The organism is Granulicella sp. dw_53 (genome assembly GCF_018449545.1).
Classification (GTDB): Bacteria; Acidobacteriota; Terriglobia; order Terriglobales; family Acidobacteriaceae; genus Edaphobacter.
The window spans coordinates 115,344-230,686 of sequence record NZ_JAAVUR010000009.1 but is presented as its reverse complement, the minus strand read 5'-3'; the positions used below and the strand labels follow the sequence as shown (position 1 = coordinate 230,686).

At 56.9% G+C, this 115,343-nt stretch carries 70 protein-coding genes and 3 tRNA genes (2 of these 73 cut by a window edge); 43 read left to right on the top strand and 30 right to left on the bottom strand.

What is annotated here, in order from left to right:
• The 7 genes in view from HB393_RS15790 to HB393_RS15760 are tightly spaced (at most 25 nt apart) and all read left to right on the top strand, a layout consistent with a single transcriptional unit that may run on beyond the window.
• A protein-coding gene (locus HB393_RS15790) for a glutamine amidotransferase (RefSeq protein ID WP_255551196.1) crosses the window boundary here: on the top strand, positions 1-1,312 show its 3' portion. 929 nt of this gene lie to the left of the window's left edge; the window shows 1,312 of its 2,241 coding nt (coding positions 930-2,241); its start codon lies off the left edge, out of view; its stop codon occupies positions 1,310-1,312.
• Entirely contained in the window at positions 1,309-2,235 is a 927-nt protein-coding gene (locus tag HB393_RS15785) for a hypothetical protein (protein WP_213806139.1), read from the top strand. The genes HB393_RS15790 and HB393_RS15785 overlap by 4 nt, the downstream gene beginning before the upstream one ends.
• Positions 2,232-4,511, top strand: a complete 2,280-nt coding sequence (locus HB393_RS25540; protein ID WP_345945237.1) for a tetratricopeptide repeat protein — start codon at positions 2,232-2,234, stop codon at positions 4,509-4,511. The genes HB393_RS15785 and HB393_RS25540 overlap by 4 nt, the downstream gene beginning before the upstream one ends.
• A 25-nt stretch (positions 4,512-4,536) precedes the next feature.
• Entirely contained in the window at positions 4,537-5,565 is a 1,029-nt protein-coding gene (locus HB393_RS15775; RefSeq protein WP_255551195.1) for an AAA family ATPase, read from the top strand.
• Entirely contained in the window at positions 5,565-6,476 is a 912-nt protein-coding gene (locus HB393_RS15770; protein ID WP_213806138.1) for a DUF58 domain-containing protein, read from the top strand. The genes HB393_RS15775 and HB393_RS15770 overlap by 1 nt, the downstream gene beginning before the upstream one ends.
• Positions 6,476-8,530, top strand: coding sequence for a BatA and WFA domain-containing protein (locus tag HB393_RS25535; RefSeq protein WP_213806137.1), 2,055 nt, complete (start codon positions 6,476-6,478; stop codon positions 8,528-8,530). The genes HB393_RS15770 and HB393_RS25535 overlap by 1 nt, the downstream gene beginning before the upstream one ends.
• Complete coding sequence (locus tag HB393_RS15760) at positions 8,527-12,336, top strand: DUF4175 family protein (protein ID WP_213806136.1); 3,810 nt, start codon at positions 8,527-8,529, stop codon at positions 12,334-12,336. Before HB393_RS25535 ends, HB393_RS15760 begins: the two co-directional genes overlap by 4 nt.
• Positions 12,337-12,387: 51 nt before the next feature.
• On the opposite strand, the gene HB393_RS15755 is transcribed toward HB393_RS15760, so the two are convergent.
• Complete coding sequence (locus HB393_RS15755) at positions 12,388-13,599, bottom strand: hypothetical protein (RefSeq protein WP_213806135.1); 1,212 nt, start codon at positions 13,597-13,599, stop codon at positions 12,388-12,390.
• A gap of 376 nt (positions 13,600-13,975) precedes the next feature.
• On the opposite strand from HB393_RS15755, the gene HB393_RS15750 reads away from it, so the two are divergent.
• Complete coding sequence (locus tag HB393_RS15750; protein ID WP_213806134.1) at positions 13,976-17,518, top strand: TonB-dependent receptor; 3,543 nt, start codon at positions 13,976-13,978, stop codon at positions 17,516-17,518.
• Positions 17,519-17,798: 280 nt separating this feature from the next.
• Entirely contained in the window at positions 17,799-18,833 is a 1,035-nt protein-coding gene (locus HB393_RS15745; RefSeq protein ID WP_255551194.1) for an alginate lyase family protein, read from the top strand.
• A gap of 38 nt (positions 18,834-18,871) precedes the next feature.
• Here HB393_RS15745 and HB393_RS15740 read toward each other — a convergent pair whose 3' ends face one another.
• Complete coding sequence (locus HB393_RS15740) at positions 18,872-20,179, bottom strand: hypothetical protein (RefSeq protein WP_213806132.1); 1,308 nt, start codon at positions 20,177-20,179, stop codon at positions 18,872-18,874.
• Between the two features lie 355 nt (positions 20,180-20,534).
• Between HB393_RS15740 and HB393_RS15735 the strand changes: the two genes are divergently transcribed.
• The 5 genes from HB393_RS15735 (at position 20,535) to HB393_RS15715 (ending at position 33,072) form a co-directional block, all read left to right on the top strand.
• Positions 20,535-22,451, top strand: a complete 1,917-nt coding sequence (locus tag HB393_RS15735; protein ID WP_255551193.1) for a hypothetical protein — start codon at positions 20,535-20,537, stop codon at positions 22,449-22,451.
• 524 nt (positions 22,452-22,975) lie between these two features.
• Positions 22,976-24,295: an alpha-L-rhamnosidase gene (locus HB393_RS15730; protein ID WP_213806130.1), complete on the top strand. Its 1,320-nt coding sequence runs from the start codon at positions 22,976-22,978 to the stop codon at positions 24,293-24,295.
• A 192-nt stretch (positions 24,296-24,487) separates the two neighbouring features.
• Positions 24,488-28,198: a carboxypeptidase-like regulatory domain-containing protein gene (locus HB393_RS15725; RefSeq protein WP_213806129.1), complete on the top strand. Its 3,711-nt coding sequence runs from the start codon at positions 24,488-24,490 to the stop codon at positions 28,196-28,198.
• A 77-nt stretch (positions 28,199-28,275) separates the two neighbouring features.
• Positions 28,276-31,668: a DUF4450 domain-containing protein gene (locus HB393_RS15720; RefSeq protein WP_213806128.1), complete on the top strand. Its 3,393-nt coding sequence runs from the start codon at positions 28,276-28,278 to the stop codon at positions 31,666-31,668.
• Positions 31,669-31,674: 6 nt separating this feature from the next.
• Entirely contained in the window at positions 31,675-33,072 is a 1,398-nt protein-coding gene (locus HB393_RS15715) for a glycoside hydrolase family 28 protein (RefSeq protein WP_213806127.1), read from the top strand.
• Here the strand turns inward: HB393_RS15715 and HB393_RS15710 are convergent.
• The 4 genes from HB393_RS15710 to HB393_RS15695 all read right to left on the bottom strand — a co-directional run bounded on the left by HB393_RS15710 (position 33,034) and on the right by HB393_RS15695 (position 40,930).
• Positions 33,034-34,677: a PQQ-binding-like beta-propeller repeat protein gene (locus HB393_RS15710; protein WP_213806126.1), complete on the bottom strand. Its 1,644-nt coding sequence runs from the start codon at positions 34,675-34,677 to the stop codon at positions 33,034-33,036. The two genes, HB393_RS15715 and HB393_RS15710, sit on opposite strands and share 39 nt — an antisense overlap.
• Positions 34,678-35,067: 390 nt before the next feature.
• Positions 35,068-36,522: an efflux transporter outer membrane subunit gene (locus tag HB393_RS15705; RefSeq protein WP_345945235.1), complete on the bottom strand. Its 1,455-nt coding sequence runs from the start codon at positions 36,520-36,522 to the stop codon at positions 35,068-35,070.
• Positions 36,519-37,736 (bottom strand): efflux RND transporter periplasmic adaptor subunit, encoded by a 1,218-nt coding sequence (locus tag HB393_RS15700; RefSeq protein ID WP_213806125.1) that lies wholly within the window; start codon positions 37,734-37,736, stop codon positions 36,519-36,521. The genes HB393_RS15705 and HB393_RS15700 overlap by 4 nt, the downstream gene beginning before the upstream one ends.
• Positions 37,737-37,750: 14 nt before the next feature.
• Positions 37,751-40,930: an efflux RND transporter permease subunit gene (locus HB393_RS15695; protein ID WP_213806124.1), complete on the bottom strand. Its 3,180-nt coding sequence runs from the start codon at positions 40,928-40,930 to the stop codon at positions 37,751-37,753.
• A 276-nt stretch (positions 40,931-41,206) separates the two neighbouring features.
• Here HB393_RS15695 and HB393_RS15690 point away from each other — a divergent pair, with 276 nt between their 5' ends.
• Complete coding sequence (locus tag HB393_RS15690) at positions 41,207-42,109, top strand: LysR family transcriptional regulator (protein ID WP_213806123.1); 903 nt, start codon at positions 41,207-41,209, stop codon at positions 42,107-42,109.
• 38 nt (positions 42,110-42,147) lie between these two features.
• Positions 42,148-42,435 (top strand): DUF427 domain-containing protein, encoded by a 288-nt coding sequence (locus tag HB393_RS15685; RefSeq protein ID WP_213806122.1) that lies wholly within the window; start codon positions 42,148-42,150, stop codon positions 42,433-42,435.
• 107 nt (positions 42,436-42,542) lie between these two features.
• Here the strand turns inward: HB393_RS15685 and HB393_RS15680 are convergent, their stop codons facing one another.
• Positions 42,543-44,048: an ISL3 family transposase gene (locus HB393_RS15680; RefSeq protein ID WP_255551213.1), complete on the bottom strand. Its 1,506-nt coding sequence runs from the start codon at positions 44,046-44,048 to the stop codon at positions 42,543-42,545.
• Between the two features lie 1,158 nt (positions 44,049-45,206).
• Between HB393_RS15680 and HB393_RS15670 the strand changes: the two genes are divergently transcribed.
• Positions 45,207-45,479: a tyrosine-type recombinase/integrase gene (locus HB393_RS15670; protein ID WP_213806120.1), complete on the top strand. Its 273-nt coding sequence runs from the start codon at positions 45,207-45,209 to the stop codon at positions 45,477-45,479.
• A 69-nt stretch (positions 45,480-45,548) separates the two neighbouring features.
• Here HB393_RS15670 and HB393_RS15665 read toward each other — a convergent pair.
• Positions 45,549-45,623 (bottom strand) — tRNA-Phe (locus HB393_RS15665).
• 228 nt (positions 45,624-45,851) lie between these two features.
• On the opposite strand from HB393_RS15665, the gene HB393_RS15660 reads away from it, so the two are divergent.
• The 8 genes from HB393_RS15660 (at position 45,852) to HB393_RS15625 (ending at position 59,181) form a co-directional block, all read left to right on the top strand.
• A complete protein-coding gene (locus HB393_RS15660; RefSeq protein ID WP_213806119.1) occupies positions 45,852-47,462 on the top strand; it encodes an adenosine deaminase in 1,611 nt (536 codons plus the stop codon).
• A 371-nt stretch (positions 47,463-47,833) separates the two neighbouring features.
• Positions 47,834-48,871 (top strand): LLM class flavin-dependent oxidoreductase, encoded by a 1,038-nt coding sequence (locus tag HB393_RS15655; RefSeq protein WP_213806118.1) that lies wholly within the window; start codon positions 47,834-47,836, stop codon positions 48,869-48,871.
• A 155-nt stretch (positions 48,872-49,026) separates the two neighbouring features.
• On the top strand, positions 49,027-49,887 hold the full coding sequence (locus HB393_RS15650; RefSeq protein WP_213806117.1) for a TIM barrel protein: 861 nt from the start codon (positions 49,027-49,029) through the stop codon (positions 49,885-49,887).
• A 142-nt stretch (positions 49,888-50,029) separates the two neighbouring features.
• On the top strand, positions 50,030-50,947 hold the full coding sequence (locus HB393_RS15645; RefSeq protein WP_345945234.1) for an alpha/beta hydrolase: 918 nt from the start codon (positions 50,030-50,032) through the stop codon (positions 50,945-50,947).
• A 223-nt stretch (positions 50,948-51,170) separates the two neighbouring features.
• Positions 51,171-51,467: a hypothetical protein gene (locus HB393_RS15640; protein WP_213806115.1), complete on the top strand. Its 297-nt coding sequence runs from the start codon at positions 51,171-51,173 to the stop codon at positions 51,465-51,467.
• A gap of 43 nt (positions 51,468-51,510) precedes the next feature.
• Positions 51,511-52,872: an aminotransferase class I/II-fold pyridoxal phosphate-dependent enzyme gene (locus HB393_RS15635; protein WP_213806114.1), complete on the top strand. Its 1,362-nt coding sequence runs from the start codon at positions 51,511-51,513 to the stop codon at positions 52,870-52,872.
• A 186-nt stretch (positions 52,873-53,058) separates the two neighbouring features.
• A complete protein-coding gene (gene glgP, locus HB393_RS15630; RefSeq protein WP_213806113.1) occupies positions 53,059-54,831 on the top strand; it encodes an alpha-glucan family phosphorylase in 1,773 nt (590 codons plus the stop codon).
• Between the two features lie 312 nt (positions 54,832-55,143).
• A complete protein-coding gene (locus tag HB393_RS15625) occupies positions 55,144-59,181 on the top strand; it encodes a TonB-dependent receptor (RefSeq protein WP_213806112.1) in 4,038 nt (1,345 codons plus the stop codon).
• Positions 59,182-59,259: 78 nt separating this feature from the next.
• Here HB393_RS15625 and HB393_RS15620 read toward each other — a convergent pair whose 3' ends face one another.
• Positions 59,260-61,467 carry a M20/M25/M40 family metallo-hydrolase gene (locus tag HB393_RS15620; RefSeq protein WP_213806111.1) on the bottom strand — a complete coding sequence of 736 codons (2,208 nt, stop codon included), beginning with the start codon at positions 61,465-61,467 and terminating at the stop codon, positions 59,260-59,262.
• A 286-nt stretch (positions 61,468-61,753) separates the two neighbouring features.
• Here HB393_RS15620 and HB393_RS15615 point away from each other — a divergent pair, with 286 nt between their 5' ends.
• Entirely contained in the window at positions 61,754-64,858 is a 3,105-nt protein-coding gene (locus tag HB393_RS15615; protein WP_213806110.1) for a carboxypeptidase-like regulatory domain-containing protein, read from the top strand.
• 77 nt (positions 64,859-64,935) lie between these two features.
• On the opposite strand, the gene metH is transcribed toward HB393_RS15615, so the two are convergent.
• From metH to HB393_RS15580, 7 genes are all read right to left on the bottom strand, one after another.
• A complete protein-coding gene (metH, locus tag HB393_RS15610) occupies positions 64,936-67,668 on the bottom strand; it encodes a methionine synthase (protein WP_213806109.1) in 2,733 nt (910 codons plus the stop codon).
• Positions 67,665-68,795: a homocysteine S-methyltransferase family protein gene (locus tag HB393_RS15605; RefSeq protein ID WP_213806108.1), complete on the bottom strand. Its 1,131-nt coding sequence runs from the start codon at positions 68,793-68,795 to the stop codon at positions 67,665-67,667. Before HB393_RS15605 ends, metH begins: the two co-directional genes overlap by 4 nt.
• Before the next feature lie 348 nt (positions 68,796-69,143).
• A complete protein-coding gene (locus tag HB393_RS15600) occupies positions 69,144-70,595 on the bottom strand; it encodes a GDL motif peptide-associated radical SAM/SPASM maturase (RefSeq protein ID WP_213806107.1) in 1,452 nt (483 codons plus the stop codon).
• A gap of 74 nt (positions 70,596-70,669) precedes the next feature.
• Positions 70,670-70,855 carry a DUF1843 domain-containing protein gene (locus HB393_RS15595; protein WP_213806106.1) on the bottom strand — a complete coding sequence of 62 codons (186 nt, stop codon included), beginning with the start codon at positions 70,853-70,855 and terminating at the stop codon, positions 70,670-70,672.
• A 2-nt stretch (positions 70,856-70,857) separates the two neighbouring features.
• The gene (locus HB393_RS15590) at positions 70,858-71,052 is read right to left on the bottom strand and encodes a DUF1843 domain-containing protein (RefSeq protein ID WP_213806105.1); all 195 of its coding nucleotides are present in this window, start codon (positions 71,050-71,052) and stop codon (positions 70,858-70,860) included.
• Positions 71,053-71,064: 12 nt separating this feature from the next.
• Positions 71,065-71,241, bottom strand: a complete 177-nt coding sequence (locus tag HB393_RS15585; protein ID WP_213806104.1) for a DUF1843 domain-containing protein — start codon at positions 71,239-71,241, stop codon at positions 71,065-71,067.
• Between the two features lie 651 nt (positions 71,242-71,892).
• Positions 71,893-74,160: a PQQ-binding-like beta-propeller repeat protein gene (locus tag HB393_RS15580; protein ID WP_213806103.1), complete on the bottom strand. Its 2,268-nt coding sequence runs from the start codon at positions 74,158-74,160 to the stop codon at positions 71,893-71,895.
• A 611-nt stretch (positions 74,161-74,771) separates the two neighbouring features.
• Between HB393_RS15580 and HB393_RS15575 the strand changes: the two genes are divergently transcribed.
• Positions 74,772-75,569 carry a carbohydrate-binding family 9-like protein gene (locus HB393_RS15575; RefSeq protein ID WP_213806102.1) on the top strand — a complete coding sequence of 266 codons (798 nt, stop codon included), beginning with the start codon at positions 74,772-74,774 and terminating at the stop codon, positions 75,567-75,569.
• A gap of 25 nt (positions 75,570-75,594) precedes the next feature.
• Here HB393_RS15575 and HB393_RS15570 read toward each other — a convergent pair whose 3' ends face one another.
• From HB393_RS15570 to HB393_RS15560, 3 genes are all read right to left on the bottom strand, one after another.
• Entirely contained in the window at positions 75,595-77,049 is a 1,455-nt protein-coding gene (locus tag HB393_RS15570; RefSeq protein WP_213806101.1) for a catalase, read from the bottom strand.
• A gap of 89 nt (positions 77,050-77,138) precedes the next feature.
• Entirely contained in the window at positions 77,139-77,810 is a 672-nt protein-coding gene (locus HB393_RS15565) for an HD domain-containing protein (protein ID WP_213806100.1), read from the bottom strand.
• 462 nt (positions 77,811-78,272) lie between these two features.
• The gene (locus HB393_RS15560) at positions 78,273-79,247 is read right to left on the bottom strand and encodes an AraC family transcriptional regulator (RefSeq protein ID WP_213806099.1); all 975 of its coding nucleotides are present in this window, start codon (positions 79,245-79,247) and stop codon (positions 78,273-78,275) included.
• Positions 79,248-79,556: 309 nt separating this feature from the next.
• On the opposite strand from HB393_RS15560, the gene HB393_RS15555 reads away from it, so the two are divergent.
• On the top strand, positions 79,557-79,973 hold the full coding sequence (locus HB393_RS15555; RefSeq protein WP_213806098.1) for a hypothetical protein: 417 nt from the start codon (positions 79,557-79,559) through the stop codon (positions 79,971-79,973).
• 733 nt (positions 79,974-80,706) lie between these two features.
• Here the strand turns inward: HB393_RS15555 and HB393_RS15550 are convergent.
• Positions 80,707-81,549 carry an FCD domain-containing protein gene (locus HB393_RS15550; RefSeq protein WP_213806097.1) on the bottom strand — a complete coding sequence of 281 codons (843 nt, stop codon included), beginning with the start codon at positions 81,547-81,549 and terminating at the stop codon, positions 80,707-80,709.
• A gap of 271 nt (positions 81,550-81,820) precedes the next feature.
• Between HB393_RS15550 and HB393_RS15545 the strand changes: the two genes are divergently transcribed.
• The 7 genes from HB393_RS15545 (at position 81,821) to HB393_RS15515 (ending at position 92,904) form a co-directional block, all read left to right on the top strand.
• The gene (locus HB393_RS15545) at positions 81,821-85,117 is read left to right on the top strand and encodes a carboxypeptidase-like regulatory domain-containing protein (RefSeq protein ID WP_213806096.1); all 3,297 of its coding nucleotides are present in this window, start codon (positions 81,821-81,823) and stop codon (positions 85,115-85,117) included.
• Between the two features lie 113 nt (positions 85,118-85,230).
• Positions 85,231-86,877, top strand: a complete 1,647-nt coding sequence (locus tag HB393_RS15540; protein ID WP_345945232.1) for a beta-xylosidase — start codon at positions 85,231-85,233, stop codon at positions 86,875-86,877.
• Positions 86,878-86,897: 20 nt separating this feature from the next.
• Positions 86,898-88,169: an MFS transporter gene (locus HB393_RS15535; protein ID WP_345945231.1), complete on the top strand. Its 1,272-nt coding sequence runs from the start codon at positions 86,898-86,900 to the stop codon at positions 88,167-88,169.
• Positions 88,166-89,338, top strand: a complete 1,173-nt coding sequence (locus tag HB393_RS15530; protein ID WP_213806094.1) for an L-rhamnonate dehydratase — start codon at positions 88,166-88,168, stop codon at positions 89,336-89,338. Before HB393_RS15535 ends, HB393_RS15530 begins: the two co-directional genes overlap by 4 nt.
• Positions 89,339-89,348: 10 nt before the next feature.
• Complete coding sequence (araD1, locus tag HB393_RS15525) at positions 89,349-90,362, top strand: AraD1 family protein (protein WP_213806093.1); 1,014 nt, start codon at positions 89,349-89,351, stop codon at positions 90,360-90,362.
• A gap of 20 nt (positions 90,363-90,382) precedes the next feature.
• Positions 90,383-91,270 carry an NAD(P)-dependent oxidoreductase gene (locus HB393_RS15520; protein WP_213806092.1) on the top strand — a complete coding sequence of 296 codons (888 nt, stop codon included), beginning with the start codon at positions 90,383-90,385 and terminating at the stop codon, positions 91,268-91,270.
• A 185-nt stretch (positions 91,271-91,455) separates the two neighbouring features.
• Positions 91,456-92,904, top strand: a complete 1,449-nt coding sequence (locus HB393_RS15515) for a DHA2 family efflux MFS transporter permease subunit (RefSeq protein ID WP_213806091.1) — start codon at positions 91,456-91,458, stop codon at positions 92,902-92,904.
• A gap of 23 nt (positions 92,905-92,927) precedes the next feature.
• Here the strand turns inward: HB393_RS15515 and HB393_RS15510 are convergent, their stop codons facing one another.
• The 3 genes from HB393_RS15510 to HB393_RS15500 all read right to left on the bottom strand — a co-directional run bounded on the left by HB393_RS15510 (position 92,928) and on the right by HB393_RS15500 (position 97,855).
• Positions 92,928-95,309: a TonB-dependent receptor gene (locus HB393_RS15510; protein WP_213806090.1), complete on the bottom strand. Its 2,382-nt coding sequence runs from the start codon at positions 95,307-95,309 to the stop codon at positions 92,928-92,930.
• Positions 95,310-95,582: 273 nt separating this feature from the next.
• Positions 95,583-97,292: a GMC family oxidoreductase gene (locus HB393_RS15505; protein ID WP_255551188.1), complete on the bottom strand. Its 1,710-nt coding sequence runs from the start codon at positions 97,290-97,292 to the stop codon at positions 95,583-95,585.
• A complete protein-coding gene (locus HB393_RS15500) occupies positions 97,265-97,855 on the bottom strand; it encodes a gluconate 2-dehydrogenase subunit 3 family protein (RefSeq protein WP_213806089.1) in 591 nt (196 codons plus the stop codon). The genes HB393_RS15505 and HB393_RS15500 overlap by 28 nt, the downstream gene beginning before the upstream one ends.
• Positions 97,856-98,179: 324 nt before the next feature.
• Here HB393_RS15500 and HB393_RS15495 point away from each other — a divergent pair, with 324 nt between their 5' ends.
• The 3 genes from HB393_RS15495 (at position 98,180) to HB393_RS15485 (ending at position 102,457) form a co-directional block, all read left to right on the top strand.
• A complete protein-coding gene (locus HB393_RS15495; protein WP_213806088.1) occupies positions 98,180-100,966 on the top strand; it encodes a TonB-dependent receptor in 2,787 nt (928 codons plus the stop codon).
• A 140-nt stretch (positions 100,967-101,106) separates the two neighbouring features.
• Complete coding sequence (locus HB393_RS15490) at positions 101,107-102,048, top strand: aldo/keto reductase (RefSeq protein WP_213806087.1); 942 nt, start codon at positions 101,107-101,109, stop codon at positions 102,046-102,048.
• A 25-nt stretch (positions 102,049-102,073) separates the two neighbouring features.
• Entirely contained in the window at positions 102,074-102,457 is a 384-nt protein-coding gene (locus HB393_RS15485) for a nuclear transport factor 2 family protein (protein ID WP_213806086.1), read from the top strand.
• A 639-nt stretch (positions 102,458-103,096) separates the two neighbouring features.
• Here HB393_RS15485 and HB393_RS15480 read toward each other — a convergent pair.
• Both HB393_RS15480 and HB393_RS15475 read right to left on the bottom strand, forming a co-directional pair.
• Entirely contained in the window at positions 103,097-103,924 is an 828-nt protein-coding gene (locus HB393_RS15480) for a DUF1868 domain-containing protein (protein WP_213806085.1), read from the bottom strand.
• A gap of 122 nt (positions 103,925-104,046) precedes the next feature.
• The gene (locus tag HB393_RS15475) at positions 104,047-107,589 is read right to left on the bottom strand and encodes a TonB-dependent receptor (protein WP_213806084.1); all 3,543 of its coding nucleotides are present in this window, start codon (positions 107,587-107,589) and stop codon (positions 104,047-104,049) included.
• A 255-nt stretch (positions 107,590-107,844) separates the two neighbouring features.
• Between HB393_RS15475 and HB393_RS15470 the strand changes: the two genes are divergently transcribed.
• The 3 genes from HB393_RS15470 to HB393_RS25295 all read left to right on the top strand — a co-directional run bounded on the left by HB393_RS15470 (position 107,845) and on the right by HB393_RS25295 (position 110,337).
• Entirely contained in the window at positions 107,845-109,164 is a 1,320-nt protein-coding gene (locus HB393_RS15470) for a hypothetical protein (RefSeq protein WP_213806083.1), read from the top strand.
• A 163-nt stretch (positions 109,165-109,327) separates the two neighbouring features.
• Complete coding sequence (locus tag HB393_RS15465; RefSeq protein WP_213806082.1) at positions 109,328-109,786, top strand: cupin domain-containing protein; 459 nt, start codon at positions 109,328-109,330, stop codon at positions 109,784-109,786.
• Positions 109,787-110,043: 257 nt separating this feature from the next.
• Positions 110,044-110,337, top strand: coding sequence for a hypothetical protein (locus HB393_RS25295; RefSeq protein ID WP_255551187.1), 294 nt, complete (start codon positions 110,044-110,046; stop codon positions 110,335-110,337).
• Between the two features lie 79 nt (positions 110,338-110,416).
• Here HB393_RS25295 and HB393_RS15455 read toward each other — a convergent pair whose 3' ends face one another.
• On the bottom strand, positions 110,417-111,175 hold the full coding sequence (locus HB393_RS15455; protein ID WP_213806080.1) for a HAMP domain-containing sensor histidine kinase: 759 nt from the start codon (positions 111,173-111,175) through the stop codon (positions 110,417-110,419).
• A 202-nt stretch (positions 111,176-111,377) separates the two neighbouring features.
• Here HB393_RS15455 and HB393_RS15450 point away from each other — a divergent pair.
• Together HB393_RS15450 and HB393_RS15445 are read left to right on the top strand one after the other, a co-directional pair.
• Positions 111,378-111,452: transfer RNA gene (locus tag HB393_RS15450), tRNA-Gly, on the top strand.
• 86 nt (positions 111,453-111,538) lie between these two features.
• Positions 111,539-111,613 (top strand) — tRNA-Cys (locus HB393_RS15445).
• Positions 111,614-111,819: 206 nt separating this feature from the next.
• Here HB393_RS15445 and HB393_RS15440 read toward each other — a convergent pair.
• The 4 genes in view from HB393_RS15440 to HB393_RS15425 are tightly spaced (at most 52 nt apart) and all read right to left on the bottom strand, a layout consistent with a single transcriptional unit that may run on beyond the window.
• Complete coding sequence (locus HB393_RS15440; RefSeq protein ID WP_213806079.1) at positions 111,820-113,847, bottom strand: hypothetical protein; 2,028 nt, start codon at positions 113,845-113,847, stop codon at positions 111,820-111,822.
• A gap of 28 nt (positions 113,848-113,875) precedes the next feature.
• On the bottom strand, positions 113,876-114,223 hold the full coding sequence (locus HB393_RS15435; protein ID WP_213806078.1) for a helix-turn-helix domain-containing protein: 348 nt from the start codon (positions 114,221-114,223) through the stop codon (positions 113,876-113,878).
• 51 nt (positions 114,224-114,274) lie between these two features.
• Positions 114,275-114,850, bottom strand: coding sequence for a CvpA family protein (locus tag HB393_RS15430; protein ID WP_213806077.1), 576 nt, complete (start codon positions 114,848-114,850; stop codon positions 114,275-114,277).
• A gap of 52 nt (positions 114,851-114,902) precedes the next feature.
• Positions 114,903-115,343: the final stretch of a phosphoribosylaminoimidazolesuccinocarboxamide synthase gene (locus HB393_RS15425; RefSeq protein ID WP_213806076.1), read on the bottom strand. It continues 480 nt past the right edge of the window; 441 of the gene's 921 nt are visible here — the last part of the coding sequence; the start codon falls outside the window, past its right edge; its stop codon occupies positions 114,903-114,905.

Here is a 115,343-nt window from a genome sequence, read left to right as displayed (position 1 = left end):
GCCGGTGACGGTGAGCGATGAGAAGCGGCGGATTCTTTATGTGGAGGGGGAGCCGCGGTGGGAGTACAAGTTTATCCGGCGGGCGGAGGATGACGACAAGACGGTGCAGGTGGTGTCGATGCTGCGGACGACGGAGAACAAGATCTATCGGCAGGGGATCAACGATCCGAAGGAGCTGGAGAGTGGGTTTCCGGTGAGGCCGGAGGATCTGTTTCAGTACCAGGGGATCATTATCGGATCGGTGGAGGCGGGCTATTTCACCCCTTCGCAGCAGGAGCTGCTGCGGGAGTTTGTGGATCGGCGGGGCGGTGGGGTGTTGTTTCTGGGGGGGCGATTTTCACTGGCGGATGGAGGTTGGGGTGGGTCGAGTGTGGCAGAGCTGCTGCCTACTTCGCTGCCGGCAGGGAGGAGTACGTTTCATCGCGATCCGGCGACGGCGGAGCTGACGACGAGCGGTGGGGATAGTCCGGTGACGCGGCTGGTGGACGATCCGCTAAAGAATGTGGAGCGGTGGAAGAAGCTGACCTACATGATGGACTACCAGGAGGCGGGGACTCCGAAGGCTGGCGCTACGGTGCTGGCGGATTTAAAGGTTGGGCAGAGGAAGCTGCCGCTGCTGATTACGCAGAGCTATGGGCGGGGGCGCACGGCGTTGATGGCGACCTCGGGGACGTGGCGTTGGCAGATGAGCGAGGCGTTGGGAGATACGGCGCATGATCTCTTCTGGCAGCAGCTTTTGCGTTGGGTGGTGGGGGATACTCCGGGGCGGGTGGTAGCGGGTTCGAGTGCCGAGACGCTTACGGATGATGGACGGATTCGGCTGACGGCGAGTGTGCGGGGGCAGGACTTTCTGCCGGCGGCGGATGCGAAGGTGGAGGCACATGTGATCGGGCCGCAGGGGCTGTCGACGACGGTAGAGATGGTTCCGGCGGGAGATGTTCCGGGCAACTTTGTGGCGGACTGGACGGCGGAGAAGAGTGGAGCTTATCTTGCCGAGATTACGGCCGAGGGGACGGGGCCGCTGAAGGATCTGGGGCGGGATGTGGTTTCGTTCCAGAGGACGGATGGGGTGGCGGAGAACTTCCACACGGAGCAGAATCGCGAGATGCTGGAGAAGCTTTCGGCGGAGACGGGTGGGCGGTATTGGAGGCCGGAGGATTTGAGCAGGCTACCGCGGGAGATCTCGTACTCGGAGGCGGGGGTTTCGGTGCGGGATACGAAGGAGCTTTGGAATATGCCGGTGGTGTTTCTGCTGCTGGTGGGGCTGGTGGTGACGGAGTGGCTACTGCGGCGGAAGTGGGGTGTCGTATGAGGGGCTGGTTACTGGTGCTTAGTTGCTGGTTGCTGGTGGGGCAGGCGCGCGCAGGGGTGTACTACGTCACTGTGGCGGGGCTGGGGGGTGAGCCGGACTATGAGCAGCGGTTTGCAGCGGCGGCGAAGGATCTGGATCGGGTGTTCAAGGGGGCGGGGAGTGGGGCGCATGTGGTGACGTTGTCGGGCAAGGATGCTACGCGGGTCCAGTTGACGGAGGCGCTGGCAGGTGTGGCGAGGGATGCGAAGGCAGAGGATGATTTTGTGTTGGTGCTGATTGGGCATGGGTCTTTCGATGGCACGGAGTACAAGCTGAACCTGGTGGGGCCGGATGTGAGTGGGTCGGAGTTAGCCGCGATGTGCGACAGGATTGCGGCTCGGCGGCAGTTGATTGTGGATACGACGAGTGCGAGTGGAGGCGCGGTTGCCGCGTTGCGAAGGCAAGGGCGTGGGGTGGTGGCTGCTACGAAGACAGGGACGGAGAAGAACGCGACGGTATTTGCACGGTACTGGGTGGAGGGGCTGCAGGATCCGGCAGTGGATGTGGACAAGAGCGATTCGGTGAGTGCGCTCGAGGCTTTTCAGTATGCGGACCGGAAGACGGCGGCGTTCTATGAGTCGCAGAAGCGGCTGGCGACGGAGCACGCGGTGTTCGAGGATACGGGGCGGGGTGAGGCGGTGCGGTCGGCGACGGGGAGTGAGGGGATGTTGCTGTCGAGCTTTACGGTGTTGCGGACGGGAGCGAGTCAGAAGGCGGCGAACGATCCAGCGCGGCAGGCGTTGCTGGCGAAGAAGGAGGAGCTGGAGCAGAAGATCGATGTGTTGAAGTACGGGAAGGCTGCGATGGACCCGGCGGAGTACAAGAAGCAGTTGACGGAGACGCTGGTACAGTTGGCGCAGACGCAGCAGGAGCTGGATAAGTGATTTTTACGGTTACAAATTTCGGACGCAGGTTTGGCGTGGGGTTGGCGCTGGGAGTGTTGTGCGGGGGCTTGGGCTGGGCTGCGCCCTTGGCTAGTCCGGAGAGCTGTGCGGTGCTACGGAAGCATGGGCAGAAGGTCGAAGCTACGACTTGTTATGAGGCGCTGGTGCGGAGTGGGTCGGCTTATCTACGAGCTGAAGGGTATTGGGGGCTGGAGCAGTACACGGAGGCGAACGAGCAGTTTCAGATAGCTACTTCGGCGTCGGCTTCGGAGAAGGACTCGCCGGGAGGTGGAGCGCTGGTGCGAGTGCGCTATGGGATGCTGCTGCATGAGCGGTTCAACAATGGGGATGCGGTGGATTTGTTCAAGGAGGCTTTGCAGCGAGATCCGAACAATGCGCGGGCTTATCTAGGGCTGGCGGTAGTAAGTGTGGATGGGTTCGACAACAAAGCGGGGGAGTATGCGCTGAAGGCGTTGACGTTGGATCCGAAGCTGGTGGAGGCGCATGAGTTGTTGGCGGGGCTGGCGCTGGAGAACGGGGATACTCCGCAGGCGTTGGTGCAGGCAGATGCAGCGTTGGCGGTTGCGCCGGATGCGCTGGATGCGATGGCGATTCATGCGGCGGTGGAGTTGTTGGCGGATCGGTCGCCGGATGTTTGGTTCGGGAAGATACGGGCGGTGAACCCGGGGTATGGGCAGGGATATGCGCTGGTGGCGCGGCAGTTGGAGATGCACTACCGGTATGAGGACGGGATTGTGTACTACCGCAAGGCGATCGAGGCGGACCCGAGGCTATGGTCGGCGCACTCGGCACTGGGGATTGACCTGATGCGCATGGGGCAGGAGGATGAGCCGCGGCAGCAGTTGGAGATGAGCTATAACAACGGCTATCGCGATGGCGCTACGGTGAACAGTCTGCGGCTGCTGGATAGTTACAAGAACTTTGTGACATTCAAGGATGAGACGACGATTCTGCGGATGCGGAAGGAGGAGGCGGAGCTGCTGCAGCCTTACTTTTCGGCGGAGCTGCATCGGGCGATGACGACGTATGCGGCGAAGTACAAGATGACGCTGCCGGGGCCGGTGCAGTTAGAGGTGTATCCGGATCATGAGGACTTCGCGGTGCGGACGATGGGGATGCCGGGGCTGGGTGCGCTGGGGGTGACGTTCGGCGAGGTGGTGGCGATGGATAGTCCTTCGGGGCGGAAGCCGGGGGAGTTTAACTGGGACGCGACGTTGTGGCATGAGATGAGCCATGTGTACATCCTAACGGCGACGAAGCATCGGGTGCCTCGGTGGTTTACGGAAGGGTTGGCGGTGCATGAAGAAGGTGTGGCCTCGGGGCGGCCGGAGTGGGCGGACCGGCTGACGCCGGAGGTGGTCGCCGCGATTCGGGATAAAAAGCTGCTGCCGGTGGCGAAACTGGATCGAGGGTTTGTGATGCCCGACTATCCGGCGCAGGTGGTGGTGTCGTATTTTCAGGCGGGGAGCATTTGTGACTTTATCGGGAGCAAATGGGGAGAGGCGAAGCTGCTGGAGATGGTTCACTCGTTTGCCGAGGTGAAGACCACGCCGGAGGTATTGCAGGCGGATCTGAGGCTGAGTCCGGAGGTCTTCGACCAGCAGTATATGGCTTGGCTGGATGGGCGAGCAGGGAAGACGGCGGCGAACTTCGATGCGTGGCGGACGCAGTTGAAGGCGCTGGTGGAGCTGGAGAAGCTGAAGAGCTATGACCTGGTTTTGAAGCAGGGAGAGGCGGTGCGGGCGCTCTATCCGGAGTATGTGGGGGAGGCGAATGCATATGAGTTTCTGGCGGAGGCTCATCTGGCGAAGGGGGATAAGAAGGCGGCTGCCGATGTGCTGACGGCTTACGAGAGGATGGGTGGGCAGAGCCCTGCGACTTTGAAGGAGCTGGCGAAGTTGCAGGAGGAGTTGGGTCAGGTGAAGGAGGCCGCGGGTACGCTGGACCGGCTCAACTCGATTTATCCGGTGCGGGATGAAGAGCTGCACCGGCATTTGGGGGAGTTGTGGTTTGCGCAGGGGAATTTTGCGGGAGCAATTCGGGAGAACTCGGCGGTGGTGGCGATGAAGCCGCTGGATAAGGCTGGGGCGGAGTTTCAACTGGCGCGGGCTTACTTTGCCGCGGGCGAGAGGGCGAAGGCGGAGGAGACTGTGCTGCTGGCGCTGGAGGCGACTCCGGGGTTTCGTCCGGCGCAGAAGTTGTTGCTGGAGATTGAGCATCCTGAGAGTGCGGCGGATTCAAAGGATAAGAAATAGAGATTCTGGAGGCGAGGGAGAGGCTATGGCGATGCTTGAGGAGTTGAATCCGGATGCGGCGTTGTTGCAGGAGCGGGTCGAGCGATTTCACGCGGTGAGAGATGGGATTCTGGCGCAGGTGCGGCAGGTGATCGTCGGGCAGGATGAGGTGCTGGATCAGATCCTGATTGCTTTGTTTGTCGGTGGCCACTGCTTGATTACAGGGTTACCGGGGACTGCGAAGACGCTGATGGTGAAGACGATTGCGCAGACGCTGGGGCTGACGTTCAAGCGGATTCAGTTCACTCCGGATTTGATGCCTTCGGATATTACGGGCACGGACATCATTGAAGAGGATCTGACTACTGGGCATCGGAAGTGGACGTTTGTCGAGGGACCTATCTTTGGGAATGTGGTGCTGGCGGATGAGATTAATCGCACTCCACCGAAGACGCAGGCGGCGCTGCTGGAGGCGATGCAGGAGCGAAGCTGCACGGTGCGCGGGCATGTATACCGGTTGCCTGCTCCGTTTTTTGTGCTGGCTACGCAGAATCCGATTGAGCTGGAGGGGACGTATCCGCTGCCGGAGGCACAGCTCGATCGATTTTTGTTCAATACGGTGCTGGATTATTTGAGTGCCAGCGACGAGTTGAAGGTTGTGGACCTGACTACGGCGACTAAGGTCGCGGATGTGCAGCCGGTGACTTCGGCGGGGGAGTTGCTGGAGTTTCAGCGGTTGGTGAGGATGGTGCCGATTGGCGAGTCGCTGGCGAAGTATGTGGTGAACGTGGTAAGGGCGACACGGGCGAAGAGCGAGAACGCTCCGGACTTTGTAAAGCAGTATGTGAACTACGGCGGAAGTATTCGGGCGGCGCAGTTTATCGTGCTGGCGGCGAAGGCGCGGGCGTTGAGCCGGAAGCGATATCACGTTACGTATGAGGATATTGTTTCGTTGGTGGTGCCGGTGCTGCGGCACAGGATTCTGCTGAACTTCCATGCGGAGTCGGAGCGGATCGATGCGGATGAGATTCTGGGGCGGCTGCTGAAGCATATGCCTCCGCCGAAGGAGAGTTGATGCAACGATTCCTCGATCCCGCGGTGCTGGCTGGTATTTCGAGTCTCGATCTGCTGGCGAAGACGGTGGTGGACGGCTTTGTGGCCGGATTGCATCGTTCGCCGGACTTCGGATTCAGCCAGGAGTTTGCGGAGTATCGGGCGTATACGCCGGGGGACGATCTGCGGCATATCGACTGGAATCTATTTGCGCGGACGGAGCGGATGTATCTGAAGCGGTATCGGGGGGAGACGAACAGCTATCTGACAGTGCTGCTGGATGCGAGCAAGTCGATGGAGTTCACCTCGGGGAGTGGCGCGAAGAGTGGGGTTCGGCAGCCAAGCAAGATGGACTATGCGCGGTTTGCGGCGGCTTCGCTGTTTTATCTGGTGATTCATAACCAGCGGGATGGGGCGGGGCTGGTGGTGTTCGATGACGAGGTGCGGGAGGCGATCCGGCCTTCGACGCGGTCGGGGCAGTTGCATCGGCTGCTGGCGGGCTTGGAGCAAGCGGAGCCGAGGGCAAGGACGGACTTTGCGAAGCCGATGAAGCACTTCCAAGAGCTGGTGCGGCGGCGGGGAATTGTGGTGGTGATCTCGGATTTTTATGAGAAACCGGAGGTGATCGTCAAGGCGATCGAGCCGCTGCGGTTTCATGGGAACGATGTGGTGTTGTTTCATGTGCTCGACCCGAAGGAGATTCGGCCGGACCTGAAGGGGCCGGCGGTGCTGGTGGATCTGGAGACGCAGCAGCGGCTGGAGGTGATTCCGGAGTACACGAAGGTGGCGTACTGGCAGAAGATGGATGGGCACATTGAGCAGCTACGGGACCGGAGCCAGGCGGCGGGGCTGGACTATCACCTGCTGGTGACGGACCAACCGCTGGACCAGGTGTTGCGACAGTATCTGGCGATACGGCAGGGAGGGAATTGATGGGGTTTCTGACGCCGTGGTTTCTGGCGGGGGCGGCTGCGCTGGGGGTGCCGGTTTTTGTGCATCTGCTGCGACGGCAGACGACTACGCCGCAGCCGGTGAGTTCGCTGATGTTCTTCGAGCAGGGGACGCAGAGCTCGACACGGCATCGGAAGCTGAGGTATCTGCTGCTGTTTGCGTTGCGGACGGCGCTGGTGGCGTTGCTGGTGCTGGCGTTTGCGAATCCGTTTGTACGGCGGGCGAATGCGGGGGCGAGTGGAAGGTTGTTGCTGGTGGTGGTGGATAACTCCTACAGCATGCGGGAGGGGACTCGGTTTGCCGATGCGAAGCGGGGCGCGCTCGAGGTTTTGGGAGCGAAGGCGGGTGGGCAGCGGGCGCAGGTGATGGCGCTGGGCGCGGAGCTGCAGGTGTTGACGCAGCCGGTGCAGGATGCGGGGACGCTGCGGGCGGCGGTGGAGGGGATTCAGCAAGGGGATTCGAAGGGGAACTTCGGCGAGTTGGGACACGGGCTGCGGGCGCTGGCAGAGACGGTGCATACGCCGGTGGAGTTGCATCTGTTCAGCGATATGCAGAAGACGGAGATGCCGGGGAACTTCGCCGACATGGTGCTGCCGGGGAATGTGAAGCTGGTGCTGCATCCGGTGGGGAGCGGGGTGGCGGGTCCTAACTGGACGGTGGAGAGTGTGAGCGCCCCGGCGCAGTTGGCGGACCCGAAGGATAAGCGGCGGTCACGGGTGGAGGCGGTGGTGGCGGGGTTCGGGACGCCGGCTGTGGCGAAGATGGTTTCGCTGCTGGTGAATGGGAGGACGATCGCGACGAAGCGGGTGGATGTTCCGGCGAATGGGCGGGTGAAGGTGGAGTTGGAGCCGCTGGATGTTCCGTATGGGTTCAGCCGGTGCGAGGTGAGGGTGGGGCCGGTCGCGGGTGGGGTGGCCGATGCGTTTCCCGCGGATGATGGGAGCGTGTTTTCGGTGAGGAGGAGCGATCCGGAGCGGGTGGCGTTTGTGCATGGGGCGGGGGATGGGCGGTCGGCGCTTTACTTCGGAGCGGCGCTGGGGGCCGCGGCGGAGAGCTCGTTTGTGCTGCAGCCGGTGAATGTGGAGCAGTCGGCGGATGTGGACCCGACGCGGTATGCGTTTGTGGTGCTGTCGGATGTGGGGACGCTGCCTTCGATTCTGGAGAACTCGTTGACGCAGTATGTGAAGGGTGGCGGGAGTGTGCTGGTGGCGGCGGGGACGAGCTCGGGGCGGCGGGGAAAGATCCCGGTGCTGGGGGCGGATGTGCTGGACGGCAAGTACTACTCGCGGGATGCGGGGGATGGGTTTGCGAAGGTGGCACAGGTCGATGGGACTCATGCGGTGATTGGGGATGGGTCGGATGGGTGGACGGAGCTGAAGGTGTTCTACGCGACGCGGGTGGATGCGGCGAAGGCGGGGGCGAGGGTGCTGGTGCGGTTGGGCGATGGAGCTAACGGGACTCCGTTGCTGATGGATAAGGCTTTGGGTGAGGGGCATGTGGTGGTGTTGGCTTCGGGGCTGGAGAATCTGACGAACGATCTGCCGTTGCAGCCGGGGTTTGTGCCGTTTGTGGACCGGGCGGCCCGGTATCTGTCGGGTGAGGATCGGCTGGGTGGGACGAGGGTGGTGGACTCGTTTGTACAACTGCGGACGGCGGGGGCTGGGCAGAGCGGGGCCGGGGTGGAGGTGGTGGACCCGGAGGGGCGGAGGCCGTTGTCGCTGGCGGAGGCGGGTTCGATCCAGTCGTATCAGTTGACGCGGAGTGGGTTTTATCAGTTGCGATTTGCGAATGGTAAGGATGGAGTGGTGGGGGTGAATCCGGATCGTCGGGAGTCGGATATGACGATGATTCCAGAGGACGTACTGAAGCTTTGGAGCGGAAGTGGAGGTCCGGAGGGCGCTCCGAGTGGTGAGATTGCAGCTAAAGAGACTCCCATGAGCTTGTGGTGGTGGGTTATGCTTTTGGCATTGGTGGCTGCGGTCGCGGAGTCTGTGGTTGCGACCGGCTACCTGGGCACGCAGCGGGAGGAAGCATGAGCAGGCAGAACGAGCTCAACCTCTACATCGGGCAGGTGCAGCAGAGACTGCGTCTGGGTGCGTGGGCGCGGGGAGCGGCGGTGCTGCTGGGGGCTGCACTGCTTACTACGCTGGTGCTGGTGGCGATCCTGAATGCGTATGCGTTTCCGGTGCGCGGTCTGGCGGGTGCGCGGGTGGCGCTGCTGTTGGTGCTGGGATCGACCGGGGCCTTTGCGCTGGCGGTGCCGGTGGTGCGGCTGAATCGGCGGCGGTCGGTGGCAGCGGCGGAGGCGGCGAGGCCGGAGCTGGAACAGCGGCTTACGACTTTTTCGGAGCGGCAGCAAGGGAATGACCCTTTTATCGAATTGCTGGCTGCGGATACTTTGAAGATCACGCGGGATGCTGCGCCTGCGGTCCTGGTGCCGGATGGGCGGCTGCTGGCGTTGTCGGGCGCGGGGGTTGGGTGCCTCGCGGTGCTGGTGTGGATGATTGCGGCGGGGCCGGGGTTTGTGGGGTATGGGGCTTCGTTGCTATGGACGGGACCGAAGAAGGATGTAGCGCCGCTGTACGAGATTCGAGTGACGCCGGGGGATGTGGCGGTGCGGCGGCATAGCGACCAGTTAGTGACAGCGGAGGTGATCGGGCTGCATTCGGATAAGGTGCGGCTGTTTGCGAAGTATGAGGGAGCGGATGCGAAGGCGGGGTGGGAGCCGGTGATGATGCAGGCTGTTCCGGCGCGGGCTGGAGTGTCGCCGACTGCGGCAGACCCTAGCAAGGGTGGGGCGGAGTTTCAGTTTCTGCTGACGGGACTGCCGGAGAACGTGGAGTACTACGTGGAGGCGGGGCCGGTGAGTTCGAAGCACTACAAGGTGCGGGTGGTAGATCTTCCTTCGGTGCAGCAGGTGCAGGTGACGTATCACTATCCGAAGTGGACGGGATTGAAGCAGGTCTCGGAGGAGCATGGCGGGGATCTGCGTGCGATTGAGGGGACGGAGGCGGAGATCGAGGTGAAGATGGATCGTCCGCTGCGCGATGGGGTGCTGGCGCTGGATAGCGGGCAGCAGTTGAAGATGGTGGGCGGGGACGGCAATCGGTACAAGGGCACGATCCGGATGGAGAAGGATGGGGCGTATCACGTTGCCGCAATGGACCGTGGGCAGCAGGTGCGGCTGTCGGAGGATTACTTCATCGCGACGAACAAGGCGAATCCGCCGGAGATTGCGATCGAGCGGCCGGGTGGAGAGTACAGGGCGAGCCCGATCGAAGAGGTGACGGTGGCGGTGCGGGCGGGGGATGAGTTTGGCCTGAACCAGGTGGAGCTGCACTACTCCGTAAATGGCGGTGCGGAGCAGAAGGTGAATGTGCTGAAGCAGGCAGGGGCGAAGAGTTCAGACGGCTCCATGACTCTGCGGCTGGAGGACTTCAAGCTGGTGCCGGGCGATCTGGTGAGTTTGTATGCGACGGCGCGGGATGGTCACGCGGAGGCACGGACGGCGATGTCGTTTATTCAGGCTGAGCCGTTTGAGAGGGAGTTTTCGCAGTCGCAGCAGAGTGGCGGGGGTGGAGGAGGCGGGGGGCAAGGGCAGGGGAACCAGACGGATATCTCCAAGCGAGAGAAGGAGCTGATCGCAGAGACCTGGAAGCAGGTGAATGGCAAGGAGCTTGCGAGTGGGGAGAAGGACAAGGCCACGGCGGCTAAGGAGGCTGCCGATGCGGGGAAGTTCCTCTCCGAGGTGCAAGTGAAGCTGCGGGAGCAGGTGCTGGCGCTGTCGAGCAGGATGCAAAGCCGGGATCTTTCTACAGCGAATGAGGAGTTCACTGGATTTGAAAGGGATATGCAGGCCGCTGCGGCTGCGATGACTCCTTCGGCAGACAAGCTTAAGCAGATGCAGTGGAAGGATGCGATTCCGGTGGAGCAGAAGGCGCTGCAGTATTTGCTAAGGGCTGAGGCTACCTTCCGGCAGATTCAGGTGGCTTTTGGACAGCAACAGGGTGGTGGTGGAGGTGGGGGAGGGGCTGGCCGGGATCTGGCGAGTCTGTTCGATCTGGAGATGGATACGGAGAAGAACCAGTATGAGACGGCACAGACTGCTTCTCCCGCGGAGCAACGGGCGAAGGAGGTGGATGACGCGCTGGCGAAGCTGGATGCTTTGGCTCGGCGCCAGGAGGAGTTGGCTCAGAAGCCACAGAACAGCGCACAGAGCTTCGAGCAGAGGTGGCAACAGGAGATGTTGCGGCGCGAGGCAGAGCGGCTCGAGAAGCAGATGCAGCAGATGGCAGAGAACGGTCAGAAGGGCCAGCAGGGTGGGCAGCAGCAAAGTGGTGGGCAACAGGGTGGAGGACAGCAACAGGGCGGTCAGCAGCAGAGTGGTGGACAGTCTTCGGGGCGGAGTGGTGGGCAGCAATCTGCTTCGGGTGCGCGGCAAGGTTCTTCTCAGCAGGGTGGTGATCAGGCCGGGCAGACGGATCGCGTGGACCCGCGGGTTGCGCAGGCTTTGAGCCGGCTGCGGCAGGCAGATGAGGCGATGAAGCAAGGGACGGGTGGTGGCGGACAACAGCAGAGTGCTGAGGCCTCTCGACGAGCCGCCGAGGCGCTGCGGCAGGCCACGAATCTTTTGAGTGGGACGCAGCAGCAACAGGCGTCGGGGAAGTTGGACTCGCTGTCTCGGGATGCGGACCGATTGGGTAAGGAGGAGCGGGCGCAGGCAGACCGGATTCGAGGGCTCACGGGACAGCAGGGGAATGGCGCGGAAGATTTGACGCAGCAGCAGATTGCGGGACGAATCGCGGAGCGGAATCGGCTGGCAGAGGAGCGCCAGCGGCTGTCGGACGATCTATCGCAGTTGGAGAAGGGCATGCGGGAGACGGCGCGGGGACTGGCTCCGAATCAGCCTGCGGCAGCTTCGAAGTTGCGGGATGCGTTGAATGGAATGGATCAGGCGGATCTTGGCAATCGAGTGCAGCGGACGGCGGATTGGCTGCGCAGGGGAATCGATCCAAACTCGAATGGGACAGAGGCGGGAATCAGCACGGCGCTGCAGAAGCTTGGAGAGCAGTTGAAGGAGGCTCAGCAGGGAGTGGGGCCGGGCAGGTCTGGGCAGGGACAGGACTCTTCGAGGACGGGAGAGCAGCAGACGGCTGCACTGGGTCATGTGGATCGGTTGCGAAGTCAGATCGAGGCGTTGGCGAGGAATGGGTCGACACGGGGGCAAGGGAAGCAGGGCAGTGGGCAGCAACAGGGGAATGGACAGCCGGGCCAGGGAGGGCAGCCTGGCCAGGGAGGGCAGCAGGGTAAGGCTGGACAAGGTGGCCAGCAGCAGGGTGGTGGGCAAAGAGCGAGTGGCGGCGGCCCTCAGATAGGAGGCGATGTAGGTGGCGCGAGGCGAGGTGATGTTGCGAATGGCGGAGACGGGTTTGTGGACTACAACGTCAATACGGGGAACAACCGGTTTGATCGCAAGGGGCAGCAGATCGATGGGCCTCAGAACAGGGGTGGAGTTGGTGGAGAACAGGCGTATCGGGAAGGCTTGACGGAGCTGAATCAGTTGCGGCAGTTGGCTAGGAACGATCCGGCGGCGTTGAAGGAGATACAGGATTTAGTGAAAGAGATGCAGCGCCTGGATCCAAGCCGCTTTCCGGGGAATCCGGCGATGGTGGAACAGCTTCATGCCGAGGTGTTGAGCGGAGTAGATAAGCTGGAGCTTCAGCTTCGACGTGGGTCAGAGGATCAGGTGGGACAGGTAAGGACGAGCAAGCCGGCGGTGGTGCCGGCGGGATATCAGGATGCGGTGGCTGATTATTATCGACGACTTAGTAAGGGCAAGTAGCTGGCTTCCTCGGTTGGCAGTCGCGTTGGATGTGCGCGATGATTATTATGGCTACCAAATATAGGCGGCCTCGATCGACGGTGCTCCGGTTTTACTGTCGACTACTTTTGTCTTGAGCACAATCTCGATGTTCTTCGAGGCCCAGTCTTTGGACTGTCGGTTCAGCAGGTCCAGATATCGGGGCGTAGTGACGAACTTAATCGCTGCCTCGGTCCCATTCTTTCCCACGCCTGCGATTACGACGACCAAGTTGTCTGTCAATCTGTCATGGAAGCGAGCGACAACAGCGTAGTCATCCCTGTCCTTGAAAGGGACGCCCGTGGGCCTAACCCATATAGTGGATGGATTCGTTTCGTCGTATATCTGCCTCGCGGGATTTGGTGCGAAGCGGAACCTCAAGTCGTTCAGTAGACGTAGTGTCCATTCGTTGTCATAGGCACCGATCAGGACGGTCGGATGCTTCGTCATGTCTGTCAGGGTAATTGTGGTGGTTGGCTGGACGATGGCCTCGATGTCATGCTTCGCGAACAGATCGGCAAGGGTGGCAATCGCTCCCGCAGTCGTAATGGATGTATAGGGGTACTCATCTTTCTTTTCGGCTTTGACGATTCCGTTGAAGCCGTTGGAGGAGAAGGCGACGGCACCCGGGCAGATGATCGTTGGGCTGGGGGTAATGCTAAGAGGTTGCCAGAATCGGTCGACCGACGAGCGGCTTGTGGCCGTTCGAAGATGCAAAAGCAGCGCAGGACAAGTTACGGCCAGCAAGACCAGCGTAGCGCCGATGGCTGTCTTGCTCCAGGTCTTCCAAAATGAGATCGGCAATGGAGCTGGATTTGAATCTTCCGGTCTGGAAGGCGAGTTGTTAAAGCCGATGACTGCCAACTCAGTTTTCGGAGTTGGAATCGACATGTCCGGGGAGGTGGTTTGGAAGAACTCCGGCACGTACGAGCCTGCGGGCAGGGTGATTTGTATTGCATGCTCGAACCCACTCTCGTGATAGATGGCTGCAAGCCGTTTGCGGACTTCGCCTGCGGTGACCCGGACGATGGTGTCGCTATTGGTGTCATAGTTCGCTTCTCTCTGGAAGACCTCGATTCCGAGTATTCGCTCCTTCAAATCCTCCGACCGTCCCTCGAGCGTCTTCTCGACCACGTAGAGCAGGAGGGCGGGGTATCGTTTGCTGTTAGTGAAATGCACTGTCTTGAGCAACTCCGCCAGCTCATTGCGGACGAGCTGACGCTCCTGTTCTGAGGCGGGGTACATACGAACTCTAGAAAATTCTGGCATCTTCATTTTTGGGAACACGCCGATGATACTTCGAGCGTTCTGCAGGCGGCACGGACGTTTATAACGTTAGTCTTCAGATTCTATAAGTGGTTACAAATAAGTAGCTTATCTTTTTTGTGTTCGGGTGTAACCGTTCTGTACTTGCCAAGAAGGCCAGCGAAGAAAGAGTGTGGTGCCGCTACTGAAAACTCATGATTTTGGGGCTGACGGAGCGCGAATCGATTGGCGGTTCAGACTTGCCAACCAACGATTCGCCCCGCATCGACCCTGGATCAGAGTTCGGTCACAAACTTGTTCCGCTTCCTGGAGGTCTACGGTGTTAAGAGTTTCTCGCACGATCTGCTGCGCTCTCATGTCTGTTGCGCTCTGTGTACTTTCCCCTTCTGCCTTTGCCCAACTGTCCACTGCGACGCTGTTTGGCACAGTAACTGATCCCGCTGGCGCTGCGGTTCCTGATGCCAAGGTCACGATTATCCAAACGGATACCGGCTTCGTTCGCGCAGTGGTGACGAATGAGAATGGCTCCTATCGCGCGGACTTCCTTCCTATTGGTCCTTATAAGGTCACGGTGGAATCACGCGGCTTCAAAAAGCTTGAGCGTACCGGCATCACACTCAATGTGACGGAAGAGGCGCACCTCGACGTCGCACTGACGCTTGGCATGAACGAGCAGACCATTGAAGTCACAGCGGAGATCCCTCTCCTTAATACCGGTAACTCTACTCTCGGCCGGACTGTCGACAATGCGGAGATCGATAATCTTCCCCTCGTTGACCGCAACGTCTATGCTCTGCTCGATCTCACCCCTGGCATTCAGAACAACAACAATGCAGGAACTGGCGGCAATGGCGGCGTCATTAACCCATTGGGGTATCCGGAGCAGCACGTCAAGATTAATGGTTCGACTGACAGCTCCGTTGGGCAGATCTCGTATTACCTCGATGGCGGATCGAACATGACCGGCATCCGAAATACGGGTAACCCGCTTCCAAATCCTGACGCGATCCGGGAGTTCGCGGTGCAGACGAACAACTTTTCTGCCCAGTTCGGACGCTCGTCTGGTGGGGTCGTTACGGTGCTTACCAAGTCTGGAACCAATCAGTTCCACGGTTCAGTCTTTGAGTTCTATCGGACCCGCAACTTCAATGCTACGCAACACCTCTTTGCGCAGAAGACACCCTACAATCAACATCGATTTGGATTTACTGTTGGCGGTCCCATCAAGCACGACAAGCTGTTCTTTTTCGGATCGTACGCAGGGTTCCGCTTCGTCTCTGCTAACGCGCTTACGACGACTGTGCCGAGCGCGGCCATGAATAGCGGGAACTTCTCTGAAAACCTTCCGACGACAGGTCTCACTGGGGCGGCTGCCTGCGCTGCCACGGCGACGGCGACAAAATTCTATGTGTGCGATCCGAATACCCGGCTGCCCTATGCGGGCAACATCGTCCCGGCTTCGGCGTTCGATCCCGCTATTGCGAACATCGTCAAGGCAGGGCTGATTCCAACTCCGAACCCCAGCCAGCCTGGTGATACTGCGTATTCCCGCCGCGACCTGCAGAGGTTTACCCAGGCGACGAATGAGCAACTCTACAAGGCTGATTACCAGATCACAGGGATGCAACGCCTGACGTTGAGCTATTTCCACCAGACGGGCGACTATGTTCTTAATCCGTCCGGGAACAACGTTCTCAACTGGACAACCCACAACTACAATTTTCTGCAACACAATGCCAACATTCAGCATGTCTGGACGTTGTCTAACAGCACAGTGAATCAGCTCTATGCCGGCTATACGCGGCTGCTCGGCGGGCGTGTTGCTTCTCCTGGCAGTCTCGCGACCTTTGGCTCTAAATTCCAAGAGCAGCTTCCGGACGGCAGCATTTGCGGTGCAGCCGCGCAGGCTGGGTGTTCCATGCCACAGTTTTCTGTTAGTGGCTGGTTCACGGCGGGTAACGCTATAACAGGCCCGGTAACAGGAAATAACTTGTATCTCATACGCGACGTCGTTAGTAGCACCCACGGCAAGCACACCGTCTTCTTTGGTGGCGAAGCGAACCTTGAAAAAGATGCGCAGCAGACCTTCCTGAATAACTACGGCACCTTCAGCTTTTCTCAGGCGAACAACACCAAGGGGCGAACGTCAGCGGCGATCACCGACTTTTACTTCGGCCGGCCGGCGACGATGGGACAGGATGTCCCGGTCTACGCTAACGCCAACTACTGGAACTTCGGTCTGTTCCTGCAGGACGACTGGCGTATTCTTCCAAGACTTACTTTGAACCTTGGCGTGCGCTATGACGTGCAGACCGCGCCTGTCGATGTTCAAAGGCGCACGTTGAACTTCCAGCCGGGCGTGCAATCGACGATGGTTCCTACCGCTCCACTTGGTGTACTGTTTGTCGGCGATGCAGGTGTTCCCGCAGGTGGCGCGAAGACGCAGTATGACCACATCTCTCCGCGATTCGGACTATCCTGGAGTCCTTATGCGAACAGCCGCACGGTGTTGCATGCGGGGGGTGGAATCTTCTTCGGCAGCGTCGCTGGCAATCTATTTGAGTATCCATCTAACGGCCTGCCGTTCTCGGGGAGGCCCTCCTTCAGAAAGGTGATCTCAGTTGCGGATCCTTACACTGGCGATCCGTCGGAGTTCTGTCCCAACCCCGCAGGTGGCTGCATCGTCGGCGTATCCCCGTATCCTTATGTGTACAGCTCATCGAACGTAAAGTTCTTTGTGCGGCCCTCGCCAATCATCGCCTTGGATCCCAACTTCCACTGGCCTGAGATCTACCAGTTCAACTTGGGTTTCCAGCAGCAGTTGACCAATAGCTTCGCGTTGTCGGCCACTTATGTGGGCTCCCTCAGCCGCAAGATCCCCATCTTCAATGACGTCAACTATCCGGTCTACACGCCGGGTGCGCCAACTGCTACACCTGCTGCTGGTACGGCAGCATCTGCATCGGGCAAGAACTATCCGAACACATCGGCCACGGTCGACAACCGTCGTCCGTTTAACCAAACGGCCGCACTGGGCGGAACGGGAGCAGGTGCAACCGGCGGCCTAGCAGGAAATCCCACCTACCAGTCGGTGAATGTTATCCAATCCTCTGAGGGCGCGAACTATCACGGCCTTCAGGTCTCTGCGGAGCAGCGGGTAACCCATAACTTCAGCGTTAAGGGATTTTATGTGTGGTCCAAGTCGCTCCAGAGCGAGCCTTTGGATAGCACCGGCAACACTGGTAACAGTGCGGCTACGGCACCTCAGGATCCGAACTTAAAGTATCTCGATAAGCAGAGGTCTGACTTCGATCAGAGGCACCTCAGCACAATTGCTTTCGTCTACAAACCCAATTACAGTGTGCAGAGTTTTGTGATGCGAAACCTGGTGAACGGATGGACGGTCACCTCGATTATTCGTCTGCAAAGCGGTCAGCCCTTCAATCTGACCACTGGTACTGATGTCAACGGGGACGGCAACAACAATGACAGGCCGAATCTCTCGGGTTTAGCTACTCCTGCAATCAACGATCACCATGGATCGCGCGTTGCGGCGATGAACTCCTGGGTCAGTGCGACCGCGTTCTGCACCTTCAGTCCCGCGACCGGCGCTTGCCCTGGAGTCGGTCCCGGAGGCTCCGACGGTACTTACAGCGCCAATTCGTTGAACTCGCCTGGCAGGCGTAGTGTGGACGCTTCGCTCTTTCGAGAATTCAACCTGGTTGAACGGATGAGATTCCAGCTACGCGGCGAAGCCACGAATGTCTTCAATCTGACCAATTTGCCCGCCCCGATAACGACGCTAAGCTCCCCTAACTTCGGCCACATTACAGGCACCATCCAAGGTGGAAGCTTCAGTAATCGTGTGCTTCAGGTTGGAGGGAGAATCCTCTTCTAGTGTTGTTTTGCGAAGCTTGCAAAAGCTTCGCTGGAGCGCAACCGTCGAGGGCTATAGCTTGACGGTTGCGTTCTACTTCTAAAAGCTAGCTGCAATCGTTCAAGCTGAAGGGATCAGCGTGAAGTGGCTTCTTCAATTTGAAACGCACAATGCGCGAAGATAGATATGAGAGCTGGGCGTTGCTACGGATTTACGAAAAGGAGTTTGGATGAGTATGCCAGTAGGTGTTTTTCGCCGGATCATTCGCTGTTGCGACAAATGGTGTGGAGTTACCTTTTCATTGACGCTCCTAATTGCGGTGGCTCCTGCTCTCTTTGCAGCTCCAACAAAGCCTCTTCGCTCTCCCTGGGATGGGAGACCGGTCACGGTGACCGAGGTGGCTTATGCATGTCCGGCCATCGTGCATATCGCGCCGGACCTGGTGACCGATGGCTTCTACAGACTCGATGATCCTACGCACTCCATTATCGATCCGGTGCGACAGGAGGCTTATCGGCAATCCAGTGAGGGAGTAAAGTCTGTGGGCGCGGAGATCGTAAGAGCGGCTGATGCCTACCGCACAACGGGATCGAAGCAGGCAGCACAATGCGCGATGAATCAGATTGTGACGTTGGCGCAGGAGCACTCGCTGGCGGGAAAGATGTCCTCCAGCCAGGCCTATTACGTGCAGGGATGGATCGCCGGTGCGATTGCGATCGCCTACCTGAAGATACGTGAGACAGGACTTGCAACGCCGCAGCAATCAGAGGTGATTGGGGCATGGCTCGAGAGTATTGGAAAACAGACTGTCGCTTACTACGAGGAGCACAATAGGTCAGGCCATGGAACCAGCCAGAATAATCATCTTTACTGGGCCGGTGTTGAACTTGCTGCAATTGGCGTCGCGGCAGATAACCCCAGCGACTTTTCGTGGGCGATGGGCACGTACAACATCGGAGTGGACAAGATACAACCAGACGGCACTCTTCCGCTGGAGATGGCCAGGGGGAGCCGTGCGCTTCACTATCATCTCTATGCGCTTGCGCCCCTGGTGCTCCTGGCCGAATTCGGGGAGGCGAATCACATCGACTCTTATGCCCGTGCCAATGGAGCGATTCATCGTCTCGTTAATATCTCTGTAGCAGGACTGCATGATCCCGCTCCGTTTGCTAAAGCTGCGAAGGCACAGCAAGAGATCCCGAAGACTATCAGCGGAGACCAGATCGGTTGGGCACCGCCCTATGTGAGACGCTTTCCGAATCCGGCGCTGGAAGGCTTCATTAAAAGCGCGCCGAGTCTCAGCGTTTTCTATTTGGGCGGACTGCCGCCTGGCTAGACGGCAACTATGGGCTGTAGATATTTATCGATCGCCCTCTACCTGCAGACGGCCATCGATCCTAGTCGTGACTGGGGCTTGCTCTCTGCAAGCTCATTGAGATAGGTCTCCAGCTTGCTATAGCCGGTCTTCGGATCGATTCGCTGGCCGTCGGAGGCGTCGTGCGGGTTGAGATGGTGAGCGTGTTCCCAGGCATCCGGAATGCCATCGCCGTCGCTGTCCTTTGGCGATGCAACTTCGCTGGAGGGTGGCGGCGGTCCTAGTTCTGTCTCGTCCACGATGAGCTTACCCTGCTTGCCGTAGGACAGGAGTTGATTCACCAGTTCGCGGTCAACGCTGTCCCGGCAGAGCGAGTCACCTGCATCCTTGGCCCCCAGGGATACGGCCTCGATCGCCGGCAGGACGTGTACCGGAATCTCGGGTTTTGCAAATGGGTTTGGGACGACGTCTGCGTTTACGTGCTCAAACGCGTCGTCGGTCACGAGTTGGCCGTCGAGCTGGCCGTTGTGATTGAGGTCGGCATAGTTGCCGGTTTGGTAGGTGTGATCTGTCTTGGTGAACTCCCCTATGAAGGAGTCCGCCGAGTTAGGTCCGGCGATGAAGTAGTTGTTGATCAGGTCCGCGAAGTGATCCTCGGCTCCATGACCGCCTACGTAGCCAGCCACGCCCCAGTTATAGACGACGTTGTTGACGTACTGAATATGTCCCTTTCCTTTGGGGTTGCGGCTTTTGTTATCGATCCATAGGTTACGGGTAAGGGTGAGATAGTCGCTCTCGCATAGGCAGCCGAAACGCTGCGGGACGATCCCCTGGCCGATGATGGAGTTCTGGATTGTGGAGTAGGTGTTGCCGTTGGTTTGAATGTTGTCCCATCGGCCCCATTCGATGGAGAGATGGTCGAGCATGACATGGGCCGCGTCGCTGAGGTTGAGGGAGCTGACCTTGGGCGACTCCGCGATGCCGCCGCGGAAGCGGACGTATCGGATGATGATGTTATGCGCGTGGGTCATGGAGACCTTCGCGTCGGCGATGGTGATGCCGCCTCCTGCGGCGGTCTGTCCCGCGATGGTGAGGTCGCTGCCGAGCTCCATGTTCGACTTGAGATGCACCGTGCCGCTGACAGCAAAGACGATCGTCACGTTGGAGCGGGTAGCGGCGGCGCGGAACGAACCCGGGCCATCGTCCTGCAGGTTGGATACCGTGAGGACGGGCTGTCCACGTCCGCCGGATGCAGAGGCGCCGAAACCTTCCGCACCGGGAAAGGAGATCGTGACCGATTGCGCCAGGGCGCTGACCGTGGCAAGCGGGAGCATCAGGAGAAAGGTAAGAGGGGAACGTAATCTCATGGGACCTTTGATTGGATCGACATCGAAGTTTGAACCTGTGGTGGCGTCATTTCCTATGAAGACCACCCAGGTTTCAGCTCTATTCGAAGGCGTCTCGATTGAAACACAGGAGCTTTGAAGTCGCCACGCTACGAACGGATGCTTCCCCGTTTGTCGGCTCAACTCATTGTCCTGCCACGGTTTGGGAGGACGTTTGCTTGAGTTGCTCAAGGCGAACTGAGGGACTCTCCTGTGATAACTTGAGACGGAAAGGGGTTATCGTTCGTGTATGGAGTCCATCGCCCAATCTCGGCCAACAGAAGAACTTACCCCGAGCCAACTCCAATTAATTAGATATCACCTCAAAGAAGTGCTTATGAGTCCCGCGTTCGCGGGGAGTAAGCGTGCCCAGGACTTTCTGCAACTCGTTGTAGGACACGCACTTGTCGGTGAATACGACTCCCTGCGGGAGCGAATGATAGGGGCCGAGATGTTTGGCCGTCCGATCGACTACGACACCGGCAGTGATTCCGTGGTTCGGGTGAAAGCGACGGAGGTTCGCAAGAAGCTTGCACAGTATTATCTGGAAGCGAGTTCCTCGCCAGTACGGATTGAACTGCCGAGCGGATCGTATGTGCCCAAGTTTGGGTTTTCACCGGTAGAGACTGTAGAGGTCGTCCCAGGTCCTTCGTCAGCGGCTGCCCTAACCTCGCCATGGACTCCGGAGGCCGCCTCTGAACGGACTGGGGAGGCGGGGATCAAACTCCCATCCGCAATCCCGGACGCTTCTATAGTCCTTCCGCGGTCTGTTGTCTGGCAGCGGGCGGCGCGCGCGTTTCTCACCCGTCGGGTTCTCTGGATTGGGTTGGTCCTACTTGCAGTTGCAGCGTACTTCGGTGTGAGGCGGTACTTCGGTTCCGGGGACGCTATTCCAATTCATTCGATCGCCATTCTGCCGATGGAGAATCACTCCGGAATTCCCTCCCAGGAGTACTTTGCGGATGGGATGACGAATGAATTGGTGAGCGACCTTAGCCAAGTCTCCACGCTTTCTATTACGCCGGTTGCGACTGTGATGAATTACAAAGGGACGCGAAAGACCGCAGCCGAGGTGGGCCGCGCGCTGAGTGTCGACGGGGTTGTCGAAGAAAGCATTATGCGGGAGGGAAGCCGTGTCCTTATCTACGTCTCGTTCACGGCGGTTAAAACGGATCATGTGATCTGGTTCCATAGCTATGTGCGAGATCTGAAGACCGCACTGGCATGGCAGGGCGAGGTTTCGCATGCGATTGTCAAAGAGATCAATCTTGCCGTGACGCCGCAGGCCCAAACCCGCTATCGGGCTAACCGACCCATCGACGCGGTCGCGCAGGATCTCTTTCTGCATGGAAAATATCTGCTGGAGGCGGAAGATTGTGCGAACGCCGCGGACTACTTTCGTGCGGCGCTCAATATCGATTTCAACTATCCGCAGGCTCAGGCCGCATTGGCATTCTGCGATGGACATCTTGGCGAATCTGACCGAATCGATTCGAGCGATGCTTTTCTTATGCAGAAGGTAGAAGCGACGAGGGCTATCGAGCTGGATAGCTCCCTGGCAGAGGGCCACGCCGAGCTTGCCAATGCCTACATTAATCTGAACTGGGACTGGGCTGCGGCGGGGACGGAGTTTCGCCGGGCGTTGGAACTGAGCCACAAATCAGCTTCGATCCACGAAGAGTATGAGCGCTACCTTGTGCGGACGGGCCGGGTTCGAGAGACGCTCTCAGAGGTACAGAAAAACGAAGATCTGGATCCATTTTCGAGTCGGCTTTACCACCTGGAAGGGTTCATCCTTTACTACTGCCGACAATATGACCAGGCTCTATTGCTGATCGAGAAGGTCCGCACGCTCGATATTCCGGCACCCAACTGGCATCTGCTGCTGGGAGAGATTTATGCGGAGAAGGGCTCATACGCCGACTCTATCTCAGAATTTTCCAGGGCGGGAACTCGGCCTCAGGCGTTAGGGCATCTTGGCAATGTATACGCTCGGTCTGGGAAGACCGATGCCGCGACCGCGGTCATCTCGCAGCTGGAGGACACGGTCAAGAACGAAGGCATCGGACGCTATGAGATCGCGCTCGTCTATGCTGGCATGGGAAAGAAGGCGGAGGCTTTCAAATGGCTGGAAGAGTCATACCGGACGCACGATGAGGGGATTACCTATATTAAGGTAGAGCCTTGTCTTGACCCATTGCGAGGAGATCCGCGGTTTGACGATCTCTTGAGCCGTGTCGGATTGACCCAGTAAGCAGATTTCTCCACTCCAATTCTTTTCACCCTCTCTCACTAGACGCCACGGTGACTATGCCTGGCATTGTTTGACCTGTCCCAAACATCATTGTGGATTCGCTGCTGCAAGTCCAGCGGGGGGCGACCTACTGACTTTGCAGTCTTGCCCAAGGAGGCGGGCAAATTGGCTAGCAAACGTCCCTCATCCGCACGAACAAACGTCTGGCTAAGTTGCTGATAAAAAAAGAAGCTGTCTGACCAAATGAGCACCAAGCCGTTAGTAGCGTGGTGAGTTCTCTCAGACGAATGTTTCAATGGCGGCACTTTTTCAACAAGAAAATCTTGCGCCGGCAGAGGGCAAGACGGGAGAACACGAGTGACACGGTTGGAGCTCTAGTCTCCCAAGTTGCGCCGAAGAATTTGTCGAGTGAGTCGTGCAATTTCGCTCGGCTCGCATGACCGGAATTGGCAGTGTGGCTCCGGTTTAGTTCGACCTTGAAGTTTGATTTGGAGCAAGCCTTAGCAGTTCGAAGAGGGAACAAGATGGATCGTCGCACCTTTCTGGCGAAAGCCTCCGCAGTTGTAGCATTGGCGTACGCGCCGGTACCGGTTATGCCGGCGGACCCGGTGTTCCCGAATGCGGACCCCCGCTGGAAGCGCACCTGGGACGCAGCGCTCAAAGTTCTCGCCGACAATATCAAGGTTGTTCCTGGCTACGATCAGCCTGTGTTGCTAGAAGGCGCAGTCTATCCGGGCGTCTGGCAGGAGTGCGCTCCGCAAGAGGGGCTGGTCTACGGCTCGCTGGCGCGTTACATCACGCCGGTGGAGGACCTGCCTACTCCACTTCAAATCGCACGCAACAATCACCTGGCATTCTTTTCCTTGCAGAAGCCCGATGGTCAGCTTCCTTGCTCAGTAAAGATGTCCGCCACGGGGTTCGGTCAGATCCAGATGGTTGTGCCCATCGCGGCCACCGCCTGGGAGTTGGTGCAGATGACCCACGATGAGCGCTTTCTTCACACCGCCTATGAGGCATGCTCGCGCTGGGACGCTTGGCTCCGCCGGTTCCGCGACACCCGCAAGACCGGGCTTACTGAAGGTTTTTGCGTGTACGACACAGGTCACGACAATAGTCCGCGCTGGACTGGTTCGCCGAAGCAGTGCCCGCAGGCTGATGCCCGCCTCTACGACCATACCGTCGCCACGCTGCCGCGTTTGTGTCCTGATCTCTCCGCGACCACGTACGGCGGGCGGGTTGCGCTCGCCGCCATGGCGACTGCGCTAGGCAAGAAGGAAGAGGCTGCTCGCTGGCAAGCCGATGCAGAGATCATTCGCCATCTCATCATCGAGAGACTTTACGACCCCAAAGATGCTGCATTTTACGATCTCGACGCGCAGGGGAACTTTGTCCGTGTCCGCTCTGACGTCATCAGCCGCGTGCTTGGGGAGCATGTCCTCAAGCTCTCCGATCGCCGCGACCGCGCTATCTTCGAGGCTGTCTGGACACGCCAGATCCGCAACCCCAACGCCTTCTGGGCACTCTTTCCCCTTACCTCGATTGCCCAGGACGATCCGGCGTTCGTACGCCCGATTCCGCGCAATAGCTGGGGTGGAGCGTCGCAGGCCCTCACCGCCCTTCGTGCTCCACGCTGGATGTCTTACTACAGCAAGGATACCGAACTGCGGCACCTCATGTATCAGTGGTGCGAGGCCATCAGCCGCTACACAGAGTTCCGACAGCAGATGGACCCACTGACCGGAGACTTTACACGGGTCGATGCCAGCGGCTACTCCCCGGCGGCTCTCACTTATCTTGACTTCATTGTTCGGCTTCAGGGAAGTGGCAAAGCAGGCCGCATGTGAGATATCCGCTCGCCATTGTCCTTGGCCTCACCATGGCTGTCTTCGCTCGGGCTCAAGAGTCCCCGAAATCAGAAGTGAATCGTTCACCTACGACTACGCAGAAGTGGCTTCCCAGCAGTTGCTCCAAGAATGCATCGACGCAACTAACTAGTACCCGGCTAAAAATACTTCAGGAAGTTCAAGGACAAATCAATGTCATTTCGTAATCATCCCGACGCTATCTTCTTCTCCGCGCTTCGTCACGTAGTTGTGCTGGCTCTGGCCATGGCGCCGCTTTCAGCTATGGCGCAGATCACCGGACAAGGCGGCATCTCGGGTACGGTTCAGGATGCGAGCGGTGCAGTGGTTCCCGATGCGACGGTGACGGCACACGAAAACGTTACGGGCGTGGATACAGTCCGGCAAGCTACAAGCACTGGATATTACGTCGTCTCGCCGCTGACGCCCGGAGTGTACAGTGTCACGGTTTCCTCACCTGGATTCCAGACCTTCCGGCAGGAGAACATCACCGTCGACGCGCTTGCGACGGTAGGACTGAATCCTAAACTGATGGTTGGCGCGCAAAACGAGACGGTCACGGTCTCGACCGCGCCACCAGCACTGCAGACTACCAATGCGACCCTCGGAGGCGTGATGGAGAACCAGACCTACTCCGAGCTGCCTTTGCAGATTACATCCGGCGGCCCGCGCGATCCGACCAGTTTTGTGACGCTGCTCCCGGGAGTCAACAGCGGTGGACGCGCCGGCATCTTTAACGGAACCGGTTCCGGAAATTCTAATGAGATGTACATCGAAGGGGTTCCACAAACCACCGTCGACTCGCAGGGAGACAATCGAAAGTTGAACCAAAACCTTGCTATCGAGGCGGTCGATCAGTTTCAGGTACAAACCAGCGGCTCTTCGGCACAGTTTCAAGGGCTTGGGGTTGAGAATTATTCCATCAAGCAGGGCACGAATACCTTCCACGGCAATGCAAATTTCTTCATCCGCAACACGGCTTTGGATACGTGGGGATACACGCAGCCATTTACCAACGTCGTCCGCAGCGACGGGACGACAGGCTTCCCCTACAAGAAGAATCCAGAGCATCAGGACGAACTGTCCCTCTCATTGGGTGGTCCGATCCTCCGCAAGAAACTCTTCTTCTTCGCGAACTACGACCGTTACCACTACAACGGCATCACCAATCCAACTTACCAGACCATTCCAACCAACGACGCGCGCAACGGGGACTTTACGGCGTATGCGGCAGCGAACCCCGGGTATGACATCTACGATCCGACGACCGTCGCGGCCTGCACGGCGGCCAAAGGATTGACTTGTGCCTATCCGTTTATGGGGATGAAGAACGGCGTGCCAACCAAGGATGTTATTCCCAAGTCGGAGCTTTCTTCAATTTCGTTAGCAGAGCAGAGCTATCTCCCGCCGGTGGCGAATAGCAATCTCACCAGCAACTATGTCGCCGGTCGCGTGACGGGCTTACAGGTCTGGGGCTTCACCGGCCGAATCGATTACACCCTTTCGGACCGGCAGCAGATTGCCCTTATCTCGACGTCCGGCGTAAAGCGGATTCCCCCATACGACTATGGTGCGACCTCGGTGCTGCCGTTCCCTTATACCAATGGCACTCTGGTTACAGAGACGACCACGACGGACATCGTCAAGCACACCTTCATCATTACTCCGCATGCAGTGAATCAGTTGCGTTACGGACTCACTCGTTTTTCAGCGCCGGTAAAGAATGCAACCGAGGACGGCAGTGTCACCGCGACGACGCTGGGCATCGGCAATCTGCCTGCCGGTCTCGCCGCCACGACGTTTCCAGGAGCGACCTTCTCCGGTGGCGTCGATGGACCGTCAGGTTTTTCCGCTCCGACTGGCTTTCACGAAGGCGTGAATACCTTCACCCTGGGCGACGAGTTTCAGCTCACGAAGGGCCGTCACTCGATCACGATTGGCGGCACGTACCAATGGCTGGAGTTCAACCAGTCGGTCTCCGATAGCGCGTCCAAGCCGCTGAGCTTTACTTACAGCTCCAACTCCACGGCTGGTTACAGCTCTACTGGCGCCATTAATACCAAGAGCGGGCTGAGCTATGCCAGCTTCCTGATCGGCGCGGTCGATTCTGCCTCCCTCTACGTTCAGGATTTCTCTACCCTTGGTGCGCGCTACCGTGCTTTCTCTCCCTATGTGCAGGACGACTTCAAGGCCAGCAAGAACCTCACCCTCAACATTGGCCTGCGCTGGGATCTGTACACACCATTTCACGAGGCTCAGGATCGTTGGAGCTCGTTCAGCCCGACCATGATCAATCCCGCGACCGGAACTCCGGGTTCTCTCTTCTACATCGGCCATGGCGCTGGAACCTGCAACTGCCGTACACCGGTCAATACCTGGTACAAGAACTTCGGACCGCATCTTGGATTTGCGTATCAAGTATCGAGCCGCGCAGTCATTCGCGGTGCCTTCGCGATCATGTATACACATAGCGGTGGCGTCGGCGGATCCAGCGCTGGCGCTTACAACGGCACTGGGCAGGTCGGTCTTACGGCCAATCCTACCTTTGCCGACTCTGGGCAAGGTGGTCAGCCTGCCTTTTATCTAAATCCCGCGTTGAACAGCACCAGTATCCCGGCTTATACGGCAACGGCGACGCGTCTGGCCACGGCGCAGACTGGGAACTATCTGATCGGTGGAGCATCGCCCACGGCTGGGGCTGTGTCTTACGCGGATCCGTACCTTTCCGGACGAGCGCCCTATACCAACAGCTACAACTTCGGAATTCAGCAAGCGCTGACTAAAGACCTCACGCTCAGCGTCGACTTTGCCGGCAACCAGTCGCACTTCCTCGTCGCTCAAAGCCGTGGCTTCTATCAAAATCAACTTGCGCCGCAGTACCAGGTACTGGGTGGCCTGTTGAAGCAGTTGCCGTCCGGCATTGACTCTGCGTCCGGTCCAAACAAAGGAAAGACCTATCTCCAGGAGGCGCAGGCTCTCCTGCCCGGAATCGCGCTGCCCTATGCCAATTACGGTGGTCCGTCTGCGACGATCGGCCAGATGCTCAAGCCATTCCCGCAATACTCCGCCGTGACCGATACCTGGGGAGATATCGGCAATGCAAACTATAACGCGCTGCAAATATCGCTCGCTCTGCGCCCTTGGCATGGCTGGAGTTCGACTTTGAACTACACCTTTTCCAAGACGATCGACGATATCTCGGGTGTACGCAGCGGGTACCCGATTCCTGACAATGTCATCGATGGCGGCGTCGGCAATCCCCAGGCGAACCGTATCGATCGTGCAGTCAGCTCGAACAATATTCCGAACAATCTCCGCATCTTCGGCGTGTACGCGGTGCCTGTGGGCGGTAGGAGTCAGTTCGGCGGCAATCATGTTGCAGTGCGGATTCTCGGTGGTGGTTGGAAGGTCTCTTACATCTTCACTAAGATCTCCGGAGGTCCGCTCTCTATCTCCGGTCTTAGCTGCCAGACTCCTGGCAGTTGCTATCCCTCGTATAATCCCGCGTTCACGGGCTCGCCGCGAGTTGGTGGCGGTTACGGCGCCAAAGTGACCGCGACGACCCTCGGCAGTGTCAAGTTCCTGGATTCCACGGCGTTCGTCGCGACTCCGGGCAACAGCGGGTATAACTTCGGAAATGTTCCACGCAACGCGCCTTACAACCTGTACAACGTTGGAAACTACAATCTCGATGCAGGCTTGAAGCGTGAGTTTCCCCTTTACGATCGCGCCAAGCTGACCTTCCAGGCGGATGTGTTGAACGTCACCAACCACACGCAGTTTGGTGGTCTTGGTACCTCGTTGTCCAGCGCTTCGTTCGGCACCTTGTCCAAGCAGAACAACAGCTCGCGTGATATCCAGCTTGCTGCGAAGATCAACTTCTAACGACGGCGACGTTACTATGCGACGGGCCCGGTGGAAGCCTCGGGGGCCGTCGCGCTCTTCAACCTCAGGATGAATACATGAGCTTGCTTCCGCACTGGACACGCCGCCGTTTCGTTGCCTCTTCCGCGGCCGCCACGTTGCTTACAACGCGGCGTGGCCTCTTGCATGGACAGGCAATGCAACGTCCACAGTCCGCGGGTACTTCACCGGAGGAGATTGCGGGTGTTGTGCGCGGTCTTATGGACGGGCATACCGCACGTCCGTTGCGTTACACACCACGCGATGGCGGCTTCTTGATTCGGAATGGGACGGAGTTTTTCAATCGGCCACTCTACGGCCCTAACAATGCCTTCAGAGTGGATTGCGGCGATCTGCCGGAGTTCTCGCTCTATCTGCCGGGGCACGGAGGAAACCTGCGACTTGGTATCGCCACCGCATCTTCAGGAAAGTGGATGTTCCAAATGGCGGAGGTAGAAGCCTTCTACCGCGCCGGGCGGATGCAGTATGAGGTCCGCGATCCTTTGCTAGGGAAGAGCGCGGTGCGAGTTGAAGTGATGACGCAGGGAGAGGGTTCTGGAATCCTGGTTCGGGTCGAGTCGGCCAACGTGCCGGACGAGCTGAAGCTTACGTGGGCGTTTGGTGGAGTCAGTGGACGCAAAGGAAAGCGCGGAGGCGATATCGGCTGCGAGATTGAGCCGGTGACGCGATTCTTCCAGGTAAGGCCTGAGGAATGCAAAGGGAATCGGTATGAGGTGATTGGGAATGTGGCAAAGCTCCACAGCCCCACCGCCGATCTCCAGCTTTATTTCCCTGATGGTTCGCAGATGCATGTCGCTGACGGTTCAATGTGGAATGCGAGCTGGACCAAGTTGGCGGCCTCTGCCTCTGCCGATGCTGCATTGCCTATCCTGATCGGTTCGACTCCGTGGCAAAGGCAACCAATGTATCTGTCTATCGATCGCCAATCGGGCACGGTGCCGCAGCAGATCGAGGCTTCCTATCATGCGCGGCGCGAACAATTGGATCGGGTCGCTGCTCGTCTCGACGTGGCAACATCGGACCCATTCGTTGATGCGTTGGGTCCTGCGCTCGCCACCGCCGGCGATGCAATCTGGGATGACGCGCAACGCTGTGTGATGCATGGCGCGGTGGCGTGGCGATCGGCTCTGGCAGGTTGGCGAGGTCCTTATGTGCTCGATGCAGTGGGTTGGCATGACCGTTTTCGCGAGCATGCGCGGCACTGGATTGCAAAGCAGAACCGCGGCCCGATTATCACCTCAAACCCTGCAACAGGACATCCAGATCCAGGTGCTCATCTGGCTCGTGCCGAAAACCTACTCCATAGTCAGGGCGACCTCTCGAAGAACCACTACGACATGAACTTAGTCTTCTTCGATGCCGTGCTGCGCCATCTGAAGTGGACGGGTGACCTGGAGTTCGCCCGTGAGATCTGGCCTGCGTTGAAGATGCACCTGGCATGGGAACAGAGGCTGTTTCGCCGCACATGGAAGTCCGCGTCTGGTCGCGAGTTACCGCTATACGAGGCATACGCATGCATCTGGGCCAGCGACAATCTGCAGTACAACGGTGGTGGGGCGGCGCACTCGACGGCTTATAACTTCTTCGCGAATCGTGAGGCTGCTCGGCTTGCACGCCTGCTTGGAGAGGACGATGCACCTTATGAAGCAGAGGCGGCCTCGATCCTCGAGGGCATGCACCAGCTGCTTTGGTTGCCGGACCAGGGCACCTATGGGGAGAGCAAGGATCTTCTCGGGCCAGAGACAGTCTACACATCGCCAGCTCTTTGGACGATCTATCACACGATCGACTCGCAGGTCACAACACCGCGTGAGGCATGGCAGATGTGCGCGGAGCGTCTCGCAATGCTGCGCGCAGTACCAGTGGAAGGGCTAGGTGTTCCTAGGGGCGGAGCGATGCTGTCGTGCTCCGACTGGATACCTTACGAGTGGTCCTTGAATCTGCTGCTGCTCGCGGAAAATATGCATATGGCGCTCTCGCTGTGGCAGGCGGGAATGGCGGAGGACGCGTTCCAGATCTTCAAGGGAAATCTGCTTGACTCGATGTTCATGGGCCTTACCCCGGGTAATTTCCATATGACCTCGCAGTTGGACGCTCACCGCCAGGAGGCGCAGCGCGACTTCGGCGATCCGATTGGATGTACTGCGCGGGCGCTGGTTGAGGGCCTCTTTGGAGTTTCGCCCGATCTCCTCGGAGGAGTTCTCCACCTTCGCCCGGGTTTTCCTATAGAGTGGTCGCAGGCGAGCCTGGGCCATCCCGACTTCAATCTTTCGTGGAGGCGCATTGGCGTCACTGAGTCACTTGAAGTGACTCCTCGTTTTGCCCGACCATTAGCGCTACGCGTGATGCTGCGTGCATCCCGGACAGGACACCCGACCGTTCGCGTCAACGGCGCTGTGGTGCAGGCCGCATGGTCTGTGGAAGCGATCGGGAGTCCTGTGCTGCAACTTGAATCTCCACCCGCAAGCGTCTGGAAGATAGAAGTGGAGTGGAGCGGAGCCGCACTGGAGAGACCGCCCGCAAACCGCACCTATTCTATGGGCGACGCGGTAGTTGAAGCTGCGGCAACCGTCGACGATCCCCAGGGTGCGCTGCGTGGTGGGCGTGCCGCGAAGGAAGGTGTCCACACAGTATTCGCGCGCCGTCAAAATGGAGCGTGCAGTTGGTGGTTGCCGATCACTTTTCATGTGCTGCAGCCTAAACCGTTGCCTGTCTCCCGCTATCGCACCGCAAGGGTTGAGCCACTCGATCTCAGTGCGGTGCTCACGGGGAATATCTCCGAGATCTTCAGCCGCTCCTACGCAGCGCCGCGATCCCCATACTGCTCACTTTCTATTCCGGAGACAGGCACCGGCGGCTGGGCGAACTTCGATCGTCAGCCGAAGATCGATGACACAGGCTTACGCGCACTTGGCGGCACTCTGATATCTGGCGAATTGCAGTTCCGGACGCCGTCCTCTTCTGCGAACTGCATGTTCCTCTCCTTCTGGCAGCAGGATCGTTCTGCGTTGACGTTGCCTCTAACGGGCTCGGCCCATACCCTCTCGCTGCTGCTCGCTGGCACAACGCAGCCGCAATGCAGCCGTATGGTGCACGCTCAGATAGGAGTGCGCTATACCGACGGGACAGACACTACGCTCGATCTTCGCAATCCCGAAAATTGGTGGCCGATTGAGCAGGACTACTTGATTGACGATTATCTGTTTCGTGATATCGCGCCGCCACCAACCCGCGTTGATCTGCAAACGGGTATGGTGCGTGTACTCGATCTTGCTTCTTTTAAAGGCCGCGGACGCGAGGTGCCAGGCGGCGCCGCAAATTTGATCCATCTGCCGCTTGACCCAGGCAGGAAACTCGCTGCAATGAAGATCGAAGTTAAGTTGTATGGCGTTGTGATTGCACTGTTGGCGGCAACTCTATCTCGTACCTAGGAAATCATGACGAACAACACTCTGCTCTCCGCTCCTGATCGACGATCCTTCCTCAAGACTGCGGCCCTGATGATGCTGGCTCCGGCTGCCCTCTCCAGCGGGACGTTTGCACGCACGGATCAACCGGCCCTGTCACCGTCGTTGCAACTGAACGTACGCGACTTCGGTGCAGTGGGCGATGGAGTCACGCTGGATACGACCAGCCTGCAGCGCACGATCGACCGCGCGAACGTACTTGGCGGCGGTGATGTGCTTGTTCCAGCGGGGAGATATCTGACAGGCGGCATAAGCCTGCGCAGCAACGTTACGTTGCGGTTTGAGCCCGGCGCCGTTCTGCTTGGGGCACCCGATCTTGCGCACTACGAGGTCGCGCAAGTGAGGTGGGAAGGGAAGTGGATTGCAGGTTATACGGCGCTGATTCACGCGCTGGACGCCAATCATATCGCGGTTATCGGACCCGGAACTATCGAAGGCAATGTAGCGGTCGCGGGCAGGCCAACGAAGGAAAATCCGCTGCGCCGCCCCGCTCTGATTGAGTTTATCAATTGTGACGATGTCCATATGGAGGGCTTCTCAACGCTTTACCAGCACATGTGGTCGATCCATCCGACGCTGTGCGACCGGCTCGTGCTTCGGAATTTGAATGTTCGCAGCACCGAGACCAACGGCGATGGAATCGATATTGATTCGTGCCGCCATGTGCTGATTGACAGTTGCGATATCGCGTCGGGGGATGATTGTATTTCGCTCAAGTCAGGTCGTGGTGAAGAGGCCAACCAGATGGCGCGGCCCACCGAGGATGTCCGCATTGTGAACTGTACTCTGGAAGGCCGCGGCTATGCCTGCATCGGCATTGGGAGCGAGACTTCTGGAGGTATCCGCAATGTAGTCATCGAGCATTGCAAGGTCACGAGTGTGTTTAAATTTGCCATCTACATTAAGAGCCGCGTGGGACGAGGAGCCTTTATCGAAAACATCAGCGTTCGCGATTTTGAAGCGGCCAATATGCGACAGGGCTTCCTGAAGATCAGCCAAACAAGTGCAGGCATTCAGGATGCCGATCCGGTCGCTGGTTTGAAGGGCGTTCCCCTCTTCCGAAATATTCTGTTTCAAAAAATCCGCGTGAGGGATGCGCCGGTGTTGCTGGAAGCTACCGAAATCGCAGAACAGAAACCCTTGGATGGCTTCACATTCGAAGAGGTTAGCGGAACCTGCGCGAAGGGGATGACCTTGGCGAATGTTCGGAATGCAAGTCTGAAGAGCATCACGGTTACCGGCTTCGCTGGCCCTTTGCTACGGACTTCGAATGTCACGGGGAGATTGATGTCTAAGGCCGAAGTGATCCCGGCACCCAAGCAGCCGGTCTTAGTGGAAGCTCCACTTGTTCCATATCGGCTGCATTGAGGCCGCACCTAGGTGGCCTGATTGACGTACCTGCCTCGAATCATCCGAGTCAGCCACGGTGAACGCATACACTTTGTTATTTCCGATTCCGCCCATTCTCCGGTACCCAGATCCCCAATAGACGACACCGTCCACGATTGATGGGCCATCGATTACAGACCCGCCGCTCGCAAAGGTCCAGAGGATTGTTCCGGTGTTGGCGTCTAGTGCGTACATCTGCCTTGAATAAGAGCCTGCGTACATGACGCCGTTCGCAACGCTTACCGCGCCAGTGTCAATGGCGCCTACAGTCGGGTCTGCGGTCTGCCAAAGAATCTTGCCGGTCGCGACGTCGAGCGCGCTCCACGATCCCCAGGTAATCTGCTGTCCCGATGGGACTAACGTATAGGGGAGATGGCTGTTATTTGCAATCGCAGCATAAATGCGCTTACCGTCGGTGGCAGTGCCCCACTGGATGCCCCATCCGCCCGGGCCAACCGGTGTGCTCCAAACGATATTCCCGTTATCGGGATTAAGCGCCCAATAGATACCGCTCTTCTGGCCAAAGCCAACGATATTATCCAGGAGGTTAGGTCCTGACCCGCCAAAGTCGAAATCTGGACTAGTCCGTACGGGGCAGTTCGGGTTTGTTCCGGGTGGACGGAGGCAAGCTACTGTCCAGGTATCAAAGCCTTGCAGCTTTTTGGCCCATCTGGTCTGGCCGGTCTTTAAATCCAATGCGAGTGCGGTGTCGAAATAATCGTCAGAAGCGGTGCAGTTTGCAGTCGGATCTGCGTTTTGGCAAGCCGCCACAGTTGCGGGTACGGTGTAGTTGTTCCCTGTAGCAACGTAGAGCAAGCCGCGCTTTGGATCAATCGCGGGTGGTTGCCACACCGCACCGCCACTGTATCCACCCGGTTGAGCACCGTTCTCTGGCATGTCGTAGGTCTTCCAAAGCACCTGACCGGTCTTCGCATCGAGCGCCACTACACTGCCGCGAAAGCTGCAGCATGGATAACTAAGATTCGTTGCCAGACCTTCTTCCAACGAAGAAACTCCAACGTAAACCACACCGTCGAAGACAACGGGAGATCCAGTCATGATTGCTGAGGGATGACTATCCACATGTGTAATCCAGCGGAGTTCTCCTGTCTCTCGATCTAGTGACATCACGTTCGCGCCATCATGGGCCTGAGAGCTGATAATGTCCCCGATAATTAATTGATCATGATCCACAGCGGGACTAACGCGAGAGATAGCTCCGGCGGCGCTATCGTAAGCTGAGATCTTGTGATTCCAGATGAGCTGCCCGGTATTCTTATTGACTGCGAAGAGGTGCCCGCCCCAATCGGGGAAGTAGACTGCGTCGTCAGCCACAGTAGGAGTAGCAGAAACATCGCCGCTCGCTGTGAAGACCCATTTGGGTTTCAAGCCGTTAACGTTGGCGGGACCTATTGAATGCTCTGTCGGCTGGCTTCGGGTGTTGTTCAGATCCCGTCCGGCCTCTTGCCATTGGCCAGATGCCGATACCTCTGATTGGCTTTGTGCACTTGGCGCCCAGATTAATAACAGCATGCAGATCAATGCCGTCATCAGCAACGAAACGTCACGATTCTTTGTGGGCATCCGCATCGTCCTCCTTAAATTTGGTTGCGGTTACGCTCGCAAGCAGTGCAGGTTGGGGAGTCAGGCTACGGAGAACACTGTAAATAACCAAAGTGAAAACTAGTAGGCGGATCTGCAGTCCGAACCACATGTCTCTCTGTCTGTCCCCTTTTGGGAGAAAAGGCAGTAATGCTTCAATTCAGTTTGGGAGTCCGCCGCAAAAAATCCCTCATCACCTAGAACACATATAGACATCGTTCATATGTAAAACAAGGAGGCGTCATCGGGCCAGAATATCTGCGCATCGAGAGGCCAATGTGAAGATTCACCCCACTCTCTCCCAAACAACTTGGGGGGCGATGCACAGGCGATCTGCCGCTCTGAACGATGACGGGATCGTTCTTTATCAAACTAGAGCTTTGGCAAGTCAGTTACGTCCCAACCGCCGCCCAGTGCTTTGACCAGCAGGACATTCGCTTCGAGGCGTCTCCTCATAATCTCAATATCGTTTCTCTCGTTTGCCAGGGCGGTCGTCTGAGAGGTGACGACCTGAAGATACGTATCCACTCCCCCTGCATAACGATTCTCGAAGAGGTGGAGCGACTGTTCGGCGGAATCGGTTGCAGAGTGTTGTTGGATCGACTCGGTACTTAGGACACGCAATACAACGAGATTGTCTTCAACCTCTTGAAAAGCTCCCAGGGTGGTCTGACGATACGTCGCGACCGAACCATCGTACCCGGCCAGTGCGGTCTCTGATGTAGCTTTTCGCCGTCCGCCATCAAAGATGGTTTCGGAGAGACTTGGTCCTACCGCCCAGAGGCGACTTGGCCAGTTGAACCAATTCAACAATGAAGTCCCTTCAAGTCCGGCAAGGGCGGCCAGATTGAGAGTTGGATAATAAGCGGCTTTGGCGATTCCTATCTGTTCATTGGCGGCCGCCATTCGACGTTCTGAGGCGGCAATATCCGGGCGTCGCTCAAGGAGCTGCGTTGGAAGAGAAACGGGAACCGTTGGAAGCGTCGGAGGCTGAAGGTTGAGTGGGGTAGCAGGGAGGTCGAACTCGGCTGGAGGCTTCCCGATAAGAATCGCCAATGCATGTTCGTATTGGGCCCGCTGGACTCGAATGTCAGAGGCAAGAACGCGTGCCTGGTCGAGTTGAGTCTGGGCCTGGGTCACATCCGACTTCGGAGCTGCACCCCCTTCAAAACGATTTTTTGTTAGATCCAGCGCCTGGCTATATGCCTTTACCGTATCGGTAAGCAGCTTCTCCTGGGCGTCGGCGCTTCGGATCTCGAAGTAGTCAATCGCCAATTCTGCGTGGAGGCTAAGTTTTACGGTGGCGAGGTCGGCGGCGCTTGCCTGCGCCTGCTCCCGTGACGCAGTAACGGCGCGACGAACACGCCCCCAGAGATCGATCTCATACGAGAGGTCAACCGGAAGGGTGAATTCGCCCGATCCGTTGTTAACTAGCGACGCCGGGAAATAGGGCTGATTTGCCGAAGAGCGAACCGAGGAGATGCTTGGGGAGGTTCCGATGGTCGGAGCTTCTGCCGCCCGATTGAAACGGATTGCGGCGCGCGCCTGACGGAAGTTTGCTTCGGCAATTTTCAAAGAGTAGTTGGACGGCTCGACCTGGTCTTCCAACTCATTCAGCTTGGGATCACCATACGCCTCCCACCATTTGTTTCTGAGACTCGCGTCATTCGGTTGCGCGATCTTCCAGCCATCGCCCTCTTTCCACTCCGTCGTTTCTTTGAAGCTTGGAGGTGCGGGTGCTACTGGCTTGACATACTTCGGACCCACCATGCATCCAGATAACAGAAGAACAGCCATGCTCGCTAACAATAAGACTTGACGTTTCACTGCCTTGCTCCTGTCTTCGAATCGTTCTCAATCTGAACTGGAGAATTGTTTGCCAGGGAATCGGAGGGATTGACGATGACTGCGTCCTTCGGAGACAGCCCCGACAGCACCTCCACCGAGCTTCCATAGTCCTGTCCGATCGTGATTGGGATCAATTCGATGTGGCCGTTTCGAACGACGCCCGCTCGCAGTCCTTCCGAGCGAAAGAGGAGGGCATTCGACGGAATGGTGACAGCCCCTGCACTCGAGGGAACCTTGAGGTGCACAAATGCGTAGGCGCCCGGAAACAACTTGCCCTTGGGATTGTCCACGTCTACTTCGACGTTTAGGGTGCGTGAGGTCGCGTCGATCGCATCAGCATTCCGAACGAGAGTCCCTGTAAAAACGTCGTTTGGAAACGCATCTAACGTCAGATCGACCTTCTCTCCCGTCCTGATCGAGCCCGCATAGACCTCAGGGACTGGAATGTAGACGCGCAGTGTCTGAATGGCTGCGAGATGGAAGAGTTCCTTTGGGGTGCTATTATCGCCGGCCTGTATTAGGGCTCCGATATCGGTATTGCGCGCCGTGATGATGCCGCTGAATGGCGCGGTGATACGTTCGAAGGCCTGCAGTTGTTCAAGGCGGTCCACATTGGACTTGTTTGAGTCAACGACCGCCTCTTTCGAGCTCAGATCGCTGACAGCCTGATCGGTCTCTTGCTGCGAGACCGAATTCGTCTTGAGCAGATTCTGCCAACGCTTCGCCGTAATCTCCGATATTTGCAGATTCGCCTGGGCGTTCTTGAGATCCGCTCTAGCCTGCGCAAGCTGGTGATCGAGCTCGGGCGTCTCGATGACAGCGAGTAGCTGCCCCTGTTTTACATGTGCGCCGATATCGACGTACCACTGCTTCACATATCCGCTGGTTCTGGCATAGATAGGGGTGTCGTTGAAGGCCTGCGTATTTCCAGGCAATTGAATCTCTTCCGCGTTAGAGCCCGTTTTTGGATAGATCACATTCACGAACGGAGTGGCAGAGGCCTTCGCAACCTGGTTGAGCTGGGCCTCAGCATGTACCCGGGAATGAATTCCTCCGAAGATCGCCACTCCAATGACTGCGGTTGCGGTAATCCCGAAGATGAGAGCTCGACCCTTCGAGGTAGGTTTTGGGGTTTGTGCTTCTGAGGGTGGCGAGTTGAGAGAGGGCAGATGATTCGACGAATTATGTGTCATGACATGGCTCCGCGTTATGCGATTGCGTGATCTGTGGTTTCCTCGGGAGGTGCTGAGGTGATTGATTTCGAATTTCTATGAAGGAACGAGAAGACGGAAGGCACGAACACTAGAGTTGCGATCGTTGCGCACATTAGGCCACCGATGACTGCTCGGCCGAGCGGGGCATTCTGTTCGCCGCCATCTCCTAACCCCAACGCCATTGGCACCATGCCGATGATCATTGCGAGTGCCGTCATGATCACGGGACGGAATCGGGTATTACCGGCTTCGATGGCTGCCCTTGACGAGTCGCCGTGAGCCTCAAGCCGCTCTTTGGCAAAGGAGACAACGAGAATGCTATTTGCGGTCGCCACGCCCACGCACATCAGCGCTCCCATGAGAGCGGGTACGCTCAGTCTCGTGTGAGTAAAGAACAGCATCAGCACGATTCCGGCCATGGCGGCAGGAAGAGCGGTGATGATGATGAAAGGATCAAGCCATGACTGGAAGTTGACCACGATGAGCATGTAAACGAGGATGATCGCAAAGCCAAGGCCAGTGATTAATCCGAGGTAGGAGCTATGCATTGTGTCGACCTGGCCGCGTACGGTGATGAAGGTACCGCGCGGCAGGCTCTTCCGATGGGCATCGACGATCCGCTCAACGTCGCGATTTACAGAACCAAGGTCCCTGTCCTGCGGAGCTCCGTAGATATCTATGACGCGACGAATGTTGTAGTGGGATACGATCGCCATCTCATGCGAGCGCTGCATCGAAGCGACATCAGCCAGAATTTCGGGATTGTTCTTCGCTCCGCCGGTGATGGGGATGTTTTGTATGTCCTTGACCGACTGGATGCGATACTGCGGGGTCTGCGCAACCAGGTTGTAGTTGACGCCGTTGGTCCAGTTGACGAAGAACAGAGGTGTTACCTGAAAGCTGCCGCTGAGCGTGTTCAACACGCTCGTTGCGACATCATGCTCTGTGTATCCCGCCTGGAATGCTTTCGTCCTGTCAACGGCAACATCGAGCGTGGGATAGTCGTGAGGTTGTTGAATGTGAAGGTCGGTTAGCCCAGGAACTTTGCGCAGATCAGCCATGATCTGTTCGGCGATTTGATGATTGCCTTGCACGTTGTTTCCTTCAACCTGTATGTCGAGTGGGGAAGGCAGTCCGAAGTTCAGGATCTCAGTCACCATATCCGCCGGAACAAAGTAGAAAGTCGTACCGGGGAATTCGCGAGGGAGATTGCGGCGCAGGTCTCTAACATAGTCGGCCGTTGGATGATGATCCTTCCGCAACGAGACGAGCACGTCAACATCGTTCGCCCCAAGCACACCCGATGTCGCATGCATCGTGTTCAACGGGCTATAGGGCAGGCCGATATTGTCGAGTATGTTATCGATCTCGGCAGCCGGGATCTCCTTGCGGATTGAGGTTTCAACCAGATCGGAGAGCCGTGCGGTGTCTTCGATACGCATTCCGGTCTTTGCCCGGATGTGCAGGCTGAACTGGCCGCTGTCGGTCTCAGGGAAGAAGTCCTGGCCTAGCCAGGGAACCAAAAGAAAGGTGCACAGGCATACGCCAAGAAAGACCGGGATAAGGATATTCCGGTGCGTGACGAACTGTATAAGGAACCGATGATATGCGCTCCGGATCTTCTCGAAGCGGCGCTCAAACCCCCTCTGAAAATGCACAAAGGGGTTGCGCGAATCTCCATGTCCTTCGTTCAACTTAAGCATGTACATCGCAAGAGTTGGAACGAGAGTGCGGGAGAAGAAGTAAGAGGCCAACATGGCGAAGACTACGGCCTCCGCTAATGGTACGAACAAGTAACGCGCTACCCCACCCAGCAAGAAGAGCGGCATGAAGACGATGCAGATGCATAACGTGGCGACCAGCGCCGGGGTCGCAATCTGCTGCGCGCCATCAAGGATCGCTTGTTTGATCTCGACTTCGTGACCTTCTTCGAGAATGCGATTGACATTTTCGATCTCGACGGTGGCATCGTCAACGAGGATACCCACGGCCAGGGCAAGACCGCCCAAGGTCATGATGTTGATAGTTTCGTGGAGAAGGCTCAGCACCATGATCGAAGTGAGGATGGACAGCGGAATCGAAATGGCAATGATGACCGTGCTTCGCCAACTTCCGATGAACAGCAGGATCATTAGTCCAGTCAAAGCTCCGGCGATGAGCGCCTCGCGAACAACACCGCTGATCGCCTCACGGACGAAGACCGACTGATCCGCAATCGGAGTAATTTTCAACTCGGGAGGCAAGGTGGAGGCTACTCGGGGTAAGAGTCTCCGAACACCGGATACGACATCAAGGGTCGAGGAGTTACCCGATTTGAGGATACTCAGAAGGACGCCGCGATGGCCGTCCTGTCGAACCACGTTGGTCTGCACGGCGAAACCATCGCTGACCCTCGCCACTTCTCGCAGATAAATCGTCGTGTTTCCCACTTGCCTGATCGGAATATTGCTGAGCTCCTCGACTGTGCGTGGAGTGACGTTCATCCGAACATCCAATTCGCTTTCGGCGACCTTGGCCGTGCCGGATGGCAGGATAAGGTTCTGCGCGTTGACCGCGTTCAACACATCGGTCGGCGAGACGCCCTTCGATTGCATTAGGTTCTGGTCCATGTTGACCATGACCTGTCTCTGTTTCCCGCCATAAGGGAGAGGGACTACAGCACCGGGAACGGTAATCAGTTGCGTGCGCAGGAAGTTGACGCCAAGATCGTTGAGCTGTTGCTCTGACATTCCTTTGCCGGAGAGGCCTATCTGCAGGATGGGTACGCTTGACGCGCTGAAGTTGATGATCTCAGGGGGCTGGGTCGCTGGGGGAAGGAATCGAAGGACGAACTGTGACGAAGCCACAACCTGGGCGTTTGCAGTATCGAGACTGGTGCCCGGCTGAAGAAAGATCTTCACGATCGCGGTGCCGTTGTATGTGGTCGATTCGATGTGCTGAATATTGTCGACCAGCGTAGTCAGAACCTTTTCATAGGGAGTCGTCAACCGAGCTTCAAGATCTTCAGGATTGAGGCCCGTGTAGGTCCAGGCTACCGAGATCACTGGTATATCGATGTTAGGAAAGATGTCGGTTGGCGTGTGAAGGATCATCGCCGGGGCCAGCAAGAGAATGAGCAGAGACAGGACGATAAAGGTGTACGGCCGATTGAGAGCTAGTTTGACGATCCACATATGCGCGCTTTGATGAATGACCTCGTCAAAGCGAGGTCACACATTGATTTTCCTCCTAAGACAGGCTGGCTGCGTTGAGTTGCAATCGTCCGATGCCTGCAACCAATCGTTGCGCTTAACTAGATTCAGATTACGCATACTATGAATCATGAAAATTCTTCATACTCAATATGCGCAAAATTCACTCTAGCCTTCACTAATGAATAAAGGAGGAATCTTTGGCGCTAAAATACACATCAAAACAATGAAAGTTTGGCCGAGGCGTGGTTAGGAACTATGAATCTGATTGATCTCGAAGCGTTTGTCTCAGTGGTGGATCACGGCTCGATTGTCGGGGCTTCGGTCGCCTTGCATCTTACTCAGTCCGCGGTAACTCGCCGGATTCAAAGCCTTGAAGACGTGCTCAATGTGTCGCTGCTGAACAGACAGACCCGCCCCTTGCAACCAACGCCGGCAGGAAAAGAGACGTACGAGTTTGCGAAACCGGTGCTCAGTTCAGTGAAGGACTTGAAGACCGCAATTATGGATAATGGGGAGCCGTCGGGAGACTTTCGATTTGGAATGTCGCGCATACTCGGAGATGTTGGCCTGTCCGGAGCGATAGCGTGCCTGCGCACGGATTTTCCTAAGATTCAGCTTCGTGCCTATGTTCAAAACTCTGAGATTCTTCTGGAGCGTCTTGGCAATGGTTCGCTCGATGCAACTGTAATTGTCTTGCCCGAAGACGCGGCACCGCCGGCGTCCATGGTCGCTGAAAACCTCGGCAGTCAGCCCATTGTGATTCTCGCTGCAAAGTCGAAACGAATGTCTCCGTCGCCGACACTCGAAGAGCTTTCGCAATATGCATGGTTGCTCAATCCGCAGGGATGCTCTATCTATAAGACGGTCGAGAGCGCCCTCCTCCAACGAAGGCTCCCCTTTATCACGGCTCTCGAAGCAGAAGGGAGCGATCTTCAGTGTTCTTTGATTGCGAAAGACTTAGGCCTCGGAATCACGATGCCGCATGTCTTCCATGCATCGAACTATCGCAGAGACCTGAAGATCGTAAAGGTCAAGGATTTCACCCCGCACATGAAGATCTGGCTGCTGCATCCTTCGCACATCGGCCGACTGGCTCCGGCAGTGGCATGCCTGCGCGAAGCTGTAAAGTCGTACCTCCAACGCCGTGGCTCCAGGTGACATAGGACAACGTGCTATCTAGTATGGAACGAGTGAATATGACAAAGAAGGCTGTTTGGAACGGACAAACTTTAGCTGAGAGCGCCGACACAAAGGTATCGGATGGCGTCATCTTCTTTCCCGATGAAGCAGTGAAGCGGGAGTTCCTACGACCAAGCTCCACCACCTCAAGCGATGCCTCAAAAGGGCAGGCACGGTTTTACAGTCTCTGGGTTGAAGGTGTGGAGAATCCGGACGCCGCTTGGTACTACCCCGATCCCAAGCCCGCTGCACGATCCCTAAAGCACCACATCGCATTCTGGCGTGACGTAGAGATCACGGAATAGTACACATCGTGAAGACAGGCAGCGTTTCTCGCAAACTCTGGAGGGTTCTGGCGCACATTTGGTGAAGCTCAGTTCTGCTCTGTCGCGGTGTTCTTGGGACGCGATGATTAGGCCTGATTGAGAACGCGAAGGCGTAGGAGTTCGAAGCCGGCGCGGCCATACATCTGTCGCTTGATAAGCTTCAGTCGGTGCACCTGGCCTTCCACATGCCCCTGACTCCATGGCAGCGTCAGCGCGGCTTGGACAGCCTTCAGATCTCGTTCAAGCCGTGTGGCGAAACCCGTGAGGGCTGTTTGCTTGGCCTCCGTGATCCACGGGATCAGTCGTGGAAAATCTTGTTCGCGGATGATGCGGAAGAAGCCCTGAGCCAACTGGGCGAGTCTCCTGATCACGGGCGAAGTCTGGTAGATGCTCTGTAAGAGCTCCCGCGCAGAGGGCGTGGCTTTAAGGATGAACCAGACGATCTGACGCGGCGAGGCCCGGAGACCTGGTTGTAGCGGGAGGGCACCGGGAGTGCGTGGTTGGCAGCTTCGTCGCTGGCGAAGCCAGTAGCGGACGCTGTTTACCTGACCGCTGAAGCCAAGCTTGCGCAGCTCCCGCCAGAGCCTGGTATAGCTACTACATCCTTCCTGGACCCGCTGGTCGAGATAGGCGGCATGAGCATAGACGCTGGACTGGCGAACACGAGGCGCCGCCTCCGGATAGACCTCAGCGTTCCTGAACTTCTTCACGGTACGGTGATCGAGGTTGAGCTGCCGGCCAAGCTCACGGTCCGAGGCTCCCGTCTTCAAGAGGTCTCGTACCTGCTGCCATCGCGCATATCGTCTCTGCCTGTTCATCTGCTGGATTTCGAGTTCCCGCTTACTCCATGGAGGAAGCGATGAGGGTGGGGCTGACTTATCTTCGCTGCGGTTAGCCCTTGCTGCTTGCGAGAAGAGCCGATGGTGCGGTGTGAGCGCATGTCGTAACGCCTCACTCAGGTTGCGTAGCAGATGCCAACGATCCGCCACCTGAACAGCTCGAGGAAGCGCCTTGCGCGTGGCTTCAGCATAGATACCGCCGCGGTCGCGGCTCACGATCTCGGTACCAGGATGCGTGCGCAACCAACCGGCGACGGTGTCCGCATCGCGATCCGGCAACAGGTCGATTACCTTGCGCTTCTCCAGATCACACAGAATCGTGCCGTAACGATGGTCCTTCTTCCATGCCCAGTCATCGATGCCAAGCACGCGTGGCGCTGTTACAGGCAGCGCAGCGGCGTGATGATGCAGTTCGCGGAGCAGCGTCGATCGGCTGGCCAGCAAGCCAAGCTGACATGCCAGCCGTGCTCCGGCCCTGCCACCCAGCGCAAGAGTGAGACACCTCAGAGCTTCACTCGAACGGCAACTCCGCCGCGCATAACGTGACACGGTCCCTGGTAAAGCCTCGGTGAAGATCTTCCTGAAGCAATGGCTTCCGACACAGAAGAACCTCCTCGTTTCAAGCAGGATCCTAACCCGAAGACCTTCCCAGGGAAGGTCCTCCAGAGTCCGCCGGTAGCGGCTGTGGACCCGGCGCGAGGAAGTCCCACATGCCGGGCATTTCGAAGACGCATGACACGTCCTCAACTGCATCTCGATCGCCCCATCCTTCGGACGAAGGCAGATCAAGGTGACTTCCGCGATGTTCGGGACCAACGTTCCATGACTCATCGGCAAAGAGCGGAGGTCGCCAGAGCTACCTCAGTCTTACGCTCCAAAACACCGGCTGGAAAGAATCACCAAATGTGCGCCAGAACCCTCTGGAGCAAGATGGAACCGCAATCAAAAAGGGGAGAGAGCGACGTAGCGCAAAAGAAGCTAGGACACCAAGCTTGACCGCATGGTACCTAGAGGTCCCACTTGATATAGAGCATGTGTCCTATTCTGTGTCTTGAACTAATTTGAGCTAAATCTGGTTGCTGCTAAGGTATTTAGAATGTGGTGGCCAGAGACGGGATCGAACCGCCGCCGGGCTTTTCAGGGCTGCCGGATAATTCAACTAAGTGGCCTGGAATCGGCAGATGTATATGAATAATAAGACCGTTAAGCGCGATAGATTTAGGATCGCTTAGGGAGAATTAGGCCTATTTGGGACGCGCATTGTTCGCGTATTGTTCGCGCGAAGAAGGCTGGGAATATGGATACTGCGACCTCGCATCCGCTGCTTGGAATACCGTGTCCTGGTTGATGTCGGTTATGCGGGCCGCGCCGCTGTCCCTGAAGGCCATGGCAAGGTTTGAAGGTTGATTGCTCAAATCTCCCAGCATGCAGACTTAATGGAATTTTTCTTCGTTAGATCAGCGAGTTATCGGAAGATGCTCCGGCTGTTCCAACAATGGCTACTCGGTTCCCTTGAAAAAATACACGCATGAATAAATCATTATTGCGGAATGCGTAAGAATCTCAATAACGGTCTAATCCATGCGATGCATGGGTTTGTTCGTGTCGTAGACGCAGGAAGTTTCACGGCGACGGCGGAACAACTCCGCCTTACTGTGGCTCAAACATCGCGTTTGGTGACTGAGTTGGAAAAACGGATAGGTATCCGCTTGCCGCAACGTACCACACGCAGTCTTACCCTCACAGATGGCGGCCAGAACTACTTAGAGAGATGTAGGCATATTCTCGATCTGATTGTTGAAGCTGAGGGTGATGCACATGGGATCGCGCTACAGCTGTCGGGACGACTGCGCATTCTAAGCATGACGGGTTTCGGGAGCCGCTATATCTCGCCTCTAATCCCCGAATACTGTGCGCTCTATCCTAAAGTTACTATCGAAGATTCGTGACTTCCGGTTTCATGATCTGCGTCACACCTTTGCCTCGTGGTACATGATGAACGGTGGCGATCTCTACGAGCTGGCGAAGCTCCTTGGTCACGCGAATATCAAGATGACCGAACGTTACGCCAAGCTGGGACGGGAGCACATCACCAAGACCGGCAATACGGTCAAGGTGATGTGGAGCATGTTGGATAAGAAAAAACTGGAGCAGGAAGAGGGCGACCAACAAGACGTCGCGTGAACGATGGTCGTGTATTGGTCGTGCGACTAAAACTTATCTCTTTGGTCCATCGCTAAGTTATTGAAAAAGTGGTGGCCAGAGACGGGATCGAACCGCCGACGCCGGCCTTTTCAGGGCCGCGCTCTACCACTGAGCTATCTGGCCTTGGCATGTAACGCCGTTTATCGGGGATCGCCAAGAACACCCGGGCGTAATTACCTTCTTACGCCTGTCGTACCGGCCTGCCTTGTTTATTTCGAACAAGCTCAGAAGGGAACCAGCAACTCAAACGTTTCCTAAGTATAGCAATCCCTTGCCTTATCGCCAACCCCGTCCTTCGCTTCCTCTTTACTGGGATATTGTATGCTCGACTTTGCAGTCGAAAAGGAACTTATGCGCCGTCTTTCCCACGCAGTGTTGCTCCTCTGTCTTACTGTCGTTTTCGCCAACGCACAGGTCGCCGTCACCCCGCAGGAGGCCCGCGCAGTTCGTGCCTTCAACGTCGCCAAAACCGCCGGCCCATTTCCGCTGCATGCCTTTCTAGCTAACATGCCCAAGGGGGCAGATCTACACATGCACCTCAGCGGAGCTGTCTACGCTGAAAGCTTTATTGCGGAGGCTACTGTTGACCATCTTTGTGTCAATCAGGCCACGCTCAGCTTTATTAAAGCCGAAAGCATGACTCGCAGCTCGTCACCCCAACCAGTCTGCGGAGACGGCAATGTTCCTGCTGCCTCTGCCTTCAAAGATCAAAAGCTCTACGACGCGCTCGTCAATTCTTTCTCTATGCGCAGTTTTGTCGCTACGCCCGGGACCAGTGGCCACGATCAGTTCTTCGCCACCTTCGCCCGTTTCGGAAGTATCGACAAATCCCACGTCCCGGAGTGGCTCGACGAGGTAGCTACTCGCTCCGCAGCACAAAACGGCCAATACCTGGAGATCATGCAGACCCCCAGTTTCGGTGCTGCCGCCAAACTCGGCTATCAACTCGGCTGGCCTGAGGGTCCGAAAGCCACTGGAAATTCAATCGCAACTCCTCGTGATGCCACACGAGCCGAACTCGCCCACCTGCGCGATCAACTCCTCGCTGCCTCGGACTTCCGTACCAACATTACGGAGGCCGCCAAGGAGCTGGACGACGCGCTAGCCGCACGCACCAGACTAGAGCACTGCGGCGAAGCCAACGCCGTTGCCGCCTGCTCTGTGCAGATCCGCTTTATTGGCCAAGTTCTTCGCGCATTCCCACCGCAACAGGTCTTCGCTCAGACCCTTCTCTACTTTGAACTCGCCTCCATAGACCCCAACGTTGTGGGCATCAACTTCGTCCAGCCTGAAGATGCCTACATGTCCATGTCTGAGTATCACCGGCAGATGCTCATGCTCGACTATCTCCATGCGGCCTATCCCAAGGTTCACATCTCCTTGCATGCTGGCGAGCTTGCTCCCGGCCTTGTTCCTCCCGACGGCCTCTCCTTTCACATCCGGGAGGCGGTCGATTTGGGCCATGCAGAACGCATCGGCCATGGCGTCGACGTCATGTACGAGAAAGACCCCACCGCCTTGCTGAAAGAACTGGCTGACCGACACATCATGGTGGAGATCAACCTCACCTCCAACGATGGCATTCTAGGTATCAGCGGCAAGAACCATCCACTCCCCAACTACCGTGCCGCACACGTTCCCGTAGCGCTCTCTACCGACGATGAGGGTGTCTCCCGCGGAAACATCACGCAGGAGTACACTCGTGCCGCCCTCGAGTTCAACCTCACTTACACCGATCTTAAAAACATGGCTCGTACCAGCGTCGAACATAGCTTCCTCGCTGGTCCTAGTCTCTGGAGCAAACAGGACACCTTCAACCGCTCCGTCGAAGACTGCGCGACCCAGCCTCTCGGTGCCGACACCCCCAACGCGAAATGCACCGCCTTCCTCAAATCCAGCGATAAGGCTGCCCAGCAATGGGAACTCGAACATCGTTTCAAAGTATTCGAGTCCAGCCTGTAGCAGCGCAGTCGTTCGTAGCAATAAATAGGGGCCGTCTTGACTCTGTCAAAGACGGCCCTCGTTTATTGTGAACTGTTCGCAGCAGAAGCAAGCCTTTGTAGCAAGGGAAGGTGAAGCGACTCATAGGTTTCGACAGTCTTCCATCGTTGTATCCCCGCACCTCACCGATGTCTTTGACCTCTGCAAATCCCCTTAGATATAAGTTTTTTGCTGTCGCTTGCTCGAAATAGGGCACCACAGTCTCGTACATACGGATCTGTCTCGCTGGAATAAATGACAACTCCGATTGTTTATCGCGGACAGAGACGGCACGTACCCTTCGCATCCAGCCCCAGGGCTTCAGATATGCGGAATCTATGAGGACTTAAACTATGAATACTCCGATCATCTCAGCTCTGGATTTTGTATCAACGCGGGAGGGAGAAAGTGCCGGCAAAGCAATCGCTCGCGCTGTCAAAGTTTCACAGGTAGTCGAAAAGTTGGGCTATCACCGAATCTGGTATTCAGAGCATCACGGAGTGAGTGCTGTGGCCTCCGCCTCGCCCGCCCTTCTCATAGGACATGTGGCCGCGGCCACCCAATCGATTCGCGTAGGCGCAGGTGGAGTGATGCTGCTAAATCACCCCCCAATGATCATCGCCGAACAGTTTGGAACCTTGGAAGCGCTCTTTCCTGGACGTATCGACTTAGGCCTGGGCCGTGCGGTAGGTTCCACCAAGATCAGGGAGGAGATCACAAAGAAAGCCCTTCGCCGCGATCCTCGGATTACGGACGACGACTTTCCCGAGTTGCTGGCTGAGCTCCAACTCTTCCTTGGGCCCGGCGAAGAAGATCAGGAGGTCAAGGCCTACCCGGGCCAAGGCTCCAATGTGCCCCTCTTCCTCTTGAGCTCAAGCGGTCACAACGCCCGCCTTGCAGGCGAACTTGGTCTGCCCTTTATCTTCGCCGCTCACATCGCTCCCGCCAATCTAATGTCGTCGATCGAGCTTTATCGCCAGCACTTTCGGCCATCCAAGACACTCGATCGGCCCTATGTCATGATCTCGGTCTTTGCGCTTGCGGCGGAGACGGACGAGGATGCGCGAAAATTTTTAACCTTCATTCAGCAGTTCTATTTAAGCGCGGTGGGAGGCACGGGGCGAGCTGTCAAACCGGTCGATAGCATGGACGGCCTCTGGACCGAAGAAGAAAAGGAAGCGGTAGAGAAACGAATGCAGTTTGCAATCACAGGTGGAAGAAGCACGGTAAGCCAGGCCCTCTGGTCCTTCATTGAGCAGACCGGAGCAGATGAACTCTTCTTCTGGACAGATACCTATAGAGATGAGGATAGGCTCCGTTCTTACGCCATTCTTTATGAGACTGCGGCCTCGCTAAAGGCGCAGTCTGAGGTTGCGGCCGCCTCCACATAGAAGAGCATTGGCCCTTTCGCACTGATCTGAAGCGGCGCTATAAAGGGCTCCTGTAGCCCAAGAGTTCGCGTATGAGGAGGCCTGAGAAGAATCCGGTCGCGCAAACAAGCTCATTTGCATACAATCCCCATACGTCTTAAGCAGGGGAATGAGCTGTGCCCAATCTAACTCGCCGAAAGCTTCTCCAGACCACTGCCGCCACCGCGGCCGCAACCTTACTCAGCCACAACTCCAGCGCCGCCACACCCGAGAAACTTCGCAACAACATTCACCAGTCCGTCTCCCGCTGGTGCTACAAACAGATCCCCCTCGAGGACCTCTGTGTCTATGCAGCTAAGATCGGTCTGAAGGGAATCGACCTGCTCCAGCCTGAGGAGTACGAGATTCCTCGCCGTTACGGACTCCTCTGCACCATGGGCTACGCTGGAGGCGGAGAGATCAAGACAGGTCTCAACCGAATCGAAAACCACGCGGACATTGAAGCCGGTCTTCGCAAATACGTCCCCATCGCCGCCAAGGCGGGCGTACCTAACGTCATCACCTTCTCTGGCAACCGCGACGGCCTCTCCGACGAAGAGGGCGCGCGCAACACCGTCATCGGCCTTCGTCGCCTTCGCCCTATCATCGAAGATCACGGCCTCACCTTGCACCTTGAACTTCTCAATAGCAAACGTAATCACATCGGTTACATGGCCGACCACACCGCCTGGGGAGTTCGCGTCCTCCAGGAGATCGACTCCCCCCACATCAAGCTGCTCTACGACATCTACCATATGCAGATCATGGAGGGTGATCTCATCGAGACCATCCGGACCAACGCTAAATATCTCGGCCATTACCATACGGGTGGAGTCCCCGGCCGCCACGAACTCGACGAGACCCAGGAGATCAACTGGCCCGCCGTCATGCGTGCCATCGTAGCTACTGGTTACACCGGCTACGTCGCGCATGAATTCGTCCCGGTGCGCGATCCTCTCACATCACTCTCTCAGGCCGTTGCCCTCTGCGACGTCTGACGTCCTTCTGTATCTGAGGCAGACGCGAAACTTACGCCACAATTCCTTCGGATACGTTAGACGGATCATTTTTTCGAGGTATTTCTCACCCGGACCGAGAATCTACTACCCCATAACGCGAGGAGCCGCTACCATTGTTCGCGTGCGCAAACAGCTTGTCTTCTTCTCTCTCTTTATCGTCGTAGCTCTCGTCCTCGTGCCTCGCGCGTCAGCCCAGCAGGTCATCCCGCTCTGGCCGACTGGGGCACCCGAGCCCTACACTGGCGCTCCTGAAAAGGACGCTACCCTCGCCTCCGACAGACTCGTCGGGGGCAAACCCATTATGCATCTCACCAACGTCAGCAATCCGACCCTGACGGTTTATAAGCCAACCGCCACCAACACGGGAGCTGCGGTACTCGTCTTCCCCGGTGGAGGCTACAAGATCCTCGCTTACGATCTAGAAGGCACCGAGGTTTGCACCTGGCTCAACCGCATCGGTGTCACCTGCGTTTTGGTCAAATACCGTGTGCCCTTCGAACAGCACTATCCAGAGAGCGTGGCAGATCTCGAAGATGCGCAGCAAGCCATTCGAATCGCCCGCTCTCACGCCGCGGAGTGGCGCCTCGATCCGAACCGCATCGGCGTACTAGGCTTCTCTGCGGGTGCCCATCTTGCCGTCACGCTAAGCAATCACGCCGACTACAGACGCGCCGACATGCCCGAGGGCAAAATAATCGACAGCAAGATAGATGCCCGTCCCAGCTTCGCAGTGATCATCTACCCTGGCTATCTCACCGACGGCACCACCCTCAAGACGCTAGCCCACAGCATCGACCCCACTGCGAACACGCCCCCCACCTTCCTCCTGCAAGCAGAAGACGATCCGGTCCACGTTGAAAACGTCCTCGTCTACTTCTGGGCCCTGAGGGATCTCAAAGTCCCCGCCGAACTTCACGTCTACGCCCAGGGAGGTCACGGCTATGGTCTCCGTCCCACCGACCTTCCAGTAACCCACTGGCCCACTCTCGTCGAGACCTGGTTCCATACCATCCACGTCCTAAACGGCTCGTCCCAATAAATGGGTGAAATTTATCGGAGTCCTGTAACCCGGAGATCCGTCAAAGCGGTCTCACAGCAGGGAACCGTGTCAAAAGCGAACGTCTGCCGCTCATCGTCTCCAAAGAGCAGCAATGCGATCTGATTTTTGCCGCGGAACCGGTAAACTGCACTAGCCCCCATTCGTTTCAAACCAGTGATAGGCCCTTCCGAACAAGGCACCAGGAAGAGATGAGGTTTTTTGCATGAAAAAGGTCGTTTGGCTCGTCCTGCAATCGCTGCTTCTCCTCATCTGCAGCATCGTGGGCTCTTTCCTCCGTCCCTTCCACATTCAGAAGATAACGGCGATTACGCCTGGAATCACACACATCTTCGTCTGGGATGGATTTCTTCTCATGCTTCTGGTCTACGTCCTCATCGTCCTGGTAGAAGCCTTGACCAAGCACATCCGCACTGCATTTCCTCTCACGACCTTGGCCCTTGCCATTGCTGCCGTGCTCAGTGTGGCAATGAAGCTCGGTCACATCACCCGCGAGTTGTAACCTTTTTACCCTTGCAAACCGATCTTGGAGATTGAGCTCAGTCATGTCCCCGTCTATTCCGCCCGACGAACTCTTTCAGCGTCTGGCTGTCGCCCAGAAACATTTGGACGCAGGTTTCAGCCATCTTCCACCGCTCGACCCGACTCCGCTGGGAGAAGATGCCGCTGCTATCCTCCAACAGGCCGCCGAACGTCTCCGTGACGATTTCCCCTACGGGCATCCCCTCTACGCTGGCCAGATGCTCAAGCCACCGCACCCTATCGCCCGTGCGGCCTATGCGCTTGCCATGTCCGTCAACCCCAACAACCATGCTCTCGACAGCAGCCACGCCAGCTCCGTCATGGAGGTCGAAGCCGTAGAAGCCCTCGCCCGGATGTTTGGTCTTCCTCAGCATCTCGGCCATCTTTCCAGCGGCGGCACCTTCGCGAACCTTGAAGCCCTTTGGATCGCTGGACAGATTGCTCCCGGCAAGGCCATCGCCGCCTCTGATCAGGCCCATTACACCCACACCCGCATCAGCTCTGTCCTCGGCCTGCCCTTTGTCAAGATTCCCTCTGACGCTCAAGGCCGCATGGACCTCGCCGCCCTAGAGCAGGTCCTCGCCACTGGCACCATCGGAACTGTAGTAGCCACCCTTGGCACCACTGCTATCGGCACCGTCGACCCACTCGACCAGATCCTGGCGCTCCAGTCCCGTTATCAGTTCCGCGTCCATGTCGACGCTGCCTATGGAGGTTACTTCACGCTGGTTACAGATCTCGCCCCCGAGATCCGCGCAGCGTATGACCTCATCTCGCACGCTGACTCCATCGTCGTAGATCCACACAAGCACGGTCTTCAGCCCTATGGCTGCGGTTGCATCCTATTCCGCGACCCCACCGTTGGGCTCTTCTATAAACACGACTCCCCCTACACCTACTTCTCCTCCAAGCAACTCCATCTCGGCGAGATCTCTTTGGAGTGTTCCCGGGCCGGAGCCTCCGCCGTCGCTCTGTGGGCCACTCAACGTCTCCTGCCCTACGACCGGGACGGCGAGTTCGCCCGCAACCTCTCTTCCGGCCATCAGGCCGCCCGCCAACTCTACGAGCGCCTGGCCACCCATCCTGCCTTCGTCGTCCCCAGCTTCGTTCCGCCTCTGGATATTCTCTTCTGGACCGCCTCCGCACCCACCCCCGCAGCCTCCTCGTTACTCGCTCAAGCCATCTTCGATAAGGCTGCCCGCCATGACCTTCACCTCGCCCTGGCCACCCTTCCCACCCGCTTCTTTCCCCCCAATACCTGGAAATCGACCTCCGGAAGCTCTCAACCCGACACGGTCCTCTGCCTCCGTTCGGTGCTTATGAAGCCGGAGCATCTCCGTTGGTTGGATCAGATCTGGCGCCGTCTTCTCGAAGCGATCGTCTAACTGGTCTATATGTCGTCAATACGTCTTTTGCCCTACCGCAAATCCCCCTCTCCAGGCCCATTTTGCTAAACTTGGAGACATCAGGGGTTAACGGATGGCCCTCCCAGTGTTCGCAGGGCGCCGATATATCTGGAGCAGCAACACCGTCGGGACGTCTACCGGCACAGAAAAGGAAATCATCTCCGCATGAGCTTTTCCCAAACTCCCGCTAATCTGGATCTTGCCTCTCGCACGGTAGCTTACTTCTCCATGGAAATCGCCCTCTCCCCGTCCCTTCCCACCTATTCTGGCGGTTTAGGAATGCTTGCCGGGGACACCCTTCGCTCCGCGGCCGACACCGCTGCTCCCATGCTCGCTGTCTCCCTCGCGCACCGTCGTGGCTACTTCCGCCAGCATCTCGACGCCGTCGGCCAGCAGACTGAGTCCGACGTTCCCTGGTCTCCCGAAACAACCCTCCCATCTGCCAACGAGGTAGTCTCCGTCTCCATGCAGGGCAGGGAAGTCCTCCTCCATGCCTGGCGCTTCGATGTCATCGGCGTTACGGGACATATCGTCCCCGTCTTCCTGCTCGACTCCGACGTCGAAGGCAACGACCCTTGGGATCGCCGTCTCACGGACCACCTCTACGGCGGAGATACCTACTACCGCCTCTGTCAGGAGACCATCCTCGGTCTCGGCGGCATCGCTCTCCTTCGCTCCCTCAACTGCAAGCCTCAGGTCTATCACATGAACGAGGGCCACGCCGCCCTCCTCACCATCGGTCTGCTCGAAGCCCAACTCAACGGAGCCCCGCTCCGCGACGCTACCGACGCCGACATCGAAGTCGTCCGCCGGCAATGCGTCTTTACTACCCATACCCCAGTTCCAGCCGGACACGATCAGTTCGGTCTCGATCAAATGAATCAGATCCTCGGCCATGATCGCGCCACCGCCATCGAACGCACCGGCTGCCTCCACAATGGCCTGATGAATATGACCTACATCGCGCTGCGCTTCTCCCGTTTCGTCAACGGAGTCGCGATGCAGCACGGCATCGTCTCCCAGCAGATGTTCCCTGAGTATCCCGTCCACGCCATCACCAACGGCGTCCACGCCGCTACTTGGCTCTCCAAGCCCTTCCAGCAGCTATTGGATACCCAAGCCCCTGCATGGCGTACGGACAACCAGTATCTCCGCTCCGCTTACGGCATCGCCCCTGCCACCATCGCCGCCACGCATCGCGAGGGCAAGCTCCGCCTCTTCGCGGAGGTTCAGACCCGCACCGCCCAGACCTTCGATCCCAACGTCCTCACCCTCGGCTTCGCCCGCCGTGTCGCTACCTACAAGCGTGCCAGCCTCCTCTTCCACGATCCTGCCCGCCTCGTCGCCATCGCGGAGAAGATCGGTGGCCTGCAGATCCTCTTCGCCGGCAAGGCCCACCCAGCCGATGTTGCTGGCAAGGGTCTCATCCGCGACGTCTTCGCCGAGGCCGCCACCCTCAACTCCTCCGCCCTCAAGATCGTCTATCTCGAAAACTATGACTGGGAACTCGGCGCCATGCTCACCCAGGGCGTAGATGTCTGGCTCAACACCCCTCGCCGCCCCTACGAGGCCTCCGGAACCTCCGGCATGAAGGCCGCCCTCAATGGCGTCCCATCGCTCTCCATCCTCGACGGCTGGTGGATCGAGGGCTGCGCCGAGAACACCACCGGTTGGGCCATCGAAGACGGCGACACCGAAGACGCCGAGGCCGCAAGCCTCTACCAGAAGCTCGAGCACTCCGTGGCCCCGCTCTACGCCGATTTCGCTGCCTGGGCCGCCATGCAGCGCCACTGCATCGCCATAAACGGTACCTTTTTCAACACCCATCGCATGCTCGCCCAGTACTTTACCAACTCCTACGAGCTCCCCTCGATACTTCCATCGTCCACCGCGCGTGCAGCCTCCGAGTCCTATCTCCACCAACCCGTTTTGGCCTGACCTCTCCGAGCAGTCTTTCGCGAAACTCTTCCATTTGATACGAGGTCCGATAGTTATGGGACCTGCGTGCCGCTCTCTCCTGCCTGTAATACAAACAGCGTTGAGGCTGCGAACGCCTGAAATCCCTCGTCTTTGGTAACCGCTTACATCAGGCGTATCAAATGGGCAACCACTTTCGCGAATCTCCTTGACGAACGTTTAACCAATCCGTTATCTTCCATGCGCACAAAGAAATAGTTTCTCTATCGGATATCGGGCGCGAAATATCCGCCTTCCGGTTCAAAAGAGTGCACGCACAGGAGCAACATCCCAATGTCATTGAACAATCAGCCAGTCCATATCCAGTCCTCTCCCAAGTCGTCGCTCCGCAAGATCTCAGCCAGCCTTACCGCTCTCCTGCTAACCCTTTGCGTCACCCTTGCTCCCTCCTTCGCGCCTGCCCAGACCGGCGGAGAAGGAGCCATTTCAGGCACAGTGGCAGACTCGACCGGCGCGTTCATCCCCGGCGCCGCCGTCGTCGCACGTAATGTTAATACCGGCGTCGAAACGAAGCGTGTCGCCTCGGGAGACGGCCTCTATAACATCTCTCCGATCATCCCTGGCATGTATAGCCTCACCGTCACCGCTGCGGGTTTTAGCACCTTCAAGCAGGAAAACATCCAGGTGAACGCCCTTAGCAACGTCGGTCTCAACGTCTCCCTTAAAGCCGGCAGCGCGGGCGATATCGTCACCGTCACCGATGCCCCGCCGGCGCTCGAGACCACCAACTCCACCCTCGGCGGCACCATCGACAACGCCACCTACACGGCATTGCCTGTTATGATCACCGGCAGCCAGCAGCGCGACGTCACCCAGTTCTCGAACCTCCTTCCCGGTGCCCAGGTCAATCCCGGCGGACGTTCTTCCATCATCGGCGGCACCGGCCAGCGCGTCGGAGAGCTCTATCTCGACGGCCTCCCGCTCACCACCCTCTCCCAGCAGGGCGACAACCGTCCCATCTTTAATATCGTCCCCCTCGAAGCCATCGACCAGATCAAAGTCGTCACCAGCGGCTTCAACGCCGAGTATCAGGGCGCTGGTCTTGAGAACTACAACACCAAATCCGGTGGCAACAAGTACCACGGCGCGATCTTCGCCTACTTTCGCAACACCATCTTCGACGCCTGGTCCTTCTCCACCAAACCCGGCGGCGGCAACGTCACAAAGATCGTCCAGAACGGCGCATTCGTCAGCGTCCCCGGCCCCAAGCCCGCCGAGCACCAGACTGAGCTTGGCTTCACCATCGGCGGCCCCATCACCATCCCCCATATCATCAACGGCCACGACAAGCTCTTCTTCTTCGCCACCTACGACAAGTTCCGCTCCCGCATCGCCGCCAACCCCAGCGCCAGCACTATCCCCACCACGCTCATGCGGCAAGGTAACTTTCAGGAACTTATACCTGCCAACCCCGTTACCGGTGGTCTGGGGAATACTTCGTTAATCAACTATCCTATCTACGATCCCACGACTCAGGCAGCTTGCACCGCGCACAGCACCACCGGCCCCTGCCGCTATCAATACGGCTACGGAGCTGGTGCGGGTAACGGTGCTGCGGGTAATCCCGTCATCGTCTCGCCCGGCAGAGTCAACGTGATCCCCGCAAGCCAGCTCTCGCCTATCACCCGCTACATGCAGCAGTACCTGCCTGCCCCTACGATCGATCAGACCGGCGTTATTCAGAATAATTTCCTCGGCGGACAGCCTCAGGGCTTCGACAACTGGCTCTACTCTGGTCGCATCGACTACACCATCTCTCCCCGCCAGACTCTCTCCATGGTCCTCACCGGTGGAAACCGGCACGCCGTGCCATTTACCAATGCTGCCATTACTTCCACCAATGGCGCGAATCTTCCCGTCCCCTACCTCGCGAGCACTCTGTCTACCGTGGGCGGCCACTGGGTCTCTTTGGAGCACACCTTCATCCTCACTCCGAACCTTGTCAACCAGTTCAAATTCGGCTTCATGAACTTCGGTGGTCCTCCGGTGCAGAACATCACCCAGGGCAATCCCCTCTACTCCGCTGCTTCCTCTGGCATCCTCGGACTTCCTGCAGGCCAGGCCTCGGAGAACTTTCCCAACACGACCTTTAGCGGCAGCAACTCCCCTGCTAACTGGGTTGGGAACACTCCCACCACCACCAACGTCTCCGAGACCTATACCCTGAAAGACAACCTGTCCTACCTCAGGGGCAAGCACTCCATGAACTTCGGCTTTCAGTACCAGTGGCTAGAGAACAACGCCAGCACTGCAGATGGAGCCTCTCTGCCCACGACCCTCACATGGAGCACGAACTCGACTGCCGCCGTGACAGGTACAGGCTCGGCGCCTTCGGCCTACACTTCGAACACTGGCTACTCCTATGCCAGCTATCTCTTAGGCGCCGTCAGTAACTCGACCGTCACGCAGCAGCCCTTTGGCGTCCTCGGCGGCCGCTTCCATCCCTTCGCCGTCTACGGTCAGGATGACTTCAAAGTCATTCCCAAGCTGACGCTGAACATCGGCCTGCGTTGGGATTATCTGCCTACCTTCAATGAAGCTCAGGATCGCTGGTCCTTCTTGAACCCCAACATCGCCAACCCGGTTACAGGCAATCTTGGCGCGCTTCAGTTCGCGGGCAACCGCGGAGCTGGTGTTAGCTGCAACTGCCGCACACCGGTAAACAACTTCTACAAAAACTTTGGTCCTCGTCTCGGTCTCGCATACTCCATCGATGACAAGACCGTCATACGTGCCGGCTTCGGCATCCTCTACTCGCACGCCGGTGGCACCGGTGGCGCAGGTGGAGCGTCAAGCGGTACAGGACAGTTAGGATTCACCAGTACCACCACTCTGACGGATAGCTTCTCGGGTCCCGCCTTCTATCTCAATCCCAACCCCGCATTCTCGGCCCCGAACGCTACCTGGGGCGGTCCGGGATTTGCGTTAGCCCCCCCTGCCGGCATCAACGCAGTCAGCCAGACCCTCGGTACTGGATACTACGTCTGCTCTGGACAGAGCTTCACTCCTTGCAACGGAAGCTCAGGAAACTTTGCAGGCAATGGAACCAGCATCGCCTACGCGGACCCCTACCTCGGAGGTCGCGCTCCAACCTTCAACTTCTGGAACTTTGGTATGCAGCGTGAGATCACCAAGGACATCACCGTCACAGCAAACTACGTTGGAAGCCAGAGCCACTTCATCGGTAGCACCAACAGCAACCTTCGCGGTCTTCAGTCCGGACAGCTAGATCCGAAGTATTACGCTCTAGGCGCAAACCTCACAAAGGCGGCTACTCCAGCCAATATTGCCGCTGCTCAGGCCGCAACCGGAGTCACCATTCCCGTCCCATATGCCGGGTACACCGCGGCGGCAGCACTTAGCAGCAACGCGACCATTGCTCACATGCTCACCTGGATGCCGCAGTACAACACCACCACCGACCCATGGGGCAACGTCGCCAACGGCAACTACAACGCCTTCCAGCTCTCCGTGGCGAAACGCGCTGCTCAGGGTCTTACCATCACAGTCAACTACACCTACGCCAAGACCATCGACGACGCGGGTACATCTCGCAGCGGCTACGCCCTTCCTGCATCCGCGACAGCCTCAGGTCGCGCCTGGTCGCAAAACCGTATCGATCGTTCCGTCAGCCTCAACAGCATTCCGCAGAACCTCAGCATCTACGGCGTGTATCAATCTCCCTTCGGCAAAAACAAGATTGGGGGCAATCACTTCCTCGTTCGCACTCTCCTCGGCGGATGGCAGACGGGAAATATCTTCCAGTACTCCTCTGGCATCCCTCTGCCAATCGTTGCTACCTGCAACGCCTCGAACCAGAACGTAGGAGCGGGTACAGCTACCTGTATGCCGGATGTAAATCCGAACTTCTCTGGTGCCGTCAGAAAAAACGGCGGTTGGGGTAAAGGCGCAACTGCAGCCAACCTTGGAACCCTCAGCTACCTCAATGGAGCGCTGACCGGAGCTGCTGGCGCTGGAGTGGGCGGCGCACCCTGCGCATCCACCACTGGACCATTCTGCGACTCCGGCATGTTCAAGATCGGCGACTCCTCACGCATCGCTCCCTACGGTCTGCGAGGTCCTGGCTTCTATCGCCTTACCAGCAACCTTCACCGCACGTTTGATCTAACGGACCGCGCGAAGTTCATCTTCGGAGTTGACTGCCAGAACGTAACCAACTCAGTCAACTTCGGCAACAACGCCGGCAATAACCAGATCGGCTCCAACGTGGACACAAGCACTTTCGGTACTGTCAACTTCGCCAGCGCCGATGCCCGAGCCTTCCAGTTCTCCGGAAGGTTTACCTTCTAACCGCTCCGCAATCGACTGCTCTGCACAAATGCCCGAACTTGTTCGGGCATTTGTGCGTCACGCAGCGCCTTCTGAAGATCACCAATTGAGCGCAAGGGTCGATGTGATCTCTGCAAGAGCCTCCAAATCACGAAGGTCGATTAGCTCAGCAGGGGAGTGTGCGTAGCGCAACGGCCAGCTAAGCGCCACATCGGTAGACCCATAACGCTGAAAGGCGGATCCATCATTGCCTCCACCGGTGATTCCATACTGAACGGCAATCTTGTGTTGTTGAGCAAGTGCCTGAAGCTTTCTAACGTCCTTCCATGGCACGATATTCGAGTTATCGATAGAGCGGATGACGAAGCCCTTTCCTAACTGTGCATCTGCAAACCGCTTCGATTCCACCGGAGAATCGGAGCTGACGAAGGTATCCAGGGCAAAGACAGTCGCCGGAACGCGCCCGTCCTTGGCGGCGGTGGCCGCATACTCGCTGGCTCCTTCCAACCCAAGCTCTTCGCGAGTGGACCATACGAAGGTGACGTTACGTTTAAACGTCGGACCCAGCATCCAAACCGCGCGCAATAGAGCGGCACATCCAACGCGATCGTCCAGACTTCGGATGGAGACGCGCTTACCCTGCAATGAAAGATAGCGTTTGGGGATGGTGACGGTATCTCCAACTCGGATGCCTAAGTCAGCTACTCCTTGCGCATTGGCCGCGCCAACGTGAAGTTTCGCAGCGATACGGAAGTCAGTAGGGAAGTGGAATTGGGCAGTATCGTAATCGCTGGGGAGCATCACGACGCCACCACGCATGCCCGTCGACGTGTGAATCACTGCAGGATGACCCCAGTAAAACGCAGGCGATCCCCCGCCTTTATTCTCCAGGTCAAGCGTTCCGTCCGGCAACACCTCACGTACACGAAAGCCAAGTTCGTCCATGTGCGCCATGAAGAGAACACCAGCCCCAGCCGACGCCGAACCCAACCGCAAGATAAGATTCCCACTCGCGTCAGTTTCGGGATGCGCCCAGGGGGGCAGTAACTGCTTGATGGCATCATGAGTCATAACCTCGTGGCCACTTATGCCGTAGGTCAAGCTCAGAGTCTTGACCAGACTCTCTGTAGAGGGAGCCACCGAGGGCCGCTGCGGCAGGGCGTCATACTGCAGTGGCAATGAAGTACGCGAAGCCACAGTCATCGGTTCAACGTGCAAATATCTGAAGAACATTCGAAGAAGTTGGGCCAGATCGCGCTCGTCCAAAGTCTCTCCTGCCGTCGTCGGCCATAGAAGAGGAACGCCGAGATGTATCGTTCGGGAGGGCAGAGCTGCCGCGGCCCCATAGCCTCGCACTATGAAGGGCGCCGCCGCACCGCGATGCAACTCCGTTCCTGCGCGTTCCAGTTCCTGCTGCAGGGAAGGATCAAGATCGGCGGAACCTGTAGAGGAAGTATAAGTCCACACGCCAGACCCCAAGGCTGCAGTAGGCTCAACCTTTGCATTTGCGGAGGTTCTCGGGCGTCCGATGTATATCACTTCATCAGGGTGGGATTCTTGCACGACCCGCGTTAGTCCGCGCGATCCCGTCCACTGCTGGACAACAAAGGCAAGCGTCGTAGTTCCGTGCAAAGGTGCCCCTTGCAAAGATCGCGCCAACTGCATCAACACCGCGGCGCCGAAGCGGTCACCCACCGCCGTACCGCTCCACTGTGTGGCTCCGACCGCAAGCAGATGCCGCTCAGCGGCGATAGGGCTAAGAACGTCGACACCTGAACGAAGCACCTCTTCCGAGGTCTGCGCCCCCATATCGACGTACAGGTTATCGATATCGTCAGGGTCGGGCGGATTAGTTCTTCCAGGTTGCAGGTGAATAGAAAGACCAGCCGTGACGGCAGAAATCATCTTTCCATCGCGTGTCCCAACCGTCATGGGTTGAGCATTCTGGAGCTCGTTGTAATGAGGTGGAAGACCCGCTTGCGGCAGTCGTTGGACACGTAAATACCCATCCCCCTCGATCTTGCTGACAACATATCCAGGCTCATCGATTGGAGCCGCCACCAACCGATGCGGAGCGCCAGAGCCAAAGGTCACAGTAATATTTCCCATCGAGTCCCGCTGCGGATGGTATTTAGCGAGTTGCTCGTAGACATATGTGCCAACCGAAGTTTCATAACCTGAGACGCCGACGGTATTCGTCAGCCTTTCAAGATCGCTCCGAACGGCCTCACCCAACTGTTGAGCTTGTATTGGAGCATCGATGGAAAGCAGAAATAGGCCTGAGAACAGGAGCAAAGTAGAACGCATGGGAAAGCCTCTTTTGAAATGCATGAAGCGTGACAAAGGGAAGACAAACACTTGATTGATATCTGATATATTACGACGAAGCTAATAATCAATTTATTTCGTCATCGGACTTATCCACCAGGCACCCTGTAGGAGTTTGCCCCAACGGACTAGTCTTCCCCGCGTTTTGCCGGCGCTCCTTGTCGATCAGCCGTCAAGCCTTTGCTGTCTCCAGCAATGACGAGATATTACGCACTTGATCCTTAGCTCTTGCTTCTACTGCACTGCATTTACTTCAGGAGATGTTATGAAACGAAACCTTTGGCTCTACGCAGTTATGTTCCTATCATTCGCGGTCCACTCGATCGCGCAGTCTACGGCGACGATCTCCGGTACAGTGACAGATTCTTCCGGGGCCGTCTTACCAGGAGCAAAGGTTACCATTCATAACAATGGAACTGCGGCAGAGCGATCGTTCGTCTCGGACAGCGCTGGTCAGTATGTCGTTCCTTCTCTCGAACCGGGAGACTACTCAATCACCGTTGCTGCAACTGGATTCGGTGGATTCTTGGTCCAGAAATACACACTCCAGGTGGATCAAAAGGCCCGAGTCAACGTACAGTTGGCACCGGCATCCGCTGGAACGACTGTAGAAGTACAGGGTACGGTACCGCTCATAGACGCAGAGAGCATCACAGTAGGCCAGGTTATCGATCAGCGTACCGTGCAGGAGATTCCGCTGAACGGACGCCACTTCCTGGATCTGACAGCTCTTGTTCCAGGCTCTGTGGTCGCTCCAGCTTCGGGCAGCCTCACCTCTCCGAGTCGCGGGCTTGGCGCGAATTCGTTCATCACTGCAGGCAATCGCGAAGACTCAGTAAACTTCATGATCAACGGAGTGAACCTCAACGATCTCTCGCAGAATCAGATTACCTTCCAGCCTTCCATCAATACGACATCAGAGTTCAAGATCTCGAACTCAACCTATAGTGCGGAGTATGGCCGTTCCTCTGGCTCAATCGTGAACGTAGCAACTCGCTCCGGCACCAATGCATTCCACGGAGAGGTGTTCGACTATCTCCGGAACAATTACTTCGACGCACGAAACTACTTCAACCCCAAAGGGATTCGGCAGAATGGTTTCAAGCGGCAAAACTTTGGCGGAGCCATCGGCGGACCCATTTGGCGGGATCGCAGCTTCTTCTTCTTCAGCTACGAAGGTCTTCGCCAGGCGCAGGAGATAACGTTGAAGTCTGGTGTTCTGACCGCTGCGCAGCGTGCTCAGTTTGGTGCCAGCCCCGCAGGCGCAGCGTATGCGGGCTTGCTCAAATTTATCCCGATTGCCAACGACAGCACTGGTTCCCAATTCACCGGCTCCTCTCCAGGGCCTGTGACGACAGATCAATACACGATCGATATCAGCCATCGCATCGCCGAAAGCGACACCCTCCACGGCTACTATGCAATTCAAAAGGACACCCGCACCGAGCCGAATCTACAAGGAAATACCATTCCCGGGTTCGGCGACAGTCGTACTGCGACCCGCCAGGTACTGACGCTGAACGAAGTGCACATATTCAATCCCACTGTGGTGAACGAGGCCCGGCTTGGCTTCAATCGCATCGCGATTGTCTTTACGCCCAGCACTCCCGCGCTTCCCTCGACCTACGGCCTGAATACAGGAGTCACATCAGGCAGCGGTCTGCCGCAGATCACTGTAACGGGACTCGGCCTGAACTTCGGTGGCCCCTCGACCTTCCCGCAAGGCCGCTATGACACCTTGGGCATCTTCTCCGACACACTAACCCTGACCCGGGGTAAACACAGCATCAAGACCGGAGGGGAGTTCCGCCGTTTCATCGGTGCCAGCTTCACTCAGGACACAGGAACCGTAGCCTTCAGCTCCATACCCAACTTCATTAATGGCCTTGCAAACACCTTCACGGTAACTCCAACCAATGTGAACAGCCGAGCCTTCATCGGCGCTGCGGGCGGCTTCGTTCAGGACAACTGGAAGATCACTCCACAATTCGTCGCGGAGCTAGGCTTCCGCTTCGAATGGAACGGTACTCCGGCGGAGGGAGGTCATCGCTTCGTAAACTTCCTGGAGAGCAATGACACACTGACTCAAGTCAACACGCCGTATAAGCAGAACTACAACTACGAGCCTCGAGTAGGATTCTCCTTCGATCTTCTCGGCAATCAAAAGACAGTCTTGCGCGGTGGCTTTGGAGTGCTTGCCGATCAGCCGGTCTCGGGTGCCGCTACCAATCTGGCGAATAACCCTCCCAATGCCAACCCGCTCTCCTTGACCTATACCTCTGCCGCCTTTCCAGGCCTAGCTGGAATCCCCGTAGGATCTCTGTATACAACGGCATCGGTCTCAGCCCTCGCACCCCGCGCGACCAATCCCCGTTTCAAGAATGCATACAACGAATCGTTCAACTTCAACGTTCAGCAGGAACTAGGCTTCAGAACCGTCCTACAGGTGGGTTATATCGGTTCGGTAGGACGTCATCTTCGTATCGCACGCAATCTGAATCAATTTATTTATCCGGGTGGTGTGCAGACGCGGCCCTACCCAACGCTGTCGGCTGCAAGTTCCTTCCGTGCCGGCGCCGCCCTGGGCAATATCACAGACGCAGATTCCAGTGCATCCTCGAACTACAACGGCCTTTGGATATCGCTGAATAAGCAGACATCCAAAGGATTGTCCTTCAACACCAGTTACACCTGGTCCAAGTCCATGGACATCAATTCACTCGGCTCTCAAGGTGGTCTCAACCTGCAGAACAACTTTGATCCAGCCAATAACTACGGACTCTCCGACTTCGACGTACGCCAGCACTTTGTCTTCAGTGGCATCTATCAACTTCCATTCGCAGGCAATCGGCTCGTAAGTGGATGGCAACTGGCGAACATTACACAACTGCAGACCGGCAACCCGATCACCCTCACAACCACCTCCACGTACGCCGGAACCATTCGCCCAACCGTAGTAGGTGCATCCTCCACCGGTTACACCAAGCTAACCAATGGAAACATACAGTACATCAACGGCACAGGCTGCTCAGGTACAACAGTTACGCCGGGTTGTACCTTTTATGCGCAACCGACTGGCTACGGCAATATACGTCGGAACTCCATCATCGGACCGGGCTTCTACGACACGGACCTCTCCTTGCAAAAGACAACGAAGATTACCGGTACGGTCGCCTTCGTCATCCGAATGGACGCGTTCGATTTTATAAACAAAGCCAGCTTCGGTCAGCCAGCTTCCAGCATTACGTCTGGAACGGCCAACAGCACCACCGCAGGTACGACCTTCGGTCAAATCAGCGCAACCCGCTTTGCAGTGGGCGATCTCGGCTCGTCGAGGCAGCTTCAATTTGCGGCGAAGGTTACGTTCTAACTAGACGGTTGTTCCTCTAACTAAAAGCAATTGTAAGTACGCAACTCAGATGGCCAACTTCAACTACGATCCCGCCGTTATTGGGCGGGATCGTAGTTCAGGTTCTGACCGAGCCACCGCTCGACCTCTGCCACGCTCATTCCCTTGCGTTCGTGATAGTCAGCCACCTGATCCCGGTCGATCTTGCCGAGGCTGAAATAGCGCGACTCCGGATGGGCGAAGTAGAGTCCACTCACGCTCGACCCCGGCCACATCGCAAACGACTCAGTAATCAGCATGCCGGTGTTCGCCTGCACATCCAGTAAGCGCCAAAGCGTGCCCTTCTCCGTGTGATCGGGGCAAGCAGGATAACCCGCAGCCGGTCTGATCCCTCGATACTTCTCCTGGATAAGCTCGGCAGGGCTCAGGCCTTCCTCGCGTCCATAACCCCATTCATCCCGAACACGCTTGTGCAGGCACTCAGCAAAAGCTTCAGCCAGCCGGTCGGCGACAGCCTCCGCCATAATCGCGTTGTAGTCGTCATTCTTGGCTCTGAACTCGTCGCACAGCTCCTTCACCCCAACCCCGCTGGTCACCGCGAACCCGCCAATATAGTCGGCCATCCCGGTCTCCTTGGGCGCGATGAAGTCGGCGAGCGACCTGCACGGCTCACTACCTTCCCTGTTCGCTTGTTGACGGAGGAAGTGGAATCGTTCGAGAACCTCTCCGCGCGTGTCATCCGTATACAACTCGATATCGTCGCCCACAGCGTTGGCGGGAAAGATGCCGTAGACACCGCGAGCCTTAATCAGGTCCTTCTCGATCATGAGATCCAGCAGCACATTAGCTTCGGTAAAGATCTGTCGTGCCTGCTCCCCATGAGCCTCATGCTCGAAGATGCGTGGATAGATGCCCTTCAGTCCCCAGGTGTGGAAGAACGGAGACCAGTCAATGAACTCGCGCAGCGTCGCAAGAGGAAAGTTCTCCAGCACCCGTACGCCGGTAAACTCCGGTACGGAGAGGTCCTCCGGACGCCATTTGATAGGAGTCTTCCTCGTCCGCGCAGTCTCAAGAGAGACGACCTGCTGGCGTGGTGCGGAGTGAGCCTTTCGAAGCGCCTCATAGTCGGCGCGATGCTGCGCCACGAACGCCGCCTTGCCGTCTTCGCTCAGAAGGCTTGTCGTCACAGGCACCGCACGGCTGGCATCCAGCACATGAACGACCGGCTCACTGTAGTGCGGCGCAATCTTGACGGCCGTGTGAGCCCGGCTCGTAGTCGCTCCGCCGACCAGCAGCGGCAGCTTGAAGCCCTGGCGCTCCATCTCCTTGGCCACATGCACCATCTCGTCGAGCGATGGCGTGATCAGACCGCTGAGGCCGATCAGGTCAGCCTTCTCCGCCTTCGCCCGTTCGAGGATCTTCTCGCTGGACACCATGACGCCCATATCGATGACCTCATAGTTATTGCACGCCAGAACGACGCCGACGATATTCTTACCAATGTCGTGAACGTCGCCTTTGACCGTCGCCAGCACGATCTTTCCCTGCGCCTTGACCACCTGGCCAGCCGCCTCCATCGCAGCCTTCTCGGCCTCCATAAACGGCGTCAGATGCGCGACCGCCTTCTTCATCACGCGGGCTGACTTTACCACCTGGGGCAAGAACATCTTGCCGGCTCCAAACAAATCACCCACCACGCCCATACCATCCATCAGAGGACCTTCGATGACCAGCAGGGGACGGCCCAGCTTGACTCTGGCCTCCTCCGTGTCGATCTCGATATAGTTGTCGATTCCCCTGACCAATGCGTGCGCAAGACGCTCCTCGACCGTGCCGCTGCGCCACTCCTCGGCCTGCTTTTCAGTGACGACCTTACCCACGTTCTTCAGCTTTTCGCCGTGCTCCACCAGGCGCTCAGTCGCATCTGGACGACGGTTGAGCAGCACGTCCTCCACCAGCACCTTCAGCTCAGGCTCAATCTCTTCGTACAGCTCGAGCATCCCGGCATTCACGATGCCCATGTCCATGCCCGCCACGATGGCGTGATAGAGAAAAGCCGAGTGCATAGCCTCGCGAACCTTGTTATTGCCCCGAAAGCTGAACGAGATGTTCGAGACCCCGCCGCTGACCTTCGCATGCGGCAGGTTAGCCTTGATCCAGCGCGTAGCGTTGATGAAGTCAACCGCGTAGTTGTTGTGCTCCTCCATACCGGTAGCGACGGTGAGAATGTTCGGGTCAAAGATGATGTCTTCCGGCGGCAACCCAACCTCGTCGACCAGGATTCGGTAGGCGCGCTCGCAGATGCGGATCTTATCCTCAAACGTCGCGGCCTGGCCCTCTTCGTCGAAGGCCATCACCACAACCGCCGCTCCATACTTCAGCACCGTAGCGGCGTTCTGACGAAACTTGTCTTCCCCTTCTTTCATCGAGATCGAGTTCACGATGCCCTTACCCTGCAGGCACTTCAACCCAGCCTCGATGACCTCCCATTTGGAGGAGTCCACCATAAAGGGGACCTTGGCGACCTCAGGCTCGCTCCCGAGCAACTGGAGGTAGCGTGTCATCGCCGCGACGCCATCGATCATGCCCTCGTCCATGCAGATGTCGAGAACATTGGCCCCATTCTCGACCTGCTGCCGGGCGACGCTTACCGCCTCTTCGTACTTGCCTTCTTTGATCAGCTTCGCGAACTTCGGCGAACCGGCCACATTGGTCCGTTCCCCGATCATGATGTAGACACCCGGCTGCTGGGTGAAAGGTTGCGACCCCGATAGGCGCAGGGGCTTCGTCTCCGCGGCCGTGGCCACGCTTACACTCTCAACCAGGCTCATGCTCTGCTCTCGATCTGGGAGTCCTGGGATTCTGCAGCGGGAGCCGTCTCCCACCTTCGTGGAGGCTGGCCTTCAAGCGCCTTGGCGATGGCCGCAATGTGCTCGGGCGTATTGCCGCAGCAGCCACCGGCAATATTGATCAGCCCTCCCCGTGCGAAGTCGCTCAGATAGCGAGCCATATCCGGCGGCCCAAGATCGAATCCTGTCTCCGACAGCGGATTCGGCAGACCTGCATTCGGGTAGCACGAGATCGCCACATTCGCCTTCTCCGAGAGCTCCTCCAGAAACGGATACATCAGATCGGGCCCCAGAGAGCAGTTGAGCCCTACCGACAGCGGCTTAACGTGCTGCACCGCATTCCAGAAAGCCTCGGTTGTCTGCGCAGAGATCAGCGTCTCACCACCTCGTCCCACAGCCGCCGAAATCATCACCGGCAGCTCCTTGCCGTCCTGGTCGAATACCTCACGGATCGCCACCAGCGCCGCCTTGGCATTGAGAGAATCAAAGATCGTCTCGACCAGAAGCAGATCCGAGCCGCCCGCGATAAGCGCACGTATCTGCTGAATATAAGCGCTCTTAACCTGATCGAAGGTGACCACCCGGAAGCCTGCATCGTCGGCATCGGGCGAGTTCGAAAGCGACACGGTCAGAGGGCCAATCGCCCCCGCCACGAACCGTTGACGCGAAGTCGCATTCCCCACCCGGTCGGCCCACTCCCGGCACTGCCGCGCCGATTGCTCATTGATCTCCCAGGCCAGGTTGTTGAGAAACGGATCCTCGATGATCTTTTGGTAGAACGCAGGATCCTTCCGCCCCCCATGCTCCCGGGGATCGTCTACAAAAAATTCGCTCTGGGTGATGCTCGTAGCGCCAAAGGTATTCGTCTCGATGATGTCAGCCCCGGCCTCCAGAAACCTGCGATGGATGTCGCAGATCATATCCGGCTGAGTCAGGGAGAAAAGGTCCCCGTTATTGAGCAGATCCTTCTGGGAGTCCTTGAAGCGCTCCCCGCGGATGTCCGCCTCCGCCATTCCATAGGTGCGGATCGTTGTGCCCATCGCTCCGTCAATGATGGCAATTCGGCTCTCGAGAATCTTTTCAAGAGGATGTTTTTGGGTTTTCGTCATGTCTCCCTGATGGCCCTGAACCTGGCTATGTCAGCAATCTCCGCATGAAACCCAAGGGGGCCTCGTCGGAACTGACCATTGACTTCTTCTGAGCGCTTTGGCCTTCAGATTCGCCGCGCCACAGCATGCCCTTCTATTATAGGCGATCCAGCAAGCGGCAAGGCTTTGCCGCATAGAGCAGCGACAGGGGCCGTATGGGGGCGTGAGCGTGGGCGAAACGTAACTAAAAATAGGCGGATCCCAGCCAAAGGCCAGAAAAATGAACAACGACAGTGCGCCCGCAGGATCTGCCAATGACCAAGGTGTATGCTACAGCGCGTAAACAGCCTAATTCTCAGCCCAATTTTCTCAATGAACCCGATGTTTCTCCAGCAAGCTCATGAGTGTTTCCATGGCAACCGAGCGGCGCCGTACGTCCTCCGCCCAGGTCTCCGCAACTGCCTGCACATCCGCCCCGCAGTGAGGACACTCCACCTCGTGCGCCCATATGTAGCCCTGGCACGCTCGACACAACTCAAGCTGTGCAGGAACGCGCCCCTCGCGCGGCTGCCACTGTTCTGCCGTCTTGTCTCCAAACTGCACCAGTTGCTTCTGGGACTGCGAACTGACCACCACGGTGCCATCTTCCACACGCTCCGTGATAAGTTCGAACTCGCCCACCGCAAACGATGCCTGCGCCGCATCGCGAATCTTCACAACACGCTCGCGGAGCCCCTGCTTCTCTAACTCCAGCGCACGATAGTGGCAGTATGGATTGTTGCCGGGCTTGCCCAGCAAAGAGTGCGATGTCCACGTACATCCGCCACGGCACACGTCTGCGTAGTAGCAGGTTCGGCAGAAACCCCAAAGATCCTCGACGGACCGCAGACGGCCAAAATGGATCTCGCGGCTATGGTTCCATATATGCTCCAGCGTCAGATCCCGAACATTCCCGCCGGCGAATCCAACCGTGGCCAGAGAAGGACAGCCCTTCACCGTGCCGTCAGCCTCCAGTGCCATCCCAGTATGTCCTGCGTTGCATCCGGTCCAGTGTTGGCGTTCGTCGCCGAAGCCGCGCCACACATGTTCGTATGGGCCGAAATAACCAATGTTGTTTCCCATTACCAGCAATAGGCCGCGCTCAGCACCCTCCTGATACAGGCGGGCCAGCATCGGCATCAATTCCAACACGCGATAAGGCTGGAGCAGCAGCTCTGGATGATCGACCGCGTTGCCCATCGCGACGGTGATCTGTATCTGCCACTGCTTCGCTCCCTCCCTGATAATGGTGTCCATCAGCTCGGGGAGCTGCGGAATTACCTCCGCACCGATCTGAGTGTTCACGCTGATATTCAATCCAGCTTCGCGGGCACGGCGCAGGGTCGCAAGTGCACTGTCGAAAGCTCCCGGCACGTCGCGCAGCTTGTCGTGAAGCGGCGCCAACCCATCCAGGGATACTCCCAACCCATTCAATCCTGCCTCGACTGCGTTATCTAGTCTTTCGGCGGTAAAGTTGCGTCCCCCAGTCTGCGTCGCGCAGTAGATGCCGTGAGAGACGATCCGCCGGATGATCTCCGTCCAGTCCTTTCGCAGATAGGCTTCGCCACCGATCAAAGTAATCTCGCGCGTACCCAGTCTGGCCAGTGAATCGACCACATCGAGACACTCCTGCGTATTCAGTTCGTCCGGTCTTTTGCGTCCGGCCCTCGATCCGCAGTGCATACACTTCAGATCGCATGCCAGCGTAATCTCCCACACGACGTGGACGGGAATGTACTGCTTATAATCGCGTTCCGTAAGGTAACGCGGAGAGGTCTCCATGGCCGGCTCCCATCGCACGACAGTCGCGCGAACCGAAGGACGCTACCTCCGGTTCGCGCGCATCGTGTGAAGCACTAACGTTTGACTTCGAGTTTCGCAATCTCGGCCTTGAGAACCTCGATCGCGGCGCTGACATTGCCATACTCCTTCAGCCATGCTTCAGCTTCAGCGAGGAGGCCCTTCATCTGCTGTAGATCACCACCGGCTGCGGTGTTATGGATGCTGGTGGCATATAAGGGACGGACAGTTCCTCCGCTCATAGTTAACCCTTCCTTTCCAGTTTGGCGATCTCCGCCTTCAATACTTCGAGGGCTGCGCTTACATCTCCATAGTCCTTCAGGTGTTGCTCGGCCTCGGCAGCAACCTTCTTCATCTCGCCTAGATCGCCTTTAGCGGCGGTGTTATGGAGAGTGACGGCGTATAGAACGGTAGGGGGGCGTTTTTGCTCTTCTGCCATGGAATAACTCCTCTATTTTTTGTGCTCCAGCTTGGCGATTTCAACCTTCAAAAGTTCAAGCGCGGCCGAAACGTCTCCGTGCTCGCTGTTAAATTTTTCAGCCAAAGCTAGCGTGGACTTCATCTTCTGTAGGTCGCCGCTTGCAACGGCCTGCTGAATAGCAACTCCGTATGGTCTTACATCAGTCATCAGTTCCTCCTCTCCGAAAGAATTCGTTAGAAGCGAAATAATGCTTGCCCGTAGGGCAAGATAGTCTATCTAACGATATTGAGTCTGTATTTGCATAAGATCGAGTCTCCCTTTCCCCAAGCAAGATTGCAGGAATGAGATGGAATTATTGTCCTGAGCGAAGACGTGTCGATGTCCGGAAAGGACAGCCACAATCAGAACCGGGAACCAGGAGAGAATCGCAGCGCAACTACCTATTTTTATGGGCCTGATTCTGGCCCTGCATGAATCGCACTGTCAAGCAATTCACGAGAATCAAAGATTGATATTCATACTCTTTTCCATTTCGGGCCTGGAAGGAGAAATTCTATTCCAGCTATACGCACCAAAACGAAAGCGCCTAGGAGAGCACTGCTTCTAGTTCGAACCGTGGCCGTCGCAATTACTTCACAACGCCCAGCATCGCTTCCACGTTCTCGCTATTGCTGGTTCTGCCTGAGTTCATAACGCGGCGTCATAAATCCATGGCAGATTAAATGCGGCCCACCCCATACGAAGAGGGAATCAAACGCGATCTTCATGGGATGGGCACGCTGACAGCAGCAGACGCCGCACACCTTAGCGGCCCCGAACTACCGATTCTTAACGTCGAATTTAAGAGAGACTCGCAGACTAACGCTTATCTCCTCCAGCCGGAAGCGCAAACGCGATATAGCCCTTCGAGATCGCCAGAGGCGACACACCACCCGGCGGCATGTAGGCTCCGTCCGGATAGGGCGTGCCTCCACCGCTCACCGCGAGCAGGATGTACTCCCGCCCGTTCACTTCATACACCGCGGGCACGCCCTGCGAGCCGTTCGGTAGGTCTTTGCTGAAGATCAGCTTTCCTGTAGTGCTGTTCAACGCATAGAGCTTCGAGTCGTTACCGGCAAACATCACCAGTCCTCCGGCCGTGATCACAAACCCGCTCTTCGGATATGTATTTCCCCGCATCTTATCGCTTGGGCCGGCCTGCGGAACGTCGCCGTAGGGCGTCTGCCATTTGATCTTGCCGGTATTCAGGTCGTAGGCGGTGATCGTGCTCCACGGCGGGTTCGTCACATAGGGTTCGTTTCCATAACCGGTCTTATAGCGGGACGGAGGCCCCTCGATATCCTCCGGGTAAGCGGGCTCCGACGATAGCGACCTCATCATGGCCTGCGCCGCAGCCGTAGGCGCGGAACCCAGCGGCGCCAGGTCGGGCTGCTTCAGAAACGCCATCAGATCGCTCATCGACGATGCAGGTATCGAAGAAAACGCCGGCATGGTCGCTCTGCCCTTGGTAATCACGTTGTGGGTCGCCTCCGTGCCCAGACGGCTCACGGCCGTGTCGATCTCAGGCCCGCGATCTCCCTTCAGCTCCGGACCGTGGCAGACCTGGCAGTTCTGTTCATAGACGACGCGCCCCATCTCCTCCTTGGTTGGAAAACCTGGGACGCCTCGTCTCACGCCAGGGTTGAGCGTTCGAGCCGGAATCAATCCGCCCACATTCGCGGAGGTGGATTCACCAGCCGGCACCAGCTTGATGATCGACGGCATATTCTTTCCCAGAACGTAAACCGTGCCGTTCGTCGCATCCGCGCCCGTGCTGAAGAACAATGCACCGCCGTTCACGCTCGGAAAGTTAATCGTATCGACTCCGACAGCCGGAGGCGTATAGAAACCGGTCCTCGCTTTGGTGAGGCGCTCTCTCCACCACGCTACTTCTTCCGGTTTCATGAACCCTTCGTACATGTCCTTCACGGTCATCCCCTGCCGTCCAAACGGTGGCACAACCGTCGGAAAGGGCTGCGTCTTCGAGGTGATCTCGCCCGGCACATCGGTCTGCGGAACAGGACGCTCCTCGATCGGCCACAGCGGCTTTCCCGTAACCCGGTCGAACACATAGAGGAAGTTATTCTTCGAGGCGAAAGCCACCGCATCCACGGTCTTGCCATCGTGCTTCACCGTCACTAGTTGTGGAGCGGCATCGGGGTCGTAGTCCCACACATCGTGGTGAACCGTCTGAAAATGCCAGAGATGCTTACCCGTACGGGCATCCAGCGCCAGAACACAATCGGCATAAAGATTATTGCCTGGCCGGTCTCCGCCATAGAGTTCGTACTTCGCGGACGCTACCGGAAAGTAGGCGATTCCACGCTTCTCATCGACGGTGATCTCGCCCCAAACATCCACCCCACCCATGTACTTATAGGCATCCTTGGGCCACGTCTCATAGCCGAACTCGCCAGGACGCGGGATCGTATGGAACACCCACAGAAGCTTGCCGGTAACCACATCGAAGGCGCGAATATCTCCCGGCGGAGCCAGATACCCCTCTCCCGTAGCACTGCCCAGAATCAAAATGTTCTCAAACACACGTCCCGGAGTCCTGGAGGACAACGGCCTGTTGCCCCGATCCAAGCCAATCTTAAGATCAAGCTTCCCATGATCCGCGAAGGAGTCCACAAGCTTGCCCGTCCGCGCATCGATGGCCTGCAGGAAGCCTCCCGAAGACACCAGCAGGCGGCGGTCCGTCCGATCCTTGCTCTCCCAGTAGTTCGCGCCGCGCATACCGGCGATTCCCCCAAAGCGGGAAGGGGCCGCACCCGGCACCGCAAAGGGATGGACCCACATCTCCTTGCCTGTCGTCGCATCCACCGCCACCAGCGAACCCTGCTTCGCCGCAAAATAAGCCATGTTATCGATCACCAGGGGACTGAAAGTATAGGTCACCTCGTCCCCGGTTGGATAACTCCATGCGACATCCAGTTTGTTTACGTTGCCGGTATTAATCTGCTTCAACGCCGAATAATGCGAACTATCCGGCCCTCCAAGATAGTCCTTCCAGGTCGTCCGGGTCTGCTGCGCAGACAACGCCCGGCCACAGACCAGCGCCACCAGGACGGCAGAAAAGACCATCCCAAGCCTTCTCAGGACAATCCCCAACCCCTCGTCCGCGTCTGCCTCGTCCGTACGGACGCATGAACCTGATCCCAAAAAATAAACGTGCCTTTTAAGCAGGCCGTAACGTTCTCCAGCGCCCGCCCTGCGCGATGTTTGCAAGCTTTCCATAGCTTCTTTTCCCTTCCCTTGGGGACTGTGCGGCCGCCGGAACGAATGGGCATGATGCAAGGTATCGTTCGTATTACGCAACGCGCGGAAAGCCGTTCTCTTTGCAGAAGGCACTTTATCACGTATTTAGGAGCACCCGTTCGCAGAAAATATCAGGAATATTCGCCGCGGGAACTGGAAGCCGTTTCATCGGGAGAAGGTGTTGGGCAGAGGCCTCTCGAGCTCTGACGATCCCGCTGGTCGCACCTCATGAGAAAATCAGGACATGACGTACGGGCCCCCCGAAGGACACTGGCAAACTGATCGACCCAACGGGCGAGTGCCGCGGGCAGTCCGGACCATTCTGCACTCCAATAGCAAACAAAACCTCGGCCCAATATTGTCGATACAAAGGGAGTCAAGCACCGGCTCCAGTGTGTGGCGATTTGCAGGAAAAGCACTAATTTATAGGGATCTTCATGCTTCGATCTTCTCGGATGTTCTACGTCGTGATCTCCACTCTTCTCATGACGAGCGCGCTAAAAGCACAGGTGGTAGAACCAAAAAGTTATGATTGCTACCGAACGAATACGCCGCTCCGCGTAGACGGCAAGCTGGACGACCCCGCCTGGCGGGATGCCCCCTGGACCACAGATTTCGTAGATATTGAAGACTCCACGAAGCCCACACCACGCTTCCGTACGCGCACCAAAATCCTTTGGGACGATGACTACCTCTATATAGGTGCGGAACTGGAAGAACCCGAGGTCAAGGCGACGCTGACCCGGCACGATTCAGTGATCTTCCATGACAATGACTTCGAGATGTTCCTCAAGCCCCTGGCAGACGCCTCGGGCTACTTCGAATTCGAGATCAACGCGCAGAATACATCCTGGGATCTGTATCTGAACAAACCCTATCGCCAGGGCGGTAAAGCGGATAGCAGTTGGGATATCCCCGGCCTGAAGACAGCGGTTAACATCCAAGGAACGCTCAACGATCCAAGCGACAAAGACAGCGGATGGACGGTAGAAATCGCAATTCCATGGAACTCCTTCGCGTCGCGGCTGAACGTGACGAAACCGGAGATAGGAAGTGAGTGGCGTGTCAACTTCAGCCGCGTCGAGTGGAAAGCGGGCCAGCCAAAGGAAGATAACTGGGTCTGGTCCCCACAAGGCGTAGTGAACATGCATGTTCCCGAGCGTTGGGGCCATCTCGTCTTTCAAGAGAGCCGTCGCAGTGGGGTCCACTCACAACCCCACACGCCGGTCCGATAACTAGGAAGTCGACAACCCCAAAGCGTTACGCCGAAACCAGACTATACAGCTTCAACCCTCGTGCGACACCGTCGCCATACGCAGGATCAGCACGCCTGCAATTTGCTACATGCCGTTCGAGGACATCTTGTGACGCACCAGCAATCGCTCGAGCGGTGTTATCGAAGAGTAACTGCTTCTGCTCTGACGTCATCAGGCGAAACAGATTACCAGGCTGCTCCCAGTGATCGTCATCCACGCGGTGATCCCAGTGGTCAGCGTATCCTTCAAGGACGATCGGTGGTTCCGCATACTCCGGTTGGTTGCTCCATAGGCCCTCCGAGTTAGGGTGATACGTCTTTGTGCTGCCAAGATTGCCATCCACTCGCATCGATCCATCCCGATGATAAGAGCGGAAGGGACACTTAGGCGCATTGACTGGTATCTCGTTGAAGTTGGTTCCTAATCGATAGCGTTGAGTATCCCCATAAGAGAACAGCCGCGCTTGAAGCATCTTGTCGGGAGAAAAGCTTATTCCGGGCACAACGTTTGCCGGCGAGAACGCAGCTTGTTCTACCTCTGCAAAATAGTTCTCAGGGTAGCGATTCAGTTCCATCACCCCGACTTCAATCAAGGGAAAGTCCGCTTTAGGCCAGACCTTCGTAACATCGAACGGATTATGCTTGTGAATCCTCGCCTGGTCGTCAGACATAACTTGAATAAAGAGAGTCCAACGCGGAAACTCACCGCGTTCAATCGATTCGAGTAAGTCTCTGCCGTTACTTTCGCGGTCTTGGGCGATAACTGCAGCCGCATCTTCGTCAGAAAGATTTGCAATACCTTGCTGAGAACGAAAATGGAACTTCACCCACACACGATGGTTCATAGCATCCAGCATCGAAAAAGTATGGCTCCCAAAACCATGCATATGTCGGAACGACTTAGGAATGCCTCGGTCGGACATTGTAATAGTGACCTGATGCAGCGCTTCGGGCAGCAAAGTCCAAAAGTCCCAACTATTTTGAGCGCTCTTAAGTCCGGTCCTGGGATCACGCTTAATCGCATGGTTCAGATCCGAAAAGCGCAAAGGATCGCGGAAGAAGAAGACCGGCGTGTTATTTCCAACAATGTCCCAGTTACCCTCCTCCGTGTAGAACTTCAACGCAAAGCCGCGAATATCGCGGTCTGCATCGGCGGCTCCGCGTTCACCCGCAACAACTGAGAAGCGCGCGAACATCGGAGTTTGCTTGCCCACTTGGGAGAAAAGAGCTGCTTTTGTATAACGGGTAATATCGTGGGTCGTCGTGAATGTACCGTAGGCTCCCCAACCTTTAGCATGCATTCTCCGCTCCGGAATGACCTCGCGATCGAACTGCGCAAGCTTCTCGATGAGCCAGATATCCTGTAAAAGTGCCGGCCCGCGAGGGCCAGCAGTCAGAATATTTGTATTATCCGCCACCGGCGCTCCGGTAGCATTGGTAAAGCGCTCGCCCTTCGACATAGTTACCTCGCTTTCGAGAGATCTCGATTCGACGTTCTTTAAGTCAGCTAAGTAGTTAGTAACTCCCGGGAAGTCGGAATACAGACGAATTAACTACGCCAGGCGGAATCCCGGATAACGGTGCAGAAATTAATGCGGTGAAAATTCGGGTCCTTATCCGCCAGCACATCCGCTTTGACATTCCCAAACGTAGTCTCAGGTTTGCGTTTGATACCGTTATAAAACGTCTCGATGATGTCTTCTTTGAAGTTTTTAGTTCGCGGATAGGCCTGTACGATCGCCTCGCGATCGGAATCAGAAAACTCTGAGTACGCAATCCCGAGAACATCCATCTCAACTCCATTCGTCAAAAGCGCAACCACCGGATGCATATATTGTGGAATCCCCGGAGTGGTATGGAGTGCGATAGACGTCCACACGGTATCGATGTCGGCTTGCGGAATACTATGCTGCCGTAGAAAATTTCGCGCAGTGTTTGCGCCGTCTACTTCGAAGCGATCGTGCGCGCTACTATACTTCGAAGTAAGTCCCATGTCGTGGAACATTGCGGCAATGTATAGCAATTCATGATCGAACACCAGACTCTTACGGTCGCCGGCTAATGCTGCAAAATAATAGACCCGGCTGGAGTGGTTGAATAACAAGTCGTTCTCTGTGTCCCGAATCAGTTCTGTGACTTCGCGGGTCAGCTTGGTATCTGGGATAGTCACGCCGGAAGCGAGCGTGAGGGTTGCTGGATTGGTTATCGATCTTGCCGGCATTCCACTCCTCCTTATGTGTTTTGTTTCATCAAATGAGACGCCACGGTCGGGCACGAACACGAGGCATAGGATAGTTAAGAGGGTTAGCAGTTCACTGCTTCATGTGGCTCTCGAAGACTCACAAAGTCAGCGCCACGCAAGGTCAAAACAACGCAAAGGCCGAAACGGCTCAGCCTCAATACTGCGCGTTAGCCGAAGCATGGCTCCTTGTGATTGATCAAGAAATAGGTTGAAGATGCTGCTGTTGTCTGGCGACTAAGCGGATCGTAATATGTGCCTGGCTGGATATGACACTCACTCAAACGTCACGTAGTCCGTCTCTTACAGGAACCTTTCCTCTTGAGACCCAACCTAATGGTCAGAATTGTTACGAAACTAAATGAAAGCCTAAAGCACCACGCCTCCAAAATACCGGAACTATACCAATCGTCCGATATATTCTTTGCGCAGATCTAACTTAAGCTAAGGCATCTTCGGCAAATATTCTTTCCTGAAATTAGAAGGAGTAGTCCCCACGAGTTTGCGAAAGATTCGAGCGAAATGGCTTGGATTTTGAAAGCCAGCATCGAGGGCCGCATCGACGATGCTTCGGCGTGGATCACGAAGCCGCTGTTTCGCAAGTTCGATCCTTTGATGTAGCACATAACTATGAGGCGAACGGCCCGTGCTCTGCTTGAATAACTCAGAAAAGTAATGAGGACTCATGCCCGCGACACCAGCCATTTGAGAGAGGCTAATGTTTTTTTCCATACTCTCGGCGATGTACTCGAGTACACGCTTCAGGCGGTAGCCAGGCAGACCTCCTTTATGCTTCATAGGGGAGAGCGGACGCACGGCATAACGATTCAGGAGATACACCGCCAGGGAATTAGCGAGGGATTCGCCATAGAGTGTGCCGGCTGGCGAAGAATCTTCAAGGTCGGCAGTCATCTCTTGTAACAAAGCCAAGATATGCCGGTCGTTCAACTCCCACTGCTCCGTCATCTCGACATCAGTCTTGTGCTTCGTCTCTTCTAATGCATCGGTTAAAAGTCGGGGATGGATCGCCACAGCGATGCGCCGGGTTGCACCAGCCCAATTCACCTCATCGACCGTACCGCGTGGCAGAAGGAATATCCTGCCAGGAGAAGAGATAAATCGTCGGTTGCGGCCTCCCGTATTTACCTCGTACTCGACAACTCCGTTTAGCACCACATGTAAAAAATGCTCCGGATGCTCGTGACGAGGTATGAAGACTGCAGGGATGGTGAAGTGTTCGAGTGCAATGCCTCCCCAGTTAGCGGATGCACTCGAACTGGTAGGACTGACATCGAGGAACGGTTCCACCTGCCCGGCGCGAACCACACTAACTTGGGGGATAACAACACGATTACCCGAGGAGGATTGTGCCCGGATAGTTGCCTCTTGCGATACGTTGGAGCGGTTCTTGGAATTCATACCGACCTCCTATATTAAACGCTTTCGTGTCTAACTGGAGTAAGCGCTTTAGAGCGCGATGAATCCATGGGCGCATCCCAAAATCATTGCATTAAAAACGGTCAATTTGTATAAAGACGGTAGTTTAGAACTGCGGGCTTTAGAAGACTCTACTACGCTCTGCGATAGAGAAACTATGGCGGGAGAGCATCCTACCGCTTCGCTAATCAAGAACATAGAGTAGACATCCCTCCCGCTCAGATCATGTTGCGATTAATCTGGCTTGGCATGGCGTTGTCCTCGAATGGCCCCAAATAAGTGGAGGGCAATATGCCCAGGACAGACGCCAGAATCTCAGAGCAGACACAAATCCATTTTAATAACTCCGAACTCGTCTCTATCTCTCTGCGCGAACGTCAGGATATATGGATGGTTTGGTTTACATCCGCGGTGGAGGCTCGTATTGCGATCTCGGGCGGAGGCTTGGAGGCGATTGCGGATATCTTGTTGGACTCCTTTGAAGACCCGCTCTTCCGTAGTTGCGTATTCATTGCTTGTGAAAACAAAGGGCAGTTGCGAGAACTCATTCTAAAGATAGCGACTAAGCTCAATCTGAGAGAACCGGAGATGACTGCCGTCGCCGGAGTCTTCATTATCGAAGGCATGCTCGTGCGTATGCAGATGACAGGCGATATGACAGAAGCTCGTAACGCCCGGCTTCTGTTTCAATGTCTTAACTACTCGTGACATTGCCTACCGATAGAGCGTCTGGTTGTGAGCATAAAACTTCTCTTCGCCATGTTGTTAGAGACATGCGACTGTTCACTTACCGTTACGATCGCAGAGAAAGATTAAACGGATAGAGTGGGGACACTTAGTGAAGTATGAATTCGCCGGCTTCATCCATCTAACTCCTTGTAGAAAAAGAAGTCTCTCTGCTTAGCGCTCAGGAAGCTCTCTTTGCATCTCCCTGAGGTGCCAAGTGCCGTCGCTTGTTTTACGCCGTCATCCTGACTCTAGAGCGAAGCGAAGGGAAGGGCACCTGTATTCGCCGTTGTCGTTGCAGCCCTTGGCCCAGGCGCTACATAGACGATCAGACTCAGCCAACCGGAAAAATCAAGAAGCCGCGTGCCAAGACCGCCACGCGGATCGGCAGAAGGAACACTCGGAGAAGTTAACCCCGAGAATGCGATATTTCCCAGCAAAAACACATGTCAAGCCCCGAAATGACCTAAGTCGCAGAGCGACATAAACTTACAAGTGGCACTTTAGTTTTGGTCAACTATCTAAAATAGAAGTAGAAGTAAAAGAAGTCCTGGCACAAACTCCTTCAGCGGGCTCGCGAAAAGCTAAGTCCAGGGCTAGCACGAATTTGGACGCAACCCCAATGGTTGCACCTACTTAGGACAAGCCCCTCACGCTAAGCGCATGAAACCACTGCGCTTACACGCAGGCAAGGGGGGAGGGGTATGCGCGATGCCTACGGATGGGTAGCTTTGCGGCGGAGCATCCGCGCCGACTGCCGCGCAGGAGCAGATCCCTTCTCGAGCTTGGCCGGAGCAGACGCCATGTGCTCCCGAAGAGCGCGAGCACGCTCCTGTTCACGACCTTGCACTAGCAGATTGCTTGCGTCTACCAGGTGAGCAGTCATCAGGCGCGACGCAAGTTCAGGATCCCGTTGTTCGATCGCGGTAAGAATCGTCTTGTGGAATCTGACGGTGTGCTCCAGGTCCACCAGTTGTGAAGTGACCGTAATCATGTGCAGCATGGCGCGGTGAATCGTATGGAAGAGCCGTCCGGTAAGGCGGTTTCCCGACGCCTGGAAGATCGCCCGGTGGAAGAGAAGGTCGGAGGCGACGAGCTTCACCCTGTCGCGCTCACTATTCTCCAGGTCTGTGATCGACTGCCGCAGCAGCGCAATATCGCTGGAGTTAGCGCGCTCCGCCGCCTTCGCCGCTAGAGCCGGTTCCATGATGAACCTCAGCTCCGTTAGCTCTTCCACGGTGGTGTCGTCGAGCAGAAAGAGAAACTCCATCGGCACCCGAAGCACCAACGACGCGTCGCGATTGAGATAACTGCCATCGCCGACCTTCTGGGTGATGACACCCATGATCTCAAGCACCTTAAGCGCCTGCCGCAGAGAAGAGCGCGCGACGTTGAAGTGCGCAGCCAGCTCCCGCTCCGGCGGTAATTTGGTGCCGGGAGAAAGAACCCCGTCACTCAACATCTGCTGAAAGCGAAGGATCAGAAGATGCGTTACATCCTCTTTGCTATCGAGGACGTGGTCTGAAGCACTCGAACTGAGAATCTTTCGGCTGTTCATACGATTGATACTGCGGCTTTGGATATGCAAAGTCAAAGCCTATATGCGCCGGCAAGGGTCTATAGGTAGCACCTTTCCCGAGGCATTTGGTTTGGAGCCGCCTTCGGGAACACGCACGATCCTCAACAGATCTCTCGATTTGCGAGAGGAAAAGGCTAGCATCGGAAATAATATTCGAATAAAAGTTGACATCTTGATTCATAGGTACTACCTTTGTGCCGCTAACAGCAAGCCATCTGCGGCACGAGCGTCTGGGATTCGAGGAAAAACTATGAAAGCAACAGATAGGACTCAAGCATTGAGACGCTGCATCGTCGGGATCTTCCTGGCATTGACCGTCTCTGCGATAGCGCAAGTGGAGAAAGGCAGATTCGTTGGCAGGATTACAGATCCGCAGGATGCAGGCGTTCCTGGCGCATCTGTGAAGGTAACCAACGCCGGAACGAACATCGTGCAAACAGCCGTCGCAGACGGAAGCGGCAACTTCGTCATCACTCCCGTAGAAGCAGGCTTCTACTCCTTGAGCGTCACAGCACCAGGCTTCGAGACCACCACGAGCTCCAACATCGAAGTGCAGGTAGGTCAGATCGTCCGCGAAGACCTCAAGTTGAGAGTTGGCTCCTCTACCGTCACAGTCGAAGTAACCACAGCGCAGCCGCTGCTTACGACGGACTCAGCCACAGTCGGACAGGTCATCACCAACCAGCAGCTCACCGACCTTCCCCTGAACGGACGAGGCTTCTTCCGTCTGGCGCAGTTGACGCCAGGAGCCGCGCTTCTGGCGCCAACCGGCAACTCGCTCGCGATTCGCCCCGAGGTCGTCAACGGCAACACCATCAGCGGCATTCGTGGCAGTGCGACCTCATTTCTGCTGGATGGTGTCGATGTCAGCGAACAGCACCAAGGCGGAACGTTTATCCAGACCTCGATCGACGCGCTGCAGGAGTTTTCCATCCAGCAAAGTCCCTACTCGGCCGAGTACAACCGCGGTGGAGCCTTCTTCAACGCGACCGTAAAGAGCGGCACGAATCGCTATCACGGCGGCATCTTCGAGTTCATCAGGAACGACAAACTCGACGCGCGAAACTTCTTTGCCTTGACCAGACAGATCTTGAAACGCAACCAGTTCGGCGGCGATCTCGGTGGTCCGGTTGTCATCCCGCATCTCTACAGCGGCAAAGACAGAACCTTCTTCTTCTTCAACTATGAAGGACAGCGCCTGCGGCAAGGGCTGATTTTTAACAGCATCGTGCCAAATGATGCACAGCGGAATGGTAATTTCGGTACGAAGACAATCTACGATCCGTTGCTGACCACGACGGTCAATGGAAACCCAGTGCGCGTACCGTTTGCCAACAATACGATCCCTACAGCCCGTCTATCCTCCGCTGCTCTGGCGATTCAGCAGTTCAATCCGCGCCAGAACACCTCGGCTGGAACCTTCAGCGCAACTCCCTCGCAAGCCATCGACTTCAATCAGTACACGCTTCGTCTCGATCACACCTTCAACTCGCACAATCGTCTCTTCGCGCGTTGGATTTATGTGCAGAACCGAGAGGTCGATCCTAATTCTTCCCCGCAACTGGGAACTGCAAATCTCACCTCCATCGGACAAGACATCGCCGTAGGGCTAATTACCAACATCGGTACAAACATGGTGAATGAGGTCCGCGCACATTACCTTCCAAGCCATGTTCGCCTGCAGGCATTTCTGCAGGGTCCCGACTTCAACACTCAGTTTGGCGTCAGTGGCTTTGCAGCCCAATTGCGTCCCACGACAGGAGGCTCTTTTCCTGACTACTCCTGGAGCGGCTATACATCGCTAACTGGTTCCGCCTTCGATCAACGTCCCAAGTCCCAGGATCGCAAGGCGTTTGAGGGAACAGAAAACTTCACCATCCTAAAGGGGAGACAGTCTCTAAAGTTTGGCACTCTCATCCGCTACTATCAGTGGCTCGGATACGACAGCCAGACATACGCTGGTCAGTTCAGCTTCAATGGCAATGCATCGGGCGACGCCTACGCCGACTTTCTGCTGGGCTATCCCTCCGCTGTCACGCGCGCATATCCCGCCGATAACTTCGGTGGCCAACAAACCTACAAACAGTTCTTCGTCCAGGACGACATCCGGCTGAGTAGTCGACTGACCATGAATATAGGGCTGCGATACGAGTACTCCCCATGGCTTGGCGGTTACAAAGGACAGATCGGCACATTCGATCCTACGCAGGCAAAGCCGATTATCGTTTCAGGATCGGGAGCAATACCCGACCTGACCGCGCAAAGTGCGGCTCCAGCGGCATATCAGTTCTTCGGTCAGTACATCCAGACCAGCAGTACAGCCGGCTTGCCCTCAAATATTACTTACACAGATAAGACACAGTTCGGTCCTCGTATTGGCATCTCTTATGCACTTACACCGAAGACAGTCGTTCGCGGCGGCTTCGGGATGTTCTACGAACCCGAGGGGACCAGCGGTCGAGTCAACCTGAGTGTTTTGCCGTACCGTCTCTCCGAAACCGTAAACCAGACGCAGAATGTGACGCCAACACGAACCCTCGCGAACTTCTTTCTCGGTACAGCGCTCGGATCGGCGCAAGCTAATCCTTCACTCTCTCCCAGCAAGACACATCTCAAAATGGGCTACAACGAGCACTACAGTCTGGGTGTGCAACGGCAACTTACAGAGAAGGACGTTTTGGAGGTCGGCTACGTAGGCAACCACGGAGTACACCTCAACGGCACAAACGACTTTAACGATCCCACGCCCGCACCAGGTGCGGTTCAGGCTCGAAGGCCATTCCAGCCCTTCAGCGGTATTGTCTTCAATACCCAGGACACAAGTACGAACTATAACTCGCTACAGGTCAAATTGGACCACCGCCAGAGCCACGGATTCACCGGCCTCTTCGCGTACACTTACTCGAAGTTCATGCAATTCAATCAATCCCCGGCTCTGGGAGGAAATACCGGCTATGAATATGCGCTATCTCCTTATGACATTCCACACAACGTAGCGATGAGTGGAACATATCAGCTCCCCGTAGGAAGAGGACAGCGTTTCCTGAGTACCGCAAATAGCCTGGTGAACAGTGTATTGGGCGGATGGCATCTGCAAACCATCATCGTCCTTCGCAGCGGTGTCCCCTATACTCCGGTCATCTCTGGTGACCGCGCGAACACCGGTGTCGCTAACCAGCGGCCAATTATCAATCCCGCAGGTGGTAGCCCCACCTTCACTCGCACCTTGGCGAATTGGTTCGATAAGAGTCTCTATACGGTCGCTCCGATCTACACCTATGGCAACGTAAAAGCGAATACGCTACGCAGCGATCTGTATCGTCAATATGACGCGTCTGTGTTCAAAAACTTTACCTTGCCGGGAGAAAGTACGCTCTCGTTCCGCGCTGAATTCTTCAACATATCGAACACAACCAGTTTTAATGCTCCCACTGGAACGGGCTTCAACACACCCAATGCAGCGATCGATGCTACCGCAGGCGCGTCGATCATCAGCACTTCAGTCCCGTCACGCGACATTCAGTTCGCGCTCAAGTACAACTTCTAACAGCAAGAGGAGCCAGGATGAAATACGTTTCAAGTCCACTGACGCAAAAGCTTGTCCTATTAAGCGCTGGATTAAGAGCGTTTGTATCGGTAGTAGCTTTAGCTCAAGGAACAGTGCCTGATCCAACGCCGTCCTCTAATCAGACCCCGGTTTCGATTCAGGTCGATCTGACTAAAACCGTAGGAGTCTACAAGCCAATCTATAGCTGGTTCGGTTATGACGAGGCGAACTACACGACGATGCGCCATGGGACGCAGTTGCTCAAAGAGCTACATGACCTAAGTCCGGTTCCCGTATACATTCGAGCGCATCATCTCCTTACGTCGGGCAATGGAGTCGCCGAACTGAAGTTCAGTTCAACAAATGTGTACTCGGAAGATGCGAACGGCAAACCGGCCTATGACTTCAAGATCTTCGATGGAATCTTCGATGCCTATAAAGCTGCGGGAGTAAGGCCGATGGTTGAGCTAGGTTTTATGCCTAAGGACCTGGCAGCAGATCTTCCCAATCGTCATGAGCCGTACCAGGTGCATTATCCTAAGAGCGCGATCAGTGGCAAATCAAACAATCCTCCCAAGGACTACGCAAAATGGGGTGAGTTAGCACGCGTCGTCACAGCACATCTCGTAGAGCGCTATGGTAAAGAAGCAGTCTTGCAGTGGTACTTCGAGGTCTGGAACGAGCCCGACATAGACTACTGGCACAGTACCCCAGAAGATTATTGGAAGCTCTATGACTTCGCTGTTGCTGGCGTGCGAGCGGCTCTGCCAGGGGCTAAGGTAGGTGGCCCTGCAACTACAAGCCCCGGTAATCCCAAGGCCTATACCTTTTTGAATAACTTTCTGGAGCATGTGAGCACCGGAAAAAGCGCAGCGAATGGTAAGTCCGTTCCTATGGACTTCATCTCCTTCCACGCGAAAGGCTCGCCAAAGATCAATGAAGGGAAGGTCACGATGGGGATCAATCGCGAGCTGACCGATGCCGACAAAGGCTTTGAGTTGGTTGCGAAGTATCCACGCTTCAAGAGCCTCCCGATCATCATCAGCGAGGCTGATCCAGAGGGCTGCGCGGCCTGTTCGTCAAAGGTGAATCCAGCCAACAACTATCGCAACGGAACGTTGTATCCGGCTTATACAGCGGCGGCCTACAAAGGGTTGTTCGAGCTTCAGGATCGTCATGCCGTCAATCTCATCTCGATGTTGAGCTGGTCGTTCGAATTTGAAGACAAGGACTACTTCGAGGGATTCCGTTCACTCGCAACCAACGGGATAGACAAGCCTGTCTTGAATGTCTTTCGTATGTTCGCGCTCATGAGTGGAAATCGAGTACAGACAAGTAGCACAGGTCAGGTTCCTCTGGACACACTTGTAAGTACCGGTGCGCGAAAGGAGTCAGATGTGGACGCCCTTGCCACAAAAGCCGAACGGGAGGCGGCGGTGTTGGTATGGAACTATCACGACATCGATGGCGCCTCAGCTGCGGTACCAACGTCTGTAACAATCAGCGGTATTCCCGCAGGTACGCACAGGGTCTTACTGGAACACTATCGCGTGGATGATACACACAGTAACGCTTATACCGTCTGGCAGACGATGGGTTCGCCTCAGCACCCCACTTCGAAGCAGTACGCAGAGCTACAAACTGCCGGCCAACTTGAGTTATTGACCTCGCCTGTATGGCTCGATGTGTCCAATGGACAGGTAAAGATCACAACGGACCTGCCCCGGCAGGGAACATCGCTCCTGCACTTGAAGTGGTAAGGCTAGAGATGGGCTCATTGGTGAAGGACAGAATGGACGGGGTAAAGCGCAGTGGAATGGAACTGCGCTGGTACTTCGTCGTTTTGGTGACGGCGGCGATCGCGATCAGTTACTTCGACCGGCAAACTCTGCCGGTCGCGATCTCGGCGATTCAACGCACCATTCCCATCTCTAACCAGCAGTTTTCTTATTTGCAAACAGCATTTCTACTCTCTTACGCAGCACTGTATGCAATCGGCGGCCGTTTACTAGACCGCCTCGGAACGCGGAGAGGTTTCATGCTGATCATGCTGTGGTGGTCCATAGCATGTGCGTTGCACGGTCTGGCATCGGGTTTTACTTTGTTATTGGTAGCTCGCTTCCTATTGGGCATGGGTGAAGGCGGTGCGTTTCCCGCGGCCGTACGTGTAGTCGCAGAATGGATCGCCCCTGAGGACCGCTCTACCGCAATGGGGATCATCAATGGAGGTACAGCGATTGGCTCCGTGCTAGCTCCTCCATTGATCGGAGTTGTGCTGCTGAGCTTAGGATGGCGCGCTGTATTTCTCTTCGCCGGAGTGCTGGGTATTGGGTGGGTAATCTGGTGGATGATGTCCTATCGAGGTGGGGCTCTGGTCACCTCAAACACTTTGGATGCACGAATGCTGGCGCAGCAATTAACTTTTCAGGAGATCATCGGGATCCCCAGTGTACGAGCTCTGGTATTTGCGAAGTTCATGAGCGACTCCGCATGGTACTTTCTACTGTTCTGGCTGCCGAAGTATCTCTATGACGCTCGGGGCTTCGATATCAAACAGGTGAGCTACTACGCGTGGATTCCATACGCAGCATCGGGTATTGGAAGTTTTGTAGGAGGCTACTACTCCAGCAGATTGCTGCGAAAGGGATGCTCCCTCGACCGTGCGCGCAAGCTCTCGTTAGGACTGAGCGCAGCGTTTATGCCGGTAGTAATGCTAGTGCCGTTAGTTCCCGTGCAGCTTTCAATCCTGCTGTTCAGTATTGCGTTTTTCTGTCAGCAGTCGTGGTCAGGATTGATTATGACCGTGCCAGCGGACATCTTTCCTCTCTCGGCTGTCGGCACTGTTTCGGGGTTGGTGGGATTTGGGGGTGCTATCGGCGGCGCGATCTTTGGCGTGGTCGCCGGATATCTTCTCGGCCACGGCTTCGGTTACGGAACCTTGTTTGTTCTCGTTGGGACGTTTCACCTTATAGGATTTCTCGTCATTCTGCTGTTTGCTGGCAGGATTCAACCACTTCGCACAGATGACCTCCGGGAGATAGAGAACGTATGAAGATTACCGAAGTGCGCACGCGCGTCGTTCAATGGGAGGGTAAGACGGTTCCGCTCCCTCCTCACTTCTGCACGAACCCGATGGACCTCGTAACCTTTCGCGATGCGTCGATGGGTAATTTTGCCTTTCACGGTTGGGTACTGGTCGAAATCTTTACCGACACAGGGCTAGTGGGTCTTGGCAATGCCGCGTTGTCTCCACTGGTTACAAAGACACTTATTGACACGTACCTTAAGCCTTTGCTGATCGGCGCGGATCCTTGGGACACCGAGTATCTTTGGCAACAGATGTATCGGCGAACCATGGCATTCGGACGCAAAGGCGTGGCGATGACAGCCATCTCGGCAGTCGATATCGCACTCTGGGATATCCTCGGCAAGGATACAAAGCAGCCCGTCTATCGATTACTCGGCGGTCGGACAAAGGAGCGCATCCCGGTCTATGCAAGCCGACTCTACTCTATGCCTTTGGATCAACTACGGGGAGAGGCTCAGAGATATAAGGACGAGGGATACCAGGCGATGAAGCTACGCTTCGGTTGGGGGCCAGTCGATGGAGCCGCTGGCATGCGAAAGAACATCGAGCTGATTCGCACAGTGCGAGAGGTCATCGGCGACGGCATCGATCTCATGGTTGATGCATATATGGGGTGGACGCTGGATTATGCGAAACGCATGTTGCCGCTGCTGGAGCCCTTCAACCTGCGCTGGTTGGAAGAGCCCGTCATCCCGGATGACACACGCGGTTATAAAGAATTAAAAAGCTACGGCCGTGTCCCCATTGCCGGTGGTGAACACGAGTTCACCATCTTCGGCTTTCGCGATCTACTGGAGGCGAACGCCTTGGACTACATTCAATTCGATACGAACCGAGTCGGTGGTATCAGTCAGGCACGCAAGATCTCAGCACTGGCAGAGTCATTCCAGATCCCGGTCGTTCCGCATGCAGGGCAGATGCATAACTACCATGTGGTGATGGCGAACCTAAACTCTCCCATCGCCGAGTTCTTTCCTAAGGTGGATGTCGAAGTCGGGAACGAGCTCTTCTGGTACATCTTTGACGGAGAGCCGATCCCGAAGAATGGCTACATCGAGCTCGATGAGCACGTTCCAGGGCTTGGACTCACCGTAAACGAAGAGTCTCTCAAGCGCTTCAACGTGATCGGATAGGGGAACGAAAATGATACATCTCGTTCAGATCGCTAATTCGCTCTCGCGACGTGTTGCGCTAGTCAAAGAACCTTTCCTCCAATGCCTCAACGAGGTTACGTCGATCTATGAGTTGGCACAACTGTGTATAAGGCGACGTACTTCAATAACAGAGCTTGCGACGTCACTGGCGACGGGCGAGTTACTGCTTTACGACGATGTCTATAGCGGCAACTCTCCGTGGCGTCTGCTTAGTCCTATTGACGTACCCGGTGAGCCTTCGAGAATGTTGGTCACTGGCACAGGTCTGACACATATTGGCAGCGCCAAAGAACGGCAGGCAATGCATATCTCAGACCAACCGAAACAGACGGAAGCTGTGACCGACAGCATGCGAATGTTCCAATGGGGCGTAGCAGGAGGAAGCCCTACAGAAGGAAAGATAGGCGTCGCGCCGGAGTGGTTCTATAAGGGCGACGGCTTCATGGTGAGAGCTCCCTTTGAGGCGCTAGAGATTCCTGGCCATGCAGAGGATGGTGGTGAGGAGGCAGAGATGGCTGGGATCTATCTGCTCGATGACGCAGGAGTCCCCTATCGTCTCGGTTTCGTCGTAGGCAACGAGTTCTCGGATCATAAATTCGAGAAGCGAAACTACCTGAACCTCGCGGGATCGAAGCTGCGGGCATGCAGTATAGGACCGGAGTTGGTAGTCGATGCAGATTTTACGGACGTTCAGGGTGAAGTTCGAATTGAGCGCAATGGAACGACGCTGTGGCACCGGCAGATCGCCAGCGGCGAGCAGAATATGTGTCATAGTCTTGCCAACCTGGAGCATCACCATTTCAAATTTGCAGGACACCGGCAACCCGGTAGCGTTCACGTTCATTTCTTCGGTGCGAATGCGCTCTCGTTCGGAGATGGCGTTGTCTTGCAAGGCGGCGATGTTATGGAGATCCGGTTCGACGGCTTTGGCCGGGCACTGCGTAATCCGATCGTCGAAGAGGTAAGGTTGCATGAACCTATTCGCGTACACTCTCTCGGATAGCCAAAGCAAAGGAGATACGTATGTCAAAGGAATCGGTTGCACTCTTGGGGCTAGGCACGATGGGCACAGGCATGGCAACAAATCTGCTCAAAGCGGGCTTCCAGCTGTCGGTCTATAACCGTACACGCTCCAAAGCTGAAGTCTTCGGCGCACAAGGAGCTCGTGTCGCAGACACCGCCGCCGACGCGGCAAAAGGTGCCACCCTCATCCTCTCCATGCTGGCGGATGACACAGCCTCACGCGAGACATGGCTGGGAGAGCGAGGTGCGCTCCAGGCGGCGACCTGGGACGCCCTGCTTATCGAGTGCGGCACCGTCAGCCCTTCCTGGATCGTGGAACTGGGAGCGAAGGCGCATGACCGTGGAAACGAGTTGTTGGATGCGCCTGTGACGGGGAGCAGACTTCAGGCGGCCGGCGGCCAACTCACCTTTTTTGTCGGAGGAACAGCGTCAGCTCTAGACCGTGCGACACCGGTGTTGCAGGCTATGAGCAAGCAGATCGTGCACCTTGGCCCGTCGGGTTCCGGAGCGAAGATAAAGCTGATAAATAATTTTCTTTGCGGCGTTCAAGTCGCCTCTCTTGCGGAAGGAATGGCCTGGCTGGAGCGAAGCGGACTCGATCGCGACCTTGCCCTCGACATTCTGAAACGCGGCGCCCCAGGGAGTCCTCTGTTAGCGGATATCTCCGGACGCATGACTAGGCACGACTACACCGTTAATTTTGTCCTCAACCTAATGCTGAAAGATTTACAGTACGCTCATAAAGCCGCGGCGGAACTTGGAGTCGAATTGACCACTGCCGTAAACGCACGCGCTTTATTTGAGCAAGCAGCCGCAGCGGGATACGCAGGTCAGGATATGTCCTCCGTAGTGGAACCCTTGCGTGCTAAAACCCATACGAGCGAGTGAGCTCAGAAGGTGGGCACTTTTATTATCTGAACAATTTTTGCAGGCCTTGTAAGTGTGCTGAAGGAAGCTGCTACCCCTGACTGGAGAATGACTCCATCCTTCTTCATCAAATAGGGAAACGCTGTCGCCGCAGCGGGAGCGCTGTAGGATGTTCGCAGAGGGCAACTCCGTACAAGTTCCTACACATGAATCAATCTGACTCATCGCTTGCATCTCCAACTAGTCCATCAGACGCTTCCCGAAGGCTGCTACCTTGGCTGGTTGCCGTCGCATTTTTTATGGAGTCGTTGGATACAACAATTCTCAACACTGCAGTTCCTACCATTTCTTCAGCGCTTGGTGTCGCTCCACTCAGCATGAAAGCGGTACTGGCGAGCTATACGCTGAGCCTTGCGGTCTTTATTCCGATTAGCGGTTGGATGGCGGATCGATTTGGAACCCGGAGAGTATTCTCATCCGCAATCGGTCTATTTACTCTGGGATCTTTCCTATGCGGAGTCTCAGGTAACATCCATCTGCTCGTTGCGTGCCGCATCCTGCAGGGTTGCGGCGGAGCAATGATGGTGCCAGTAGGCCGCCTCACTCTGGTCCGAACCTTTGCCAAGTCAGATCTCCTGCGCACCATGAGCTTTGTTTCGATACCGGCGTTAGTCGCTCCCATGTTAGGACCCATCGCGGGCGGCCTGATCGTTGCCTATCTTCACTGGCGCTTCATCTTTTTCCTCAATATCCCGATTGGCCTGGCAGGCCTGATCCTCGTGTATTTGCATCTGCCGGACTACCGCGAAGAGAAGACTCATCCGCTCGACGTTGTCGGGCTCATTCTGTTCGGTTCCGGAATTGCTTTACTGTCATATGTGTTGGAGATATTCGGTGAGCATGCTCTGAGTTCGCGGGAGATGTCTGGACTTTTGGCGTTGTCTCTCATGCTGCTGGCTGGTTACGGAGTCCATGCTCGCAGCCTTCCATTTCCTTTGCTGCAGTTGAAGTTATTCCGTATCCGCACGTTCCGTGCTGCTGTGAGCGGAAGTTTCTTCACTCGTCTGGGAATCGGCGGCGTGCCCTTTCTCCTGCCGCTCCTCTATCAAGTAGGCTTGGGCTTCACTCCGATTCAATCCGGCTTGCTTGTCATGCCGCAGGCAATTGCAGCGATGAGTATGAAGGCGATCATGCCACGGCTGTTGCGCCGTATTGGATATCGTGGCGTCCTTATCTCCAATACCTTGATCCTTGGTGTCCTTCTCATGGTGTTTGCAACTATCGGTCTACGAACCCCTGTTTGGGCTATCGTTCTCCAGGCCTTCCTCTATGGAGCCTTTACATCTTTGCAATACACGAGCATGAATACACTCGTTTATGCCGACATCGGGGAAATAGACGCCAGCAGTGCGAGTTCCATTGCAAGTACGATGCAGCAGATGTCCATCAGCTTCGGTGTAGCAACTGCAGGCATGGCTACGGCGTTTTTCATTCCGAGCACACACTCTAACCCGGTCGAAATGATTCACGGGATTCATAAGGCGCTCATCGCGCTTGGAGTCCTGACCATCGCCTCGACTATTGTCTTCCGCAGCTTGAAGAGCAGGGATGGAGACGATGTAAGTCAGCATAAGGTCATGCACCCGGGAGGCTGACCTCTCACGTACGAAAGGTTCGTTCACCGTCCAGGGCCGAATCGGAACTGCACTTTGCCGAAGTATGAGCGTGAATCTCCGACAAATCCGCCCGCTCCGTTGGAGGCAGTGAAGTAGAGTGTGTCAGTCAGGTTGCGCACGCCGAAGGCGCCTGTCAATGCATGTGTGCGGAAGTTTACAACGAGATCTGCAGTGGTATACGAAGGAATGGAGTTCGTGTTGAGCAGATCGGCAAACATGCTACTGCGGTTCGTAAAGCCACCGGCGAGAGTGATGATGTCGTGGCCGCCGAGCGGAAGGTCATAGCTCGTCCATAGATTGACGATACGATTGGGGACGCCTTGCGGACGGCGACCCGTAGCTGCGGGATTAGATGGATTATCCGTCAGTGAGGCGTGCATCCCCGTGGCATTTGTATTCAGCTTCCAGTGGCGCGAAAGCGACAGCTCAACGTTGCCCTCTCCGCCCTGAGTGAGCTGGTCATTGAAGACGGGGATGTCACTCACGAGCGAGAAGACGTTATTCCGCATGACGTGAAAGGCAGCGGCCGTAACCATGATGCGGTCGTTGAGCGCTGCAACCTTTACACCGGCTTCGTACTGCATTCCAGTCTCGGGCGCTTCTACGCCATTTTGTGTGGCTTCAGAGTTGAAATTCGCGAGATTGCTGTGCGCTACGCCGAAGAAAGTCGAGACACCAGGCAGAATGCGATAGACAGTGCCGACGTTCCAGCTAAACGGCGTGTCATTGCGCGTGTAGACGTTGGGAGGTTCGATGAGTTGACCGTTACCCAGACTCCGCCCCGGCACAGTGACCTGCGGAGAGAGTCTTGTCTGCCACCAATCCTGCCGCCCGCCAATGCGCAGCTTCCAGCGGCTGGTGAGGTCGAGCTGGTCGGTCGCGTATAGGCCCTGATAGTTGGCACTGAGATCATCAAGGAAGCCGGAGTGCGTTGCATCGCGCAGAAAGGCCAGGCCATTCCGTGTCGTCTCCGGGATGACCGGGGCAAAGATGTTGGCGATGCTGGGAAGATCGGCAGTGGAGCGGTTCGCTAAGATGCTCTGGTGCTGTGCTTCAACGCCCGTAAGTAAAGTATTGCGTACTGAACCGATACGGAAGGTAAAGACAGGCTCAGCCTCGTAGTCGAAGTCGTTGATGGTGTCGTGCTGGCTGCGCAGTTGCCGCCCAGTGAACGCGTCTCCGACGATCGTGCCGCCATCGCCATTTCGTAGGATCGCCAGGTTCCGGTACATGTACGAGAAACGGTTGTTCACGGTGACGAAGGGGGCTGCCTGCCATACGTCCGAGGCAGTAAAGCGTCCAATCGTCTGGTTGCCGAAGCTGAAAGGCGTAGAGTATTTCGCTTCCCGCCCGACGCTCGTAAGAGGCGTATGGTTGACGTAGAGCAGTCCGGCTGGGTCGGGCGTGCTCTGCAGATCGCGACCGTCAAAGGCCAGCAGAAGAACATTGTGGGCCGTGGTCAGGCCAAGCACGGGGCGCAGTTCGTAATCGGCAGCAGCGAGAGAGCGGAAGCCGTCCTCGTGCTGCGCCATGCCATCGACACGGTAATCTAGTCCTTGCAAGCCGGTGCCGCCAGTGAGGAACGTCGTCCCGGAGTAGAGACCGAACGATCCCGCCTGGAACTGTGCGCCCGCGCCAAACCTAGGTGACGGCGTGTAGTGGACGAGGTTGATGGTACCTCCGGGAGGTCCGCTACCAAAAAGCGAGGAGCCGGGCCCTTCAAGAATCTCAACGCGTTCGACGCCGTTGAGCGAGTGCGGAATGCCATTTCGTTCGTCTCCGTCGGAGAAACCGTCATTGAAGATGCGGGCCTCGAGACCTCGGATCTGAAAGCGGTCCGCGAAGCCGAACCCGTCGCTGCCGCCCTGGATGACACCGCTGGCGTTGCGCACGGTGTCTTGAAGGACGAGGTCGCCCTGCTGCTCGGAAAGTTGATGGCCGATGACCGAGATGCTCTGCGGAATGTCCTGAAGAATGGTGCCGGTCTTGCCAACCGTGGGCGTCTGTTCGAGCGTTTCGACATTCCCCTGTACGATGATGGACTGCGAGGCAGACTCCAATTGCAGTTGGACTCGCCAGTCGAGCGGCTTGTCCGCAGCGACATGAATGGAGGAGTTTTCATAGCGGCCAAAGCCGGCGACTTCAACGCTGAGCGTGTAGCTACCGCCCTGAAGCGTCGAGAAGCCATACGCCCCGCCGGGGTCAGAGGTTGTGGTTTGGTGGATACCATGGCCAATGAGAGAGACGCAAGCGCCATTGACAGCCGCGCCGGTGGGATCAAGAACAGTGCCGTGGATGGATGCAGATTGTGCGGCGGCAGAGAGTGTTGTGAAGAGGGCAAGGACGCAGGCGAGCAGATTAGTCTTGAAACAGCAGGGCGACATGATTTCCTTGGAGCCGCAGAATCTCATTTGCGACAGATTTGGTCCTAATTATTTACGACCAATTCAGTCTTGATTAAAGATGAGAGCCAGTTGTCACAAGAAAGTCACCGAGATGTCTCATTATTGTCACGGGCGGCGTCCTTTGAGCTATTCAAGATGAACTTCTGAAGGAAGTTAACGGCGCACTTGTTAGATTTTGAAGACGTGAACAGATTATTCACGCTAGGAATTGTCTGCAATTCCAAAACTGCAGCAGAAGACGGGTTCGCCAGATTAGAGTTCGCCTCGTTTCATCTTCCCCACGGCATAGTCGCAGGCACGGGCAGTGAGTGCCATGTAAGTGAGCGACGGATTGACGCAAGCCGACGAGACCATGCAGGAGCCATCGGTCACGAAGAGGTTCTTCACGTCGTGGGCCTGGTTGTGCTCGTTCAGGACAGAGGTCTTCGGATCTCGTCCCATACGGGCGCTTCCCATCTCGTGGATGCCTTCTCCGGGCAGCGACTGCGCCGTCGAGGCGACGATGTCTTTAGCCCCGGCGGCCTCCAGCATCTCCGCGGCGGTGACGGACATGTCTTTGTAGATGGCGAGTTCGTTGGGTCTCCATTGGCAGTTGATCTTCAAGGCTGGAATACCCCAGGCATCGACCTTGTTCTTGTCGATCTCCAGATGGTTATCGTGATTGGGCAAGCACTCTCCGAAGCCGGTAAAGTTGAAGCGCCACGGTCCAGGGTTCTTCAGCATATTCTTGAAGTCGACGCCAAAGCCAGGCATATCGCTGCCCCGCTCCCACCCCTCGCGGTGTCCTCCGCCCTGGAAGCCGTAGCCTCGCAGGAATGCAGGATGCTTCTGCTTGATGTTACGGAAGCGCGGCACATAGATGCCGTTGGGACGATTGCCCATCTGTATGTGATCTTCGTGGCCAGGGATAGTTCCGGTTGCGCCACCCTTAAAGATGTGGTCCATAAGGTTGTGGCCGAGCTCTCCGCTGGAGTTGGCGAGGCCGTTGGGGAACTCGGGCGTTGTGGAGTTCAGCAGGATGCGTGCGGATTCCAAGGTTGATGCGCAAAGAAAGACGATGCGTGCATGAAACTCCATTGCTTCGCGAGTCTGACCGTCGATCACTCGTACTCCGGTGATCTTCCGGGTCTTGGAATCGAAGATCAGGCTATGCACGACGCTGAAGGGACGCAGGGTGAGTTTTCCCGTCTCCTGCGCGGCTGGCAATGTAGAGTTGACGCTGCTGAAGTAAGAGCGGGTGATGCACCCGCGCTGGCAGGGACCGCAGTAATGGCATGCGGCGCGTCCGCGGTGTGACTCGGTCAGAATTGCGACCCGGCCAATAGTCATCATGCGGCCGTCCGGAAACTTCCCAGCGATCGCTTCTTTGACCGCCAGCTCCGCGCAGTTCATCTCCATGGGAGGAAGAAACTTGCTGTCCGGTAGATGAGGAAGTCCTTCCGCCTGACCACTGACGCCGATGAAGTCTTCGACGTAGTTGTACCAGGGCTCAATGTCCTTGTAGCGGATCGGCCAGTCGACGCCGAGCCCCTCTTTCAGGTTGGCTTCAAAATCGAGATCGCTTAAGCGATAGGTCTGCCGCCCCCACATGACGGAACGGCCGCCGACGTGGCGCCCACGCAGGAAGAGGTATGGCTTATCCGAATCGGTCGTGTAGGGGTTCTCCTTGTCATCTACGAAGAACTTCGCGTTCCACTCATCGCCTATCTGGGACTGGATGGGTCTGTTGATCGACTCTGCTTTTCGGTCTCGCAGACCGCGGAACTTCACGCCCCAGGGTGGGACATGCTCGACGTAGTCGACCTCCGGAACGATAGAGCGCCCGGCCTCAAGAACCAAGGTCTGCATGCCTTTTTCGGTCAACTCCTTGGCGGCCCAGCCGCCGGACATGCCCGAGCCGATCACAATTGCGTCGTAAGTATTCGCCGCCATGGCTACGCCACCCCCGTAATGGCGACACATCCTGCGTGGCTCGAAGGAATGATCGATTTGTGCAACTCAACCTCAAATCCAACCTGCGACGTGTAGTAGCCGAGGAGAGTGAGCTTCTTCATCATGCCGAAGAAGTTGAGCGGAGCGATCGCCGGCTTGCGGCTGATGGCCTCTGCCGTTGCCTGCTGCTTGCGGGCCACAGCAGCCTCGTCGTCGAGGACCTTCATCAACTGGAGCTGTTGAGCATTAGTGCAGTCCACAAACTGCTTGCCGAAGAGCTTCTCACTGCGCTGATCCACGTCCGCCAGTCCGGCGAGAAAGCGTGCGGTGGTTGCATCGTCGTACCACTCCGCGAGGATCAGATCGATGAATTCGTTGACCTTTGCAGCCTTGGCGCCAGGAGTATCTGTCTGAGGGAGGATCAGCTCGGCGATGATGGTTACAGTGGCGTCCTGATGGGAGTTGAGCGCCTTCAATCCCGGAGCCTCTGCAAGTCCAGCATGAATGCTGCGGAACATGGAGAAAGCATCCGGTGTTAGAGCGGGCAGGACCGCTGCCGATGCGAGCAACTTCAACACTTCCCGACGTTCCATCTGAATTCCTCTTTCAAGTCTTGGCAATAGGCTGCCTTGTCGCGGCATCCATGATACCTCCGCAATTTTGCCCTTTGCACATATATTCCCGATAAGACAAATCTGTTCACACTTTTTCGTCTTTCTTTACCTTGAGGGGCGGCTGGACTCTCGTCTCTCGCTATCTCTGGACCCCACAAAAATCAGCTCTCGGTGAAAAAAGACTGAACAGATCGGCAGCATTCGGAATATATAGGCAGACACCCTATTCAACGGAATCTTCGGAGCAGTCCGACAGCCGTGTCTGTGGTGGACGTCGTGACCTTATACAAAGGATTTTATTGAATGCGCTCGAACCTCCAATCTGTTGTTTTGTCTCTCGTGATTGCTTTATCTGCTCAGCAACTTGCCCTGTCGCAGGCGCCTGGTAGTGCCGCAACGGTCGGCACCGGTGAGATTCGAATCCATGTGAAGGACCCGAGCGGGCATCCGGTGCAGGCTCAAGGGACGCTCTTCGGACCGACCGCGGGCCGCAGCCGCAACGTTGAGATCGCTCCGGACGGTTCGGCGAACGTGCCGGACCTGCCCTTCGGCCGCTATCAGCTTCGCGTAACTCAATCCGGCTTTTCGCCGCAGACCATCAACTTTCAGGTTCAGTCGTCTACGCCGCTCAAGCGCGAGATTCTGCTCAGTCTTCCCGGCGTATCGACCACAGTAACGGTTATTGCGTCGAACCCAATCGGTACGCTCGATGTTCCGATATCGGATGTGCCGGTGCCCGTCCAAACGCTCACCTCGCAGACGATTGAAGACACCAATGCGATCGACCTGACCGACGTACTGAAGAAGCGGCTGAACGGCGTCTATGTGAATGAGAACCAGAACAACCCCTTCCAGCCGGACGTAAACTACCGCGGCTATACGGCGTCGCCGCTGGTGGGTTCTCCTGCCGGACTCTCCGTTTATTTGGATGGAGTGCGTCAAAACCAGCCCTTCGGAGACGTCGTCGCATGGGACCTGATCCCGAAGGTTGCGATCACTTCCACAGAGTTGATTCCGGGTTCGAATCCGGTCTACGGATTGAACACATTGGGTGGAGCGATCGCGGTCCAGACCAAGAACGGTCTCTCCAACACCGGATTTTCCATCACCGGATACGGTGGAAGCTTCGGCCGACGCGCGGTCGACGCGGAGTACGGCGGCAGCAACAGTGCCGGTTTGAACTGGTACGCCGCTGGTACTCTCTTCCACGAAGATGGCTGGCGTGTCCAGTCACCCTCCGGCGTGCGGCAGTCCTTCGCCAAGCTGGGCTATAACCGCGAAACGACGATGTTATCGCTCTCAGGCGGATATGCCATCAACGACCTCACCGGCAACGGGACACAGGATTTTCGCGCTATCGCCAGGACTACTGGTCTGAACCACGGATACGACAGCGTCTACAGTATTCCTGACCGGACGATGCAGCACTCGCCTTTTCTCACCTTCAATGCTACCCATGCGATCAATAGCAGCATCACGGTCAACGGTAACGCCTATCTCCGGTATATTCGGACCAATACCACCAACGGCGATATCAACGACGACTCCTTTGACCAGTCGCTGTATACCTTGAGCAACGCTGATAAAGCAGCGCTCACTGCGGCGGGCATTCCTTTCCCCGCCACCATTACTCCGGCAAATACTCCCTTTCCATTCTTGCGCTGCATTGCGCAAGGTCTGGAGCTGAGTGAGCCCGGGGAGAAATGCACCGGAGTCGATACCGACACCGTCGATAGGCAGCATGCGTACGGTCTTACCGGCGTCATCTCCTGGCGGACAGCTCACAATCAACTCGCAGTGGGCGCGGGTTGGGATCATGGCTCACTGACCTTCCAGCAGAGCGCGCAGTATGGTTATCTGAATCCGGACGGTATTACCGTAACTCGTATTCCGGTGTTTCTGGATGGATCGACCAACGTGGACGACGTTCCCCAGGATAACCGTGTGAATCTGCACGGCAGCACGAATACACCCAGCTTCTTCCTCTCCGACACACTCTCCGTAGGTAAGTGGGTTTTGACTGCTGCGGGCCGCTACAACCACACCAATATCAATAACCTCGATCGCCTGCCACCTGTGTCGTATCGCGGCACGCTCACTGCGATCAACACCTTCCAGCGGTTCAATCCCTCAGCAGGAGTTGTCTACAAGGCATCGGATCGGTTGCATGCTTACTTCGACTACAGCGAGAGCAGCCGCGCTCCAACCTCGACGGAGCTTGGTTGCGCTGATCCGAATTTCCCATGCAGTCTGCCGAATGCACTCGTAAGTGATCCGCCATTGAAGCAGGTGGTTAGCCGGACTTACGAGGCTGGCCTTCGCGGCAACCAGGACGGCGCGATTCGGTGGAGTGCAGGTTTCTTCCACACGAACAACTACGACGATCTGCTCTTTGTTGCATCCCAGCAGACGGGATACGGTTTCTTCCAGAACTTTGGCAAGACGCGCCGATTGGGGGTCGAGGCGAATCTGTCCGCGCATCTGCACAACCTGGATGCCGGGGCGGAGTATACCTTCCTCAACGCCACGTACCAGAGCAGCCAGACGCTGGGCAGTGGCAGCAACAGCTCGAATAGCAACGCAACAAGCGGCGGAAAGGGCATTACCGACGGAGGTAACATCACCATCAGTCCGGGTAACCGCATTCCGCAAGTTCCACAACACCTGATGAAGCTCTATGCGGACTATCATCCGCTCAAGAGACTCTCTGTTGATGCGGACCTGAACCTGATCGGAGCCTCATACGTCCGTGGCAACGAGAATAATCAGCACCAGCCTGATGGCGTGTATTACCTCGGTCCAGGCCAGAGTCCTGGCTATGGCGTTGCGAACCTGGGTGCACGCTACAAGATCAACGCACACTACGAACTCTTTGCGCAGATCAATAACCTGCTGAATCGGCATTACTACACTGCAGGACAATTGGCCTCTACTCCGTACGACAATAGCGGAGCCTTTACGCCTCGGCCGTTTGCCTCCATCACGTTCGATGGAGACACCGCGTTCCCGATCCGAAACAGCACCTTCTTTGCACCCGGAGCGCCGATCACCGTCTTCGGTGGTCTGAAGGTCTCCTTCGGGAGAAGGTAGAGCGAGCGCAGGAGAGCCTGCTTTGACCTCGAGGGGGTGTGGCGACTAAATATTAATACTGAGACCTGCGTTGCCCCGCCTAGGATGAGAGGATTCTATCTGGGGTGATGCTGGATGCTAGATATTGTCGAGGTGTCGTCATGATCGAATTATCTAACTTTCGAACTGGGAGAATAGCGCTCGACCACGGAGCTGGCGAGATGCCTGTACTCGGGTTTGGCACACTGATTCCCGATCCAGCTTTGACGATAACGGCTACCAGGGATGCGCTGGAGGCTGGGTTTCGACACTTCGACTGTGCGGAGCGCTACCGGAACGAGCGTGAGGTAGGCGAGGCTCTGCAGGCCGGACTTGCCGCTGGCGGGATTGCTCGTGAGGACATCTTTGTTACCACAAAGTTGTGGAACACCAATCACCGGCCTGAGCGCGTCGCACCAGCTTTCGAGGCGAGTCTGGAGAGGCTTAGGCTTGACTCTCTGGATCTCTATCTCATTCACACTCCGTTTGCGTTTCAAGCAGGGGATGAGCAGGATCCGCGGGATGAGAACGGCAAGGTCATTTACGACCGAGGCGTGACATTGCTCGACACCTGGAGGGCGATGGAGAGCCTTGTGGACCATGGCAGATGCCGGGCCATCGGACTCTCTGACATCACGTTGGATGGGCTGTTGCCCATCTACGAGGCGGCTAGAATCAAGCCGGCTGTCGTCCAGGTGGAATCGCATCCTTATCTTCCGGAGACGGAGCTTCTGGAGTTCTGCAAGGAGAAGGGCATTGCGTTCTTGGCTTTCGCTCCTTTGGGTCATGGGATGAGGCCAGGGCCGCTCGAAGATCCGGTGATTTTGGCGATCGCCGCACGGGTTGGAAAGACGCCGGCGCAGGTGCTGTTGGCCTGGGCGGCGCAACGCGGCACGGCGTTGCTTACAACGCCCAGGACTGCGGAGCGGGCGAGAGAGAACTTCGACATCTCTGCGCTTCCGGAAGATGCGCTTGACGAGATCAATCGTATTGAGACGAGACAGAGGCTCAATGACGTGGTGAATACTGGTAGTCCGGGTTTCATTCCACGAGTTAAATCATGAAAGCCAACAGCACCTGGAGCGATCTATGCCAGAGGAACAGATACGGGAAGCCCTGAATGCGCATTGGCTCGCGTCGGCAGCCGGCGATGCAGACGCGGAGCACGATATTTACGATGACGACGCCATCTGTGACTATCCTCAATCCGGCGAGCGCATCCTTGGACGAAGGAATTTGCAGGCCTTGCGGAGTCATCATCCGGGCAAGCCGTCGGGCTTCAACGTCCGGCGAATTCTCGGTGGAGGGGATCTCTGGATTACGGAGTACACGATCACTTACCAGGGGCGACCGGCATACACCGTGAGCATCATGGAGTTCCGCGACGGTAAGGTGGTGCACGAGACCCAATACTTCGCGGATCCCTTCGAGGCTCCGGCCTGGCGGAGCCAATGGGTTCAGCGGACCTCGTGACCCTGGTGACGACCGCCCTACTGCTGGGTTAGGGGGGCAACCCCCTCCCCCCTTGCCTTCGCGTAAGCGCAATGGTTGCAATCACATACGGTGCAGAGGCCTCGCTAAATAGGTGCAAGGAAACGACTTGCGTCCAAATACGTCCAGCAGCAGGAGTTAGGTTGTTAAAGAGCATAAGCCCCGTTGCCGGGGCTTTTTCTTACTGTCTCTATTCTATCAATCTGACCATAACTAACATGCCATTTTGATTTCTTTTTTATCTTGTTTCGTTTGTTTGGGTTATTGCGCTTTGGCTGTTTTAAAGACTTGACACCGGTTTATGATTTGCGCGGAAGGATGGGTATCCGGGCTGTTTGGGTTGGGTGACGCGTAAAACAGACAACGGCAAGAACAGGCAACGGCAAGTGCAACCACAGGTCCTTCGACTGCGTAACTCGCGATGGGGCTGCAAGTTACTTCGCTCAGGATGACAATTTGTGTGTTTATGTGAAGGCGTTGTCGAGCAATGATCTGATGGACCGAGGAGCGAGCTTAATTAGCCTTCCATGTGTTGCGAAGCGAGATGGCAGATAACAGACAAAGACTAAAGTTACATCTTTGAGATGCAGGTTCGCAGCCTGTTTCTTCCTTCGACTGAACTCACGTTCTTAGCAGCGCACGTATCTCGAATCGGAACATATCGTCGAAGGTGCAGAACTCGGGGATGCCAAGCTCGATGACTGGGGCGGCGGCGACGATTGCGGGAACGTGATGTTTCAGGATGTCCTGATGCTGGACTGCCTCTTCCCGGGTGAGCGGCTTCATCTGATAGGCGAGGCTCACATGAAAGCCATAGGTCGCGTGATCGGGTGTGCGGAAGCGGAAGATCTCCTTTGCCATGCGATCGCGCAGGTTGCGAAGGTTGGCCTCTTCGCGCTCGTCGGCTGTAACGATGCGCAGGCTGCTGACACGCTGAGGACCCAGCGTCTTTTCCACGTCTACACGGACACGGATCGGTAGATGCCCGGTCATCCGGAAGGAGGCGATTCGCTCCTGGACGATGCGATTGCACTCGCTCATGGGGGCGTCGATCGGGATATCCGCGGGCCAACCGTAGAGCGTACGGTCCTGATCGTTGGCTCCGGGGAAGACCGTCATGTGGTAGCTATCGCTTGGGAGGATGCCGAGTTTGTGAGCGAACGAGCAGGAGCGGAGGGCGTCTCCAAGGGCTGCGGCCGCGTCGCGGACCTTACTCTGCTGCGGTAGATGACAGATGAGCGTATTGCCTGCAAAGGGTCTGTGTACTCCTGCAGAGGTGAACTTCAGGGAGGCATCCTTCGGGGTGGGCGCGAAGACGGGGTTTTCATCCTGTGTCTGTAGAGGGGCGGACTGGGCGTCGAGCGCATTTGGAAGCAGAGCCGCAAGCGATACGGCGGAGGAGTTCAGGAGGAATTTGCGGCGAGTGGAGAGGGTGGCGGAGTGCGTCAAGATCGGGATCCTTTTTCGAGTGATAGATAAGGGAGCGACTGTGTAAGAGGAGGGCGAAGGTCGATTTCCCCGGGAGCAGGACGGCGGTCTGGCTGCCGTCCTGCTCCCGATGGAGGAAGAGCTCAGAATGCGAGGCGCAGGGCTAACTGAACCTGACGGGAAGGGAAGACGCTGCTGCTTCCGCTGAAGGTTCCGAAGCTGGCATTTGGACTCAGCACGCCTGTGGCGCCTACTGTGCCGATGTTGGTGTTTGGGCTGATGTAGTTGGTTGCGTTGAGTACGTTGAAGGCTTCGATGCGGAACTCAAGCGTCTGACGCTCAGTAAGGAGGGAGAACTTCTTGTGAGCAGCTAGGTCCAACTGTCCGAAGGCCGGTCCGCGCCAGCTATTGCGGCCTGCGTTGCCGAAGAGCTGAGCGCCCGAGGGAGCCGAGACTGCCGCGGGATTGAAGAAGCCGCCGAGGGCGCTGGCACTCTTGGTAAGAGTCTTCCCGTAGACGGCGTTGACCGTACTGGTGAGATTGGGTCGAAGCGCATAGACCGCGCTGGTGGTGGAGACGACCTGATTGGTATTGGCGGTGTAGGCGATGTTGATCGGCACACCGCTGGTGACGATGTTGATGCCGGTCAACTGCCATCCTCCGAGTACCTGCTGTTGCCAGCCGGGGGCGCTGCCGCCCCAGCGGCGTCCGTGGCCGAAGGGGAGGTCAGCGATGATCGAGGTCGTATCGTTCAGGGGCTGGTTGTAGCCCGAGGCTCCACGATCTCCGTTGATGTTGGCGACGTTCACGACGGCGCTGTCACCGTTGTTGGCTTCGAGGTCAGCGGAGGAGTTGTTGATGCCTTGCGACCAGGTGAAGGAGTTGATGAGGAAGAGACCGTTGGTGAATCGGCGCTCGAGCTTGGTCTGCAGTGAGTTGTAGGTCAGAAAGCCTGCGTTGCTCTCCGTCAGGATATCGGTGAAGTTCTGTATCGGTCTGCGGTTGAGCAGCGATGCACTTCCGGTTGCTGTGCAACTGCCGCCCGAGATCTCCGCAGCGGTACAGAGTCTCGCTTGATTGGTATCGAGAAGCGCGGCGATGTGGACCGCATGATTGCCGACGTAGGAGACTTCGAGGGTTGTCTTCTGGGGCAACTGCTGTTGCACGGAGAGGTGGAAGGCCTGCACGTAGCCGTTCTTGAAGTCCCTGGGTTGATACCGTGTCTGAGCTCTGGTGGTCGTGAAGTTGCTCGGTCCGGCGAAGTTGGTCTGGTATCCGTCCTGGGTGCGGCGGAAGCAGGTCGTCGGGTCCTGGGTGAGCGAGGTGCAGATTCCCTGGCCTGGCGTTTGGTTGACGGGCAGCGTTGCTGAGTAGTTATCCGGTCCGTTGTAGGCCAGAAGACCCTCTCCACCGAAGCGGAAGAGGTAGGCATAGCCGATGCCGTATCCTCCACGAATCACCGTTCCGGGAAGCGCCTGGAAGGAGAAGCCGAGACGAGGACCGAAGTCCTTGTAGTCGGGGTTGACGAGCGCGCGGTCCGCAAGGGAAGAGCCACCCACGAAGTGAAGCTTGTAGACGTGACCTGGAGTGGTGCTGTTCACATCGGTTCCGGTACCTGCGTGCAGAAGCTGCTGATTGACCGGATCGAAGTTGAGGATCTTGTCGTTCTGCTCATAGTTCGGCGACATGAACTCGTAGCGCAGACCTGCGTTGATGGTGAGATTGCGGAGTAACTTCCAATCGTCCTGGATGTAGCCCATGTGCCAATGACGAAGATAGTTCACCTCGTTGACGGCGTTCAGCGAGTAGTTGTTGCGTGCTCCGAAGAGGAAGTCACTCAGGTTCGCCGCCTGGACTGTGGTGGCAGGGCCGGCCGAGCTGTACTGTCCGGAGTAGGTGTCGGAGCCGAACTTGGGATGAAAGTCCGAGATGGCCTGCGAGAGCCAGCCAAACTCATACCCGACCTTGAGGCTGTGCCTGCCTTTGATCCAGGTGTAGTTGATCTTGGGGTTTGCTTGCGTTGGGTTGGTAAATTGAAGAGCCGAGGATTGCGCTCCGAACTGGGTGAAGCCAGTGACCGTCTGAGTGTTGAGGCCGCCTGTGATGCTCGGATCCTGCGGCACGTTTGGAATGCCTGCCAACAGGTTTGGCTGTCCGAGAAAGACGGGTTGCTTTCCGCTTTGGGTCCAGGTCTCTCCGAAGCGCAGCTCAAGGATGGAGTTGGCCGAGACCGTCCAGTTATAACCTGCCGCCAGTTGACGGGTGCGTGCGTACAAGGTTCCACTGCTGTTACCTCCGGCTGCGCCAGGAAACGGTGGCGGTTGGAAGGTCTGTCCCGCGCGCTGGCTGTAGCGGAAGAAGCCGTTCTGAGTCGGTGTGAGGTTGAAGTCGACGCGTGCATCTCCCTTGTTGTCCGTGACGGTGCTGGCCGGAAGATACTGAAAGTTATTCGCGGTCAGTGCGGCACCGGGGATGTTGGGTGTCGGTAGAAGCTTGAAGACGGTGAGCGCGACTGGATCGATATTGGGATCGGTAAGCGGCACCTGTCCGTTGGTGTAGATCACTCCCGTGTATGGATTCTTGATTGGAACGGGCGTCCCTGTGGCTGTTCCATCCACGGTAAACAATCCACCGAGCTCGGCCTGCGTCGGGAGAATCGCCGTGGTCAACTGGTGCGCGACTGAGCGAAGTCCCTCGTAGTCGACGAAGAAGAAGAGCTTCTGTTTGAGGACCGGTCCGCCGAAGGTTCCGCCGAACTGGTTCTGAACCAGCGTCGGCTTGACGCCGGTGCCGACGAAGGGGCCGAAGGCGTTCAGCGCGGTATTGCGCAGATAGTCGTACGCGCCGCCGTGGAAGCTCTGGGTCCCGCTTCGGGTGGTTGCATTGATGATGGCTCCCCCTGCACGGCCGTACTCGGCAGAGTAGTTGTCGGTCTGAACCTTGAACTCCTGAATGGCGTCGGGGGATGGGATCACGGCCTGGTTGGAGAAGCCTTGATTCGCCTCCTGGTAGGCGTTGTTGTCGATTCCATCGAGTTCGAAGTTGTTGGACTGCGAGGTCAGTCCGTTGACGTTGTAGGAGGCATCGCGTGGGGGATTGGCTACGACCGTTCCATTCAAAGACTTGCTGACGCCGGGGACCAGGACGGAGAGGTCGGCGTAGGCCCGGCCGTTCAGAGGCAGTGTGACGGCTTCGGCGCCCTGCACGGTCTCGCCTCGGTCGCTGCTGTCGGTCTCCAGTTGGCTTGCTGCTCCGGAGACGGTTACGGTCTGGCTATCTGCTCCGAGCTTGAGCGTGACACTGACTCGCTGCCGCGCTCCCACGTTGACCGTGAACGGATCGGTTACGGACTTGGCGAATCCGGGGGCCGTCACGCTTAGGCTGTATTCGCCCGGCTGTATGTTAGTGAACTCGTAGTTTCCACTTGCATCCGTCTGGCGGGCGATGGTGGTGCCGCGTCCGGCATGGATCAATGTGACGGATGCGGATGGAACCGATGCGCCGCTGGGATCCTGGATGGCTCCGAGCACGCTTGCGGAGTCGAACTGGCCTCGGGCAGTGGCGGATAAGAGGAAGAGGAGAACGAGGCTCACTATGCTGATGCGGAATTGATTTCGAGGGCGGGTCGACGAAGGGAGATGAGTCTCTCCTTCGGTTCCCTCGCGTGTTGCAGATGCTTGTGTCATGGCTTCAGCTCCTATAAGTGCGGCAGATGGGTTTTAATGCACGGCCTGGGATTGTTCCTTCTGCAGAACTAACATTGGGTCGAGAGGCCGCCAACACAATTCACGGCATCTGCCACCGTCACATGCCTAACTCTTTCGCTACTCGTGTCTTAGTGGAGATTCGATGTAACCGATACAGTGAATAGAGTGTTTCAATTCGTTTACGCCGCGTTCACAGGCGCATGGTTTACTGACATTTCATGATTGAGGCGTGACATGGTCTCTACCAAAACTGAGGAGCTCGCTAACCCTGGCGATGTGACAACCGATAGCCGGCGAGCCTTGGTGTCTCGAGTCGTGGGGTCTTCGGTATTTGCGAAGAGCGAACGTCTCTCCACCTTTCTTTCTTTGGTCTGTGAGCTTGCCCTGACTGGCAGGGCGAGTGAGATCAATGAGCAAAAGATCGGCAGCATGCTCTTTGGACGGGCGGCGGATTTTGACTCGTCGGTCGACGGGATCGTGCGAACGCAGGCCAGCCGCCTACGCCAGCGGCTCGACCTTTACTTCAATGGAGAGGGCGCGAACGAGCCGGTCCGCATCGTACTTCCCAGGGGTACGTATGTTCCTTTATTTGAGCGGCGGTTGCCGATAGAGGCTGCTGCTTCCGCTTTGCCGATTTCTGAGCCGGTGCAGGAGAGTTTTGTTGAGCGCGGTTTTCTCGACACCAAGAAAACTGGCGTCCGCATCAGTCTGGCTTGGGTGCTTGTGGTGGTTCTTTCGATTGCGGTCCTGATTCTGCTCTTCAAGGTGCGGTCTCCTATGAGCCGCGAGGCGTCCGCGCAGGTTCCGGATCATCCGCTCTGGAGCGTCCTGTTTCGGCCCGAGCAACGAACCATGATCGTTCCTGGAGACAGCGGTCTCGTGATGTGGCAAGGGCTTACACAGAAGAAGACCGGTGTCGCGGAATACCTGAACGGAAGCTATCGTGTCGAGGCGCCAGCCACACAGACGGTAGAGCAAAGGAGCGTCGTCGATCTGGCGAGCCGGCGGTACACCTCGATCGTAGACCTGGACATTGCCACGGCGTTCGCTCGTATCGCGGATGCCAGGAAGAGCACATTTGAGCTGCGGTACGCGCGGGATGTGCGGCCAAATGATATGAAGGACGGGAACGTCGTGCTCATCGGAGCGTCCGCGGCGAATCCTTGGGTCGAGTTATTCGAACCCAACATGAACTTTGTCTTCTCGGATCCGATGATTCGCCGCTATACCGTGCTCAACCGGAAGCCGGTGGGAGGCGAGCCGTCGAGATGGGATTCGAACTATGACGATGCTCAACATCGTGTCTATGGCGTTGTGGCGTTTCTCCCCAACCTGGGTGGGAAGGGGAATGTTCTCATTCTGGAAGGCACTTCGATGGCAGGCACCGAGTGCGCGTGGGACTTTGTTGCGGATGACTCCTCCCTATTGCCTCTTCTGAATCGTATCCGGCGTGCGGACGGAAGCATCCCACATTTTCAACTGGTTCTGGGAAGCAGCAACATGAATGGCAGCTCGGGGAAGAGCAGCGTTCTTGCGTGGCGCGTTACGGATTGATGTTGCTGTTTTGCTTGGCCCACGAGGTTAGGTGTGGCCGATATCCCTAAGAGGGGCGGCTGCAATTCCCTTGCTAGGTGAAAGTGGACCAGTTCTTCGTCGCATTGTGGACCTTCTCTCCAATCCGCATAAAGCCTAGTGTTGTGGTTGCGAGGAGAGAGACATGCAACCAAGGATCAAAGCACAACCTAAGGCAAGCTCAAAACCCATACTGGTGCTGGCGTTTTTCATCGTCAGCACCCTGCTCACACCCAACACGATGCTGGCGCAGAGGGCTGTCACGCCGCCGGCGGCGCACGAGACCATTACCACTCTGATAACGAAAGATCTGGCAGGGGTTCCCGGCGAGCAATCTCTGATGTACACCGTAGACTTTCCGCCGGGCTTTTCGAGCCCTGTCCATCGGCACAATGCGCAAGTATCGGTTTACGTGCTGGAGGGCTCCGTCGTCATGCAGGTGAGAGGGCAAAAAGAGCTCACTCTGGGGCCGGGCCAGACCTTCTACGAAGATCCCAACGATATTCACGTCGTTAGCCGGAATGCGAGTAATACAAAGCCAGCAAAGTTCCTTGTGTTTCTGGTCCATAAGAAAGACGCTCCGCTGGTGATACCAGCAAAGTAAGCCAACCGTTGCGAACGATTCTGTTCGCACAAACTGAATTGAGAGGAAATAAGATGAGCACGATTACATTGCGGGATTCTAAGTTCGCAAGCTATGCGACCCTATTGTTGAGAATCGGGCTCGGGGTTGGTTTCTTGTCGGCCGTAGCCGATCGGTTCGGTTTATGGGGAGCGTTTGGGCAACCGAATGTCGAGTGGGGAAATTTCTCACGATTTTTGGACTACACGCATACCCTCATTTGGTATTTGCCGGCCGGAATGACCGCACCCCTGGGGATCGTCGCTACTATCGCTGAAATTCTCTTTGGTGTTCTTCTCCTCGTCGGCTGGCACACGCGTGCTGCCGCACTGTTAGGTGGTCTTCTTCTACTGACGTTTGGGACGGCGATGACGATCGCGTTGGGAATCAAGGCGCCCTTGAACTTCGCAGTCCTGACGGGAGTGGGAGGGGCGTTCGTTCTTGCGAATTGCGAAAGCCTTCCATTCAGCGTCGATGAGTTGCTGTCCCGGCGAACCGCTGATCCGTTCGCCCAGCGCGTCCACGAAGGATGAATTGCTTCGGCCTCATTCTCGAGCGGCGAGGCGCCGAATATTGCAACGTATGTGCTTGAGAATAGCGATCCTTCGTATGTCAGGCTGCCAGTGCGGATCCACCATCCAGCGGCAGCCAGATAGCGAAGACCGTCCCGCTCTTCTCGCCGCGACGGGACCTGGCCCGGATCAGGCCACCATGCTTCTCGATGATCCCGCGGCTGACCCATAGCCCGAGGCCGGTGCCGGACTTCTCCTTCGTCGTCTGAAACAGCTCGAACAGCCGTCCAGCCATATCCGGATGAATACCTTCGCCTGTATCGGCCACGGTGATCCGTATCCCCGCCCGCTGCTCCTTCGGATGGCAGACAGCGTTCAAACGAATCAACAGCCGGCCGCGGGAGGGCATCGCATCGAGCGCATTTCGTATTAAGTTGTTCAAAACCTGCCGGATCTCGCCCTCCAGGCAGATCACCCGTGGCGTCTCTCGAACTCTCCACTCCGTATCGATCTTGCGCAGCAGCATGCGGCCGGAGTACAGCGCCATCACACTCTGCGCCAGGTCATGCACATCCACCTCAATCGGTTTGCTGGTCTGCCGGTGGAACCTCAGGGTCTGCACTGTAATCTCTGTAACCCGCGAAAGTTCCTTTTGTGCAATCCCGACGTACTCCTTTACCTCTTCCAGCGAGTCAGACAGCCGCATGAGATACAAAAGATTGGTCAAGGACTCCAAGGGATTGTTGATCTCGTGCGCAATCGTAGATGCCTCCTGCCCCACGGCAGCCAGCTTTTCCAGGCGACGCAACGCGTCTTCCTGGAGCTCCTGTTCGGGTGTGGTAGGTCGATTTATCATCATTCCTTGGCCCGTTTCCTTCGCGCGTCGATGGAAACTCTTCCTCGAAAATCAGATGCACGATTTCCCTCTTGCGGCAACCTTGGAATCTCCAGTAACCCACACTCTCGCACCGAATTAGGGAATCCTGCCAACTACTCGAGGCATAGATCCCTCTACGCGTTGACCATCCGCTCCTGAGCCCGCTATACTCGTACCTATGTGAGCGGGAGTAGCTCAGTGGTAGAGTGCTTCCTTGCCAAGGAAGATGTCGCCGGTTCGACCCCGGTCTCCCGCTCCAAAAGATGCAACCGATGCAGTAGACACAAGGTCGAACCCGCACTTCGTCTACAATCACCAGGGCCGATAACCATCGGTCCAACCCGAGGCGCGGTACCCAAGTGGTAAGGGAGAGGTCTGCAAAACCTTTATGCGTCGGTTCGATCCCGACCCGCGCCTCCAAATCTCCTCAACAACTTAAAGACCGGTGAAGATGCCCCGGTTGCCAAGACGGGCTCCAATCCCGATAAGCCACAACTGCAAATCTCCTATGGTCTAGAGAAACGCCAGCGTCGCCTGAGCGGATGGGTGGCTAACTGTTTCTCTCTTCTGTTCTTTTATGGGGGTGTGCAGTAAGTCATGAAGCTGCTTGGGGTTACAGCGCAGGATTACTCGGGCGTGGCAGGAAGATTGACCGCGATGCGAGGTCCGGAGATGACGTTGGAGCGGCGACGCACGATATGCGGCGTAATTAAAAGGATGAGGTCGCTGGTGTCACTTACCGTGGTCTTATCGGCGGTGGCGGTCTGGAAGCCAGGGAGCTCGGAGAGAGCGGGGAGACCGTTGATGGCCCCGGACTCCTGTTTGCTAACCGCACTGACCATGAGGGCGGTCTGGCCATCGGCGATGGTGATATCCGAGGTGAATTGGCGACTGTTCAGAGTGGGGATGTTGTTGATGCTGCTGCCGGAGAGAGCTTCGATCTTGAAGTCGATGTGGACGGTGACGTTGTTGGTCTTCTGGACGGTGGAGGTGGCCTTCAAGGTGACACCGAGGTCCTCGAAGGAGATCTGCGGGACGGTGAGCGAGTTGTTCGCGAGCAGGCTGGCGGCGCTGACTCCGCCGATGGAGACGCCAGCCAGGGCGGAGGAGCCGAGGGTGGAACCGGCCACCGTGTAGGTGGAGGTGGTTATGGGATAGCGGCTGCCGGCTCGGAAGGTAGAGGATTGGCGGTCGCCCATGCGAAGCTGTACGTCGTCGAGGACGCGGGTGTCGCTGGAGTTGAGAGAGAGTGTGAAGGTGGGATTAGCGTTGGTGGTAATGCCGGTGGCGGTGAGGCCACCTCCCACGAAGCCGAGGGTGTTGGAGAGCAGCGCACTCTGGACCACACCCGAGGCGATGAGGGCCAGGGCGATGGTGATGTCGGAGGAGCCGGCGGGGATCAGCCCCTGGGCGATGGCCTGGTCGACGGTACTTTGGTTCGCGGTGACCAGATCGTGCGCGGCGCCCTGGACGTTATAGAGCCCGATCTGCTGGGGGAGTTGAGCGCCTATGTTCCGGGTGCGGGTCTTGTCCACGGTGTAGAGCTTGAGGTCGAGCAGCACCTCGCTGCCGCCGTCGATGAGGTCGGCGAGCGTGTAATTCAGCGCAGACATGATCGACTCGGGCGCGCGAACCACCATGGAGCCGAGGCCGGTCTGTATGGTGACCTGTTTGAGATCGAAGATATTGCGGACGACGTTGCTGAGCTCCGTCATCTGCTCCTGGGTAAGGGCAGGGATGTAGATCGTCTCTTCGAGCAGACGTTCGAGGCGCTGACGGTTTTCGAGGGTGTCCTTCGCGATGAAGACGCTATGGGCGTCCAACGGAACCGCAAAGAGGCGCGACATATCAAGCAGGATGGGCATCGCCACGTTGTAGCGGGTGTTGTCGAGATCGAAGCGGAGACTCTGGGGGGTGACGGAGGTATCGAAGACGGTGCGGATGCCGAACTTGCCCGCGACGCTCGAGATGACGTCCTGGACGTTGGCACGAAGATGAAAGCTTTGGGTCGCTTCACTCGGCAGTAAGGTGATGGGTCCGGTGTAGGCGATTCCTACGTGGGCCGGGTCGAGAGTGGGGATGAAGCCGGGGGGCAAGGGTCCGGCGTCGGCATGCTGGGTGATGATGGGGTTCTGAGGATCGATCGCGCGGGCCTGGGCGAGAAGGGTCTCGGCGGTATCGTTGTGGCCGAGGAGGCGCGCCTTGCTGGCTTGCTGGACGAGATCCGTGAGGTGGTGCTCGCGGGTGAGGGCCAGGGCCTGGGCGTACTCGGCGTTGTGAGGATTGAGGCTTACCGCTTTGGCGAACTGAGCTTCGGCGCCGGCGAGGTTCCTGCGATCGAGGAAACGGGCTCCGTTGAGAAAGGCATCGGCCGCGGCTTGAGACTTTCGTTTGTTGGTGTCGGGAAGAGGGACCGTGGTTCCGGGGACGGGAGCTGCCGTGTCGGGCTTTGGCGATTCCGCAGCCGGTGGAGCTGCGGGAGCCGGGGATTCGGGAACCGGAGCCGGGGGAGCTGGAGGGGTAGGGGCCTGGGCGAAGCCGCCGACCGAACCGCAGGAGAGGGCCAAGGCGAAGGCCGGAAGGGAGACGGCACGCGCAAATACGGCGAGGCGAGAGTTTCGAGACGGTCGTCGTGGATTTGGGTCGTGCGTCATGGTGCTGCCAGTTAGACGAGGTGAGATGCTAACGGGCGTTGGCGATGCGTGGTCCAAGGGGAAGACCGTTGCTTCGAGCCCCGTTTTGTTGCACGCGGGCGGGACGCTCGCTGCTGGGAGGACGGCGCATGCCATTGCGGATTCCGCCTTCGCGGATGTAGTCGCGAATCTGGGCGGTATCCATCTCGAGCTCTGTGAGGGTGCGGCTGAGGGTGTTGCGGTGCATGCCGAGCTCATCTGCGGCCTTGCACTGATTGCCCTTGTGGTGGGCAAGGACTTCGAGGATGTAACGCTTCTTGAATTGGCGCACGGCATCGGAGTAAGCGATACCGGAGCTGTGCATCTGTGTGATGAGACCGTCAAGTTCGCGCTTCAAGTTTGCCTCGCCTATACGTCCAAAGTTTGGGACCGCAACTCCATTGTGACCTTACCGGGGCAGTTTGATCCAATCGGGCCCACTATGCTTGAGCTGTGCAATGCCGTTTAGAAGTTTCTGTTGGAGGCCCCGCGGTACAACGAAGGATACCGCATGAACCCCCGCAAGGAAATAGGGAGTTAAGCGAGAATTTTCAACCCACGTAGATTGAGGCAAAAACGCCGTCGCGGCCATCAGGAGCGCGACCCCCAGGAGGCAGCCGCGGACGATTCCGAAGAGCGCGCCGAGGAGGCGGTCGAAGAATCCGAGCCCGATGGTGTGAGCTGTCCCGCGGATGAGACGGGCCGCCAGGTAGGCGATCAGCATGATGCCGAGGACGATGAGCAGAAACGCCACGATGTTCCAGATGGAGATCGCGGCGTTGAAGATGGGGCGGAGAAGCCTTTGGAGCGGAGGCGCGAGGCGCTGGTAGTTCCAGCTGGCGATGAGAATGCCGGCGATAAGTCCACCCAGGGAGAAGAGTTCCAGCACGATGCCGCGCAGGAACGCCCGGATGGTGGAGTAGGCGAGGATGGCGACGAGCAGCCAGTCGACGGCGTTGAGAGAGGCTAACGTGATGGTGTTCATAGGCTCGATCGGATTGCAGTTGCATGAAAGCTGGCCGAGACTATGTGGTTCATCATACGGAGAGGCTGTCGCGGCCCGTGATCAGCCGAAAGGCTTCGAGGTACTTTTCGCGGGTGCGGGTGACGACGTCGTCGGGAAGCTCCGGCGCGGGATCCTGCTTGTTCCAGTGGATGGATTCGAGATAGTCGCGGACGAACTGCTTGTCGAAGGAGGGTTGCGCGCCGCCGGGAGAGTAGGTCGAGGCCGGCCAGTAGCGGGAGGAGTCCGGGGTGAGAACCTCGTCCGCGAGGGTGATCTTCCCGTCGATCAGGCCGAACTCGAACTTGGTGTCGGCGAGGATGAGACCCTTGGTCGCGGCATGGTCGCTGGCCCGTTGGTAGATCTCCAGGGTGAGGGCGCGGAGGTCTTCGGCGGGCTGCGCGCCGATGTGGGCGACCATGGTGTCGAAGGAGATGTTCTCGTCGTGGCCGCCGGTGTTGATCTTGGCGGCGGG

What these genes read in the sequence shown, in the direction of transcription:
- HB393_RS15785 (WP_213806139.1), top strand. Translation starts at nt 1,309, where the DNA reads ATGAGGGGCTGGTTACTGGTGCTTAGTTGCTGGTTGCTGGTGGGGCAG.
- HB393_RS15775 (WP_255551195.1), top strand. Translation starts at nt 4,537, where the DNA reads ATGGCGATGCTTGAGGAGTTGAATCCGGATGCGGCGTTGTTGCAGGAG.
- HB393_RS15770 (WP_213806138.1), top strand. Translation starts at nt 5,565, where the DNA reads ATGCAACGATTCCTCGATCCCGCGGTGCTGGCTGGTATTTCGAGTCTC.
- HB393_RS25535 (WP_213806137.1), top strand. Translation starts at nt 6,476, where the DNA reads ATGGGGTTTCTGACGCCGTGGTTTCTGGCGGGGGCGGCTGCGCTGGGG.
- HB393_RS15760 (WP_213806136.1), top strand. Translation starts at nt 8,527, where the DNA reads ATGAGCAGGCAGAACGAGCTCAACCTCTACATCGGGCAGGTGCAGCAG.
- HB393_RS15755 (WP_213806135.1), bottom strand. Translation starts at nt 13,599, where the DNA reads ATGTACCCCGCCTCAGAACAGGAGCGTCAGCTCGTCCGCAATGAGCTG.
- HB393_RS15750 (WP_213806134.1), top strand. Translation starts at nt 13,976, where the DNA reads ATGTCTGTTGCGCTCTGTGTACTTTCCCCTTCTGCCTTTGCCCAACTG.
- HB393_RS15740 (WP_213806132.1), bottom strand. Translation starts at nt 20,179, where the DNA reads ATGAGATTACGTTCCCCTCTTACCTTTCTCCTGATGCTCCCGCTTGCC.
- HB393_RS15735 (WP_255551193.1), top strand. Translation starts at nt 20,535, where the DNA reads ATGAGTCCCGCGTTCGCGGGGAGTAAGCGTGCCCAGGACTTTCTGCAA.
- HB393_RS15730 (WP_213806130.1), top strand. Translation starts at nt 22,976, where the DNA reads ATGGATCGTCGCACCTTTCTGGCGAAAGCCTCCGCAGTTGTAGCATTG.
- HB393_RS15725 (WP_213806129.1), top strand. Translation starts at nt 24,488, where the DNA reads ATGTCATTTCGTAATCATCCCGACGCTATCTTCTTCTCCGCGCTTCGT.
- HB393_RS15720 (WP_213806128.1), top strand. Translation starts at nt 28,276, where the DNA reads ATGAGCTTGCTTCCGCACTGGACACGCCGCCGTTTCGTTGCCTCTTCC.
- HB393_RS15715 (WP_213806127.1), top strand. Translation starts at nt 31,675, where the DNA reads ATGACGAACAACACTCTGCTCTCCGCTCCTGATCGACGATCCTTCCTC.
- HB393_RS15710 (WP_213806126.1), bottom strand. Translation starts at nt 34,677, where the DNA reads ATGCCCACAAAGAATCGTGACGTTTCGTTGCTGATGACGGCATTGATC.
- HB393_RS15700 (WP_213806125.1), bottom strand. Translation starts at nt 37,736, where the DNA reads ATGACACATAATTCGTCGAATCATCTGCCCTCTCTCAACTCGCCACCC.
- HB393_RS15695 (WP_213806124.1), bottom strand. Translation starts at nt 40,930, where the DNA reads ATGTGGATCGTCAAACTAGCTCTCAATCGGCCGTACACCTTTATCGTC.
- HB393_RS15690 (WP_213806123.1), top strand. Translation starts at nt 41,207, where the DNA reads ATGAATCTGATTGATCTCGAAGCGTTTGTCTCAGTGGTGGATCACGGC.
- HB393_RS15685 (WP_213806122.1), top strand. Translation starts at nt 42,148, where the DNA reads ATGACAAAGAAGGCTGTTTGGAACGGACAAACTTTAGCTGAGAGCGCC.
- HB393_RS15680 (WP_255551213.1), bottom strand. Translation starts at nt 44,048, where the DNA reads ATGCAGTTGAGGACGTGTCATGCGTCTTCGAAATGCCCGGCATGTGGG.
- HB393_RS15660 (WP_213806119.1), top strand. Translation starts at nt 45,852, where the DNA reads ATGCGCCGTCTTTCCCACGCAGTGTTGCTCCTCTGTCTTACTGTCGTT.
- HB393_RS15655 (WP_213806118.1), top strand. Translation starts at nt 47,834, where the DNA reads ATGAATACTCCGATCATCTCAGCTCTGGATTTTGTATCAACGCGGGAG.
- HB393_RS15640 (WP_213806115.1), top strand. Translation starts at nt 51,171, where the DNA reads ATGAAAAAGGTCGTTTGGCTCGTCCTGCAATCGCTGCTTCTCCTCATC.
- HB393_RS15635 (WP_213806114.1), top strand. Translation starts at nt 51,511, where the DNA reads ATGTCCCCGTCTATTCCGCCCGACGAACTCTTTCAGCGTCTGGCTGTC.
- glgP (WP_213806113.1), top strand. Translation starts at nt 53,059, where the DNA reads ATGAGCTTTTCCCAAACTCCCGCTAATCTGGATCTTGCCTCTCGCACG.
- HB393_RS15625 (WP_213806112.1), top strand. Translation starts at nt 55,144, where the DNA reads ATGTCATTGAACAATCAGCCAGTCCATATCCAGTCCTCTCCCAAGTCG.
- HB393_RS15620 (WP_213806111.1), bottom strand. Translation starts at nt 61,467, where the DNA reads ATGCGTTCTACTTTGCTCCTGTTCTCAGGCCTATTTCTGCTTTCCATC.
- HB393_RS15615 (WP_213806110.1), top strand. Translation starts at nt 61,754, where the DNA reads ATGAAACGAAACCTTTGGCTCTACGCAGTTATGTTCCTATCATTCGCG.
- metH (WP_213806109.1), bottom strand. Translation starts at nt 67,668, where the DNA reads ATGAGCCTGGTTGAGAGTGTAAGCGTGGCCACGGCCGCGGAGACGAAG.
- HB393_RS15605 (WP_213806108.1), bottom strand. Translation starts at nt 68,795, where the DNA reads ATGACGAAAACCCAAAAACATCCTCTTGAAAAGATTCTCGAGAGCCGA.
- HB393_RS15600 (WP_213806107.1), bottom strand. Translation starts at nt 70,595, where the DNA reads ATGGAGACCTCTCCGCGTTACCTTACGGAACGCGATTATAAGCAGTAC.
- HB393_RS15595 (WP_213806106.1), bottom strand. Translation starts at nt 70,855, where the DNA reads ATGAGCGGAGGAACTGTCCGTCCCTTATATGCCACCAGCATCCATAAC.
- HB393_RS15590 (WP_213806105.1), bottom strand. Translation starts at nt 71,052, where the DNA reads ATGGCAGAAGAGCAAAAACGCCCCCCTACCGTTCTATACGCCGTCACT.
- HB393_RS15585 (WP_213806104.1), bottom strand. Translation starts at nt 71,241, where the DNA reads ATGACTGATGTAAGACCATACGGAGTTGCTATTCAGCAGGCCGTTGCA.
- HB393_RS15580 (WP_213806103.1), bottom strand. Translation starts at nt 74,160, where the DNA reads ATGGTCTTTTCTGCCGTCCTGGTGGCGCTGGTCTGTGGCCGGGCGTTG.
- HB393_RS15575 (WP_213806102.1), top strand. Translation starts at nt 74,772, where the DNA reads ATGCTTCGATCTTCTCGGATGTTCTACGTCGTGATCTCCACTCTTCTC.
- HB393_RS15570 (WP_213806101.1), bottom strand. Translation starts at nt 77,049, where the DNA reads ATGTCGAAGGGCGAGCGCTTTACCAATGCTACCGGAGCGCCGGTGGCG.
- HB393_RS15565 (WP_213806100.1), bottom strand. Translation starts at nt 77,810, where the DNA reads ATGCCGGCAAGATCGATAACCAATCCAGCAACCCTCACGCTCGCTTCC.
- HB393_RS15560 (WP_213806099.1), bottom strand. Translation starts at nt 79,247, where the DNA reads ATGAATTCCAAGAACCGCTCCAACGTATCGCAAGAGGCAACTATCCGG.
- HB393_RS15555 (WP_213806098.1), top strand. Translation starts at nt 79,557, where the DNA reads ATGCCCAGGACAGACGCCAGAATCTCAGAGCAGACACAAATCCATTTT.
- HB393_RS15550 (WP_213806097.1), bottom strand. Translation starts at nt 81,549, where the DNA reads ATGAACAGCCGAAAGATTCTCAGTTCGAGTGCTTCAGACCACGTCCTC.
- HB393_RS15545 (WP_213806096.1), top strand. Translation starts at nt 81,821, where the DNA reads ATGAAAGCAACAGATAGGACTCAAGCATTGAGACGCTGCATCGTCGGG.
- HB393_RS15530 (WP_213806094.1), top strand. Translation starts at nt 88,166, where the DNA reads ATGAAGATTACCGAAGTGCGCACGCGCGTCGTTCAATGGGAGGGTAAG.
- araD1 (WP_213806093.1), top strand. Translation starts at nt 89,349, where the DNA reads ATGATACATCTCGTTCAGATCGCTAATTCGCTCTCGCGACGTGTTGCG.
- HB393_RS15520 (WP_213806092.1), top strand. Translation starts at nt 90,383, where the DNA reads ATGTCAAAGGAATCGGTTGCACTCTTGGGGCTAGGCACGATGGGCACA.
- HB393_RS15515 (WP_213806091.1), top strand. Translation starts at nt 91,456, where the DNA reads ATGAATCAATCTGACTCATCGCTTGCATCTCCAACTAGTCCATCAGAC.
- HB393_RS15510 (WP_213806090.1), bottom strand. Translation starts at nt 95,309, where the DNA reads ATGTCGCCCTGCTGTTTCAAGACTAATCTGCTCGCCTGCGTCCTTGCC.
- HB393_RS15505 (WP_255551188.1), bottom strand. Translation starts at nt 97,292, where the DNA reads ATGTGTCGCCATTACGGGGGTGGCGTAGCCATGGCGGCGAATACTTAC.
- HB393_RS15500 (WP_213806089.1), bottom strand. Translation starts at nt 97,855, where the DNA reads ATGGAACGTCGGGAAGTGTTGAAGTTGCTCGCATCGGCAGCGGTCCTG.
- HB393_RS15495 (WP_213806088.1), top strand. Translation starts at nt 98,180, where the DNA reads ATGCGCTCGAACCTCCAATCTGTTGTTTTGTCTCTCGTGATTGCTTTA.
- HB393_RS15490 (WP_213806087.1), top strand. Translation starts at nt 101,107, where the DNA reads ATGATCGAATTATCTAACTTTCGAACTGGGAGAATAGCGCTCGACCAC.
- HB393_RS15485 (WP_213806086.1), top strand. Translation starts at nt 102,074, where the DNA reads ATGCCAGAGGAACAGATACGGGAAGCCCTGAATGCGCATTGGCTCGCG.
- HB393_RS15475 (WP_213806084.1), bottom strand. Translation starts at nt 107,589, where the DNA reads ATGACACAAGCATCTGCAACACGCGAGGGAACCGAAGGAGAGACTCAT.
- HB393_RS15470 (WP_213806083.1), top strand. Translation starts at nt 107,845, where the DNA reads ATGGTCTCTACCAAAACTGAGGAGCTCGCTAACCCTGGCGATGTGACA.
- HB393_RS15465 (WP_213806082.1), top strand. Translation starts at nt 109,328, where the DNA reads ATGCAACCAAGGATCAAAGCACAACCTAAGGCAAGCTCAAAACCCATA.
- HB393_RS25295 (WP_255551187.1), top strand. Translation starts at nt 110,044, where the DNA reads ATGACCGCACCCCTGGGGATCGTCGCTACTATCGCTGAAATTCTCTTT.
- HB393_RS15455 (WP_213806080.1), bottom strand. Translation starts at nt 111,175, where the DNA reads ATGATGATAAATCGACCTACCACACCCGAACAGGAGCTCCAGGAAGAC.
- HB393_RS15440 (WP_213806079.1), bottom strand. Translation starts at nt 113,847, where the DNA reads ATGACGCACGACCCAAATCCACGACGACCGTCTCGAAACTCTCGCCTC.
- HB393_RS15430 (WP_213806077.1), bottom strand. Translation starts at nt 114,850, where the DNA reads ATGAACACCATCACGTTAGCCTCTCTCAACGCCGTCGACTGGCTGCTC.